Below are 115,343 nucleotides of genomic sequence, written 5' to 3'. Positions count from 1 at the left end.
GCTGGCAGTATCTATGGCTTTGAGCGCGTCGTCACTCTGGCCACATCGATTGAGCAGGCAGCAACGGCGGGATCAGCCGCTTCTATCGAGACCGACCTTGATCTTCTTGTCACCTACCTTGAACACGTTCAGGTTGTGTTTGTCTAGCCAGGCGAGAGCCCCTGGAACGTCCACACAGAACAACTCCCGTTGGGGAAACAAGATCACGATCAAAGGGAATATCCTACCTTGTGAACACGAGATGCTTCGGTTATACTTTGAGTGACGCCTCGGCAGCGGGGCGTCTTTTTTTTGTCACCCGCGGAAACGACTACGACTATGTCAACGATACGTGCCCCTCACGACCGCCGGAACGATATCCGCAACATCGCGATCATCGCCCACGTCGATCACGGCAAGACCACGCTGGTCGATGCGCTGCTGCGCCAAACCCATGTCCACCGCAAGATCGACGATATGGGCGAGCGCATCTTGGATTCGATGGATCAGGAGCGTGAACGCGGGATCACGATCCGAGCCAAAAACGCCAGCGTCATTTACAACGGGGTCAAAATCAATATTGTCGACACTCCGGGCCATGCCGATTTCGGCGGCGAAGTGGAGCGGACGTTGCGCATGGTCGACGGCGTGCTGTTGCTGATCGACGCCAAGGAAGGCCCGATGCCGCAGACGACCTTCGTGTTGCGCAAGGCGCTCGCGCTCGGACACAAGGCCATCGTCGTCATCAACAAGATCGATCGGCCGGACGCCGTCATCGACGACGTGGTCAACCGCACGTTCGACCTCTTCGTCCATCTGGGAGCCACCGACGAACAACTCGATTTTCCCATCGTCTACACCTCGGCGATCAAAGGCACGGCCACGCTGGACATCAACAAGCCCGGCGTCGCCATCGCCCCGTTGCTCGACGTCGTGCTGGAAAAAATTCCGGCCCCGGCCATCCACGCCGACGCGCCGCTTCAGATTCTAGTCCTGGCCCTGGCCCAGGATTCGTATAAAGGCAAGTTGGGCATCGGGAAGATCCAATCGGGATCGATCGCTCGGCGGCAAAACGTGCTGGTACTCGGCAAGGACGGGGCACAGATCCCCGGCAAGGTCTCGGACTTGGCCGTTTACTCCGGCCTCGAACGAACGGATACGGAGCGCGCCGAAGCGGGAGAAATCGTCGCCGTGGCGGGACTTGACGAGGTGAGCATCGGCGACACCATTGCCGATGCCGAGCACCCGCTCGCCCTCCCTCGCGTGACGATCGATGAACCGACCGTGCAGATGACCTTTTCCGTGAATAACAGCCCCTTCGCCGGCCGGGAAGGGAAGTTCCTCACCTCGCGTCATTTACGTGAGCGCCTGTTTAAGGAACTGGAAACCAATGTGTCGCTCCGCGTCAGTGAAACGGACAGCGCCGATCGTTTTCTCGTGGCAGGCCGAGGCGAACTTCATCTCGCGGTGTTGATCGAACAGATGCGCCGCGAAGGATACGAACTCCAAGTCTCGCAACCGGAAGTCATTCTCCATCGGGAAGGCGGCGCCGTCATGGAGCCGTACGAGGAGTTGACCATCCAGGTTCCGGAGACCTATCAAGGCACGGTGATCGAAGAAATAGGGAAGCGCCGGGGTGAAATGCGGCACATGCGGCTCATCCACTCCGATGTCGGGACCAGTGAAATGCACTTGGAGTACCATATCCCGACGCGGGGCATCATGGGCTTAAAGAACGTGCTGCTGGCCAAGACGCGTGGAACCGTCATTATGCACCATGTCTTTGCCGCCTATGAGCCGGCGGAAGAACGGGATCTCATCGTCGCCCCGCATGGGTCGCTCGTGGCGTTTGAAGACGGCGTCAGTACCGGCTATGCCATCTTCATGACCCAGGAACGCGGCGCCATGTTCATCGGACCCGGCGTCGAGGTCTATCGGGGAATGGTCGTCGGCCAAAACAGCCGGGATGAAGACCTCGATGTGAACGTGTGCAAGGAAAAGCACCTCACCAACATGCGAGCCTCCGGTTCCGACGAAGCCTTGGTGCTCACACCTCCGCGTGAAATGACCTTGGAGTTCGCGCTGGAATATATCGGGGCGGATGAGTTGGTGGAGGTCACCCCGCAGAACCTGCGCTTGCGCAAGCGCCTGTTGCACCCGGAAGATCGTCGCAAGGCAAAGAAAGCCGCAAAATGAGGATTCGAAAGAAGTCGCCCAAGCCATCCGCCAAACGACCGCCTCTCTATTTCATCGGCTATCGTGGCACCGCCCCCTCTACCGAAGAGGTGAAGCTCCTGTATGAACGGGAGTATGGCGTTCCTTTGGCCATCCGACATGAAGAGGGATCGACCGAATCCTGGCAGGCGACGCACGGCCCTTGGTCGGCCCACGTCGTGATGCCGCTGCCGATGAGCCATGTCGCCGAGGTCATGAAGCAGTTGGCCTGGGAACATGACCTCATGGGTGCCGTCGCACCGTCCATCGTCTCCCCCCGCGACATGCCGGATACGGTTCTCCTTGCCGCACGCCTGGCCCGCTGCCTGACCCTCTTGTCACAAGGCACGGCCTATGACGTCATTACACAAGCGTACGTGAATCCTACGGACTGGCAGCCTCGGACGCTCACGAGTTTTCTTCTGGATGACCACGTATCCATCGTCCATGACGATACGTCTCAACCGGACCGAGTATGGTCCTACTCCCTCGGCCTCAGCAAATTCGGGCTGGACGAGGTGGAAGTGTTCATGGCGAAAGGACTGCCCGACAGCGCGGCGAAGGAAATGTTGACGGAGTCCGCCGGCGAATTGCTGCGGGCGGGACAGTCCCCGAAAGTCGGAACGGCGCTCGACCTTCCTCAATTGCGTCGCACGATCCGCATCCGGAATTACCGGACCGCCGCACCCGCCGGACGGATGCTGGGATTCCGAGAACTTCAAACCTCCTAAGTCCATCGAAAACTCAATACGTTATCATTCTCTTCCGCATGCTAGGCCTATCGGACCGTTGACATCCTTTGAAACCACAGGGTACAAGTTTATGGTTCAGGGTGGGGTCCTGCCAATCCGAGACCTCAGTACAGCATCACCCATACAGATGTTTTAATTAAGGAGGTTTGCGATGAGCGACGTAGCACCGGAAATCAAGGTGGGCGATACAGCACCGGACTTCAATCTCAAGGATCAAGATCAGAAGGACGTGAAGTTGAGCGACTACAAGGGCAAGAAGAACGTCGTGCTCTGCTTCTATCCTCTGGATTGGAGCCCCGTGTGCCAGGGTGAAAACAAGTGTCTGACCGACGACTTCCCCCAGTTTCAGTCCGCGAACGCAGAATTGTTCGGCATCAGCTGCGACAGCTTCTTCTCGCATAAGGCTTGGGCGGATTCGCTGGACCTGAAGCATCGCCTCTTGTCCGACGTCCATCGGACGACCGCCAAGCAGTATGGCCTCTACTTCGAACCGCTGAACTGTTCCAAGCGCGCGACCGTGATCGTGGATAAGAACGGGAAGGTCGCCTACGTGAAGGTGCAGGAGATCAAGACCGCGCGTGAGGACAAGGAAATCCTCTCCGCGCTCTCGAAGCTGAACTAACGATACAGGACGGAGCACGAGGACTGAGAACTGGGGGCTCCGACCCTCAGTTCTCAGCACTGGTTCTCAGCACCCGTTATGAGCGGAATCGTCGAAGACGTCAGCGACGCCAACTACAAGGAATTCACCGAGAGCGCCGGCGCGATCGTTGCGTACGGCTTGGCCACCTGCGAGCCTTGCATGGCGTACGATCCCATTCTTGAAACGACCGCCGCAAAATTCCCCGGGATCAAGATCGGCAAGGCCAAGATGCATGTGCCGGGGCGTTGTCGTGAAATCAAGAAGACCCATACGTTCGAAACATACCCCACCACCCACTTCTTCGCGCATGGTAAATTACTGCTCGCTCGTGAAGGAGTCGTCGAGCCGGCCGAACTCGCCGCACTCATTTCAGATTACTTACTCAAGTAGCACCGATGCCGCATCGTGAGTGTTGCACTCAAGAGACATCCACGACCGCCGGACCGACAGCAGCGTGGTGCGGTCAATGAGCCAGGAGGTGAGCGGAGCATGAACAAGACCATTGCCGCATTGGTATTCGGCATGACCCTGACCCTGTCGATGCCGGCCGGCGCCCACACGGACGAATATTTCGAGTCAGTCGAGGCGCCTCATGGCGGGCAACTGCGCATGACGGGTCCGTTTCATCTGGAGTTGGTGACCAAGGATGGAGACCTGACCGTCTACGTCACGGACCACGCCGACAACCCCATCAGCGTCGACGGCGGCCTGGCCAAAGCCAACGTCGAAAACGGAGCCACGCGGACACAGGTCAACTTGCACCCCGTCGGAAACAACATCCTCAAGGGATCCGGCACCTTTTTGCTGACCCCCGGTACCGTGGTGGTCGTGTTCATGAAACTGCCGAATCAAGACGGCTATGCCGCCCGCTTTACCCCGTTGAAGCCCAAGGGCGAACCGGGGGCGAAAGCCCCGTCTCATGCTGACGATGCCGGACCTCACCACCATCATCATCCCCCGAAGCATTGATGATCGAGTTCATTATGGAGCCGGCTTTCTAGGAGGATCGATCATGACACATCGGCTGCGGAACGTGGCTCTCTGCGCAACGCTGCTCGGTGCGGTGCCGGCCGGAGCCCATTCGGCGAAGCACTCAGAACCCGTGAAGGCTTTTCACGGAGGGCAATCGCTTGCCGCGGGACCTTATCATCTGGAGCTGGTCGCCAAGGACGGGGAGCTGCTGCTGTATGTGATGGATCATTCGGACAAGGCCATCGCCACCGGTGGAGCAAGGGCCAAGGCCACCATCCAGCACGGGTTCGAGAAAGACACGACTCAGGTGGAGTTGGAACCGTCCGGTGACAACATCTTGAAAGGCACCGGTTCATTCACGATACAACCCGATACCGGAATCATTGTCTTCATGAAGCTACCGGAACGAGAGGCGTACGCCGCCCGCTTCACTCCGCTCAATGCCAAGAGCGGAGCCGCATCAAAAGCCGAGTCCCTTCACAAGGGGAAACAGTAGTCACAGCCGTTTGGGCTCAACCGTGAAGACATCAGGGCAGCAGGTTGGATGAAGGCTTGTCGAGATAGGTCAAGAGCGCGATCAACCCCGCGCCGATCAGCAGCCACACGAAACCGCCTTTCCAATTTCGCTGGCTGAACGCGAAGACACTGATCAGAAACAGGAGCGATCCCACGATACCGATGAACAACGAGCCGTTCGCACTCATGACTCTTGTGTAACATGTCCGGAGGAACGAACTCCAGAGAGGTGGAACAGCGTAATGACACGCCCCTTTGAAACTGCAGTTGATAGAGATACTTCTGAAACCCTACAAAAACCTTCCCAATCCCTTCAGGCTGACCGAGATCGCTACGGCATCGGCGATGGCGTTGCGATACTTGAGCTTAAGCAACGGTGACAGTTTCTCTTGGGCGAGTTCTTCCACTCCCACTTGGACGTATTGAGCGAGAACAAAATCCAGAAAGGCCTGCTGTTTACGATTGAAATGAGCACTGATCTCTGGTTTGGCTCTAGCCGCCCGCTCCTCGCGCGTGAGTGGAACTAGGGCATAGGCTACATGGGCCAGCACGTCGAAGAGGTCGCTATTCTCAGCATCGATGATCCGTTGCATTTGGCGAGCCGATCGAGCCAGAGCCATCTGTCCATCCCATCAGGATCACTGAAGTGGTGGTGCGCCTTCACGAAGTCGTAAATCGTAAACTAGCCCTTTCCGTCATAAAGCCCGGTTCCCCCGCCTTACGCGTTTTTCCCGGAAGAAACCAATGCTACCGAAGGGAAAGAAACTCCACCCTTCGACAAGCTCAGGATGAGGCAAAAGATTCTCGTCACAGACATGTGAAGAGACAGGGCATGGTGAGGAGGTGAGTGGCATCCTAACGTCATGATGCTATAATGCCACAGTCATATATGAAGGAGAGCGTCATGCCATCGGACACCCGCACGACAATCTACTTGAAGCCCAAAATCTATCGAGCCCTCAAGGTCAAAGCCGCCACCACAGACCGGTCCGTATCAGACTTGGTCAATGCCGCCGTGCTGGAATCTCTTCGAGAGGATGCCGTGGATCTGGAAGCATTTGAGCGCCGTGCGAAAGAGCCGTCGCGCTCGTTCGAGAAGGTTCTCGAGGAATTGAAGCGTGACGGAACCTTATAGGATCGTCGTTAAGCGATCCGCCGAGAAAGAGCTGAAGGCAGTACCTTCAGCTGACCTCAAGCGGGTCGTCGACCGCATTCGAGGCTTGGCCCAACAGCCTCGGCCATCGGGATGCGAAAAGCTCTCAGGCGAACCCGAGCGTTATCGCATTCGTCAGGGTGACTATCGCATTGTCTACGGCATCGACGATGTCGCCCATCTTGTTGAGGTCGTGAAGATCGGACATCGGCGCGAGGTCTATCGTTGAACTATGCCCCGTTATCAGGGCGAGTGTGATGATGTCCTTTTGACGACAGCCTGATTCAGGGAAGCCGTCCACTTAGCCCGCGTAGTCGTAGGCCAGATCGCGGGAGGGAACCAATCGGACGTTGGTTAAGGTTCCTTGAGCGAGGCGGGAGGAAAGTTCCTGCCAAATGTCTTGAGCCAAAGCTTCACCTGTCGCAGCCTGGCGATTCAGACCGAGCGACAGATCCTGCTGATCGAATTTCTTAACAACACGGTCCTCCACCAGTCGATCCAAGGCTCCGATATCGGTGACCATGCCGGTCACGGGGTCGATCCTCCCGCGTACCGTCACAAAGCAATCCCAGTCTCGCCCCTGCTGATTGTCCCGGGCCGCATTGAAGGTGTAGCGCCTGGTCACGGCGGCGGCATCCGGAAGGTCGGCGGCGGTGACCTCAGCATAAAGATCTTCGTCCTCGCAGAGTCGAAGGGTGTGGAGAGCCCCGATATCCCGCGGGACAGCCAACTTCGTCCACAGCACGTGCGCGAAATTTTCCGAGGTGGGAATCCGGTCCTTGAAGTAGGGCATGTCCAGGTTGAGGTTCTTGTGATCGAATTCTTCGATCACGTCGAGGAGCACCCGCTTGAGGTCGAACAGATTGACGACCATGCCGGTCTTCGGATCGATTTCGCCGGACACGGTCACTTCAAGCAGATAATTATGCCCGTGCGCCGGAGAGTTGTAGCAACGGCCGAATACAGCCCGGTTCTTCGCGTCATCCCATTCCGGCCGGGCATAGCGATGCGCGGCGGCGAATTCGATACGTTTCGTCAGTAAAACAGGAGGCATGGTGTTGAATCGTCAGCCGTGAGTTTTTGGTTTCAACGCGGCTCGGATATGACGAAGAATGGAACAACAAAACTACCACTTCATTTCAAGTCGGCCAGCCATTCTTCTCTCATGCTGCCGGGCACCTGGACCTCTTCGCGGTAGTCGCCATGGTGTACTCGAATTGTAACCGGCCGTGTCAGGTCCGCAAAGGTCCTTTTCATCGAGGCCGTCGGCCGAAACTTGACGAAATGGACCGCGCTGATCTTGGTTTCGTGGCTTCGGCCGCCTTCGAATTCACCGAAGGCTTCTTCTCCATCGGCGACAATGGCCACCTTGTCTCCGTGATCCAGTCCCATGAACTGATCGAGCCGTTCCTTGATCCTCGCGTCCTCCGTGATCTCGATCAACAGCGTCGCGCTCAACTCCCCCGGCCCCGGAAGAAGCGCATTGTACACATTCAACTCATCCTGAACCTTGGCCGGGTCGAAGATCCGTTCGACGCGGATCATCTCCTGAACCTGGAACCGTACCGTCTCGCGATTCTCGAACACCATGGTGAGACAGGGACCGACCGAAATGCGCCGCCGCTGCTTCAGCGCGATAATCTTCGCTCGAAAGGCTTCGCGCTGCCGTTCATACTCCTCATGAGGAATGACCTCTTCCGACGCGATCGCCTTCACCGATTGCCTCCTGCCTTCTCCTTCGCCCGGCATCAACGCCGACGCTTCCCTTCACTCCGAACTGGGAAGTCCATAGGCATCGCGGACGATCTGGATCGGATGTTGCACGCTTGTTCCTCCCGCGTGAGCCGCCGCGCCGGCCTGATCCAACTGCAATCCCGCGAGAGGGCAATCCGACGCGACGAGATCGGCCGGCCGGGACTCAATGGCGCGTACCGCCTTCCCCGCGATTTTCATCGACAGCGGAAAAAATTCCGTCTTCGCGGACCACGACCCGTCATGCCCGGAACATTGTTCGATCAGCTCGACCTGTGCCCCGGCGCACTCCATGAGTTCCTTGGACTTGAATCCGATGTTCTGGTCGCGGAGATGACAGGGAATCTGGTACGCGACTCGCCCCGGCTTCATCGTGAAATCGGTCGTCAAATGACCGCTTTTCTTCATCGCCATCAGATATTCACAGACATCGAAGGTCCGCTCCGCCACCTGTTTCGTCTGCTCATCACGTTGGAGCTCGGGATACTCCCGTTTCAACATCAAGCTGCAACTGACGGCCGGTACCACCACATCGTAACCTTGCAGCACCCACCGGTGCAATGACGCGATGTTGCTCCGAGCCGCCTCTTGAATCGCCCGGGTATCCCCGATATCGAAACTGGGCATCCCGCAACAGCGCTGCTCGGGTACCACCACTTGGACTCCGTTCTTCTCCAACACCTGCACCGTCGCCTTGCCGACATCCGTGGCCTGATAGTTCACAAGGCAACTGGCAAACAAGGCGACTTTGCGGACAGGCGGATCGGCCATGGTCGCCTTGGCTCGACGGCCGAACCAACGGGGAAAGGTCTCTCGGGAAAAATGCAGGAGCCGGCGGTCCCGATGAATCCCCATGACTCGTTCCAAGAGGATGCGCACGAGCCGATTCCCCAACAAACGGTTCGTGATGGAGGCGGTGGCACTGCCCAGTCTTCCGATCGCATCGGTCATGATCAACAGGCGATCGCGCCATCGAACCCCCCGCTCCGCCGCAAGGCGCTTCTTCCAGGCGACCATCAGGTGCGGAAAGTCGATTTCGTAGTGATGGGGCGGCGTATAGGGACAATGATTGAAACAGAGCTTGCAGTAGTAGCATTCGTCGACGACTCGATGATGGTCGGCCGGAGTGAGCTTCGCGACATCACCCTCGTACCCGTCGATTCGATCCAGCAACGTGTTGAATGAAGGGCACAGATTGAAACAGCGCCGGCAACCGTCGCAGACCTCGTAGATCCGCAGGGTTTCTTTATCCAGCTGCTTGGCGTCGATGGGCGAAATCAGGCTGATGCCCTTCATGATTCGTCTCTTCGGAAAACAATCAGCGGCCAGCCCTCGCCGACGGATCCTCGCCACGTCGCCGAAAACTGACCGCTGAACGTGAGCTGATGCGTGTCGTTAGCTCTTCAGAGTATCCAATCCCTTTTGAAACCGATTGGCATGGGACCGTTCGGCCTTCGCCAAGGTCTCAAACCACTCAGCCAACTCAGGAAACCCTTCGTCCCGCGCGGTCTTGGCCATTCCGGGATACATCTGAGTATATTCGTACGTTTCGCCCTCGATGGCGGACTTGAGATTGGCGTCGGTGTTCCCCATCGGCACACCCGTGGCCGGATCGCCCACCTCTTTCAAAAAGTCCAGGTGGCCGAAGGCATGACCCGTTTCAGCTTCCGAGGTGTCCCGGAAAAGCCCGCCGACGTCCGGATAACCTTCAATATCGGCCCGCCGCGCGAAATACAGATACCGTCGGTTCGCCTGTGATTCCCCTGCAAACGCATGTTTCAGATTGTCGTGACTCTTCGTCCCTTTTAAGCTCTTACCCATGTCATCCTCCTCGTTGTTCGAAGGCCCACCCTTACCCTCGCGAAGATTTTCGCCGTTGGTAAACCGGGCACTAAGATAGCGCAGCCGTCGCCGGAGGTTCAAGGGGATTCGCGACCGCAGGACCGACCGTTATCGGAAGCGGTCGTCGAGAGTGCCCGACAAGCGAGCTGATGTTTGTACGGCCGGGGATATGCTAGACTTCCACGGCTGAGATGGAGGAAAACCTTTATCCTCGAGGACTCATGTGAAGACCACTTTTCGCCACTTCCTCTACCGAACCGCCGGAGTCGTCTCGTTGTTCATCCTCTTTCTATCCGGCTGCGCACAGGACCCCTATCAGCGTCGAGCGGATGTCATGAAAGACCACGTCGAGAACTTCTACACGCACCTCAAAGCCAATCGAGTCGCGGCGGCGGTTCACGAGAACGAACAAATCGAAGCCATGGCGGACCAGATGGCGGACACCGTCAGGAAGCAGGGGCAGGCGCAGGGAACGTCGCAGGTCGAGCGGGAGTTCGCGCTGATGAAAACGGCGCGAGGAACGGCCGCTCAGAACTGGATTGCATTGGGACAATATTTCGCCATCAAGCAGCAGCCGGAGAGAGCCCGTGCTTCCTATCAACGCGTGATCGAGACCTACCTGGAACCGACGGAACGCCCTTACCGGGAACAGGCCGCCCGAGCGTTGAAGGACTTGGAGATCGTGTCGGAGCCCGTTCCCGGCTCGACTCACTGATCGCGCAAATCCGAACCAGGCGGGCGGAACCGCCGCGCCCATCTTTTACGTGCCGATGACCCGCTCGATGCCGTTCAAGATCTTCCTGCTGGCCATATGGGTCGCATGCGCGGGCTGTGTTCATCGTATTCAGATGGCGCCGCTGCACCCAAACGCGCCGTCCCTGACCATCCCGAGAACCGTTCAGGCGGTCATCGGACCCATTTCAATGGAGGGTCCGGACCATCGGCCCGGCATTGCCTTGTTGGAATGGTCACAGCTGGACTTGACTCAGGCGATCCTCAGATATCTGCAACAACGAGGCACCTTCGTTTCAGTGTCGCCCGATCCGGCAGACTTGACCATGGATGTGGCCACGAAGCTGTCGCTGACGTCCCGACAAAATCGTTACCATTACCGCATACTGTTACGAGCGGACATGAGCGAAGCCGCCGACCTGATTAAGTCCTATCGTACCGAACAGACGGCGGTGGGATCATCGGCACGGTGGGTCACGGCTTCGGACCGTGATCCTATCCAACAGGCGTTACAAGCGGCTTTGGACGACCTCATGAGGCAGATCGAGGCGGACGGACCACTCTACACCAGTCGCAAGTCGGACTGAGCCATGCACCGGTCACAAGGACTGTCCCTGTCAACGGTCAGCCGGCGGTAAGTTCGGGGGGTTGGCCCAGGCTCGGAGCTTTGTGCCCATCGGCTTTGTTGCTCGAACCGTCCGCCGGACCTTCCACATACTCCGGACAATCGAGGCGGAATGCCTGATCTCCGAACGCGGCATTATAGAAATCACAGTGATGCGGTTGATCCGATTCCGCATAGGCATGCGGGCGGAAGTGCTCGCACGAGACGCACATGCGCGCCACAGGAATTTCTCCCTGCAATTGAAGCGCGCGAATCAGTTTCACGAGCGCCGTCAGAAGGGCGACCTGCTCTTGCATCGACAAATTCTCGGTCGCGGACGCCAAGATCTCCGGCCATCGATTTTCCACATGACCTGCCTTAGCTCCAAGCGAGGTAAGGTGCACGGTCACGACACGGTTGTCGAGTTCCCGACGACGCCGGCGGACCAAGCGTTTCTGCTCGAGCGTTCGGATGACTTCGGAAGCGGTGGGCAGCTTCACCGAGAGTTCGCGGGCGATCGTCGAGACGGTAGCCGAGTGATTCGGTCGAGATCGGAGAAAGGTCAGCACTTGAATTTGCAAAGGACCGATCCCCTGCCGTCCCTTCCGTCTCCATGCACGGCTCTTCATCGCCAAGCCGATTTTTGAGAGTCCCGTCACCAAACGATCGGGGAGCGAGTCTTGATCGATCTTCGTGAGTGCTGTCATAGTTCCCTCTCCTAATTGTTACCAGGGGAGGGCGGTAGTCTATTGCGCGCTCCTCCTTCCCGTCAAGCGGTTCCGCGAGCCACTGGCCATCCCCTACTTAAGATGATCATCACCGCACCACGAGTACTCCGCAGTGGGCATGCTGCACCACGCGGGACGAGACGCTGCCGAGCAGCACACGGCGGAGGGCGCCCATCCCCTTCGCTCCGGTCACAATCAAGTCCGCCTTGTCCAGTTTAGCCACCGTCAGGATTTCGTCCGCCGGCTTCCCCAGCCGCAGGGCTTCACGGACTTGGAAGCCGGATTTCGCGAGCTTATCTCCATAGCGCTGCACCAGCGTTTTCCCGCTTTCCTTCACTTCGGGATACTTAAAATAAGGGACCGCGTGCGTCACGGTGACCAGAACCGGTTCGCGATCCGGACCGTCGGGGGTCGGATTGACATGGCGCATCAGAAACTTGACCGCCTTGTCCGAAGCCGACGACCCATCGATCGCCAGGACGATATGACGGACGGGACGGGGGCGTTCCTTCACCACCAGGACCGAGCAAGGGGCATGGTGGATGGCATGGGTCGAAATGCTGCCCAGCATGAATCGGTCCAGGGCATCCAAGCCTCGGGATCCGATCGACAGCAGTCCGACACCGCGTTGCGCGTGCTTCATGATCGTGCCCGCCACGCCGCCTTGGTCGGTCGTCACGGTTCCGCCCAAGCCCAGTGTGGACAACAGTTCCTCCGCTTCTTTTTTTGTGGACTTCGCCGCCGTCTCCATCCGCTTGACCTCGGACTGGATGTACCGTTCAGTTCCGACGATCACCGGCTGGATCATGAAGGGGGCCCGAACGCTGGCCACGTCGATAACATGGAGCACACGCACCACGGGTCGGACGGCAAACGGCATCTCTGCCAACCACTCGATCGCCCACTTCCCATACTTCGATCCATCGGTCGCCACAAGAATCTTCATGTCAGATATCCTTTTATTCTGCGAATGCATCCCCGCTGTTCATATTCAGAGGACCGCGCCGAACCGTTCTCGAAACGCTTCGATGGACAAGTTTGCCAAGGCGGCATACCGGCCCGACGCATCCTGATTTTGCAAATCCCCCTCGGTCAGCCGAATCATGTATTGCCGGGCGATTTGATAAGACTGAGATTCGACATCCACCATCCTCACCCTGGTCCGTCCCGTCGAGGAATCCACCATCTGCTCGAACGGAATCGGAGTGAACCGTCCGTTTTGAATCGAGACCATGGCCGAAGTCCCGCCGTCGAGCAGATGTTGCGCGGCGCAATAGCCGAGATCACGCGTGTATTCGATGTCGTATGGAATGGGGTCGGCGCAACGAAGCTCATACCCGACATTTTTCGCCACCACGCTGGCGGAAAGCCCCATCCGGTGAAGCTGTTTCATCACTTCACGTCGCACCATCTCACCGATATCCACATCGTTCATTCGCAAATGGCCGTGTTCATCTCGCTCCACCTGCTCCATCCCGGCAAGATCACGCGGGTCGAGAATTTCGATCAGTCCTTCGGCCAGCACCGCAACCCCGTCGGCTCGGCCGTGATCCAACCGCTTCACCATGGCCCCGATCAAGAGATCGACGACCCGTTGCAGTCTGATCGGGCGCTCCCGAAACTCTTCCGGAATAATCGTCACCGTCGCCCCCGCCGCCTTCCCTATCCCCAAGGCAAGGTGGCCGGCTTTGCGTCCCATGGTCACGACCAGATACCAGTGTGAGGTGGTCCGGGCGTCTACCATGAGGTTTTTCACGATTTCGACACCGACGTGCCGGGCCGTTTGAAACCCGAACGTCGGAATGCCATGAGGCAGATCCAGATCGTTGTCGATCGTCTTGGGAACGTGCACGACTTGTAGTCTGCCGCCGGCCCGTTCCTCCAACGTCATCGCGGAGAACGCGGTATCGTCGCCGCCGATCGTCATCAAGCGCGTGACACCGAGTCGCGACAGGGCACACAACACGTTGTCGAGGGACTCTGCGCTTCTGGTCGGATTCGCGCGGGACGTACCCAAATGGGAACCGCCGCGGAAATGGATGCGGCTCACGTCTTCGATCGAGAGCGGCCGGACCTGTCCCGTCCCCCCGTCCATGAGCCATTTGAACCCATCGATAAGCCCCAGCACGTCCGACCCTCCGAGAAGACTGCGGATCGTGGCGGCGCTGATCACACTATTGATGCCGGGGGCCGGTCCGCCGCCGACGAGAATTCCGACGATTGGACGCTCCGCCGTCATCGGCCTATCTGTTGGGCGATCACCCGGGAGCACTCCGATTCCTCCATCATCTGGGGCATGGTTGTATACTCGATCTCGTCAAGAGGCAAGCGGTGCCGCTCGAACTACTCTGGCAGTTCGTCCAAGCCCACATGGGCGCGGAGTCGATTATAACCGAAGGCCGGTTTCCCTGACCGCCGGCGGCCCGGATCATGCCGTTCCATGTCGTCGATCAGATCACCGACCTTCGCCCGCAACGTCGAAGTCGCAGCCGCGTGCCGAGGCGTTTGGCCACCGAGCGCAAGGTGCGGCTGGTCCGACCACTCCAAGTAGACTTTCTCCAGGAACTGGTTGAGGAGCGTCCGGTCTTCCTCCGGCGTCACGACCACCGTCGGAGGCTCGTCGGACATGAGTTCGGCCACGGAGAGCTGCCGGGCCGGCGGTACCACCGTCTCGCCGCGGAAATGGAGGGAAAATCCCAACGAGGCCGCGAGTCGATGCTTGATCTGGTCCAACCGCGGCGGGCTGTCGCATTCGACGATGAGCTGAAACGCGGTGAGCGTGAGTCGGGCGACAAGCCGACCGTCCTCCCGCTGGACCCAGTGCTGGACCATGGGCGAATCCCCCGCCGCACCCCGCTTGTCATCCGCACCAGGCTTCTCCGTTTGAAATTCGTTCATCTCGGACAAGACTTGGGCGAAGAATCGAGGCTCGTGGTGGTCGTACAGGGCCACCGCATAGAGATAGGGCTGCCCGTCGGGATTGCGATATCCGATATGGACGACGGCTTCCACCAGCGCATCCAGCCGCAGTTGGGCAAAGGCCCAGAGAATCATGTAGCCGTATCGCTTGGCAAACTCCCTCCATTCCCCCAGGGCGAAGGATCCGGTCGTGATCTCCATTTCGCGGCGCCATTCCGATGTGATCGTGAGTAAGGCCTCCGCATCGGCTTGTGTCACTGTCACGCCACAGCCGGCCCATACGGCCTTGCCGGATTCCAGGGGGGTGTTCGGATCATGTATGACCCTTGTCAGCAACGGACGGTCCGCCGCAAGATCCTTCACGAATTCTCCCCAAGGGAAGACCGTCCTCGTTCCATCGGCCAGTGATTGAAGGGTGAGATCGCGACCAGATTGTGGCGGAGAAATCGGCTTGAGGACATCGAAATAGGAATGCTTCAGAGGATCGAGCCACTGCCGCTCTTCTTCGGGAATGTGTTCGGTGATGACATCTCTCAGCTGTTCGATGAGCGTGAGTTGTCCGTCATCCGGATAGTAGTCGCAGAACAGGTAGAGATTCGCCAGCTCGATTTCCTGTTCAAGGGGCGTGACCAGCCGTCCCGCGCCCCCTTCCAAATACGGCTTGAGCGCGCGAGCCTGTGCCAACTCACGTTGCAATCCGAATTCCGGTCTGCGGGACAGACTCTCCAGCCGCGACAGCACGCCGTCCAGGGACGGAGGTCGTGGAGTCCAAAATCCCGCCGCCCGGTCATTCGCGGGCTTCATGGATTTCTTCCATGACGATTTCTTCCGCGTCGAGCCAATCTCGAAGCGCGTTGCCCTCCTGGCGGCCTCGCTGTTCCCAAAGCTCGTATGCTTTCCGCGAGATCCGCTCCCACATTCCGTCCGGCAATGCGATGGGTTTGTCGGCTCGGGCCGGTGCGGAGGCGCGCCGACTCGTTGCTTTCTTGCTTGTGGGCCTGCGTGTTCCCATAACTCGCTCCTGGGTTAAACGTTGGTCGGCATCGAGTGTTCCGAGAGGACACGACGATGGCCTGACGGAAACTTCGGACTCCGGACGGTGAGAACAGGACAGGAAGATCTCCGAAGGACGGACTCCGCGACGCTGCCGAACAACAGATGAGACACGCCGCGGCGGCCATGAGTTCCCATGACGATCATACCCACGGACCGTGTTCTGGCCGCATCAAGAATGGAATCGGCCGGCAGCCCACCGGCCATCAGAGAATCGGCTACGAGACCGACGGAGCCGAGCGCGGAGACGAAATCCGATAACCGCTTCCTGATGGCCGTTTTGCCCGATTCCCGCTCGGCCATATGAGCGAGTGTAAAATCGAGTCCGTACGATACCGGCTCCAAGACGTGAAGAAGTGTCAGGGAGGCGTTCGATCGTCGTGCGATCAACGCGCCATACTCCACGGCATCGACCGAACAGTCTGAAAAATCGATCGGCACGAGCATTCGCTCCAGTGCCGGTTCCGGCTTCTCGATGTTCGAGCCTCCGTCTGCGCGCGGCTTTCCCATGGGAACCGTCAACACGGGACAAGGAGCCAGGCGAATGATTCGCTCAGCCGTGCTGCCCAGCAAGATGTGCTCGAGACCGGTCTTCCCTCTCGTTCCAACCACGATCAAATCGGTCTCTTGGTCACGCGCGACGGCCAACACTTCCTCGCTCGGGATTCCTGTTGCGATCCGTGATTGCGTGGAAATCCCCTGGGAGACCGCCCGCGCCTTCAGATCCGTCAATTTCTCCGTGGCTTCCGTCATCAAGCCATCCAGGTACTGCCGATTGACCGCGTAGTTCGGATCCATCCCCGGAGGAAATTCCAGCACGCTCATCACCGTCAGCGAGGCTCCCCATGACCGGGCCAACGCGCAGGCATAGGCTTCGGCCCTCGCCGACCCTGACGAGCCGTCGGTCGCAAACAGGATCCTTCGCTCCCCTGCCGATGCACTCACACCGCCTCCGCGCTCAACAGAAGCAATTCCCCGCTCATCGTCGGGTGAATGGAACACCGAAAGACATGCCGACCTGGACGCGTCATATCGAATCGTATCGTGGCCTCCCGTTTCGGATCGAGAAAGACGCCCCCCACGCCACGGCCGTACACCACCACGCCTTCTTTTTCAATCTGTGTCGGAATACCCTCGAACATGGTGGAGCTGAAATCATGTCGCTCCCCATCCTCGTTCCGTACCTTGATGACGGTGGGAAACCCCAGACGCAACGGACTCTGCTTCGTCACAAACCGAAAATCCTTGATCGTCACCTCCACCACCTGTTCGGATTGCGCCAAAAGGACGGCGCCATACAACAACGCCAAGCATGCCACGGATGCCATGGCTACCATCAATCCCACGCTCCGCCACCGCGCCCGATATTCTCCCATCGTCATGATGTCCTCCCTCCTGTTCGTCAGCCTGTCGTGTTCCGTTGTCCGGCGGATGTGGCAAGCGGCACGGTCAGTACGGGACACCCCGCGGTGCGAACGACTTTTTCCGCCGTGCTGCCGAAGAAAATTTTGTCCACGCTGCCGGACCGGCCACCATAGCTTCCCATCACGACCAGATCGATACTCCCCGTGCGCGCGACTTTGGCGATCTCGACGAAGGGAGCCCCTTCCACGATCAGGCGTGTGATCTTTACCTGTGCGGCGACTTTCGACTCCAACAACTGCCTTATGTTGAGACGGGCATGATGGCGCAAGCGCCGCCGTTGCGGGGCGGCATCGGACGGAACGGCCAGCAATCCCAATCGATGGAAGGCGGCCAGGGCGCTGATATCGATCACGTGCAGCACGAGCAGCACCGCCCCGCACAGCCGTGCGACCTGACAGGCAACGCGGAATGCTTCATTTGAACAAGGGGAGAAATCCACGGGAACCAGGATGGACTTGAAGAGATCACTATCCTTGTCCATGAACGATCCTCCCGTGGGAATTTGAGCAAGGGCGATGCCATGGACCAGAACTGATGGCTGATAGCTGATGGCTCGAAGACACCACGCATTTGTCACCTTCGCCTTGCCGTCAAGCCATCGACTATACGCTCCTCCTCCGCAAGAAGGGGCTCTCTGCCACAGCGATCTTTCGCTCCCTGTAGCAGAAAGCGCCAGAAGATGTGAGCGGATCGCCGGTGTGGCCAAAGTTTTTCCGCCGCAACACGACTGTTCCCTTTCACTCCTTACGCGTCTCCCTTCTCCGCTGATGATCTTCTTGTAAGCGGCATTGGACTTGCTGAAGATCCACTAGGAGAGCGGCATGACACGCGCACGGTGGCTCCTGCTGGGAGCGATAGGCTTAGGACTCGCAATCGTCATGTACCTTGTTTTCTTCTGCCCCGCAGATTGCCGGTAACGATCGGCTCAGAGGAAATAGGATGGCGACAGCTGCAGACTTGATGACGCTGGACATTCCCCGGAGCGATAGACACCGCACGGTCGGCGAAACAATTGAATCGCTTCGGGGCCGCAGATGGGATGAGGTGGGACATGTTTACCTGGTCGACGATCACGCCGTGCTCGTCGGACAGGTCCCGATTGAACGGCTGCTTCAGGCCGAGGAACAGACTGCGCTGGCCGATCTCGAAGGGCTCCCTCCCATCGAGGTACTGCCGGGCGACCCCGCCGAGACGGTGGCGCTGCGCGCGGTCGAACGCCATGACGCGGATGTCGCCGTCATCGATGGGAGACGGCGGTTGGTGGGCGCTATTCCGATCGGACGACTGTTGGCGCTGCTGCATGAAGAACATGTGGACAACTTTCTGCGCATGGGAGGGCTAAGCAGGATCGACCATCTTGATCTCTCGCTCGCAGGACAACAGACCCTCGCGGCCGTGCGTGCGCGTCTCCCATGGTTGATGGTCGGCCTCGCCGGAGGATTTTTGGCCGGCGGCGTGGCCTCGGCATTCGAAGGTTCGTTGAAACGTGAGGTCGCCCTCTCCTTCTTTCTCCCCTTGGTGGTGTACATGGCCGATGCCGTCGGGACTCAAACGGAGACCGTCTTGGTTCGCCGATTGGCCTATGGAGAAGTCGCGCTCTGGACTCAGCTGATCAGAGAAGCCTCGATCGGGGCGGCCATCGGAACGATTGTCTCGGTGGTCGCTGCGACGGGACTGTGGATGTGGAACGGGCAACCGACCTTGGCGATAGTTGTGGGTGCCTCGCTGGGGATCACGGCCGTCGTCGCCGCCATCATGGCCAGTGTGCTTCCGCTGGGACTGGTGCGCCTTGGCGCGGATCCCGCCTTGGCCAGCGGACCGATCGCCACCGTCGTGCAAGACATTTTGAGCGTGGGAATTTACCTCACGATCGCGACGACCTTGCTGCCCAGGTGATGCGTGGTGAAACGGGACGGAGGATCTATCCTTTGAAGGTGACGCTATGAAAATGTTGCTCACTGTCGACGGATCGGACCATTCGTACGAAGCGGTTCGGTCTCTTAAGTATCTGGCTCGCGCCGAGGCCCTGCACCTCGTGCATGTCCTCGATGTCCCAAGTCCGGCCTATCCTATGATGATGCCGGAAGTCGCACAAGAACTCTACGAGACCGTCGAGCGAAACATGCGCGACGACGGAACCCGTCTGTTGGATCGCATCGTGTCGTTGCTTCCCCTGGATGCCGGCCCGGTCACGAAACATTTGGTCGTCGGGTCCCCCGCGGACCAGATCGTGGCCTTGGCGGAACAACTCAAGGTGGACCTGATCCTGTTGGGAAGCCGAGGCCTTGGACCGATCAAGGAACGGCTCGTCGGAAGCGTCTCTCACCGAGTGTTGACGTTCGGGCCCGGTGCGAAACTGATTCTTCCCGGTCCGTTGAAAACCCTTCGCCATATCTTGCTTCCTTTACAAGGAACCTACGATGCGGACCATGCCTTGGCCTTTCTTCGACGGAAACCCTTTCGTGAACCGCCCATCATCACCTTGTTCACCGTTCTTCCCCATACCAGGCCGCCCTGGCCGGTGGATGCCGTCTCGGCCGAGCACATGGAGACCCATTCCCTCGGCAAAGCCAGAGACTTCCTCGATGAAATGGCGACCACGCTTAAACCCAATGGCTACCAAACCCGCGTGGTGACCACATTGGGTACTCCCGTTGATGGAATTCTCGAGGAAGCCAAGGCCTTGAATCCCGATCTTATCCTGGTAGGGTCCCGGGGGCGCCGCGGCCTCACCCGTATGGTACTCGGCAGTGTGTCCCATGCCCTCCTCCACCAGGGGACCTATCCGCTCATGATTGTTGGCTGATGATCGAAAGGGGGCGCACCATGCCGATGTACGACTATCAATGCCTCGAATGCGGGAAGGAATCGTTGATCGTGGTGACCTTGAAGGAGCATGAAGCGGGCGACGTCCAATGTCCGGCGTGCGGAAGTAAAAAATTGCGGCAGCTCTTCAGCCCGTTCATCGCTCACACGACGAAAAAGAGTTAAGCCCCATGCTCACAGTTTCGCGGCGGTTCACCGGGCATCGATTCGTTGCGGCAGGGCTCTGTGGAGTCCTGCTGGTGAGCGGTCCGTCGATATCCTCCCTCTCCGCCCAAGATTATCCTCCCGACCCTGCACGTGGGAAAGCCGTGTACGAGCAACATTGTGAAAGTTGTCATGGACCAAGCGGCCGTGGCGACGGACCTGCCGCCGCTTCGCTGAAAGTTGCTCCGGCCGATTTTCAGCGCTTTCAATCGTTCCTGAAGTCCGATGAGGAGTTACTGCGGACCATCGAGCACGGCGTCGTCTTCAGCCCGATGCATTCGTGGCGCGGCCAACTCACCGACGGAGAAATGCAGGACGCGGTGGCGTACATTCGCCTGTTGTCACAACGAGGCCGCTGATCGATCTGACGATCGGTGATCTGAAACATGTGGATTCCGGACCGGATCAAGAGATTATTGGATTCCCGGCTTCGCAATCACTACCATGATTTCCCTGACCACATCCGACGCCTTGCTCATTACGGACATCCAACGTGATTTCCTACCGGGCGGCACACTTGCCATCAGCGGAAGTGAGACCGTTCTTCCCATCCTGGATAATTATGTTCGACAATTCCAGGCACGACATCTCCCCATGTTCATGACTCGCGATTGGCACCCACCCGACCATTGCTCGTTCCAGCCGCAGGGCGGGCCATGGCCACCTCATTGTGTCGCCGGATTACCCGGTTCGCTGCCGCCGTCGTCGTTTATGACACCGCCATCGGCCGTCATCATTTACAAGGCCATCGATCGGGACCAGGAGGCCTACTCGGCGTTCCACGGCACCGCGCTGGATCGGCACCTTCGCGCCCTCAAAGTGCGACGTCTGTTCATCGGTGGATTGGCGACGGACTATTGCGTGCTGAACTCCGTCAAGGATGCGCGCATACTAGGCTACGATGTCTGTTTGCTGGCGGATGCCATCAAGGCGGTCAACCTTCGTCCTGACGATGGCCGCCGGGCCGAGGAGGAAATGATCCGCTTGGGAGCAGTGTCGGTTCGGTGGGAGAGGCCTGGAACATGAATCCATCGACGAGCGCTCTGCTGACGGATCTATATGAACTCACGATGGCCCAGGCCTATCTGGAAGAAGGGATGGAGGGGTCGGCCGTGTTCGAGTTCTTTGTCCGCAAGCTGCCCCCCCATCGAAACTTCTTGGTGGCAGCCGGCCTTGAACAGGTGTTGGACTATCTCTCGGAATGGCACTTTACCCGCGAAGAACTGGCCTGGCTGGATCAATCGAAGCAACTCAGCTCGCAGTTTCTGCACTACTTGGAAGCCCTCCGGTTCACGGGGAATGTCGAGGCGATGCTCGAAGGAACCATCTTTTTTCCCCACGAGCCGATCGTCAGGATCGTCGCGCCCCTTCCGCAAGCTCAGCTCGTCGAAAGTCGTGTCATGAACCTGTTGAACTTTCAAACCATGGTGGCCTCCAAGGCCGTCCGGTCGGTGCTGGCCGCAGAAAGAAAGCCGCTCATCGATTTCGGATTGCGCCGTGCGCATGGTGCCGAGGCAGGTCTGCTCGCCGCGCGGGCGTGTTTTTTGATAGGCTTCGCCGGAACGGCAACCGTCCTGGCCGGCATGATGTACGGCATTCCGCAGTACGGCACGATGGCCCATTCATTCGTGCAAGCCCACGAAGATGAACTCATCGCCTTCGAGCACTTTGCCCAAGCCCGACCGGACAACGTGGTTCTCCTGCTCGACACCTACGACACGGAAGCGGCCGCTGATAAAGTCGTCTCGTTGGCCAAGACTCTTCAAGCCCATGGTATGACGATCAAGGGGGTACGGCTGGACAGCGGTGACCTGGCCGACCATGCCCGTAAGGTTCGACGTATCCTCGATGCAGGAGGCTTGCCTGGCGCACAAATTCTGGTCAGCGGCAACCTCGATGAATATCGGGTAAGCGAGCTGGTCCACACCGGGGCGCCGATCGACAGCTTCGCCGTTGGAACGGCTGTGACAACCTCGTCCGATGCTCCCTCGCTCGACTGTGCCTATAAACTCCAGGAATATGCGGGCCGTCCCTCCCGCAAACGGTCGGAAGGCAAAGCCACGTGGCCGGGGCGCAAGCAAGTCTTTCGGTTTTATAGAAGTGACGGCGGGTTCGATTACGACGTCGTGACGACAGACCACGATCAACTGTCCGGCGAACCACTGCTCCACCCTGTCATGACGAATGGTCGCCGCCTTGCGGCATCGCCCGAACTCGCCGAACTGCGGCGCCATGTGGTTGCTCAGTTGGGACGACTTCCTGAACCGCTGCGAGTCCTCGAGGCCGTGCCGGCCTATGACGTTCGGATTTCTCCGGCCTTGCAGACGTTGACCCAGGCAGTAGACCGTATATCGAACATCTTATGAAGGAGACACGAATGAAGAGAGCCTTTGTGTCGATCGTGATCGTAGGAATTGCCATCCTCATCGGATTCGATCTCCCATGGGCTTGGGCGGCAGATCCATCCGCTTCCAACACGGCATCACCTGCGGTCCCCCCTTGCAAAAGTCCGTACAAGAAAAGGCTTGTCCCCGCCAAAACGTTGCAAGCGCTCGTGCAGTCGCATGAACGATGGGTGGAGTATCGAGGCAACCCCAATGCCAAGCGCATGGAGCTCTGCCAGGCGGACCTGACCCGGGCGACACTGGCTGGGACGAATCTTGAACGGGCCGATCTGGAGGGCGCGCTCCTGCGTCAAGCGAACCTGGCTCAGGTCAACCTGGCCCAGGCCAGTCTGGCCGGAGCCGACCTCGCCAAGGCCGTTCTCAAGGACAGTAACCTGTCCGGCGCCGACCTGCGTCGTGCCCGACTGACGGGCGCGGATCTCTCTCGTGCCGTCGGCGATGAAGCCGCTCTGTTCGACGCCGTTCTGGTCAGCGCCAAATTGCGTGAAGCCTCATTCGAGCGGGCGCAGTTGGAGGGAGCCGATCTCACCTCCGCCGACTTGACCGACGGCAACTTCGCCGAGGCGTATTTGTACGGAACGACGCTCAAAAACGCGGTCCTGGTGAATGCTGATCTGACCGGCACCGATCTGCGTCGCACCGTCTTGACCAATGCCAATCTTTCTCGCGCCAATCTGCAGGGCTCATTGCTGGACCGCGCGCAACTGGAGCAGGCCCGACTGATCGAGGCGGACCTGGAAAGCGCCTATCTGGACGAAGCGAATTTGCGCGGGACCAATCTGAAGGACGCGATTCTCCGAGGGGCCGATCTCCGGTATGTCACTCTGAACGGCGCGGATCTGTCCGGGGCCGACCTGGAGGGAGCCAACCTTGAAGAGGCCGCTCTGGTCAAGGCGGATGTGAGCTCGGCGAAACTACGCATGGCCATTCTGTATCACGCCCTCCTCGATGAAACGAACTTCCTGGACGCCCACCTCAACCGGGCGGTCCTGATCGGGGCCAAGGGATGGCACACGAACTTCATGAACGGCGATCTGAGCGAAATTTACGCTCCGAAAGCCTCCTTCCGGCAAGGTCAATTCAATCGAGCCAATCTGGACTCGGCCAATTTCGTGGGCGCGGACCTTCGCGAGGCGAATTTCGGCCACTCCAACCTGACCCGCGCCAATCTTCAGGACACGAATCTGCAAGATGCCACATTTGTTTCAGCCGATTTGAGCGGGGCACGCCTGGACTCCGCGGACGTGCGCCGCGCGAACCTCACGGGCGCCACACTCACGGCGGTCATCGGTCTTACACAGACACAACTCAATACCGCGTGCGTCGACGAGAAGACCAAATTACCGCCGGGGCTCAACCGGCCGGCTCCCTGCGGTCCTGCCAAGAAATAAAACGACCATGACATCCCGGCACGAACAGCCCGTCAGAATCACAAAAGGGGAACTTATCCTGGAAGGCATCCTTGGACTCACGACCGGTTCGCGCGGAGTCATCATCTTTGCGCATGGAAGCGGCAGCGGACGATTGAGTCCTCGTAACAATTTCGTCGCCCGCCATCTACAACAAGATGGACTTGCCACGCTCCTGCTGGATCTTCTGACCGAAGAGGAATCGGATGATCGGCGCAACGTGTTCGATATCGATCTGCTGGCGGATCGGTTGTTGCTGGCGAAGGCCTGGTTGGAAGCCGAGCCGCGAACAAACAATCTGAGCATCGGCTATTTCGGCGCCAGCACCGGCGCCGGAGCCGCTCTGCAAGCTGCCGCGCGAGAACCATCGAACATCAAGGCCGTGGTGTCGCGGGGCGGAAGACCGGACCTGGCTGAACCCTATCTGCCATCGGTCACCGTGCCGACGTTGCTGATCGTCGGAGGCCAGGATGAACCGGTCATTGAGATGAACCAGGCCGCCTACGATTTGCTGACCTGCGAAAAGAAATTGATCATCGTCCCCGGCGCGACGCACCTCTTCGAGGAACCAGGTACGCTGGAACAGGTGGCGGACCATGCGGGGAGATGGTTTAGGCGCTACCTATCGTGACGCGGGGGGAAGTTTAATTCCTTCCAGGCTCTGACAGGAGGAGCGTTCTCAGTTCTTCGTAAACGTTCCGACGTGGTCCCACAAAGACGCGTCGATGCAGGATTCGTCATCATTGAGCCGATAGATAATTCGATACGTCCGAATACGAGAGGCCCGCAACCCCGCTAATCCGAACTGAAGCGCATGTCCGGCTAGTGGAGCTACGAGGAGTTCTTTGATACCTTGTTTGATCTCACGTTTGACTTGAGGATGGAGTTTCCGGATTCGCTCAGCCGCTTCCTTAGAATAGCGTGCCCGATATGCTTTCACTGAGTATCACGGCCAAATACGGCCGCATGCGAGACCCACTGCCCCTTCTCTGCCTGTTTCAACGACCGACGGAGTCCCCGCATCGCCTTTTGATCGCTTAGGATTTCAATTGTCTCCATCAGCCCCTCGAACTGGTCCATGCTCAGCAGCACCGCTGAAGGAACGCCGTCGCGCGTGATCGCAACGATTTCCTGCTTGTGCTTCATGCGTCGGATCAAATCCAACAGCTTATTTTTGGCCTCGCTCACCGAAACGAACTCATCGACCTGCGGCATAATCACCCACCAATAGGCTATATTAGTGGCTATTATAATGGCTTGCCTGAATGCCGACAAGCGCACGTAGGCTTGGAGTCATGAAAGACGTTCACCCAAAGGGTGACCAGACCGGTCGCAAGTTAGTGATCAAGTCCGCTTGCAGCCTACTGACCTGTGACAAGAAACCGGCACTTAGGTGCGGAACATGCGGGGGGGATGATTTGGGCGGTATCTTGTGAGGACTGATGGTTACAGTGAAGGCCGCCAGCTCATCTCTTTAATTCGTGCTGCAGCACCTCCATGATCAGCTCAACCCCTTCGATGGCTTTTACCTTCGTCGTATCGATCCTGACTTCCGGATTAACCGGCGCTTCGTAGGGATCTTGTAACCCCGGCACGGTCGACGATTCGCCGCGCTGTCCACGCTGATAGGTTCCCTTGTAGTCGCGCTGCATCGCTACCGCTAATGGGCATTCCACCGCCACTTCGATAAATCGAGGGATCAGGCTTCGCGCGAAGTCACGGTACGAACGTTTATTGGCCGTCGCATCGAAGATGACCGTGACGCCATACGATACGAGCTTCGCTCCCATGAAAGCCAGGGCACGGTAGAAGAGGTCGCGCTCCGCTGATGAATAGGTCGGAGTCGGCGTGAGCACTCGCCTTGCCGCATCAGACTCTAATACTTCAACCGAGAACCTCAGTGCTTCAAGTTTCCGTTTCAACGCAGCGGCAATGGTACTCTTGCCGGACGCGGGCAAGCCAGTGAGCCAAACGGCAAAGCCATCTGATCGACGAGTGCTGTTAGACATTATCCTCCGCAGTACTCATTCACCCGCTCCGGCTCGAAGCGCGGCACGTCGAGCACGTTTTCAATGAATCGAAAGAGTTTGCGTCGGATGTCCATCGACAAATTGGGATACCAGACCGGGCTCGCCACGACCAAGCCGCGAAAAGCGAAGAACGGCGCCGCTGTGTCCGTCACTTCCTTGTCGCCACTCGCGTCCACATAGGTCTCCCAGAACAAGCGAAAAAGAACCTCGAAGGGCCCCTCGATCCTGCCCCATCGGATCAGGGAATTGAGCAGATAGTTGATCGTCATCGCCGTGATGTCGTCGGCCGGCTCACCCCATTCCCCTCGCGATCGATCCAACACCGCAAAGTCCGTCCCCGTCCGGAACAGCACATTGTAGGGATGGAAGTCGCCGTGAACCTGCGCAAGGCGATGGGTCTTGTCACGAAGACGCCATCGCCATCGATTGCAGGCTTCCTCTACCGTTCGTAAGAAATCCTCGGTGATGAAACCACAGCGCTTCGGATAGCTGTCGGTCAATCCCATGATGCATTCACCGTGACCGATCAACTCCCGCAATCGACGCTTGTAGAGATCCGCGTCGCGCCGTTTCTTGGCGTGGATCTGCGCCAGATAGCGCGCCAGTGTGACCGTTCGTTGCCGATCCAGCTTGCGCAGCGTCCTCCCTTTCACCAATCGTTCAAGATCCGCATGATAGCTTACTCCCTCGGTCCACTCGTTCAGCACGAAGAACTCTTGTGCTTCTGCGAGAGAAAAAAGAGCTTGCTTGGCATCGAACGCACCCACATCGAGCGCCTTCACATGGCGTGGAAGCTTCCCATAGGAGTCGTAGTCCCACAACATCGCCTGAGCGCGATCCGCCATATGTTCATGCCCAAATGGACCGGGCTTCATGGTCTCCAACACAGCTGACCGCACATGCTGCCCGATTTGAAACGTCAATTTGACCGGCGTGCCGTACCCATATCGTTTCTGCCTTCCTTTGGAACTCTCTTTACCGATGATCCTATAGGACAAGAGCCGCGTGTTCGAACCGAAGCGGTCCTGGAGGTACCGTTCCAAGGCTTGCTTGCGTAAGGCGGGCATGCCGAGACACTTCGCAATTCACATTCCCGCCACCCCTCGACAAATGCTTGCGAAGACCACGGGTGAAGATCGAACTGACGCATTGAGCTCCACTTGCGAAGACCTTACTGTGGAAAAAAGCACCACATGAGACCGAATGAGACCGATGTCGAGAATGAAGCAAGATGAGAAACCATCAAAGATCAGACCCGGCTCCCGCTGAAAGATCACGTTTTTGTGTCGTTCCTGGTCGGCATATCGTTTGCGACCTGCGGCATGGAAAGGGTTGGACCACACAGCTATGGAGGATCAATGGAACTGGAAATTGAGAGCCGCAATGTCGCGATGACTCCTCGCTGGAAGGCCGAGATCGAGTTCCGCATGGGTGGCTTAATGCAGAGGCACAAAAACCTGACTCACGGACGGGTGACGTTGATCAAGAACCGACACCATAAGAAACTCGCCAACGTCGCCGAGGCCCTTGTCGTCGTCACCGCCCCGGGACGCCATACGCTGACGGCGAGGAAAGAAGACAAGACCTTCGAGGAGGCGATTCGATCTGCGTTCCAGGCCATCGATATCGAACTCCGCAAGTACAGAGAAAAACGTGCCAAGACCGAAGTACGCCTGCCGCCCGTCCCTCGGGATCGTGGAGTGATTTGCAAACTGTTCCCGAAGGAATGCTACGGCTTCATCTTTCGAGAAGAGGGAGGAGAGGTCTATTTCCATGCGAACGCCCTGCGGGGTCTCACCTTCGAGCAATTGGAGGATGGGACCGTGGTCCTCTTCAATCAGGAACCAGGCGACAAAGGTCCGCAGGCAACCGTCGTGACCCTCCCGCCTCCGATAGCCAAGGCGTTGTAGATGACAATAGAAAAGTTCACAGTTCCTGTCTCGATGCTGGCGCCGGGGATCGATCCAGAACAGCTCGGTTTCCAGAACACCGGTGAGCTCGAACCCCTCACGGAAATCATTGGGCAGGAGCGCGCGGTCGAAGCCCTTGAATTCGGGCTGAATATGCGGAGCACCGGTTTCAACCTCTATGTCTCCGGTCCTGTCGGTACCGGGAAAGGGACGCTCGTTCGGCAGATGGTCAAACGCATGGCCGTCGCCGCTTCCGCTCCATCCGACTGGTGTTACGTCAATAATTTTCAAGATCTCTCCCGGCCGACCTGTCTCGCCCTTCCGGCGGGGAAGGGCGCCTCGTTCAAACGGGACATGGCGGGATTCATCGAGGGATTGCGGCGGGACATTCCCTTGGCGTTTGAGAGCAAGAAATATCTCGATGCCAAGGCCAAGTTGCACGACGACATCGACGCCAAGAAGAAAGCGCTCTTTCACGAACTGACGGAACACAGTCGGACTCGTGGGTTCGGGTTTGAAGAGACATCGGTCGGTTTCGGCATTGTTCCGCTCAAGGAAGGCCATCCCATGACGGATGCCGATATCGAAGCGATGACCGAGGAAGAACAACGGGACTTGAATGAACGACGCAAGACTCTCGAGGGCGAAATCCGTGAGTTCCACGTCCGGATCCATGGCCTCGAGAAGGAAGCCGAGCATCAACAGGGCCATCTCGACCGCCAACTGGTGATGAATGTGCTGGAAGGTCGCTACGAGACCATGCGGGGAGCCTACCAGGACCTGGGAGCGATAACGATATTCCTGGAATGTGTTCGCAAGGACATCGTGCACCACTACAAGGATTTTCTTCCGCGTGAAGGTCCCGCCATTGCCATCCCCGGCTTGGAATTCAAACGACCCGATCTGTCCCGGTTCCTCGTCAACCTCATCGTCCAACACGACCCGACGGAAGGCGCCCCCGTGGTGGATGAACCACACCCGACCTATACGAATCTCATCGGCAAGATCGAGCGGCGGGCTCATATGGGCGTCATGTATACCGACTTTACGGAGATTCGCGCCGGTGCCGTCCTAATGGCCAACGGCGGCTACTTGATCGTGAATGCGATGGACATGCTGCGTCAGCCATTCTCATGGGATGCCTTGAAGCGTGTGATCAAGACCGGCGAGGCGAAGATCGAAGATCCGGGTGAATTTTATGGATTCTCGACGGCGGGCTTGCGGCCGGAACCCATCCCGGTGAACGTGAAAGTCATTATGGTCGGCCCGCCGATCCTCTACCACCTCCTGCAAGCGTACGAGGAAGATTTCAGCAAACTCTTCAAGGTAAAGGCCGACTTCGACACCGAGGTGGTGAGAAGCGGGAGACAGGACCGGCAATATGCCCGGTTCATCGCCAAACTCTGCCGGGAAGAGGGATTGCCGCACTTCTCCGCCGAGGCGGTTGCGGAAATCATCCGGCAAGGGCTTCGGTTCGCCGATCGCCACGATCGGCTCTCGCTGCGGTTCAGTTTGGTGAGCGATCTCATTCGTGAAGCGGGATATTGGGCGAGGAAGGAAGGTCATTCCTTTGTGACCAGGGCGGACGTCGATGCCGCCGTCACACACAAACGCCATCGCTCGAATCTGGCCGAGCACTGGATCCAGGATGAAATCAGAGAAGGGACACTGATGGTCGACCTCGACGGCGACGTGGTCGGCCAGGTCAACGGCCTCTCCGTCCACCAGCTCGGTGACTATGCGTTCGGACGGCCGACGCGAATCACCGCTCGAACCTACGTCGGCACCAAGGGCGTGATCGACATTCAGCGCGAAGCGGAACTGGCCGGCATGATCCATAGCAAGGGCGTTCTGACACTGGCCGGGTATCTCGCCGGGAAATTCGCCGGTGCGCACCCGTTCGCCATGAGTGCCTCCTTGACGTTCGAGCAGACCTACTCGGAGGTGGAAGGCGACAGCGCGGCTGTGGCTGAGCTTGCCGCGATCCTCTCCAGCCTCGCCGATCTGCCCATCCATCAATCGGTGGCGGTCACCGGGTCCGTCAATCAATTGGGTGAGATCCAGCCGATCGGCGGCGTGAACGAAAAGATCGAGGGCTTTTTCGAGTCCTGTTCCCGCAAGGGCTTGACCGGCAGACAAGGGGTCATTATCCCGGCCCGGAACACTAAACATCTCGCCCTCCGCCGTGAGGTGGTGGAAGCCGTCGAATCAGGACATTTTTCCGTCTATGCCGTGAACACCATCGACGAAGCACTGGAACTACTGACCGGTGTCTCTGCGGGCGAGCGTGGGCTTGAAGGAACCTATCCGACCGATACCGTATTCGGCCGGGCCGCGCAGCGACTGGAAGAGATGGCGCAGGCCGTGGCGCAATGGAGTGAAGGGGAAGAGAAACCCGGCGGACCGATGATCGTCACTGAGTCGTAGTTCGCCAAAGCCATGGACGGTGAGACCAGCAGACTATCCTAACGACTTGTTCTGATTTCCTCGCAAGGATGGAAGTCACGGTGGAACACTTGAACGTATCAGTCTGGACTTTGGCGATCGCCATCGGGCTCACTCTCATTGCGAGAGAAGCTCCCGCACAATCGGTTCCCGACTATGGTAAGGCCGAATACGAGTCGAACTGCGCAAGTTGCCACGGTCTTGGCGGGAAAGGCGACGGTCCGCTCTCGGAGGCGTAACGAACGAAAGCGGCGGACTTGACCACTCTCGCCAAGAGCAATGAGGGGCGCTCTTTCCGGCGCAACGCGTGTATGAAATCCTCGACGGGAGCCCTTCCCGCGTATAGAAACAATGGAGGCTCATTCAAACCCTAAACGTACCAGTTTTCCACAGGATTCGCTTACCTCCGACGCTCCCGCGACGCATTCGTCCCCCAACTCAATCTGCACTGAATTCCCTCGGAATCTTTCCCCTCTGAAGGGGGACAAGATCGGCATCACGGAAGAAATACCAGTGGATCCCCTAGTATAGACCACGCTATTCCGATCCTATGATGGACGTGGACAGGAATGGCAGTAAGAGGCCTCGGATCGAGGCATTCGCGAACTCATCGCAGGAAGGGATGAACAGGACGAGATTGCTACAGCATTGGCTCGCATCGACGTTCCTCTGCTTCACGCTGGGCTGCCACAATACCGACGGAGAAGCAGGCGGCAAGGAAACCGTCAAGCCGGACCCGGAGCCGGGACTTGTGCGATTGACCGCGGAAGAAATCGAGACAGGCGATATTGCCGTGCAACCCGTCATCCGAGGCGAATTTTCGACCTTCCGGGACTTTCCGGCGACGGTCGTCCCGAACCACCATGCAACGGCGGAAATCACCGCGTTGGTCCGTGGTCGCGTCGTAGAGGTCTACGCGGACCTTGGACAACAGGTGCGGGCCGGCGAGGTCCTCGCGGTCCTCTACAGCAATGACCTTGTGGATGCCCAATCGGCCTATCTAAAGGCCGTCGCCAGATTGTATGTGGCGGAGCGTTCATATGAGCGGGCCCAGATGCTGCTTAAAGAGAAAGTCATTCCTCTTGCCGAGGCGCAACGGCGGCAAGGCGAGTTGCGGACGGCACGTGCGGAAAGGCGCGAAACCGAGGCCCGTCTACACCTTCTCGGCATGACCGAAGACCAGATTCGGCGGTTGAACCGCGAGCAAAAGGTCCTCTCGCACGTGCCGATCAAGGCGCCGTTCGATAGCCGCGTGATCGCGAGGAACTTGACGAAAGGAGAAGTCGTGGAAGTCACTGAGAAGCTCTTCACCGTGGCCGACCTGTCCGAAGTCTGGGTGCTGGCCAATATCCCTGAAAAGGACATACCGTTCATTCGTCCACACACCGGCTCGTCGGGCGTGAAGCAACGTGTCGAGGTGTTGTTGACGGCCTACCCCGGTGAGGTCTTCCAGGGCGACGTGACCTATATCGGCGATGTCCTCGATATGGCGACCCGCACGATGAGCCTGCGTCTCGAAGTGCCGAACCCCCAGCGCAAATTGAAACCGAACATGTTTGCGACGATCCGGGCCTACTCGCTGCCCGAGCAAAACGTGCTTGTGCTGCCTGAAGACGCGATTCAGCGTGAGCGAGACCGGAAGTTTGTGTTCGTCCAACGTGACGCGACGACGTTTGAAGCGAGGGATGTCTCGCTCGGAGAAAGCAACGGTCGCATGGTGCGTATTCTCGAAGGACTGCGCGAAGGAGAACCGGTCGTGATCAAAGGCGCCTATACCTTGAAGTCGGAACTCTTCGGCGACGAAGTATAACGGACACGTTGACGTGATGCCCGCCGCCCATGTCGTCATTCATTGAACTCTCGATCCGATACCGCATCCTCGTCGTCGCCGTGGCGGCTCTGCTCGTGGCCGGAGGGGTGTACTCCTTCCGCACGATCGCGATCGATGCCTTTCCCGACGTGACGACGGTGTTGGTGCAAGTGGTCACGGAGGTTCCCGGACTCTCGCCCGTCGAGATCGAACGGTTCGTGACGTTTCCGCTGGAGCTGCAATTGACCGGCGCGCCGGGCTTGACCGATATCCGCTCGTTTTCGAAGGTGGGTTTGTCGATGATCACCGTGGTGTTCCGCGACGACATCGACATCTATCTCGCGCGGCAGGTCGTGTTGGAGCGGGTGTTGGAGGTGCAAAAAAGTCTGCCGGCCGGCGCCGTGTCGGAACTGGTGCCGAACTCGACCGGATTGGGAGAGGTGTATCAATTCTACCTGGAAGGCCCGCACGACGACGATCCCGGCTTCGTGATGACGGAGGAAGAGCTCATGGAGCGGCGCACCCTGGAAGACTGGGTCGTTCGCCCGTTGCTCAAGGGTCAACCGGACGTGGTCGACGTCAACTCGATGGGGGGGTTCGTGAAATGGTACCAAGTCATGGTGGACCCCGGCTTGCTCCGCAAGTACAACCTGGCGCTGCACGAGGTGTTCAAGGCGGTCGCCGACAACAACGCCAACGCCGGCGGCAATATCCTGGAGAAGGGGCCGGAGAAATACATCGTCCGCGGCATCGGTCTGATCAAGACGCTGGGCGACATTGAAAACATCGTCGTCAAGGAAGCCCATGGGACCCCCGTGTATGTGCGAGACGTGGCGGAGGTCCGGATCGGCCATGCGGTTCGCCATGGGGCTGCGGTGCTCAACGGCAAGCGCGAAGTCGTCGTCGGGATCGTGCTGATGCTTCGGGGAGGCAACGCCAGGGACGTGGTGCAGTCGGTCAAGGACAAGGTGGAGGAGATCCATGCCAAGAAACTCCTGCCCCATGGCCTTCGCATCGTCCCGTTCTACGATCGGATCGAGTTGATCGTCATGGCGCTGAACACGGTCTACAAGGCGCTTCTGGAGGGCATCGTCCTGGTGATCGTCGTGCTCTTTCTGTTTCTCGGCGACGTGCGCAGTTCGTTGATCGTCACGGCGACGCTCATCGTGGCGCCGCTCTCGACGTTTATCGCGATGCGACAAGGCGGCATGACGGCCAATCTCATGTCGCTCGGCGGTCTCGTCATCGCCATCGGAATGATGGTGGACGGCTCGGTCGTGGTGGTGGAGAACGTCTACCGGCATCTCGCCGAGCGGGCGTCGTCCGCCGAGCCGCGCGCCGCCGTCGTGCTCCATGCCGTGAAGGAAGTGGCTCAACCGGTGGTGTTCGGCATCCTGATCATCATGCTGGTCTTCCTGCCCATCCTGTCGCTCCAGGGCATGGAAGGGAAAATGTTCAAGCCGTTGGCCTACACCATCATCATCGTGTTGTCGTTGTCGCTGGTCTTGTCGCTCAGCCTTTCGCCGGCCCTCTGCACGCTGATGTTGAAGCAGGCCAGGGAGCACGATACCTGGATCCTCCGCTCGGCCAAGCGCTTCTATCGTCCCGCCCTGGGTTGGGCCATGGCGCACCGCTTGATCGTGGTCGGCGGGGCCGTCCTCCTGTTGATAGGAAGCCTTGCACTCTTTCCACTTCTCGGCGGCGAGTTCATCCCCATCTTGAACGAAGTCGCCCTCACGCCTCAAATCATTCGTTTGCCCAGCATTTCACTGGAGGAATCAATCAAGATCGAAAAGGACGTGCACCGGGCGATCCTGGAATTCCCGGAAGTCCGGATGGTGGTCTCGAAGATCGGCCGTTCGGAATTGGGCAATGATCCCCAGGAGCCGAACGCCAGCGACCCGGTCGTGTTGCTGAAGCCGATGGACGAATGGACGACCGCGGACACCAAGCCGGAACTGGACGACGCCATCCGGCGACGCATTGAACGTGTGCCCGGAGCCAACTTCCTCCTCAGCCAGCCGATTCAGCAACGGGTGGACGAGCTCTTGTCCGGCGTGCGCTCGGAGGCGACCGTCAAAGTCATCGGAGATGATCTGGAGACGTTACGCGCCATCGCCGAAGGGATCCGATCGGTCATGAGCGGCGTCGACGGAGTCAAGGACATCCGCATCGAACAACTCTTCGGCCAAACGTACCTGTCGATCGACATCGATCGCGGGAAAATCGCCCGCCACGGCATCAACGTCGCGCATATCCGCGAGATCATCTCGACCGCCATCGGAGCCGAAGCCGCCACGCGGGTGTACGAGGGGCAAAAACGCTTCGATTTGACCCTCCGCTATCCGGAACAGTTCCGGAACAGTGTCGAAACGATCGGCAATATTCTCCTGACGACGACATCGGGCGCGCTCATTCCATTGGGAGAAGTGGCGAACATCGAACTGCGGCAAGGACCCGCTCTCATCAGCCGGGAAGGACTCAACCGCCGGATCTACGTCGGCTTCAACACGTTCGGCCGCGATATCGAAAGCATCGTCAAGGAAGCCCAGGGTCGGATTCAGCGGGAAGTTCGGGTGCCGACTGGCTATCACCTCGTGTGGGGAGGCTCCTTCGAAAACATGGAGCGGGCGATGGCGAGGCTCAAGATCATCGTGCCGATTACCATCGGCTTGATCTTCCTTTTGCTGTACGCCTCCTTCAATTCCGTCCGTTATGCCGCCTTGATCATCCTGAATCTTCCGTTCGCCCTCATCGGCGGCATCGTGGCGCTGTGGCTGACCGGTGAATACCTCAGTGTGCCGGCGTCCGTCGGCTTCATCAATCTCTTCGGTGTGGCGGTCCTCAACGGCATCGTTCTCGTGTCCTATATCAATCAACTGCGCGCCGAAGGCCTGCCGATGGACGACGCCATCGTCCGGGGCTGTCTGCTGCGTCTAAGGCCGGTATTGATGACGGCGTTGGTTGCCATGTTGGGGGTGATTCCGTTGGCCCTTTCGCAGGGGGTCGGCTCGGAAGTCCAACGACCGTTGGCGGTCGTCGTCATCGGAGGCTTGGTGAGTTCGACGGCATTGACACTGATCGTCCTGCCGACGTTGTACACTCTCTTTTCGCCGGCTTCGCCAGAATCAGAAAAGAACCAGTGAGGTTGTCACTGAGAAATTACGATCGTACGGCCTAAGATTTAAACAAGAGTGCTGCGGGTTTGAAATGAGAGGAGAACTGTCTTTCGACTACAAGTCTCTAGCCTGAGGAGGGCTGTACACCCTCCTCAGATCATGACCCTATTTGTCAAAAGGCTCTCTCAATCAGCACCAAATGATTTGTACATGCCTCCGAACATAGCACCCAATGTAATTGCCGAAAGAATAATCATCGTCATGGCAACCCACCTCCTTGTTTCTTTGAACATCAATATGCCGCGGCAGCATGATGAGACGATGAAGGACTTCTACGTTCTTCGTCGTCTCTATACCACTGTCATGCTTTCCCCCAATGCGGCGACAGTATCGGATACGCCCATAACGTTCGGTCTTCCGAGTGGGAAGTTGCTTTCTCAAACGTTCGGCGACGAATTCTCCACCCTCGAATGTCATCTGTCTTATCGACTTTCCTTTCAGGAAGGTTTGTGCTTGCTATGATGGCTTGGCCTAGTCCCATCATGACGTATGGAAAGCAGACCATTGAAAGAGTCACTATGCTAGCCATAAGTGATGCCCTCCTTTCTGTCCTTAGCTCCCAGTGCCATGCCTCAACATACCGACTATGGATGAAGAGAACCTGAATAGCCGGTGAAGATCTTTTCATTTGCCGCTGCCGCATCTGCGAGCCTCTCCGTGTAGGGCAACGGTTGGATCAGATTCGATAGCTGACAAACGGCGGAGCTGAGCCGTTTTGGAATGGAAATGGAGATGATGTAAGGCCGGCAACGTCAGCTTGATGGCGCGAGATGAGAGAAAGGTCTGTTACTCACACAACGTGGTGAATCACATTCACACTGCCGTGGTCTGAGGAGGAAACAATACCCTCCTCAGACCATTCCAGTTTGTCCACCGCTAGCTCATCGGCAAGCCGAAAGAATAACTCGATCCTCCATGTCCAATCCGCTCGATGACATCCACTTTGTTTCTGCCCTCTCCCCTCGTTCGACACCCACCGGCCTGGGCGGACATCGTCTGGCTGGATGAATAGGTTGACCCTCCGGCTCCGATTCGTTCAGCCATGTCCGCCTTCATCCGGCACACACCCGCCCCGTCGGAGTTCGACGAATAGGTCGATCCTCCATGTCCGATACGCTCTGAGGCTGCGATAGAGCCCACATCCGACGCGAAACTGCCAGATGCACTCACTACGCCGGCCACGGCCATCATTGTCATGAATCCGATCGTTACGATGGACTTGCTTCTCATAACTCCCTCCTTGTGGTTTGTGATCTGCTGCAGATCATTCCGCATGCTTGAGCGGAAGATAACTTCCCCTAGTCGATCAGTCCAATTGATAGTTTATTAATATTCGATAAGAGATGCTTATCAATACTTGATTCGACGTCGGACGAAGGCGGCAGCGCTTCAGCAGCGCATGGTCCATGATGCGAAGGCTCGCGTCGCCTGAACAAGATCGGCGCGGGCCTACACGCTGATGCGAGTGACTTGATGGAGATGGACGAGTGACAGAATGTGGGGTCTATCCTCGGAAAGGTGCCTGGAGCTGTGGAGGAGAGAAATACGACGTTCGATGCCCCGTAGATTCCAAAGTAGGTATCACACCACGCGACCAGCGCCCTGTGCGTGACCTGGGACTGCGCTTGGCAGCCGGATCGGTCCTGGATGTCCTGGTTTGTTCTCAGTGATGGGTGAGCTCATCACGTTTGCAACTTTCTTCCGCCAACATTCGTTGACCGGCCGTCGCGTCCGTGGAGATGCGGGCCATGCAGGCATGCATCGAATCACCTTGCGTACCGGCGGAGGCGCGATTGCCGCTTTTGGCGATGGCCGTCCCCACCACGCCTTGATGAATCTTTTCATTGTCCCGACAGCTTTGTTCGGCGACCATCTTCGCCCCATCGCTGGACTCATTCGAGATCTTTGACAAGCATGCCTGCAGGGAATCCGATAGTCCCGCAGACACTACCTTGGTCGCGGTCGGGAACACCGATGGACCTCCCGATGTCGGTTGCATCATGGCCAGTTCCGAAGCGCACCCAGCTCCCAAGAGGCAGGCGAAGCCAAAAAGCCCGATGACTACCGGCATCTTATTCATTAGTATTCCTCCGTGGTGGGGTGGGGGCACTATAACGGAGTTCCCCTAAGTGCGCAAGCACACCCCGGAAGCGAGGCAACGCCTCATCGGCCGCTTGCGGTGGGATGAGCGGCTCTCGGATGCCGCCTCTAACGGCCGATCGAAAAGAATCCTTCGATGTGCGTTCTGATGTGATCCCGTACCGTCCGAAAGGCCTTGCGCCGTTCTTCAGCCGGTTCCACTACGGCAGCAGGGTCCTCGAAACTCCAATGGACGAGCCGTCCCGTGTCGGGCCAACGAGGACAAGACTCCTTGGCACGATCGCACACGGTAATGACATAGTCGAACGCCTGGTCCACAAATTCGTCCATGCGCTTTGACCGCTGTGCGGAAATATCGATGCCCAGCTCCTGCATGGCCGTCACCGCGCCGGCATTGAGCCCGACGGGATGCGTTCCGGCACTCGAGACGTCATATCGATCTCCGGCCAGATGACGCAGCAGGCCTTCCGCCATCTGGCTGCGAGCCGAATTCCCCGTACAGAGGAACAACACGCGCTGTTTCATGGGCAACAGCTCGCCGAGCAGCAGGCCGCCGGACCCGCTTCCGGTTTCGTCGCCCGTACGAACCCGCTGATGAACTTGCCATCGACGGCCGGCGCGACGACGTTGAGGTCGAGATCGGTTCCCTCGAACAAATCACGCGCATCAGCGGCCGTATACACTCGGGTCGGCTCGATCGAGACTCGTTCGAATCCCGCTCGTTCGAGCTTCGCGATGTACTGCTGCTCCTCCAACGCGCCGGCGATACAGCCGGCCCAGAGTTCGATGTTGCGCTGGATGTCTCGAGGAATTTCCCCTCGCACCACGATATCCGACACCGCCAGCCTCCCTCCCGGCTTCAGGACACGGAAGGCTTCGGCCAGCACCTGGTCTTTGTCCGGTGACAGATTGATCACGCAGTTGGAAATGATGAGATCGACGGAATGGTCGGGCAAGGGAATATGCTCGATGTCGCCCTTCAGGAATTCCACATTCGACACCCCGGCCTTGGCCTGATTGGCCCGAGCGATCGCCAGCATTTCGTCGGTCATGTCCAGGCCATACACCTTCCCGGTCGGCCCCACTCGTCGCGCGGAGAGCAACACGTCGATCCCACCACCCGATCCTAAATCCAAGACCGTTTCCCCCGGCGTGATCTGCGCCAACGCCGTGGGATTGCCGCAACCGAGCGAGGCCCGTACCGCGTCCTCGGGAAGCGCAGCGGTCTCTTGGTCCGCGTAAAGATGAGAGGTGATAGGGTCGAGCTTGCCGGCTTCCAAAACAGTTCCCGTCCCACAGCACGACCGCCGCTCCTGGCGTTGGGCCTGCAACGCGGCTTGCCCGTATCTGGTCTTGATCTCCTCTTTGAGCGTCTGTGCGTCACTCATGATCCACCTCCCATCAAGTAATGTTGATCTATAAGCGTCGAAAAAATCAGCAGCAGCGTCGTGATGAACCAGCCGATCGTGCCGCTTTCTTGAGCGAATCCACCAAGTCATCCAGCTCCTCAAGGGCCTGACCACTGAGCGAGTAATACATCCAGCGTCCCTCACGTCGATCCTCGACCAGTCCCGCGTCCTTGAGCACTTTGAGGTGAAACGACAGCCGCGACTGCGCGGCTTTCATCGCGTCCATCAGCTCGCAGACGCATTGTTCTCCATCTTTCAATCGTTCCAGCAACGCCAAGCGTGTCTCATCCGACAGGGCATGAAACAGCGCCACGGCTTTCTTGGTGGAAAGAGCACTGGCAACCATGAGTGAACTATATAACAACATATTTTGATGAGTCAAGATTGCCGAACAGACTCTGTGGGGATCGTTCAGCCGTGACGCCTGCTTCAAGTCAAGTGACTCCAAAGACTCCGCCGAACCCATTTCTTACCGGCTGTCTTACCGCAGTGGGCTTAGGGCCGTCTCGTCGCCTGACCGATGATGTGCACTCTGTATCCCCGGACATGAGAGCGTCTGGTTCGATTCAACCGCACGATGGAAGACAGCATTTGTGAGATGAATTCCCCCTGTGATACCCTAAATACACGATTTCTCTGCCACGACCACAAGGCTAACGGGGGGCCCTCATGAAGATGCTTCACATCGTTTGTGGCAAGAGGTTTGAAGACGAGATCATTGTTCTCCTCAAAAAAATGGGGATTAAAGGATATACCGTGATTCCAGGCGTGGGGGGCAGTGGTGTGACGGGAACCGTTACCGGCGCCAACAGCGCAGGGGAACATAATGATAAAACCAATACGTTGTTCATGATCGCCCTCGGGTACGAATCCACCTTTCTGCCGGAGATCGTGTCGGCGCTGAAGGAACTTCGCGCCAAACATATTCAAGGGCATGATGACCGTGAAATCCCGCTGAAAGTCTTTCTTCAACCCTGCGAAATCATCATTTAGTCATCCATAAGAATTTGTTCCTTTCCGCATCCATCATCCATCCGAGACGCGGCTAGGGTGTCTCCCAGCAAGACCCGATAACACCTCCGAGGTAGGATCGAATAAGTCATAGAAAGGGAGGTGTCATCATGGGCATTCAACCGCTCCACATTGCGCTCGTCGCCACAGTCGCGTTGAACATCACGGCGCTGGGATGCAGCCAAACGGCGGCCGAACGGCGCGCGGCATCACCGACGTTGGGAGAACGGATCAAACAGGATGCGGTCACGGGGCGGGTTCGCGAGATCGGATCCACGTATGTGGCCATCAAGGAGAGCGATGGAGACACCTTGCGCGTCCGGGTCGACGATCATACCAAGATGGACCGCGTGGCGATCGGGGATCAGGTCAAAGCCTACGTGTCCGAAGACGGATATGCCTCGACGATTCAACGGGTCTCCGAGTAACCCCGGCGATCCATTGATCCGTCATCGTGCAAGCCGCTCCACGACTTCGGCGGTGGTGGCGATTTCTCCGAAAATGCCGCCTTCCACGCCGATCATGGCCAAGGCCGCTTCGTGCAAGACGGGATTGCTCGACGCGCAGGCATCACGCACCGTGATACAACGGTACCCGAGATCGATGGCTGTCCGCAACGTCGAGCTCACGCACACCTCGGTGGTGACGCCCGTCAAGACGAGTGTTTCAATGGCGCGCTTCGCCAGCACTTGTTGCAATCCGGTGTGAGCGAATGCGCCATAGCCCGGCTTGTCGATGATGATGTCCTCCTCCCGGGGACGCAAGGCCGACACGAAATCGTGCCCGACTTCGCCTCGCACCAACAGACGACCGAGCGGACCTTTTGAGCCGATTTCCGCACCGGCTTTGCGACTGCGTTGTAGTTTGTACGGTGGACAATCGGACAGGTCCGGAACATGACCTTCGCGGGTATGCACGATCAGGAGTCCGGCTGTTCGCGCCACGGCCAGCAGCTTTTCGATTGGACGGATCGTCGCCGCCAGCGGCGCGATGTCGAGTCCTGCCTGCGCCGCATAGCCCTCCGGAAGGACAAAGTCCCGCTGCATGTCGATCACCAGCAAAGCCGTGCGGGCTGGGACCAAAGAATCGAGGAGGCTCATCGATGATCGGTCCATTCCAGAGGATCTTCCGTGAAGGGCTCCGAGATCACCAAGCAGGGCAGCCATCCCCATACTGACCGCCGCTTTGCTTCCGCGAACCAGGATTTCACGCCGCGAAGAGCCAGCCTCGCTCCAATGTATCTTGGTTCGTGGCGCCTGCATTGGCTCGTTAGTTGCTTCGCCGCTTACGACCAGTACTGCGACGCCTTCATATAGCCGTACAACAGATCCCGCCGAGCCAGAATCCCCACGAGTTTATTGTTCCGCACCACCGGGACACGGGTGAGATAGCGGTCCTGGAAGAGATCGGCCACTTGCGCCAGTGTTTGATCTTCCGTCACGGCGACGGGATGGGCCGACATGATTTCCGTGGCGAAGATCTTACGAAGATCGCGCCCTTCGATCATGGCCTGCAGCAGGTCGTATTCCGTGACGATCCCCACCAACGTTCCGTCCTCTTCCACGACCGGCAGACTCCCGTAGTTCCGATGGGTCATCAGATGGGCGATGGTGGAGGCGTCCGTGCGCGACGTGCATCGCGTGACGGCATCCTGCATCAACTGACCGACGGTCAAGGTCTTCGGATCGGTCGCCTTCATGAAAAATTCGGTTTGTCTCATAGGGCCCTCACGGTTGTCGTTTCCCGCCGGTGGCGAGATAGGTTCGCAATACATCGCGCCTGGCGATGATGCCGATCAGCTTGTCCTTGGCGTCCACGACGGGAACTCGAACGAGATCGCTGGCCCGCAGCACGTGCACCAAGGTACCCAACGTCGTTTCCGGCCGGACGGAGTACGGGTTGGCCGTCATGATGTCCTTCGCCGAGACGGTACCAAGCGGATGCCCGTCATCCACCGCCCCCAGCAAATCATGTTCGCTGACGATGCCGGTCAGCTTCCGGCCGTTCTCCACGACCGGCACGGCTCCGAACCCCTCGATCATCAACGACGCGATCACGTCCCCTTTCGTCTTCAGGCGGACATATTGCACTTCCGTCTCCATGACCTGGTTGACGGTCATGGAATCGAAGTCTTTGACCTTGGGCTTCCCCTTGGCCCTCTTTGTCTTTTTCATTCGTCCCCCTTTCCCAACGGCCCGATGTCCCCGCCTTCCTGTGGATCCTCAGCCACGTGAACGGGGGAATCCTGTTCTTCTTTCCAACGGACATGGATGACTTTCTGTCGACCGGACTCCACCGTGATCCCTTTGAGCCGCTGCACTTGACCGCGAAACGTTGCCGACAGATCATACGGGCCCGGAGGGAGGTCGACGAACAACCAGGGGCCTTCGACTTGCTCAGGTGGAATGATTGTCGCGGCTCCACCCGCAGCCGGCTGAATCGTCACCCCCACGTGTGAAAGAAACGGTTTGTGGCCGGCCGTGAAGATGATCTTGAGCGCGAAGGAGGGATAGCGAGCCGACCGCTCCTCCGCCCCGACGCCGGCGCTGAAATACCGTACGTTCCCACTTCGATAAAGAGGCAGCGAACTGGAGACGGTTCGTCCATCATGTTGCCATTTCAATTCAACTTGCTCATCCGACTCCGCGACCGTGGCGCTGACGGCTCCTTCCTCTAAAGCCGCCTGACTCGCGATGACTATTCCGCTCAGCAGCAACCAAACCAGAGGTCTTCTCATAGGCGCTCTGCTTTCACCGATCCGGTCGTCATGGAAAAGTCCGTGTACCTGCGAAACGAGGGAGAAGCCGACTGACGCCAATCACCACAGTGCCGTCGCCCCATCTGCTGCAAAATGCCGCAACCTGGCAACCGATCAATCCCCGGTTCATGTCATCACTGCCTTGGAAATGGTTCATTCTTCGTCCGTATCCGTGCTTCTCACAGGCACATCAGATGCAGATCTGATACCCGAATCCTTTCTTTAGATTGGAACCGCCACAGGAGGACCTATCATGCGGATCGTGTGTGCGATCGATGGGTCGGAACAGTCCCAATGGGGGATTCAGGCTCTTGAAGCCCTCGCCAGCCGAGAGCCCGAACAGGTGACCTTGCTCCACGTCATTGACAAGCCCGCGCTCCAGGCCCTCACCGGAAAGAATCCCGTGAGGGAACGTCGGGTTCTGGCGGCCATGGAAAAAGCCGGCGGCATGCTGCTTCGGGATGCGGTGCGGTCCGCTCGCGTGGTCCTCGGCCAGGCGGCAACCGCCCCGCGCACCAAGATCCGAACCATCGTGGCCCATGGATCCTCGGCCAAGACCATCGCCAAAGAAGCGGCTCGCCTGAAGGCCGACTTGATCCTGATGGGCTCGCGAGGGCTGAGCGACATTCAAGGGTTCTTGCTGGGGAGCATCTCGCGTCAAGTCGCTTCGCTCGCTTCCTGTTCGGTGTGGGTCGTGAAGCAACCGACCCACAAGCTCCACCATGTCGCCCTCGCGGTCGACGACTCCGCACCATCACGAGCCGCCGCGCGCTTCCTCCGCTCCTCCATTCTTTCGGAGAGCGCCACCGTCACGATTCTCTCGGCAGTGCAAAGCCCCGTCACGGACTTTGCCGCACGCTACCTCTCCGACGCACAACTGGCCGAATTGACGCAGCCGGTGATGGAGCGGGCCACGACGCTCGTCAATGGGCTGAGAAACGACTTCATCAAAGAGGGATTTTCGGTCGTGACGCAGGTGGAGATGGGTCACGTCGTCGAGACCATCGTGAAACACGTCGAGGCCAATCGTGACGAGCTCCTGGTAATCGGATCGCGAGACCTGTCGAAGAGTGAGCGACTCTACCTCGGCAGCGTGTCCGAGAGCGTGCTCCGACACGTTCCCTGCTCGGTCTTGATCGTACGGGGCGCCCGGGGACCGCTTCGGCGGAACATCATGGTTTAAGATACATGCATGGTCTCTTCCTATTCCTACGATGACATCCACCGGCTGTCGGCCGACGAGGCCCTACGACGGCTGGAGAGCGCGGGCGGCGGCCTCCGCACGGACGACGTGCAACGGCGGTTGACTCAATATGGACGAAATATCCTCAGTGAACCGAATCATTTCTCGCTGATTCGCGGACTCGGCCGCCATTTCACCCACTTTCTCGCGGTCCTGCTCTGGATCGCCGCCGCGCTTGCCTTTGTCGCCGACCGAATGCAACCAGGCGAAGGCATGGCGACACTGGGCTGGGCCATCCTCGGCGTCATCCTGATCAATGCCGGCTTTGCGTTCTTCCAGGAATACAAGGCGGAGCGCGCCGTCCAGGCTCTCCACCGTCTCTTGCCGGACAAGGCCTGGGTCAAACGGGGAGGCCAAGCGGTCGAGACGGCCCGCGGCGACATCGTGCCGGGCGACGTCCTGATCCTGGAGGAAGGGGAACGAGTTCCTGCCGATGCACGCCTCATCGAGGCCGTCGGAATGCGAGTCGATAACGCCGCGCTGACCGGCGAATCGAAACCGAAGCGGCGGACGGCCGAGGCTTCGCAGGACGGACCCTGGCTCGACCTGCCGAACCTGGTCTTCGCGGGAGCCACGATTCTGTCCGGACACGGACAGGCCGTCGTGTTCGCCACGGGCATGCGGTCGGAGTTCGGAAAGATCGCCGACCTCACCGCAGCGATCGACGGAAGACTCAGTCCGCTTCAAAAAGAGATCATCACGGTCACCCGTGTCGTCGCCGCGATTTCCCTGGCAATGGGAGTGGTGTTTTTCGCGATCGGTCTTTGGACGGGACTGGGCTTCTGGATCAGCGCCATCTTCGGCATCGGGATCATCGTGGCCAACGTGCCGGAGGGACTCCTGCCGACCGTCACGCTGGCCCTCGCCATGAGCAGCCAACGCATGGCCAAGCGCAACGCGTTGGTCAAACACCTGCCCTCCGTTGAAACCCTCGGATGCACCACCGTGATTTGCACGGATAAGACCGGCACGTTGACCGAGAATCGGATGAAGGTGGACCGCTTCTACGCCGATGGCCTCATCGTCGAATCACGAGACGGGTATTTCTTCTCGAGAGGTCGCATGATCAGCACGGTCGAGGCCGAGCGATGGCGATCCTTGTTCGATGCGCTTTCCCATTGCCATAACGCCAAGCGTGTCAGGAAATCTGATGGCCGTTTCTCGGTTCTCGGCGATCCCACGGAGGTCGCCCTCTATGAATTTGCCGTCGATCATGGACTGGTCCACCGACCTCCCCTGAGGCGCATGGGAGAACTCCCCTTTGATGCCGACAGAAAGCGAATGACCACTCTGCATTGGGCGGAAGGACGACTCGTGGCCTTCACGAAGGGCGCTCCCGAATCGGTCCTGACACAGTGCGCACACATTCGGATCCATGACGCAACCCAACCGATGAGCGCCGCCGAACGGGCGAGCATTCTGAACCAGAGTCGGCTCTTTGCGGAACAGGCCTATCGAGTCCTCGCGGTGGCCGCGCGGGAGGTCGTCCATCGGCCGGAGCACATCGAGGTGGAAACGATTGAGACCGATCTCACGTTTCTCGGGCTGGTAGCCATGATGGATCCGCCGCACCGAGAAGTACCCGAAGCCATCCGAAAATGTCGCAGAGCCGGCGTCCGTGTCGTCATGGTCACCGGCGACCATCCGCTCACGGCGTTGGCCGTCGCCCGGAAGATCGGTCTGCTATCGGATCAGGGCACCGAGCCATCGGAATTCGTGCCGGTCATCGAAGGAGTGCAGCTGGATACCATGAGCGAGGAAGCCCTCCGTCGGATGCTGACGCCCTCACGCCCCGACGAACCGGACCCGGTCTTCGCCCGCATGGCCCCCCGCCACAAGATGCGGATCGTGTCCACCCTGAAAGAGATGGGAGACGTGGTGGCGGTCACCGGCGACGGGGTGAACGACGCCCCCGCGCTCAAGAAAGCCGACATCGGGGTGGCGATGGGGATCGCCGGAACGGACGTGGCCAAAGAAATCGCCGACATCATCCTGCTCGACGACAACTTCGCGACGATCGTGAGCGCCATCGAAGAAGGGCGGGCCGTCTACGACAACATTCGGAAATTCTCTTCCTACATCCTTGCCAGCAACGTCCCGGAGATCGTCCCGTTTCTCGGCTATGGCTTCGCCGGAATGCCGCTGGCGCTGACGATTCCCCAAGTGCTGGCCGTCGACCTCGGAACCGACATGATTCCCGCCTTGGGTCTCGGCACCGAGCGGCCTCCGGCCGATGTCATGGACCTTCCGCCCCGGCCGAGGAGCGAGCGGCTTCTTCATCTTCCGATCTTGCTCCGGGCCTATTTGTTCCTTGGGCTCATTGAGGCGGGGATTGCGATGGGAGGATTCTTCCTCTATCTCTACAGTCAGGGCTGGACGTGGAGTACTCACCTGGATTGGTCTTCTCCGTTATATCGAGAGGCCACGACCGTGACCTTCGCCGGGATCGTCCTCGCCCAGGTCGCGAACGTGTTTGCCTGCCGCTCGGATCGGCTCTCCATCACACGACTCGGATGGCTCACCAATCCGCTGATTCTGTGGGGCATCGTCACTGAACTGGCCATTCTGACGCTCATCACCTATACGCCGGTCGGTAACGATCTCTTCGGAACCAGCCCTTTGCCCCTTTGGATTTACGGTCCGCTCATACTCGGGGCGCTGCTGCTGCTCATGGCCGAGGAAATTCGCAAGGCCTTCATGGAGAAGAACACGTACAACAAACAACGACCGACAGGTGGGTGATGGCGAATGATCGAAAAGAATCACTGCGCCATGCGCCGGTCACGGACATGGTGCAGGATAGCGTTGCGAGAAGTCACCCCCAGGTTCCCGCCACGGTCGCTTTTCCTCAGAAACGGCGCTTCCGATGGCCGATCATGTTGGGCGGCGTAACGGGGCTGATCCTGATCGGGGCGGGGATATGGTACTGGATGAGCCCCGGTTCTCCTCGAGTCCTTTACAAGACATCGTCGGTCGATCGTGGGCCGATCACGGCGATCGTGACCGCCACCGGCACGATCAATCCCGTGGTTTCGGTGCAGGTCGGCAGTCAGGTCTCCGGAAAAGTGGCGCAACTCTTCGCCGATTTCAATTCCCACGTGACGAAGGGACAAGTGCTGGCACAGATCGACCAGAAACCGTTCAAGGCCCGGTTAAGCCAAGCACGCGCCGCCGTCAAGAGCGCGAAGGGAAACCTTGCGAAGGCGAGGGTGCTGGCGACCCATCGCAAGCGGGAATTCGATCGCATGGCGGCGTTGCGCCCACAAGCGTTCGTGTCGCAAGCGGACGTGGACCTCGCGGAAACCAACTATCGCGACGCGGAGGCCAATGCCGAGGTCCTGCAGGCGCAACTCGACCAAGCCCAAGCCGCGCTCGCGTCGGCGGAATTGGACCTCGGCTTTACCACCATCTATTCGCCGGTGGACGGCATCGTCGTCTCCAGAAACGTGGACGTCGGTCAAACCTTGGCGGCGACCTTCCAGACACCGGTTCTCTTCGTGATCGCCCAAGACCTGACTCGGATGCAGGTCAATGCCAACGTCAGTGAATCGGACATCGGCGGGGTCCAGGAAGGGACGGACGCGAACTTCCGCGTGGACGCCTATCCCAAACAACGCTTCGAAGGCGTGGTGACGCAGGTGCGCAACGCCCCCATCAACATTCAGAACGTCGTCACCTATGACGTGGTCATCACCGTGAGCAATCCCGAGCTGAAGTTGAAGCCGGGTATGACGGCGAACGTCACGATCGTGACCGCGCGGAAAGAGCATGTCCTCCGGGTCCCGAACGGGGCGCTGCGATTCCGTATGCCCGACGTCCCCATCGACAAGAAAGCGACCAAGGTGTGGGTGCTTGCTCAAGACGACCGGCCTCATCAGGTGGAGGTCACCACCGGCATTGCCGACTCCCTGTCCACGGAAATCGTGGAGGGCGCGTTGCACGAAGGGGATCGCGTCATCGTCGGGATTGAAACAGAGGAAGAACAGGCCCAAAAGAAACTACCGCCCGGCTTCGAACCAGGTCGGGGGATGAGGTAATGGGCCAAAACCGTCTTTCTCGTCTATTCCGTATGTCGGGTCTTTCTGGTGCGGCATCCAGAAGAACGGGAAGGCCAAGGCAGATCGGGTATACAAGATAGACCAGACGACCGGACAGACAACTATGTCTTTTTTCTGGCTCACCCTCCTGTCCGCCTTTCGTATTCTCCGGCGCAATCCGCTTCGGGCCGGCTTGACGATGTTGGGGATCGTCATCGGGATCGGTGCGGTCGTCGCCATGGTGAGCCTCGGCCAAGGCGCCACGGCATCCGTGCAGGCGGAAATCTCCAGCCTCGGAACGAATGTCTTGATCATCATCCCGGGGGCCACCACGGTCGGAGGTGTACGCGGCGGACTCGGGTCCGTTTCGACATTGACCGTCGACGATGCCGAGGACATCGAGAAGAAAATCCCCGGTGTCACGACCGTGATGTACGGCACCCGGTCGGTCCTCCAAGTCATCCGGGAAAACAAGAATTGGAGCACGATCGTCTTCGGTACGACTCCCGTCTTTCCCGATATTCGGAACTGGCCCATCGCCCAAGGAAATTTCTTCACCCAGTCGGACCTCGATTCATCGGCCAAAGTCGTGGTCTTGGGAAAAACCGTCGTCCAGAATTTGTTCGAGCCGGGGGAGGAAGTCGTCGGAAGCGAGGTCCGCATCAGAAACGTCCCGCTGCGGGTCATCGGTGTCCTGGCCTCGAAGGGGCAATCGATCACGGGGCAGGATCAGGATGACTTCGTCGTGCTCCCTTTTTCGACCGCCGAGCGCAAAGTGACGGGCACGAAATTCTTGGGCACCGTCGGGATCATGCTGGTGGCCGCCGAAACACGGCATGAGATTCCGGCCGTGGTGGATGACATCAAGAACTTGTTGCGCGCCCGCCATCGGCTGCATTCGTCCGAGGAAGACGATTTTACCGTTCGCACGATGGAAGACATCGCCAAGACCATGGCCGGCACCAGCCGCACGATGATGTTCATGTTGATGGGCATCGCATCGATTTCCTTGGTGGTCGGCGGCATCGGCATCATGAACATCCTCTTGGTCTCGGTGACGGAACGGACCAAAGAAATCGGTCTGCGCATGGCGGTCGGCGCGAAACGGATGCATATTCTGCTGCAGTTCCTCATCGAAGCGATCATCATGACGGCCATCGGCGGGGCGTTGGGAGTCGGGTTCGGGGTGGGTAGCGCCCAGTTACTGACGCGACTCATCGGCTGGCCGACGATCATCAACGTGCCCGCCGTTACAGCGGCCTTCCTCTTTTCATTGGTCGTGGGCGTCTTTTTCGGTCTCTATCCGGCCAACAAGGCCTCGAAGCTGAACCCCATCGACGCGTTGCATTACGAATAATCCGGACGAAGCCACAGGAAACGCGAGTCATGCGTTGTGTCTCGACTACTCCGCCTAGGGGGCTGTCTAGGTGACTGGAGACGGCCTAACAGTTAGATAGAGAAGCAAGAAGTTGCCCGCTGAATTGAAGGGTGTCGAGATCGTCGGGCAGACGCGTTGATCAATCAATTCACTGAAGGAGGGAGACATGAACGCGGAGCAGTTCAAGGGCAAATGGAGTCAGTTCAAGGGAGAGGTCAAGCGTCAGTGGGGAAAACTGACCGATGACGATATGACGCAAGCCGAAGGAAACTATGACAAGTTCATCGGCCGAGTCCAAGAGCGATATGGCGATAAGAAGGACGAGGTCATGAAGTGGACGAACGACTGGTTTGAGAAACAGACGACAAAAGAGGCCGGTTCCCCGAGATGAAACAGCTCCCGTTGAGAACTTGCTGATATGAATGTAATAGGTTCTTTACACATACAGGAGATTATCGATGAAAAACATCATGCTTGCAGCGATCATCGTGACATTGGCGAGCTCGCCGGCGTGGGCGATCTTCGAAACGAATAAAGAGTTAGTTTCCACCGCCAAGATCACCCTAGAAGAAGCGGTGAAGAATGCGCTCAAACTCGTGCCGGGCAAGGCCGTGGAAGCCGAGATCGGAACCGAGGGCGGCCGGACGGTCTATGAAGTGGAAATCATCGATCAGAATCGCAAGAGTCAAAATGTCTTGGTCGACGCGCAAACCGGGCAAGCCAGGACGGATAAGTAACCGTAGCAAGGCATCGGCGTGGGAGTGACATCCTCCTCCTACGTCGATGCACGCATCTCATCCCTGTGGTGTGCAGATGGGGGATTGAACCAGGAGGCCTTTATGTTGAGCTGGGCCGTTACATTCTTGGTCATCGCGATTATCGCCGGAGTGCTCGGACTGTCGGGAGTCGCCGGCACAGCCACCAGCATCGCTTACGCGCTGTTCGTGATTTTTATCATCCTGGCGCTGATCGGTTTCTTCACCGGTCGTAAGCCGGCGGCTTGAGAACGATCGCACATTATAGGTTGCGAAGATAGTCTTCGATGGCTTGTGTGGCAAGGCCGAAACATTCGCAACTCAATGCCTGTAACTTTTTAATGTCGATCAATTCCACTTTTCCATAGCTATAGCTGACTAAGCTCCGACGTTGAAACGCGGATAAGACCTCGGTCACGGTCGTGCGTTGAGAGCCCAGTTGGTCGGCCAAAAAATCGTGGGTGAACGGAAAGATGGTGTCTCCGGTCCGCTGATGGTGCGCCAACAGCCATCGAGTCAGCCGTTGTTCCACGGAATGCCACTGGCTGCAACCGACGGAAATCACCGCATGGCGAAACAGCACGGCGTTGAACCGGTGAACCGCCTGCGTAAAGACCGGCAGACGGGACAATGCGGCTACGACGGTGGTCATACTCACACGCCAGGCCGCTCCGCCGATCTGCACGATCGTGTGAGTGGGCGAAGTTGCGGGTCCGACCAGCCCACTGGGACAATAACAGCCTTCTCTTCCCACGACCGCCACTTCGATGACCCGACCACTTGGCTGCATGTCCATGACACTGATGGCGGACTGGAGGGGAAAGTAGAGATAGCGGAGAGGAGTCCCGATATAGTTGAGCACCTGTCTCGTACGCAACTTCACGAGCTCCATATGCTGTTCCAGCTCTTGCTTCTCGGCGATCGGCAGGCTAGCCAGCAGTTGATTCAATTCGAGCTTCACTGTCATGGGATGAGGATACAACTCAGAGCAGCAGCCTGGAACTAGGAATGTCTCCTTGCATGTAACGATCAGCTCGCCGCACGCTTTTTACCGATGCTGTAGCATTCACAGGAGATTTTCGTGAGAGAACTTCGCATGGCCACCCTAATCGAACCTCGTCCACATTGAATCCATCCTTCCGTTTCGAAGCCGCGGAGAGTATGGACGACGCTCTGACGAGACACTCCTAAAATACCGGCCAATATTTCCTGCGTCACGGGGATTGCCTGCCGGTCGCTTTTGTCCATGGCCGTCAATAGCCAGCGCGCGCATCGTTGCGCCAGTGAATGAAGCCGGTTGCACGTCACAGACAGAGCCAGCTCGGTAAACAAACGACTCACATACTGACATAGGCAGCGCGATACCGACAGGCTCGATTCCGCCGCGGCCTTGAGAACATCCGATTTCATTCGAATGACCGTGCCGGGAATCACCGTGATCACTTTCGCCAACGCGCCGTGATCTCGGGCCGTGGAGCCGTCCAGCAGGACGCTCGTATCGGTCAGCCCTTCGCGCCCGACCGTAGCCAGTTCCACGGTCGCTCCGTCCGAGGTCGGCATCAGCATGGACATGAGCGCCGTGAGGGGAAAGAAGATATGCCCGACGGGCTCTCCCGCCTGGTGCAAGACTTCCTTGGCCTCAACTTCAAGCATGTGCATATGGGGAAGGAGTCTGGAGAGATCCACAAAGGGAACATCATGCAAAATCAAATTGCTCCTGGCCTGTTCTTCCAAAGAATCCAACAACTTCCCTTTCTAAGTGCCGCAGGCAGTATGCCTGAGGATCCGATGGGAATTCTGTCGTCTGGACGACATTCACCTATCTTGCTCTAGTAAATTTACTAGTTTGTCGGCTACGTGACAGACGGTACTACCTTGCCTATCGGTAGAATGTTTCACTCATTGGGGAAGGGAATTGGTAAAGAGAGAAGTCATGGCGTCGGCTCCTTGAGGGCGCCGACCGGGACAACGAAACATGCAAACAGCATATTGTCGTCTAAACGACAGACCTCGCATACGAACATGAGTAGCATGGCGAACTTTTCCGATGGACAAGAACCTAAAGTGTACCGCGGCGACATCCCTAAGACCACGGTCGGTCGGCGCAGCAAGGCCAGGCGCACGTGCACTCGATCTGGAGGCGATAATGAACCTTTGGCGAAAAGAGATTCAGGACTTCTCGAAAACGTGCGAGAAACTTCTCTCCCACTGCTTGGCGCCCGGCGAGAAGCCGCTAAGCGAGGAGGAGAGGGAACTGCTCGGCTATTATTTGTATGAGCTCAAACGGCTGGCCATGCCGATCGACACCACTCCACGTTCGTAAGGGGATCGGTCTCGATAGTTACGCGGCCGTTAAGGCGAGGAGGCCACGGTCATCGCCGCGATGCCGCCATTGATATCTCACCTAAGCGTGCAGTAAGACTTCTGAATACTGCCAAGCTCTTCGGGAAGCCATGTCATCTTCATTCAATCCAAATCGTCCGGATGCCGCCCTTGCCCCCTACCGCGCCATCTTCGCCAATGCGACCGACGGCATCGCCGTCATCGATCCCCACGGACGCTATATCGAGCAGAACCTGGCCCATCGGGTGATGCTCGGGTACTCGGACGATGATTTGATCGGTCACACTCCGGCTCTTCATGCCGGGGAAGAGGTCTTCCAGCGAATTGCAAAAGAACTGATCGATACCGGACGTTTCCGCGGGGAGCTGCGATCACGCCGTAAAGATGGGCGATGGATCGATATCGCTCTGTCGGCTTTCGGCATCTACGACGATCATGGCGACGTGCTCTGCTATGTCGGCATGAAACGCGACATCACGGAGCGAAAGAAAGCCGAAGAAGCCGCACGAGAGACGGAAGACGCACTGCGTGCGGCACACGATTCGTTTCGCCGTCTCGTCGAACAATCTCCCTTCGGAGTCTACGCGGTGGACGCCGATTTCCGGTTGGTACAGGTCAGCGTCGGTGCTCAGAAAGTGTTTAAGAATGTCCGACCGCTCCTGGGGCGTGATTTTTCCGACGTGCTGCGTCAGATTTGGCCGGAACCGTTCGCCGGCGAGGCGGTCGCCCGGTTCCGACATACCTTGGAGACCGGTGAGCCGTACCATGCGCCCAGTACCGTTGAGCAGCGAAACGACACCGGCGTAGTGGAAGCGTATGACTGGAAAATCGAACGGTTAACGTTGCCGGATGGTCGCTTCGGTGTCGTCTGTCACTTCTATGATCTCTCGGAACGCCAGCGATACGAGGCGGCGCTGCGTGAGAGTGAAGCGCGTTTCCACCATATGGCGGACAACGCGCCCGTCATGGTGTGGGTCACGGAACCGGATGGAACATGCTCGTTCTTGAGCCGGTCGTGGTACGACTTCACAGGCCAGACGCCGGAGACCGGTTTGGGATTTGGATGGACCAATGCCGTCCATCCCGACGACCGCGCGTCGGCGGAGCGGACATTCGTCGAGGCCAACCACACGCATCGCCCATTTAGACTCGAATATCGCTTGCGAAGGCATGACGGGGAATATCGATGGGCGATCGATGCGGCCACGCCGCGGTTTTCTTCCCGGGGAGACTTCCTCGGCTACATCGGGTCGGTCATCGACATCACCGAGCGCAAGCACGCCGAGCAAGCGCTGGCCTCGAATGAAGAGAGATATCGGCATATCTTTGAAAGCACCGGGGTGTCGTTGTTTGAAGAAGATTGGTCGAGCGTTCGCCGTTGGTTTGACGGCCTGCGCGCGGACGGTGTCACGGACCTGAGCGGGTATCTGGACGCACATCCCGAGAAGGTCGTGAAGACCATTCCGCTGGTTCGCATCACGGACGTGAACGACTATGCGATGAGACTCTTTCAGGCGCCGTCCAAAGCGGCGTTGCTCGGCGCCTTGGATCGCATTTTTGTTCCGGAAACGATCGCCGTATTCAGGGAAGAATTAATCGCGGTTTGGGAAGGGCGGGACTTGCACGAACGCCCTGCTTCCTTGCGCACGATCAATGACGAACCTCTTCCGGTGTTGTTCACCCTCAAGGCGCCCCGTCATGCCGATGATTGGCGCCGCGTGTTGGTGGCCGTGACGGATCTCACGGCGTTGCGTGAAGCGGAATCCGCAGTCCGAGAAAGCGAGGAGCGGTTCCGCACCTTGGCCGACAACATGTCGCAATTCGCCTGGATGGCGGACGCGAAGGGTTGGCTCTTCTGGTACAACCGGCGCTGGTTCGATTACACGGGCACCACATTGGAAGACATGCAAGGATGGGGTTGGCAAAAAGTGCACCATCCGGACCATCTCCATCGTGTGATCGAAAAATGGCAAACAGCCATTGAGGCAGGCGACGCATGGGAGGACACGTTCCCGCTCCGTGGCCGCAATGGAGAGTACCGTTGGTTCCTCTCTCGGGCGGTGCCGATCAGAGACGCCGAGGGAGACATCGTGCATTGGTTCGGCACGAACACCGATATCACGGAATTACGCGAAGCGGAGGAAGCGCAAGCGCGCTTGGCCGCCATCGTGACGTCGTCCGATGATGCCATCATCGGCAATGATTTGAACGGGATCATTACGAGCTGGAACCGCGGGGCGGAACGCCTCTACGGTTACACCGAGCAGGAAGCCGTGGGTCGCTCGATCACCGTCCTTATGCCGCCGGAACGCATCGATGAAGTGCCCGCGATCCTCGCCCGCATCGAGATGGGAGAATCGGTCGAACATTATGAGACCATCCGGCGGCGCAAGGACGGCACGTTGCTGGACATCTCGTTGACCGTATCTCCCATCAGGGACGAGCAGGGTCGCATCATCGGAGCATCGAAGGTGGGGCGCGACATCACCGAACGGAAACGGCACGAAGAGGAATTGCGCCGCTGGAAAGACGAGCTGGAAGTGCGCGTGCGAGAGCGGACGAGTGAATTGCTGGCGACGCAAGGTCGGTTGATGACCCTGACCTCGCAACTCAGTTTGACCGAACAACATGAACGCCGCAAGCTGGCGCGGGACCTGCATGATTACCTGGCGCAGATGCTGGCCGTCGGACAGATGAAAACCGGTATGCTGAAGAAAAAGATTTCATCCCGACAAGACGCCTCGCCGCTGTTGCACGATTTGGATAAAGTGTTCCAAGAGGCCTTAGTATATACGCGCACGTTGATTGCCGAGTTGAGCCCGCCATCGCTGCAAGATTCCGGTTTACCGGCGGCGCTGAAGTGGTTGGCTGAACGATTCGAAAAGGACGGGCTGAAGGTGGATGTACGGTCCGACTGTGAATCCATACCGTTGCAGGAAGAGAATGCGGTCGTGGTGTTTCAAGCGGTGCGCGAGCTCTTGTTCAACGTCATGAAACATGCGGGTGTCGATCGCGCGACGGTGACGGTGACGCGGGACGATGACGACCTCTTGCGGGTGGCCGTCGCCGACCGAGGCAAAGGGTCGTCTCCCGAAGCCTTGCAACGCTCCGCTCAACCCGGCCATCTCGGGCTCGTGAGCGTGCGCGAACGTTTCCGGGCGATGGGGGGACAAGTGGATGTGGTCTCGCTCCCTGGTCAGGGCACGACAGTGGCGCTCCTATTGCCGATCGGCGGGAAAACGGCGCGCCGCGAGGAACCGGGACTCAGTGCCGTGACCTCACGGGCCGATGCGGGGAACGGGATTCGCGAACGCACTCCCCTCCGTGTGTTGCTGGTGGATGATCACCGGCTGATGCGTCAGGCGCTGAGGGATATCTTGGCCGTCGACGATCGGATTCGCGTGGTCGGCGAAGCGGGCACCTGCGAGGAAGCACTCATGCTGGCGGCCAATGTGGCGCCTGACGTGGTGGTTACCGACATCAATTTACCGGCCGTGGACGGCATCGAAACGACCAAGCGTGTCAAAACCCTGTATCCCCACATGGTGGTGATCGGACTGTCCGCCCATACGGTAGATCATTTGAAACAGAGCCTACTTTCCGCCGGCGCGAAGACCTTGTTGTCCAAAGAATGTGCCGCGGAAGAACTTATCCCCACCATTATAGAAAGCTGCTCTGAACATCCGAACAATCGGAAGGCCTGAGCCGCCGCTTCCCGCCCATCAACGTGTCCGGTCTTTTCTCTCTAAGCACAACGAGGTGCTCTACGAGGGGCATGAACCCGAGCAGCAGGCCGAAGACAACTTGAGGAGAGTCGGATTCACATACATCGTTCCGCTGGGGAAAAGCGACCGCAGCCGACAATTGTTCTATGCGTCACATGCCTGAGAAGAGGCCGTCGTCTCGGCTCGGTACGGGCTGTGTGACAATCGAATCGCGCCGCGCGGACTGACATCGAGGCCGATGTCTCTTCTCTTGGCCGCCCGCGATCCGATTCGTCAATGCTCAGACAGCTGCGTCGGTGAAGCGACGGCGTTCCGCTGCGACTCGTCCCAGATCGGCGGCGTACAGGGAGGTGGCCGATCTATATGGTCAGCACGACTTCCGCCTCGCCGACGCGACGGGTCACTCTCAACGCCACCTCATTCTCGTGGCGATCGAGGACGAGATCGAGGCGCGCGGTGCCGACGGAGAGGTTTCGAATCTCCACCCGCTCGAGGAACGGCGGAAGCACGGGACGAACGAAACTCACGAGGCGGCGAGGCGCATCGATCTGTAAGCCCAGACAGGCTTGGAGCAACATGAAGCCGGCGCCGGACGCCCAGGCTTGCGGCGCGCAGGCCGTCGGGTAGAGGGTGGGACTTTCCCCGTGCCGCCGGGAAAATCCGCAAAACAATTCCGGCAGCCGATGAAGTTCGAGGAAGAGGCTCGTGTCGAAAATGCCGGTCAAAATCTTCATCGCTCCTTGCTTATAACCGTAGGCCGCCATGCCGGCCGCGATGAGGGCGTTGTCGTGAGGCCACACCGACCCGTTATGGTAGGACATGGGGTTGTACCGTGCCTCCGAGGACGCGATCGTGCGGACGCCCCATCCGTTGAAAAATTCCTCGCTCAAGAGCGCGCGAGCCGTGCGTATCCCGCGTTTCTCTTCCGCGATGCCGCCATAGAGGCAATGGCCGGCGTTCGACGCGCGTACACGGCAAGGCCGTCCCCGCCCGTCCAACGCCAAAGCATAGGAGTTCAGTTCTTCGCACCAGAACGCCCGTTCGAATCGTTCTCGCAGTGAGTCCGCTTCTTTCAGCAGGCGATCGGCGTGATCATGATCCTCTAGAAGCCGCGCCAAGTCCGCCGCGGCTCGTTTCGCCCGGTACACGTACGCCTGGACCTCACAGAGCGCAATCGGCCCGTCCGCCGCCGTCCCATCGGCATGAAAAACGGCGTCGTAAGAGTCTTTCCACCCCTGATGCACGAGCCCGGTGGCGGAACGGCGGGCATAGGTCACGAAGCCCATCCCGGTGGGATCGCCGTACTCATCGATCCACTGGAGCGCCAGCTGAATATGAGGCCAGAGCACCTTGAGAAAATCGTGATCGCCGCTGCGCTCGTAGTAGGCGCCCGCCAGAACGATGAACAAGGGCGTGGCATCGACGCTCCCGTAGTACTTGCCGAACGGGATTTCCCCCAAGGCGGCCATCTCCCCCTGACGCGTCTCGTGTAAAATTTTGCCGACCTCCGCATCCTGTTCCGGCCGATTCTCCGTCGCCTGGTTCGAAGCCAGAAAGCCCAGCACGCCTCGCGCGAGAGCGGGATTCATCCACAACATCTGCAACGCAGTGATGATGCCGTCCCGTCCGAACGGGACGCTGAACCACGGAACTCCGGCATACGGATAGGGGCCCTGCGGTGTGTCCGAGATCAACATGTGGAGATCGGCGATCGACCGGTTCAGCCAATGATTGAATTGTTCATTCGACGTGTAGACATGGGCGTCGAACGCTTTGGCCTTCTGCAACGCGCGATCGGCCTCACGGTGGGCACGGTCGTAGGATACAAAGGTCCGTTTTTTTCGCGGACTGATTTCACAGGATATCGAGATGTCCCACATCATGTCGGCGAGCGGAGGAACCGCCGTCTTGATCATGAGTCCGTCTGGCGTCACCCGCTTCGGCGTCGGTGAGCATCGAATAGAGGTTCGCCGTATCGTCTCATCGAGTCCTTTGTACCCGAGGATCAGTCCGGTCTTCGACCGAACGGTATCGAGCCGCGACCCCCGATGAGGTCGCTGTCGGCCCCGCGCTTCGAAGAGGTCGGCGAAATCCGAATCCATGGCGATCGTGAGCACGAGGGGAAATGTTCCGGCGCCGTAGTTATGAACCTGGATGCGCTCGTGACAGGTCCCTTGCCAGAGAAACCGGGTACGGCACAGATGGAGCGTGCCGCGCGGAACGGGCAGGTCACCGTCCGCCATCTGGTCCGGGTTGGTGAGATCGATCCGAACGAGCGCATTGTCCTCTTTCACCATGGCGCTGAGCAACATCGGACGCTGGGGGCCCAGCGAAAGCTCGAACCGGGAGAGGAACCGCGTCCCTTCATGATAGAGGCCCTGCGGGCCGGGAAGGACTTGATGAATGTCACCGTATCGATCGAACACTGCGAAGGTCTCGCCCTGTTTCAACACTTCCGTGCGGGCATCCGCCAATGAGGAGGAGGCGAGGATGTAATATTGATCCTTCAATCTGATCACGTCGTTCATGAATGATTCCCTTCAATGTACGGCGCTTGCTCGGCTCATGCGCGCGGCGACCAAACCGGTTATCAGCAACACGAGCCCGATCCCGAGCAGGCCGGTTTCAGGGCCCTGCTGTTCGGTGATCCATCCGAACGCAGAAATTCCCCCGATGGCGGCGGTCATGGCGCCGGTCCCATAGAGTCCCAACACGCGCCCCACCATCTGGCTCGGGACGAGCTCTTGGATGATGCCCCACGCAATCGGAGTAAAGGCGCCCATTCCACAGCCGATCAGCCCCATGAGGAGACCGGCGACATAGGGATCGGGCGTCCTGGTCAACGCGCAAATGGCTATCCCGCTCAGCACACTGGTGCCCATGATCAGACGAATCCGATCCTTGATCAACCAGTCCGTTGCCCACATGAGTGCGATCGATGTGGCGAAGAGTCCGATCCCGACCGCCGACCACAAATAGCCCACCTCGACCGGACCCAGCCCGAGCATCTTCCGAGCGAACACCGGGAAGAGCGCGGTCAAGGCGCTGGTGCCGAACGTATAGAGGGCGGCCATGCCGGTCAAAAGCAAGATCGCCGGTTTGGCCACGACGCTATAGCGAAATCCTTCGACGAGATCTTGCAGGATCGTCGGCTTTACGACAGGGGCAAGGGAAGGATTCTTTGAGACAGGATTCTTGAAATGAACCAACGCGAGGCAAGCCGCGGAAATCATGTAGGTGGCGGCGTTGAGGCACAACACTTCTTGAGACCCATACGCGGCGATGCCCAAGCCGCTCAGCGCCGGCCCGAAAATAATGCCGAGGCTGGTCGTGCTTTGCAGAAGCGCGTTGGCGGCCGTGAACTGCGGTTTGGGGACAAACGCCGGAATGGAGGCGGTAAGGGCCGGACCGAACACCGCCGTCGCGATGGCGTGCAAGAGGACCAACACATAGAGCACCGACACCGTAAAGGACTCGACCGGGATGAGGCACGGAATCAGCCCGATCAACAACGCGCGCAGCACATCGCTGCTGATCAGCAACACTTTTTTCGGAAGGCGATCGACATACACGCCGATGATCGGCCCCAAGAGGATCGGAGGGATCGTCTGCAGCAAGCCGATCACGGAGGTTTTGAGAGGCGACCCGGTGACGGCATAGACGAACCACAGGAGCGCCAGTCTCGAGACGCCGTCGCCGATTTGGGAGATAAGTTGACCGGACCAGACGAGCCCGAAATCGCGGGTCAGGAGCAGCGGACGATCCTGGACCGAGAGACTGGTGTTGTCCACCGTGGAAGGAGAGTACGGCAAGGGGCCGGAGCGGCCTTGCATCAGCTCTCGCCCTCCAACCGTATCTTTTCGGTGTTCACAGCCCGGACACCAGGCACTTGACGGGCGGCTTCGGCCGCTTCAAGCGCGATGACTTGGAAACGAACCGTTCCGTTGAGTTGCACGATGCCGTCCTCCGTCTTCACCTCAAAGTTGGCCGCTTTGAGGGTGGCGCTCTTGGAGAACCGGTCTTTGATCAGCGCGGTCAGGATTTCATCCTGTTTCTTCACCAACGCTTTCGCCAGGTCTTTCTCGACGGCAAGCTTGTTGACCACCGTCTTGACGCCTTGAACGGCTTGCGTGATTTCCGTCGCGGCTGTTTTCTCCTCTTCGGTCGAGACACGCCCGGTGAGCGTCACCGTTTGCTGGTCGTTCTCCGCTTCGATGTCGTAGTGAAAAAGCTTTGGATCGGCCATGAGAGCCAGCTTGACCGAAAGGATCAGCGAGCCCAACGTCTTTCTGGAAGGCTCCTTCTCTTTGACCTCGGACTCCGGCGGTGTATCGCCCTTGGTCGGAGGCGCATCCGCCTTCGTCGCCGGAGCCGGTTGGGATTGCGGCTTCGGCTCCGGGGTCTTGGGATGGGCCGGCTGCCCGTCCGCGGGAGCCGGATGATGTTGGGTTCGCGAAGGAGATTTTTCCGACCCGCTGTCTTTTTCCGGTGGCTTGGACTCCGTCGATGGCTTGGATGGAGCCGGTTGACCGTCGGCGGGAGCCGGATGATGTTGGGTTCGTGAAGGAGATTTTTCCGACCCGCTGTCTTTTTCCGGTGACTTGGACTCCGTCGATGGCTTGGATGGAGCCGGTTGATTATCGCCTGGGTGTTGTTGATGGCGTGACGGGGACTTCTCCGATCCGCCCTCCTTCTCCTGTTGTTCAGAAGAGACGGCAGACAGGGCCATTGATCCCCACAGCAGCATGCCGACACTGGAAACAATCATCGCTTTCGACAATAGAGTCATACAGCACGTTCCTGGTGGATGCCTCTCCTCCGACATCGCATTGTAACCCGTCATTCCTTTCCTGTCATCAACACAGAACGGAGGCGGCCCCGTTCTACGGGACCGTCTCCTGTTCAATGTCGAAGAAGCGTGAGAACAGTGTTGCGCCGGACCGCTCGGTATGGATTTAGGATTGCGCGGTGCTCGGTCGTGAGGCGAAGGTGGCGGCAGTGGACACCACCAAACCGGTCGCGTGGGACTTATAAAAGCTGAAGAGCCACGCGGTGGCGGCCGTCATGAGAAGAATGAGGCTGATTCCACCCAGACTGGCGGCGGGACCGATCGTATCGGCGGCCCATCCAAAACCCGCCATGCCCGCCATGGACGACGCCATGCCTCCCGTGGCGAAGCTCGTGAAGACTCGGCCGAGGAGATGCGAAGGCGTCAATTCTTGGAGCATCGTCCATACCAGCGGAGTAAACATGGCGGTGCTCCCTCCGATCACCGCGATCAGCGCTCCGGCGGCCACCGGCGCGTCCAGGAAACCGAGCGCCGCCACGGCAAGACCGCCGATGGCCAAGGCGCCCGACATGAACCGCAGACGCCAGGGCACGTCTCCCTGTGAGATCGACGTCAAGCCGAGAGAGGCGAGCAACATTCCGACCCCGAGCGCCGACCACAGCCACCCCAGCTGGATGGGGCCCACATTGAGCACGTCTTTCGCGAAAACCGGCAGCAGAAAGACGAAGGCACTGATGCCGACGCTATAGAGCGTGGCCGTCAGCATGAGGAGCGTGACGGTCTTCTGTTCCACGAACACGAAGCGGAACCCCGCCAACAAATCGTTCGCAATACCCTCCGTCAAACCCTTAGTCGCGGCGCCCAAACCGCCGAGCGTTTCATGCATGCGAATGGGGAACAAGCAGAGCGCGGAGATGAAAAATGTCGCGGCGTCGGCATAGAGCACGTTCTGCGCGCCGATCAGCGCGATCCCCAGGCCGCTGACGGCCGGCCCCACAAGCAGCCCGACGTTGGTGGTCGTCTGCAGCAACGCGTTGGCGGCAATGAGCCGCTCTTTCGGCACGATGAGCGGAACCGCCGAGGTCAGCGCCGGCCCAAAGATCGTGGAAAAGATCGCGGTGGCGAACACAAGGACGTAGAGCCGATCAAGCGTCAAGGCCCCCATGGCATAGAGCACCGGGATCAGGAGCACCATCAGGGTTCGGAGCAGATCCACTCCGATCATGACGGGCTTCTTGCGGACGCGATCCAAATAGACTCCGATCAGGGGCCCAAGCAGCAAGGGCGGAAGGGTTTGAAGCAGTCCCACCACCGTCATCTTGAGCGCCGACCCGGTCATTTCGTACACAAACCAGAGCAACGCCACCTTGTTGAGGCTGTCGCCGATCTGCGAGATCGTCTGGCCGGCAAACAAGAAACCGAAGTCTCTGGTCTTGACCAGTTCCCAGCCTCGAGCACGGCTTGGAGCGGATCCGGTCTCTTCCGAACGAGCAGATACGTCAGACATGTCGGCCTCTCCCCAGAATCTTATGTTGCTCGGAGGCGAAGGCATGTGCGCCTTGCACCGCTCCGTCTTCGAGAAGGCGTTCATACAACGCCACGTAGTCGCGCGCCATTCGATCCGCGGTAAACCGTTCGTCGAACGCCGCCCGGCAGCGCCGTCGATCGATGAGAGGGACTTGTCCGACGGCGTCGATCATTTCGGATACCGACTCGCAAATGAAGCCGGTCACCCCGTGATCGATGATTTCCGGAATCGACCCGCGCCGGTACGCCAAGACCGGAGTGCCGCAGGCCAACGCCTCGATCAGCACCAATCCGAAGGGTTCCGGCCAGTCGTAGGGGCATACCAACGCCATCGCGTTGCCGATAAAGTCGTTTTTTTCGGCATCGGAGATTTCTCCGATGAATTCAATCAAGGGATGGGCGAGCAACGGCTCCACTTCGGCTTCATAGTAATTTTGGTCGGCGGGATCGACTTTCGCCGCGATCCGCAACGGCAGGCCCGCCCGTTTGGCGATTTCAATCGCTTGGTCAGGACGTTTTTCAGGAGAAATCCGTCCAAGGAACGCCAGATACCCTTGCGTCTGGGGGTGAAACGAGTAGAGGTCGCGAGGAAGACCATGGTGGATCGTCGCCGCCCAATTGGCCCAAGGCAACGGTTTGCGCTGGGCATCCGAAATGGACACCAACGGCATTTCGGAGAATTCCCGGAACACCGGCTCCAGTTCAGGAAGATCCTGACGACCGTGCAGGGTCGTGACGACAGGGATGGTATTACGCCTGGCCAGGGGGAATCCGATGAAATCCAAGTGCGAATGGATGATGTCGAAACCTGCCGCCGCTCCAAGGGCCCGCTCCTGCAGCATCATCAACGGAGCGTCCCGGTTGAAGATGCCGGTGTTCAATCGGAGGGCCTGCGGGCAGATGGCCTCGAGCCGCGCGGTGGTTTCCGAATCACCGCTGGCAAACAGCGTGACATCGTGCCCTTGGGCGACCAATTCCTCGGTTATGTAGGAAACGATTCGTTCGGTTCCCCCGTAGAGTTTCGGCGGGACACTTTCCCACAACGGGGCCACTTGTGCGATTCTCATAAACCTTCCTTTCTCTTCTTTTGATAGTAGTGTAATGAGACAGTCGGATCAGTCGCCGCTTGTTACTTGTTATCCGTTATGTAGGCCAGCTTAGTAACATGTGCCCGTTCATCGGCAGGAGGCTGATCATCGAGGATCTGTCGCGATCTCCACCCATTCTCATGCTTTCTCCCGCTTCCGCGCTGTTCATGATTGTCATGCTACTAACACACGGCATCGGGCTCAACGGACAAAACTTCGATGAGTGAACCGACATATGTCCAATCGCCGGCGCTTGACTCGACCTGCACCCCATGATTGACCTCCACCGAGAATACGATGCAGCCACTTGACGCGGCGTGAGTCGAACATTCTACTTGCCACGACACCGGCGTCCCCTCCTCCAAAATGAAAAGACACACGAACCTCTGATCACGGGAACTTTACACATCTCGTGTGTGAAGCGACGATACGGGGTAAGCTCTTCTTTCGGAGGTACTCCTACTGTCCGATTCGCGCGGCCTTGACGATCTTGTCCTCTCTGATCTGCTCCAGGAAGCGATCGGGTGGCACCGCCGGAGGAACGATCCGTACTTCTTGCCAACCTTCGTTCAGCGCTCCCTTATGTCCCTTCATCCCGCTGACCCATTGGTCGATGCTCTCCTGGCTCGTTCCTTCGCTGAACGTCACCCAAAATAGAAAGGGCTGCTGTTGGGTGCTCTGCAGGCCCTCGGCCAGTTGCAACGGTTGCCTTCCGGCATCGGCTTGCCGCGCGTGCAACCGTTCGGGGTTCGGATCGACGGCTTTCGATGCGTTTTGCATAGCTGCTTGCAAGGTGGTTTTCAGGGCGTGGTTATTCTCTTCCAATCCGGCGACTTCCTTCGATAACCGATGATTATCCGCGGTGAGGCTGTGAATGGCCGCTTCAAGCTGCCCCTGTTCGACCCGTCCTCTGCTCGCCAAGTGCCGCGTCGTGCGATCCATCTCGCGGCCGACGGCTTCCAGCCGTTTCTCCAGCTCTTCCTTGACTTCTTCCTTGACCGTCACGACGCTGGACGCCACGGATTCCTGGGTCGACGACAGTTTGACCATGGCTTGATGGACCTGCGCCATCCCGTTCTGTTGGGACTCAAGAGCCTCTCCGATCTTGGCCTGCAATTGGGTCAGCTTCTCCAGCCGCTGTTCAAGTTTTTCCATGTCGGCCGCCGAAGCGGCGGGGAGAGCCGCCGTTTGGATCACCGGGGACGGCGTACGCTCCGGAGCCATTCCGGTCGACAACCGGTCGGCGACCAATCCGACGACCGCCACGGCCAACAACGCTTGCGTGAAGGCGACCGTTCGCATTCCATAGGCAAAGCCTACATCCGGGCGCCGGATCGTCAGCCTGTCGGCGATACCGGCCACGCGCTTCCACACCCGACTCCAGAAGGTCGGAGAAGGAATGAACAGCGCGTTGAGCGTCCCCCCTTGGGCCGTGTTGTGAACACAGAGTTCGACCGCGTCGGACGCAAGCCGGACGCGATTCGCGCGAAACCCCTGTTCAGGCGCAACGAGGCCGCCCAGGAGAGTTCCGTCTTCGGCGCGAAGTTGGACCGTTTCGATGCGATCGACATTTTGAACGCGCAGCGCCGCGTCGATCCCCACACCGTCGAGTTCTCCCACGCGCCGCTCATTGACATAGACCTGTATAGGCTCCGACCGGCCACGAATCGATCGGCTGGGCTGGGCGCTCAATGATTCAAGGAGCTGGGATCGATATGTTTCCAAGTCTTTTTCGTGATCCATAATCTATCCTCCTCCACTCTCCTTCATATCTTTGTTCACAAGCATATCTTCACAAGCGTAAGCACCGAATACAAGACTCGCCTCCCCGTCTAGGGACGAACCTGCAACTCCAAACGCGGTTTTTCGCCGACCGCAGATCCATTCGATCCCAGTCCCCAGGCCGTTTGCATACAGTCCAGGCAGAGTGCCAGGTGCCAGATCCGGTAATCACAGCCATAGCCTTGAGTGAACATGTCCCCCCACTGAGACCGTGAGAGACAAGGATAATGGTCCGGCTCGCTTTTTCGGTAATGAGCCTGGGCGACCCGGATGAGTCGTTCAGCCTCACTGTTGAATCGCTGCCGATGGCGCTGCTGCTGATTGCTCAGCTCGGCCAACTCCGCCTTCGTCAGACCGATTTCATCCATCGTGCGCTGCCAACCGCTCTCCCGCCAGCGTCGAAAATTTTTATAGATACGCTGGCTTTCCAGGCCATTGAGCCCGGTGACCGCGATCACTTCGCCCGCGCCCCATCCATAGGAATGGTGATACAGCGCGATCAACGCGTCACGGCTGACGACCGCCCGCGCCACGAGCCCGTCGAGAAACCGACCGAGCGGCCTTAAGAGATCCGGATGATAGCAAAACGGTTCCGGTTTACTGTGTTGCTTGGCCACCAGCGAGTCGAACAGGAACAACGGACGGCAAGGCACTTCGCTCCGTCCACAGACCAGGAACCGTTCGAGATATTCGGAGCCCCAGCGCAGCGCGAATTTTTCATGTTCGATGTCATCGTTCCACTGACCCGTTTCCCGCAAGAACCGTTTCGTGTAGCCCGTCGCCCGGTCCAATAGAATCGGCAAGGCTTGCGACACGACATGATCGAATTCATCGGAGGTCGAGACCACCTCTTCCAGGCGGCTCACCGTTGCCGTGCGATCAGTCATCACATGGCTCTTGCTGAGCGTATTGTGCATTCTCGTCACGGCCATTGTGCCTCCGTTGACCTCGGAGAGCATTGGACAAATATTCCCGCTCGACCGATCATTTTGTCCATTGCTCTGATCGACAGCCTGTTGGTAGCATTAAAAATCTTAATCTTCCGTCCGGTCGGCAAGAAAACGAGATAACGGTAATCCAACCATTCCCCGTTCTGCAATCCCCTCTTCTCAGTCGGGTGGAAAACGAACTTCGGACCCGAGAAGTCTGCCCCTGTCATACGTCTTCTTAAGCAACACGTGTCGGATTCCTTATCGATGTCGGAATCGGACCATCGACGTGATTCGCCGGCCTTCACGCCAGGGCCTCACGCGTCGACTGCATCATCCGGGCCAGGCATCGTAAGACATACTTAGTCCCTGTTTGCTAGTGGGTGTGCGGAGGAGTATCGGACGGTGCGTGGAGAATTGTTTCCGCATGCCTACAATCCTTACGGTGATCAAGAGGACTCGACAGCCGGCAAGACCGACATCGCACATGACCGGAGCGGCGAGGGTTGCCGGTGCGTCGTATGATCCCAAATGGTTCGGCCGGCCGGAGGAACGTGACGAGTTTCAACCGGCCGAAGAAACGGCTGACATGTGCCGCGACATTGACAGAGGTGACGACGATTCGATGTTGTGCCGCCAAGCCTCATCGATACGCGGGGTCTCGTATCGATGAAGACACGATGCGCATGAGATCTACGCTTGTCCCGGAACCGAACAGAGGACTGTCGTTCCATGGCCCGGTCGGCTGATGATCTTGACGGTCCCTCCGACCAACCGTATTCGCTCCCGCATACCGACGATTCCCATGCCTTTTTGCCCCTCCCAGGCACGCGTGGTATCGAACCCGATGCCGTCATCCGCCACGACGAGTTCGACGCCTCCTTGTCCGGTTCCCGCCAAGGTCACCGCGACGTGCGTCGGGTGCGCGTGTTTCACGACGTTGCACAGGCATTCTTGCAACAGACGAAAAATGGTCGTCATGGCGCCCGGCGAAATATTCACCGGAACGTCCCGTTCGGCAAATTCGATCGTGAATCCCGCCTTCCCACTGAATTCCTTGATGAGATCACGTATCGGACCGACGAGCGAGACGTCCCCCAGGTTACGGGGAAGCAAATCGTGTGAAAGGGTTCGGAAATCCTTCAGCAGAGCGCTCAATTTCTCGCTCATCGCCGAAAGTCGCGGGACGAGATCGGGCAATCGTTGTTCGCACGTCTTCGTCAACAACTTGGCTTCCAGGATGAGCGTCGTGACTCGTTGACAATGATCATCATGGAGTTCCCTCGCGATCCTCTTGCGTTCCTCCTCTTGCGCCGTGAACAGCTTATGGGTGAGCGCCTGCAATTCGGCTTGATTGGCTTCCAAATCGATGTGTTGTCGTCGCAGTGTTTCCTCGGCCTCTTTTCGACGCGTGATGTCCTTGAAGGCGACGCGCAGCAGCTCGCCTTTGCCGGTTCCCTTCTGCACCGGGGCCGCCTGCAAGGCGGCGACGAAAGGCCGTCCATCCGGACGTTTCATTTCGAACTCGCCGGTATCGGCCTCCTGTCTTGAAACGATGCGGCGACAGAACAAGACAAATCGGTCGAGATCCTTGTCGGAGAGGAAGACGTTGAAGGTGGAGATCGCGTGAGCGCGAGGGTCCCACTTGAGCAGAGCCGTTCCCGAGGGGTTCATATCATGGATCCGGCCGTCGCGATCTAGCGTGACATATCCGAGGGGGATCGACTCGTACAACTCTCGATACCGATCCCGGCTTTCCTCCAACTCCCCCTGAGCCAGACGAAGTTCATGGTTCTGCATCTCCAACTCGATTTGATGGACTTGCAGCTCATGGAGCAGGGCCGACACGCTTTCGGGTTTGAGGTTCGGGACCGACTGCTCGATCACCCGACTCAGCCGCTGTTCGGCCTGTCGGCGCAACTCTGCGAGCTGAGGCTGAGTGCGGACATCTGCCATGGGTTCATCCTGATGACTTATGCTCGTCCCCGTCCTTCTGCCATCGCTCTTTGATAATGGCTCCCATCCCGATCGTCGCTCCGTCGATGGCACGGACAACGAAAAGGTTCAGATGAACCGGCACCACGGAACCGTCCTTGCGGATCAGCTCCTTATCGAACTCCCGAGACATCCCGCTTTTGAACAGCTCGTCCATCACTCCTTGATTCGCGTGACGGTACTCAGGCGGCGTCATGTCTTGATATCGCATCCGATTGACGACCTCCTCTCGGACATACCCGGTCAGACTCAAAAAAGCCTCGTTCACATCGAGCAGTAGGCCGTCGGTCGTCGCAAAGGCCATGGCGTCCGCGGAAGATTGGAACAGCGCCGCGAGGCGCCCCTCCACCTCGCGACGCCTCGTCACGTCCAGCCCAATGCCCCACTCGATCCAGCCCGGGATCGGGACCTGCGACGCCAGATTCAGCCAGACGACTTGCTTCACCGTACCGTTTTTCGCGGTGAACGACCACTCCCAATCTCCCGAGTCGCTGGTGCGCCTGGTGCTGGCCCGGATCATGCGGGCGCGATCGGCTTCGGCGGGATACAACAGCTTCAACGTATCGGGCCGCCCGATCATCTCATCGGCTCGATAGCCGGTGACCCGTTCACATTCACGGTTCCAGGCGACGATCCGCTTCTGCTCGTCGAACGCGGCGATCATGACCGGCATGCTTTCGAACAGCAGTTGCAGGCGTTGTTCGCTCTCGCGCAGCGATCCCTCCAATTTCTTGACCATCCCGATATTCGTGAAGGTGAGCACCCCGCCGTCGATCATGTTTTCCATCGTGCGATACGGCATGATGCGCAGCAGATACCACTCGCCCCTCTTCGTTTCGACCTGCATCTCCTTATAGACCAACGTGTCGAGAACTTGGCCCAGATCGCCGACCAAACAGTCGTACTTGAGGTTCGTCGCGATATCGCTGAGGGGCCGGCCCACGTCGGTCGGGATCAGATTGATCACCGACGCCGCTTGCGGGGTAAACCGCTGGATACGCATCTCGTTGTCCACGAAGATGGTCGCGATGTCCGTGCTGTTCAGCAGATTCTTCATGTCGTTGTTGGTCCGGGTGACGTCTTCCATCTTCTGCTGCAACTCCGAGTTCACCGTCACCAGTTCTTCGTTGAGGGATTGCAACTCTTCCTTGGACGTCGTCAGCTCCTCGTTGGTGCTCTGCAGTTCTTCGTTCGTCGACTGCAGCTCTTCGTTGGCGGATTTCAACTCTTCCTGCGAGGTTTCCATTTCTTCGATGGTGACTTGCAGTTGCTCCTTCGTGTGTTGAAGTTCTTTGGCCAGAATTTTGACTTCCTTGCTTTGCCTTCCGGCGCCCCCTTTCGGCGGAGTGGGCGGTACCGCTTCGGCGGGATGACGTCCTTCCTCGAACGCCACAAGCACCAGGCCCTGCAAACCCGACCGTCCGGTGACCGGTTTGACGATCACCGACACCGTTTGATAGCCCCCGTTCGTCTGGACCCGGATGCCTTCTCCCTTAACCTCTCTCCGGTGCAAGAGGGCCTTGCGAATCATACTTCCCAGTTCCAACCGCAAACCTTCGCGGGCCATCGTGAAAATGTTCATGGCGGCTTCGCCCGAGGCCGGCTCCAGGTACTTGCCCGTCCGGCCCTGAATATAGAGGATGTCCCCGTTCTCATTGACGAGGACCGAGGGCGGCGCGAACCGTTCCAACAGGATGTGGCGCGACATCTCGGCGAGAGGCACGTCCGTGTGCTCTTCCACCTTGCGGGCGGTGGGGATCTTTCCCACTTCGCGCGGCAAGAGCGTGCTCGGCAAGTCGACGTACGTGGCGGCGCCGGAGCGGTATTCCTTGCGGCGGAAGATTTTCCATTTGTTGTCCACGGCGGCGAAGAGGTCGTGATAGCTGCCGACCGTCTCGCTGGTCCCGAGAAACAGGATGCCGCCTGGATTCAATGTGTAGTGGAACATGGGCAGCAGCTTGCGTTGCAGCTCCGCCGTGAAATAGATCAGCAGATTCCGGCAGCACAGGAGATCCAGCTTGGTAAAGGGCGGATCCATGATGACGTTCTGCGGGGCAAACACCATCATTTCACGGATCGGTTTGGCGACTCGGTACCCATGATCCTCCTTGAGGAAAAACCGCTGCAACCGTTCGGGAGAGACATCGTTGGCGATGGTCGGCAGAAAGACGCCTTGGCGAGCGCGATCCACCGCTTCTTTATCGATGTCCGTGGCGAAGATCTGTACCTTCAACGCTCCGTCGAGTTGCAACTCGGTCAAACATTCCGCCATGACGATCCCGACCGAGTAGGCCTCTTCGCCGGTGGAGCAGCCCGGCACCCACACGCGCACCGTGCCGTCCTTCGGCTTGTTCTTCAAGACTGACGGCAACGCCTGTTTCAGCGCCATGAACGCCTCGGGATCGCGGAAGAAATTCGTCACGCCGATGAGCAACTCCCGAAAAAGCAGATCCAGCTCGCCGGGATTGTCCTGAAGAAGCCTGGCGTATTTACTGAGTTGCCCTATCTGATGGACGTTCATCCGGCGCTCGATCCGCCGGTAGATCGTGTTTTTCTTGTAGAAGGAGAAATCGTGGCCGGTATGGCTGCGCAGCAGCGCGAAGATCTTGACCAACGCGCCGGACACCGTCCGTTCCTGCATCAGCGTTTCCCGCGGCAACTTGGCCGAGTGCTTGACGTAGGCCAGCATCTTCTCTGGCAAGTCTTGCGCGGCGGCGACGTAATCCACCAGCCCGGTCCCGATCGCGCTCTTCGGCATGCTGTCGTACTTGGCCGATTGCGCCTCCTGCACGACCGCCAGACCCAGACGTTCCTTGATCGCCTTGACGCCCAGCGTCCCATCGCTGCCCATGCCGGACAGGATGACGGCGATGGCCCGCTCTTTTTGGTCTTCTGCCAGATGCCTCAAGAACAGGTCGATCGGCGCCCGAGCGCCGCGTGGAGATGTGGGCTCGTGGAGATGGAGGATGCCGTGGAAGATCGACATGTCTCTATTGGGCGGAATGATATGGAGACGGTTGGGGATGACCGGCATGCCGTCTTCCGCTTGCACCACTTTCATGGTCGTGCAACGGCGCAGGAGCTCGGGCATCATGCCCTTATGGGTGGGATCGAGATGCGGGACCAGCACAAATCCGAATCCGCTGTCCGCCGGCATGTGGGTGAAGAACTGCTCGAAGGCTTCAAGGGCCCCGGCGGAACCACCCATGCCGACGATGTAGCTCGGTCGATTTCTTTTGGGGACTCGAACCGTGTTTCCGTTTCGTCTTCCGGCGCCCTTCCGGCTTTCGTCATTCATGCGGCGAGACGTTTTTTTCTTCATTGCCACGACGACGCCCCAATTATGCCGATATGCCGACTATGAACAGCCTGTGACCTGTTTGCGGAAGGGAACAGCATTGTAGGCCCCTCGCATCCCTGCGGCAAGGCTCCGAAACCGGCCGCGATCGTGGTTCTACCGACCGACCGCCATGTCGACGCGCACCTGATCGCCGTAGGCCAAAGAGGTCAAAACTGACGCGGCGTTATCGAGGGACACCAATCCCGCGACTTCATCGAACCGTATGGCGTTGAGCGGCATGTAGGGCATGTACGCTTCTTCGGGGTCCTGCGCCAATGTCAGGCCGCCCGCCTCGGTAATCGCGATCAACCCGCTCACTCCGTCCTCGCCACAGCCTGTGAAGAGCACACCCACGACGCGCAGCCCGTACGATTCCGCCGCCGACCGAAACAACGGATCGACGGCGGGTCTCGTGCTGTGCTCTCGTGGTCCCCGCTGAAGCACGATGGAACTCCGTTGGAAGAGCAGATGGTGGTCGGCCGGCGACAAATAAATCGTCCCTGGTTTCAGCGCCATGGCATGGTTCGGCTCGACGACCGGCAGCGCCGATCGGCGGCCCAATACCTGCGCCAACTGGCTCGGCTGCGAGCCCCGATGGAGCACGACTCCGATCACGGCCGGTATGTCGGCGGGGAAATCGGCGAAGATCTGTTGAAGCGCCGGCACCCCACCCGCCGAAGCGCCGATGACGATGATATCGCGCTTGATGCCGTCCGCATTGACCGTCGCCGGACGCTTTCCGCCGCCGATCGGGCGAGCGTTGGTTCTATTATGGCGCATGGGTGGACTCGATCATCGCCCGGATCGCCAGGCATTGTCGTGCCGCTTCCTGGACGCGACGTTGCAACGATTGTCGATCGGCCTCCGCGGGCATGTCTTTCAACATGTGTCCATAGGCCTCGTCCAACTGTTTCAAGAGCACGACGGCGGACCACAGGACACGCTCCACCTGTTTTTCTTTCGCCTCCAACAGGCTGTTCGGCGTGTATCGATGATCGACTTGGCATCGATACACCACGTGCTTGTGCCGCCCCTCCCGATTCATCCGCAAGACGCCGGAACAGTCGGGACAAGAGAGCGGTACCACGCGTAATTGATCGGTACGCTGAGGCCGCGCCTTGTTCTTCATGAAAAAGCACCTTAAGCCTGGAACCTCGATCCCGGCACCGGAGCCGATGTCGGTCGATGTTCGTCCATTTTTCCCTTGATACGAAAGTGCGATGTGTCACTCACGGCCGGATCCGTCCGCACATCCATCGAGACGGTCGACCTCACATGGAGTTCATGACAGGCCTTGACCTCTGTTTGGACGGCCTTCCGGAAGAAACGCTGATTCTTCCTCGTGGCAAACCTGAACGAGCAAATATTCAGGCGCGAGATCTTCACGATTGCGAATACGAATCTTCTATGGAAGGCCTGACTGTACTGACAGTTCGCGTGGGAATGGCCTAGGGTCTACCCTAGGGCGGAGGGATCGACGGTGTGCATAAAAAAATAGAGGTGGTGTTCCGGACCAAGAACATGAATCCACCGCCGCGTTGAAACCCGGTCGGGCTCATCCCGATGGCCCGGGGCATGGCTTCAGAGAACCGCTTGGTTCGACGGCGCGCCGTCAGCTCGTCAGAACAACGTGTAGATGAACGGCGCAACCGCCGACCCTTGCGTCAACACGATCAGCGTCCCGAGCAGTAACAACACCATGAAGATAGGCAACATCCAAAACTTCTTCCGCTCTTTCATAAACGCCCACAACTCGATTACAAATCCTCCCATAGCCGACTCCTTTTTAACTCTAGAATTGGTTGCGCATATGTTGGCGAGGCCGGGGGACTCGCACGATCCGATAGGTGTCTGTGCCCGGCGTCAGTGTGCGATGCAGGGGATCCTTGCCCATCAGGCGCATGATCACTCCCATCGGGGTTATGAGCAGATAGTAGATCACTCCCAGGATGATCTTCGTGTTGATCGAGCCCAACACATGGCCGATCTTCATCCACCCGCCGTGAACCTGCTTCAAGCTCATCGGCACAAGGGCGCCGAGGGCGATGAGCAGCCCTCCGAGCACCATCGCCCACAGGCGGGGTGACTCGCTTCGAAACACCAGCGGCCACAATCCGATCACGGCAAACACTCCTCCGACGAGGAGACCGAATTGCCGTAACTCCTTCATAGTAGGGGATCGATTCGGCTGATTCATGGTGCCATCCTAATCGAGCTCGAATTCTTTTTGCCAGTTTGTATCTTTTTCCAATGGTTTCTGCCGTGTCTTATACAGGACACAGTTCTCCAAGACGAGCACATCCATCTCCGTCCGCATGAAACACCGATAGGCATCCTCCGGCGTGCACACGATCGGCTCTCCACGCACGTTGAACGACGTATTCACGAGAACCGGACAACCGGTCCGGTCTTCGAACGCACGAAGCAACCGGTAATACCGCGGATTGGTCTCCTCATGAACGGTCTGGATCCTGGCGGAATAATCCAGATGGGTGACGGCGGGAATGTCGGAGCGTGGAACGTTCAACAGATCGATTCCCCAGAGACCGATCTGCTCGGTAGGCAGCGGTAACCGTCGTTTTTCCTGCACCGGCGCTACCAACAGCATGTACGGGCTATCCGCATCGATCTGAAAATACTCCGACACCCGTTCCCGCAACACCGAAGGGGCGAACGGCCGGAAGGATTCACGGTATTTGATCTTGAGGTTCATCACCGACTGCATCGTGGTATTGCGCGCATCTCCCAGGATGCTGCGACCGCCCAACGCTCGCGGACCGAACTCCATCCGGCCTTGCAGCCACCCCACCACTTTGCCTTCCGCCAGGTCCTTCGCCACGCGATCGAAGAGTTGTTCGTCATCGAGCCATTCATAGGGGGCGTCAGCCTGTTTGAGGAATCGTTCGATTTCGGCATTGGAATGTTTCGGTCCCAGATAACTTCCCTTCATCCGGTCGGTACCCGTCGCCGTCCTCGGCTGATCCTCATAGCGATGCCAGGCCGTCAACGCCGCCCCCACCGCGCCACCCGCGTCGCCGGCCGCCGGTTGAATCCAGATCCCTTTAAAGGGCCCTTCCCGTAAAATCCTTCCGTTCCCCACGCAATTCAGCGCCACGCCCCCCGCCATGCAGAGATAATCCACCTCGGTTTCACGGTGCAGGGTCCGAGTCACACGGAGCATGACCTCTTCGGTCACTTCCTGGATGGACCGGGCGAGATCCATCTCCCGCTGCGTCAACTGACTTTCAGGTTTCCTCGGCGGGCCGCCGAACACCTCATCGAACTTGTTGCCCGTCATGGTCAACCCGGTGCAATAGTTGAAATAGTCCATGTTCAAACGGAACGTCCCGTCCGGCTTGAGGTCGAGCAGATGGTCGTAGATCGCCTTGACGTACTTCGGTTCGCCATAGGGAGCCAAGCCCATGACCTTGTACTCGCCCGAATTGACCTTGAAGCCGGTGTAGTACGTGAAGGCGGAATAGAGGAGCCCCAGTGAGTGGGGGAACGGAATCTCCCACAGCGGCGTGAGCGCGTGGCCTTCACCGAGCCACGCCGAGGTCGTGGCCCACTCCCCGACCCCGTCCATGCAGAGGACGACGGCCTTGTCATAGGGCGACGGATAAAAGGCGGACGCGGCATGCGACTCATGGTGCTCGCCGAACAAAAGCTGAGGGAGTTCCGACTGCGTCATCTCCGGAGCGAGCGCGATGAATTCTTTCGCGAGCAGGTTCCGGAGCAACAATTTTTCCTTGAGCCACACCGGCATGGCGGCCACGAAGGACTGGAGTCCCTTCGGCGCGAATGCCAAGTACGTCTCGATGAGCCGCTCGAACTTGACGAGCGGTTTGTCGTAAAAGACGATAAACCGGAGGTCCTTGAGTGAGATACCGCCTTCTTTCAAGCAGTACCGCACAGCCTGGGCCGGAAACCCCGGATCATGTTTTTTTCGTGTGAACCGCTCTTCCTGCGCGGCGGCAATGATCTCGCCGTCGCGAATCAGGCAGGCCGCGCTATCATGATAGAAGGCCGAGATCCCGAGAATATGATTCACGAACCTGCCCTCCACACCTTGTCCGACATCCCGATCCCTTCCGCACCTTCACTCATGGGCCTGAACCATGGTTGCGAGATCCCCACGGCAGGTCCGGTGATCAATTCGATACCTTCACAGTACCTTCTCTCAATATTTGATGTAACGTCTCCGCAATCACACGATGCGCTTCAGCGCTTGGATGATTGTCAAAGGCATCGAATTGGGCGAGCGAAGACGACAAATCGGTGCATGGGACGTTGTTCCTCCTGCAAAGGGACAACATTCTCGTGTGAATATCCGCTATTTCCGGCTGTATAACAGTAGGTGCTCCGTTCGTCAATGCCATATGAGGGTACAGAACCACGACGACCCGAGGTGTCAGTTCCTTCGCCGACATAGCCCAGTCCGAAACGTATCGCTCGAACAATAACCAATCAGGCCTGCCTTCCTTGAAGTGATTCGAAAGGTAGCTTTCATAAGAGGGAGTGCCGGAAGGGAGGAACCTATCGAACACAAGCCGTAAGCAGAGCTCCCCGGTAAGGAAACTGACTGCCAAAACACTCACTCCCAGCGCTACCTTTCCGAACCTTCGTACGACCGTTCGTCGCTTTTGTTCCCAGATAACTGTGGGTGGGGCGCTGGATGTTAGGATTGCAGACATGATCGTGAATAGGACCATGACCACGAAAAATTATCCATAATACTTAAGTAGGCCTGGTTATTCTCGGTTCTGAACCCCAGCGTTGCTACGAGTTGGGCTGAGTCCGTCTTCCAACAGGAGAATGCCGATTTCGCCGACTATAACTGTCCTCTGCATTGCTGGACTGCCGGTTCGCGGAACGAGGGCTGGATGGTCGGAGATGCCGGGGTCATGATAAGTGGAAAGGAATTCCGGCGAAGCGCGTGCTCCGCTAAGTGACGGAGCAGACGCCTACGCATGGAGCGGCAGGCAGGCTATCGGGGCACGCCGAGACCGACCCATCCACCATGGCACACATGTCGGCAGCTAGAACGCGGACAATCGCGGGCGGCGACACCCCTCAACCGGACGTTTTTACGTTGAGAGAAAGTGGCCATTTCTAGTTTGGCTTGCATCGTTCAAACTAAAGTCCGTGCGGCTTGTCGTAAAAGGCGATAGACCGGGAGATCACGAGTGAGATGCCGCCTTCTTTCAACGAATCACGTGTGAGGGCCTTTATCCAAAAGAGAATTGAGGCAGCCCTATCTAAGCATAGGACCTGAGGGATTACCGTAATTTCTCTACCGCCATGAGCATGCCGTCAGACGGTTTACCCAGTGCTTCACGAACCGCGACAGCCAGACAGTTCGCGATCGCCGCATTCCCTTGTGACGTGTAATGGCCCGCCGAGGCAAATCGAAGGGAGGATGGAACCTCCAGCAAACAGGCAGTGGGATCGACGTACGGGAGCCCAGCCTCTTGCAACACTCGCTTGCCCAGCGGCACGTATGAATCCGGTTGGTGAAAATCACTCCGACTGGGAAAATACATGACGAGAGGAATCGAACCAGCCTGCTCGACCGAGCGAACAAACGACTTCAAGATTTCGGCATTGAGCGGCAGAAGTTGTTCATCATGGGTATCGCGGGATCGTGGATGGTACAGACTTATGAACAGCCTGGCGAGGTAGGAGGCATGGTACCAACGTGTCTGCCAATGGCTCCACCTGTAGCCGCTGTCATGGTCCAGGAAGGGAAGTTCGGAAATTGATCGCGGGGAGAAGATCGCTTGAGGGGGGAGCACATGTCGGTTCAGGATCGTCAATCTTCCATTTTCCAGGACGAAGCGAGGTTTGGAGAAAGCCATGTCCCATCCCGTGGACAAAAAGGGATAGACCCATGTCGTGCGGTGGAGGTCCTCAGAAATGAACCCCAAGATCACAATTTTGGGATTCCACCCGCGAGCATCGACTTCATACCGCAGGTACGCCTGACCTAGACCATATCCGGGAACTCCGAAGTTTAAGATCCGAAACTCTTCGCCCAATAATCGATTCAACGCAGCTCCCCAGGTCTCCTCATATCCCACCTCACTGCCGAACGTGAAGGAGTCTCCCAGGATGGCAATATCCGTCTTCCTCTCGACCTTGCCGTACACGAACCCCTCACGTGCGGCCCGGAGCCCCTCCACGCTGGACCAATAGGGACCCTCCCCGTCGGAGGCTTCGCGATACCTGTTCTTTCCAAGGGTCCACCCCAGCCGCTCGTCATAATCGAAAAACGTACGGCCGGCTCGGCTTTTCTCAAGAAAATGAGGGTAGCGCTCTTTAGCCCGCTCCCAATTCTTGGGCTTCAAGACCACGTTCATGAAACTTTCGCCGTCCAAGTGGCTCCGAGAACCGGCTCGAACGACGATCTCGCCCATCGCCAGAATGAACAGCACCGTGACCAGGTTCATCGTCACGATCATCCGGAAGTGGCGGGCGGGCAATCGTTGGCCTGCCACGTATCGGTGAACGATGACCCAGCCGGCAACGAAGAGGGCGACGGCGGCGCAGAGAAAAACCGCGCCTGACGGCCTTGCCAGGAATGCTGCGAAAGGTCTCTCTCCTTTGACGTATATGGCCATCGCCATGACGGCGAGAGACAATTCAAAGATAACCAGCGAGACCAAAAGGACCAGTTCCTCCCTGTGGGAATGAACATGTGATGGCTTTATCGCCTCAGGTGTCGTTTCAACATCATGATGCAGGCCTGACTGTTCCGCTTGTTTATTCATGTGCCTCTTCTTCTCTTCTGTGGAGAACGGACGCACTCACCATACTGACGAACCAATCAGCTCCTCCACTAGGGGGAGCCCTAGACTCCCCACGTCGACTGTGCATAGGTAACGAGCGCTCACGCTCTTACAGTCGATGTCCACAAGCATTGATGACGAATGTTCCGCGACGTGAAAGACGAGTGCTTCCATCACACACACAGAAACTTCACGCTCGTTTTTGTACGATGGACCGTGAACGAAGGGAAGGCGTGGAGCAGCGGAGGAAACAACCACCGGAAGATCAACTCAAGAGAGGTCTTCCGCGTGGAGACGAGAAGGAGGGCAGGTTTATTGAGAGAGAGGAATGACGGCAGTGACTGTCGTGCCTTGCCCGGGACTGCCTTCAATCCACACGTTTCCCCCCAAAGGCCCAACCCGTTCTTGCATGCTGGTCAGACCGATGCCCAGCCTGACTTGACCTGGCTTTTTTCGAATCCGACTCCATCGTCGGAGATCCGCAACTTCACCTCGGTGGGTGTCCCAACCAGTCGGACCGCCACGTGGTGGCGTTCGCATGTTTCTGATTACGGGCAATGCCAAGCTCTCGCGTGATCTCCGACGCAGAACGACTGCCACTCTCTAACAACTGCACCGCCTCACGCGTGAACTCGTTTGCGGGCACCGATCCGACACCTTCTCGGAGATCCTGTCCCCCAATTTCAAAGCCTCTGTCACATCCGGGCCATCTCAACATCACCCGATTTACTCATGAACCGATGTAGACATTCGCGTATTCGCTGCAGCAGCCTGTTATCTCTTGGGCGATGCTAAATGCGCAGCAACAAGTTTGGCGATGGCCGCATGTCCATGTTCGTTTGGGTGTCCGTCATGGGAAACCTGATATGGTTGAACCCCCGTCATGAGTTGTTCTCGCAGCGCTGGCAACGCATCCAGATATTCAATGTCGTTCCGTACGAGAAAGTCCTTTGTGCTTTGCCACACGCGCTCTTCATTCTCTGTAGCCCTGCGATAGCTCATCGTAGAGTTCTCCCAAAGCTGGCGAAACACGGCTTCCTTGGTAGGTATCAGCACCACAATGAAGCGGATATTCCGAGAGGCAGCAAGCTCATGCATTCTCTGCATCGCCCTTAATGAGATCTGCAGTCCTTCTAGAATTCTGGGATCTTCGAGCTCAAGCGCCGAGAGACGATACTCGCTCGTAAAAATAGTTTTGAACTGTCCATTGCTAAACACCTGGCAGTATGTGGGATGCGCTTCTGCAAACGCCTTTGCCGCTTCCCATTGCTCTTGCGGAGTGTTGGTGGGTCTCTGAATCAAGCGCATACTCTCGTACTGCGCCCTGCGCAAAAGGCCGTATAGCCTCAAGTGTTGCGTAAGCACTCTATAAAGAGGGACGGCCGTTTTGTTCTTATCGGTAGCAACAGGTGCCATCGAGTACATTCGTGTCACACGTTTTTCAAGAGGCTCGGACTGCTCAGCTTCCCGCACACTCGCCTGCAACCGGAGGTCGGGACTTCCTAGGTCGGTGAGTTGTCCCTGGTTGTATACGAGGCTGAATGAGTCGAACAGATCATTGCCCACATAAAAAGCCTCAATGACGATCTCCGGCAGTAAGGCCACAGCCTCATCCCACAGAACAAGACTGTGAGCCGGTCCATAGCCGCCATAGGCCATGCTGTACACTGTTTTCCCAAGCGTTGATTCTAATTGTCTGGGCCATGCATACTCCGGTGCCACGCCAGTGCCATACGTTTGGGAATCACCGAGCGCGACGATAGCCGCCTTGGCTGGTACTTCTTGGTTCCTAAAACCGTTGCGATCGTGCCCTGGAACACCTGGTTTTGGCCGATAACCGAGACGTGCATCCGGAATAACACGTTCGAATGAGAGGAGCCAATCAACCCTTGGGGACATGAACGTTAATAGACCCAGTGTTATTTCAAGGAACCCGATAATCAAAAGGATAAAAACAACGACAAAGAAAATCCGTCTTTTCTTCGACTTCATATGCAATCTGTTGCCATGGATATATGGGCCTTGAGCAGTGCAGCTGAACAATGTACAGCCAGTCCACCTGTATGCTGCGGAGCTTGCATTTGCGGCCCATTCTCGCCCTGTTCGTAGGCTAGGGTCAAACGTGCTTGAGAGGCATCGTGATGCAGGCGAGCGTTGTCATAGCGCGATCAACACCGGCACAAACCCCATAAGGCTTACCGGCTTGGATTCAAACATCGCTGGAGGAATCAAGAAGTTTTCCGAAAAAGATGATGCAGTGTTCTCCAGTCGAAGCTTTCACCCCCGCCGTCTCAGCCACTTGACTCCTTCGACGACGGCCAACGGGGAAAGCGCCATCGCCGCCATCAATTCCCAATCTTCAATCGGTAACGGCGCGACCTTGAAGATCGGTTCCATGACCGGGATGGTGAGAATGCCGACTTGCAGGAGAAGCGACGTCGCCACCGCCCAAATGAGGGCATGGTTGGTCGTCACGCCCACTTGGAACAACGACCAGCGATCGCTCCGGCAATTGAACGCGTGCACCAGCTGAGCGGCGACCATCACGGTAAAGGTCACCGTCCGGGCCTGGTCGATCGGCTGTTGCCAGACAAACAGACTGTAGGAAAACGCGATCAGGGCGATGACCGCCAACATCAGCCCTTCCGCGGCGATCGTCCACAGCCGCCCCCCATCCAGTAAACGCGCCTGTGTCTGCCGCGGCGGCCGCCGCATCAGATCCGGCGCTTTCGGATCGACCGCCAGGGCGATGGCGGGAAAACCGTCCGTCACCAGATTCATCCACAGAATGTGGATCGGCAGGAGCGGAAGCGGCAAGCCGAAGAGGGTGGCGAACAGCATGACGAGCACCTCGCTGACGTTGCAGGACAGGAGAAAATGCACCGTCTTTCTGATGTTGTCGAAGATGCCCCGGCCTTCCTCGACCGCGGCGGCGATCGAGGCGAAGTTGTCGTCCGTCACCACCATGTCCGAGGCTTCCTTGGTCACGTCGGTGCCGGCGAGGCCCATCGCCACGCCGATGTCCGCCGCCTTGATCGCGGGGGCATCGTTGACCCCGTCCCCGGTCATGGCGACAATGGCCCCATGGTGCTTCCAGGCCTGGACGACGCGGAGCTTGTGCTCGGCCGACACACGGGCATACACGCTCACGCGCTCGACCCGTTGCCTCAATTGCTCGTCGGTGAACCCGTCGAGCTCGGACCCGGACAAGGCCGTTTCGCCATCGCGGTGCAAGCCCAACTCGCGCGCGATCGCGACCGCCGTCTCCTTGTGATCACCGGTAATCATGGCCGTCCTGATGCCGGCTTGCCGGCACAGACGCACGGCTTCCGCCGCTTCGGGCCGCAAGGGATCCTTCATCGCGAGGAGGCCGAGAAAGATCAACCCGTCCTCCACTTCTTCGTCGGAACTCGCCGGTCGGCCAAGAGGCTTATGCGCGACGCCCAGCACGCGGAGGGCCTGGTGGGCCAATGAGGCATTGGCTTCGCTGATCATCCGCCGATGCTCGTCATCCAAAGCTTCGGTCCGGCCATCCAGCGTGATGCGCGCCGCGCAACGTTCCAGGAGCACATCGGGCGCTCCTTTGCTGTACGCCACGCGGCCTTGTTCCGTTCGGCGAACGATCGTCATCATCTTCCGCTCGGCATCGAACGGAACTTCTCTCTCCAGCGGCGCCCGACGTTCCAATTCATCCTTGGCCAAACCGGCCTTCGCCGCCGCCACGAGCAGCGCCCCTTCCGTGGGATCCCCGATGATCCGCCACGTGCCGTTCTCCTGGTGCAATGTCGCGCCGTTGCAGAGTACGGCTGCCGTCAAGAGCTGACGCAAGCCGGGCTTGAGTGCCTCACACCTCGCGCCTGACGCCTCGCGAATTTCGCCGACCGGCTCATAGCCCTCGCCGGTCACTTCGAAGCGGGAGTCGTCCACGATCACGCATGTGACCGTCATCTCATTCTTCGTCAACGTGCCGGTCTTGTCGGTGCAGATCACGGTGGCCGACCCGAGCGTCTCGACCGCCGGAAGTTTACGGATCAATGCATGCCGCTTCGCCATCCTGGTCACGCCCAACGCCAGCGTGATCGTAACGACGGCAGGCAGCCCTTCCGGCACGGCGGCCACCGCGAGGCTCACCGAGATGAGGAACATCTCGACCAGCGGTTCCCCGCGGAGATACCCGAGCACGAACACGACCGCGACGACACCGAGCGCCAACCACAGCAGCGTATAGCCGAACTGTTCCAGCCGTCGCTGCAGCGGCGTTTCGGCCCGTTCCGCCTCGGCCGCCTTCTGGATCATGGCGGCGATCCGGCCCAGTTCCGTGCCGAGCGCCGTCGCCACCACCACCGCACGGGCCTTACCGGAGACGGCCACGGTGCCCATGAAGACCATGTTGTGCCGATCGGCGAGAGGAACCTCGGTCCTGTCCAGCCGCTCCGCCTGTTTCTGGACGGGTGTCGATTCGCCGGTGAGTGAGGCTTCTTGAGCCTGAAAATTCGTGGCGTAGAACAAGCGTGCGTCCGCGGGAATGCGATCGCCCGCTTCGAGGACGATCACGTCTCCGGTGACCAGATCTCGCGCCGGAATGGACTGCGGCGTGCCCTCGCGAATGACGCGGGCCATCGCGACCGACATCTTGCGCAGTGCCGCCAACGATCGCTCGGCTCGGAACTCCTGCACGAACCCGAGCGCACCATTGAGAAATACGATCGCCAGAATCGCCGCCGCATCGATCCAGTCTTCCAACAGACCGGACACCACCGCCGCCCCGATCAGCACCCACACGATCAGACTGGAGAATTGCGAGAGAAACAGTTTGAGCAGGGACGGTGGCGGAGCTTCGGGTAGTTCATTGGATCCTTCTTGTGCTTGTCGGCCGACCACTTCATCGGCTTTCAGGCCCGCGTCGAGGTCCGTCCGAAGTTCACCAGCCAGGGCTTCTATCGGACGGATATGCCAGGCCGTTGTTTGCTTCGTCTGATTGGGTTTCTTTGTCTTCTCCATCCGCATCGCGTCCCTTTCGCTAGAACAAGGCGCAGCATGGCCCATGCCATGCATGGCATGCGACTATCAGACACTTCAGTTACTGTACGTTGTTCATTGTAGCGTTATGCCACGTCGGCAGGCGGCCACGGTGGTGTATTGCGACACAATGGCGAAGGAAAAGGACGCTGCGAGGTGTGTCTTGTCATCCCCTGAAGAGAAGCCAGAGCCCGAGAATATAGATCACGATCATCAACAAGCTATCCGGTTCGATGAACATGAACCGCCGTTCCGCCCGGTAAATGATTCCCATCAGTCCGATGTTCATCATGATGATCGACCACAAAGCCGTCAGCGCATGCGTTGAACTCACGGCACTCAAGAGCCCTCCCTCCCGATACGCGAGATCGGCGAAGAAGAACGCCGCCATATTGAACGCATTGCTCCCGAACAGATTGCCGACGGCCAAGTCGAATGCGCCCAATCGGACGGCGGAAATGGACACGACCAACTCGGGCAACGACGTGGTGATCGCAACCAGTGACGTTCCGATAAACGTGGCGGTAATGCCGCTTTCCTCCGCGATCCGCTCGGCCGACCAGGCCAACAGCGGCGCCGCCATCAGCAGGACGAGCGCGCCGATTAAGAACCCGATGACCGCACGGCGGAGCTCACCGCGGTGATTGACGTCGGCATGGTGCGCCTCAACGAAGCCCTCCACGACGGCTTTTCGCTCGAGTTGGCGGCGAGCCATGTCCTCTTGCCGGAACACCAGCCTCATACCCAAAACGTACAGCATCAGCAGGATCGCGCTTTCCAGGCCCACGCCGAGATGGACCACATCGATCCGCAACAGCACGAAGAACGCCGCAAGGGCCGTCAACACCATGGCGAGCGCCGCCGTCAACGTATGTCCCAAGGCCGCCTGCCGCCAGACGCGCTTCTGGCGATACAACAGATCGATGAGCCCGAGCGTCAACATATTGCTCAGGCCGGCGCCGAAGAGGTTGCCGGCCGCGAGGTCCGGAGCCTCGATCCAACTCGCGCTCATCGTGGTCAACACTTCCGGCAGGGATGTCGCGGCGGCCATCAACACGACGCCGATCCATAATCGTCCCAAGCCGGTCAGCTCGGCGATCTGGTCACCATGATGCGAGAGCCTCGTCCCGGCGAAGACGATCGCGCCTGCCGAGACGATGAAGAGGAGTGATGGCACGACCATGCTCAGTCCTTTTTGCCGTATCTCCCGATCATCGAAACTTCAAAATAGTGAAAGCGGGTCCCAATGTCCATCGAGGTCTTGGCTGAAAGGTAGGACGCTTTAATCAGATCTCAACCACGACACCGTGCCGGACAGCGTCAGGAAACGGACTCTCTCTTGGACCCGATCAGCCATAGACCGGATCTTTCATGCATTATTCCCCCTCTTGCGGTGCCACCACGCCAGCAGAATGAAAATCAACGGCGGCAGCACCAGCATCTGGGCCAGCGGAACCACCCCGATGTTCAACAGCGGCACGACGGGCATGCGCTGACTGTAGGCCCACCACTGCCCCACATGGATCGTGCTCCACTCGATCACGGTGCTGACGACCGCTCCAGACAGCAGCAGGGCGGCATACCCCCGCGCGCCCGGCTTGAGATACCAGTCAGGCTGCCCGGTCACCAGCTTGCCGATCTGGAAGAGCAGCAGAACGATCAGGCCGTCCGCAACACTCGCCGCCGCGCACATCCACCACCCAACCTCCGCCCCGTTAGGCAGGACATAGAGACGGGACTGAGCCCGTTCCCACGGATAGTTGACCGCCACGGCAAGACCGAAGAGAACGATGAGCCGCTGATCGAGCAAGTGGTTACACATCACCCTATTCCTGCGACCTCCCTACGCACGGGCGTGCATTTCAGATCGCTCTTTCCTCCACCGCCACATTGCGTAAACGGGGGGAATGACGAATAGGGTCAGGATCATGGCCGAGAACACGCCGCCGACTTGCGGCGCGGCGATGCGCTTCATCACATCCGCGCCGGTTCCCGTGGCCCACATGACCGGAATCAACCCGATGACATCGACAAAGCCGATCATCGCCATGGGCCTGATACGTTCGACCGCGCCAAGCTGAACGGTGTCGATCAGGTCTTGCAAGGTGGTAAGTCCGCCTGCTGCCTTGCGTCGCGCGCAAGCTTCATCCAAATAGGCCAGCATGACCGCGCTGGTTTCCGCCGCCGTTCCCACGACCGTGATCAGTCCCACCCACACGGCAATACTCATGTTGTAGTCGAGGATCGAGAGGTACCAGACGGCTCCGACCAATGAAAGCGGCACTCCGACCATCACCATGAAGGTCTTCGCCACCGACTCGAACGAGAAGTAGAACGTGACGAAGATGATGACGAGCGTCAGCGGAACGACCAACTTCAGCCGCTCCTTCACCCGCTGCATGAATTCGTACTGACCGGACCACACGATGGTATAGCCGGCCGGCAGCTGGACCTTTTCCGCCACGGCCTTCTTAAGATCATCCACATAGCTCCCGACATCACGGCCCGTCATATCGAGGAAGACGTAGCCTGCGAGCATGCCGTTTTCATCACGGATCATGGGAGGACCGTTGACGAATCGCAGCGTCGCGAGTTGGGCCAGCGGTACTTGGGCGCCGGTCGGCGTGTCCACGATGACTCGCTGCAGCTTCTGTGGATCGTCCCGCAATTCCCTCAGATAGCGCACATTGATCGGGTAGCGCTCCCGCCCTTCGATCGTCGTCGCGATGTTCTCTCCGCCGATGGCCGATTCGATGATCCTGCCGACGTCCATGAGTTTGAGCCCGTAGCGGGCGATCTCCTCGCGATTGATGTCGAAATCGAGGAAATACCCGCCGGATACCCGTTCCGCATAGGCGCTGCGGGTGCCCGGTACTTCCTTGAGCACCGTCTCCAAATGCACGCCGAGTTGTTCGATTTGCTTCAGGTCCGGTCCGAAGATCTTGATGCCCACCGGGGTGCGGACGCCGGTGGTGAGCATATCGATCCTGGCCTTGATCGGCATGGTCCAGGCGTTCGTCACGCCGGGGAATTGCATGGCCCGGTCCATTTCATCCACCAGGCCTTCATAACTGAGCCCCGGCCGCCATCGGTCTTTCGGTTTCAGTTCGACGACGACTTCCATCATGCTGAAGGGCGCGGGATCGGTGGAAGTTTCCGCCCGTCCGGCTTTGCCGAACACATGGTCCACTTCGGGAAAGGAACGGAGTTTCTGGTCCATGATCTGCAACATGCGTCCGGCTTCCGTGATGGAGAGACCAGGCAAGGTCGTCGGCATGTAGAGGATCGTCCCTTCGTACAACGGGGGCATGAATTCCGAGCCCATCTTTTGATAGAGCGGAACGACGCTGGCCATCAGCGCCAAGGCTCCGACCACGACCGCCTTTCTGTAGCGAAGAGCCAGGCGCAGGGCAGGTGCATAGAGCCGTTGAAGGGAACGACTGACGGGATGTTTTTGTTCCGGAAAGATTTTGCCGCAAATGAACGTCGGAAGACAGGCCGGGACCAAGGTGATGGCCAACACGGCGCACATGGCGATGGCCAGGTTGTTGGTCCAAGCAAGCGGTTTGAACATCCGGCCTTCTTGCGCTTCGAGCACAAAGACCGGGATGAATGAAATCGCGATCACGAGGACCGAGGCAAAGATGGGGGGTCCAACCTCCTTGGCCGAATCGATGAGGACCTGAAGCCGCTCGCCGACTCTCCCATCCCGCTCCCACTCCTCCAGACGCTTATGGGCGTTATCGACCATGACGATGGCCGCGTCCACCATGTCGCCGATGGCGACGATGATGCCGCCGAGCGACATGATGTTGATGCCGATTTCCATGAGGTACATGGGAATGAAGGCCAGCAGCACCGCGATCGGCAGGGTTAAGATCGGGACGATGGCGGAACGGACATGGAGTAAGAACGCAATAATCAACACCCCGGTCACGAGCAATTCTTCCAGGAGACTTTCATTGGCCGTGGCGATCGAGTCGTGGATCAAGTCGCTCCGGTCATAGACCGGGACGACCTTGACGCCCTTCGGCATGGAAGGCTCGATCTCTTTGAGCTTCGCTTTGATTCGTTCGATGACGGTCAGGGCGTTCTCGCCGAACCGCATGATCACGATGCCGCCCGCGACTTCACCCTGGCCGTTCAATTCCACGAGGCCCCGCCGCATATCAGGCCCCAGCCGGACGGTCGCGACGTCGCGTAAGAGAATCGGTGTGCCGTTCTCGTTGACGCCGACGGCGATTTTCTCGATGTCTTCCACCTTCTTTAAGTAGCCACGCCCTCGAACGACGTATTCGATCCCGGAAAATTCCACCACCCGGCCGCCGACATCGTTGTTGCTTTCACGGATGGTTTCGACGATGGCGGGCAGCGACAACCCATAGGCCAACACTTTGGTCGGATCGAGATTCACTTGATACTGCCGCACAAAGCCACCGATGCTGGCGACTTCGGCGACGCCTTCGACGGCCCGCAGCCAATACTGGAGATACCAATCTTGAAAGCTGCGCAGCGAGGCGAGATCTTGCTGTCCCGACTCGTCGACCAAAGCGTATTGAAAAACCCAGCCGACCCCGGTCGCGTCCGGGCCAAGCTGCGGCGTGACTCCTTCCGGCATGCGGCCGGATAGTTGATTCAAACGCTCCAGCACTCGGGAGCGGGCCCAGTAGATGTCCGTCCCGTCTTTGAACAGGATGTAGACGTAGGAATAGCCGAAGTCCGAGAAACCACGGACGACCGTGACGTTGGGGGCCGACAAGAGCGCTGTGACGATGGGATAGGTAATCTGGTCTTCGACGAGATCGGGCGAACGGCCCTGCCAGGTCGTATAGACGATGACTTGTGTGTCGGAAATATCGGGTAGTGCGTCGATCGGCGTCCGCCACATGGCCCAGAGACCCACGGCGGACAACGAGAAGACCAACAAGAAGACAATGAAACGGTTTCTTGCACTGTATTCGATGATCCATTCAACCATGATCGGTCACTCGTTCATCTTCATGCCGGGCATCCCGCCCATGTTCTCGATGACGGATTTCAGCCGGCTTTCGCTGTCGATCAGGAAGTTGGCCGAGGTGACGATGTGCTCCCCTTCATTCAGCCCCGTCAGCACTTCAGACCACTCGCCGGCCTTGACTCCGGTTTTGATCAGGCGAGGCTCGAGCTTCCCGCCGCCCAGATGGAGAAAGACGACTTGCTTTTGGCCCGACTCGATGATGGCTTCTTGTGGGATGGACAGACGAGTGCCCAAATTCACCCGCAACTCCACGTTGGCATACATGTCCGGTTTCAGTTTCTCGTCGGCATTGTCGAGCTCAAACCGCACCTTGGCCGTGCGGGTCTTCGGGTCCAACGTCGGATAAATGAAGCTCACCTGTCCGGTCAGCACGGTGCTTGGATCATAGGAGAGGGTGACGGCCGCTTTTTGTCCGGCCTTCACAAACGAGAGTTCGTATTCATAGATGTCCGCCAAGATCCAGACGCGAGACAGGTCCACGATGGTGTACAGCTCTTGACCCGGCTCCACATGGGCCCCTTGCACGACTTCCTTGCGAATCACGGTTCCGGCAATCGGTGAATGAATCGGCAAGGTCTTCCTCACCTGCCTGGTCCGCTCCAAGTCGCGGATGTGCTCCTCGGAAATATCCCAGAGATGCAAGCGATGCCGCGTGGCTTCGAGCAGCTCCTGGGAGCTACGGGCCACATCCGGGAATTCGCTCTCGCCGAGCTGTTTACGGCCCTGGAGCGCCAACAGGTATTCCTCCTGGGTTGCGACCAGATCGGGGCTGTAGATCGTAAACAGCCGCTGCCCTTTCTTGACATGATCCCCGAGCGCGCTGACGAACAACGCTTCGATCCACCCGTGAAATTTGATGGTGACCTTGGCGAGCCGGCGCTCATCCACGGCCACGCGCCCCACGGTTCGGATGGCCGTCTCTAATGGACGGCGGGTCACTTGCCCGTACTTGACCCCGATCGTTTGCAGCCGTTCCGGCGGGATGGTCACGATGCCGGGAACGCTTTCCCGCTCACGGGCGGACTCGGTTCCGACGGATTGTTTCGCCGGAGCCGGTTTCCTCGCGTCCTTCTTTTTCGTCCCCGGCATTTCCATTCCGCCCATCTCGTCCTGTTTGGACTCCGCCGGCAACAGCATCGCGGGGTGCGATGTCAGCCACGCCAAACCGACTCCCACGAGAAGAAGGAAGGAACCCTTTCGGATAGGACCGCGGCGCCTCATGACTTCGGCTTCCTTTCCGATCCATCCAACGGTCCGCCGGTGGCCGCCTCGAGCTGGGCCAGTGCTTTCTCATGATTGACGATCTCGCTGTGCAATTCGAGTTGGCTGTCCTGTAGCGTCAAGAGACTGTTCAGCAGCGTCAGAAAATCCACTTTCCCCACGGCATAGCCCGCTTGAGCCGCCTGCAAGCCCAGCGTCGCCTGGGGAATGATGGCGTCGCGCAGAATCGTGATCAGCCGCTCGGCTCGCTGGGCTTGAACGAAGGCATCTTTGACTTGAAACAAAAGATCCTGTCTGGCGGCGGCAAAGTCTTCGCGGGCGCCTTCGAGTCCTGCCAAAGCTTCTCGTACGCCTTGCTTCTGTTTCGTTTCATAAAACAGCGGAATCTTGATGCCGACCATCACCTGGTAACCGTTGTCATTGATTTTGTCATTGCGAATCCCCAGAGCAGTCACATCGAAATCAGGATAGTATTGCCGCTTCGCCAGCGAGACAGACCGTTCAGAGCGGTCGACGCTTTTCGCCGTGGCGAGCAGCGCGGGTGAGAATTCGTTCGCCCGCTGGTTGAGCTCATGGAGGGGGATGGTCAGAATCGTGCTGTGCACTTCTTCCGGTGTACCCAAAGGACCGTCCGGCGGGCGATTCAGGAGCCGATTGATCGCTGCGTGAAGGCTCTCCTTCCGCTGGTCAAGGACGGCCAGCCGATCCAGAACGCGTGAAATTTCGACTTGGGCCCGGAACACATCCTGTTGAGCTGCTTGTCCCACGCTGTATCGAGCCTTGGCCGTCTTCTCGAACTGCGTCAGCAGCGCCTTGTTCCTCTCTACAATGTCGATGCTCTTATGGACAAAATGCAGGTCGTAATAGGCCTGCTTGAGCGCGGCAATCAATCTCAGGCGGGTGGCGTTGTATTCCTGCTCCATCCGTTCGGCGTCACGTTGCGCCACTTCCCCCTTCAGCTTGAGTTTGCCCGGAAAGGGGATTTCTTGGCCGATTCCGTACATCACTCCCTCCACGACGGGAGGCACCATCGGCATGCGTTGATATCCCAGTTGAAGTCGCGGATCCGGCAAGGTCTGCGCTTGCGGCACGGCCGCCTGGCCCGCTTCCCAACGTTGACGGGCCGCCTTGATTTCGGGATTGACGGTTTCGAGTTCTCGAATAAGACTGGAAAGTTCCAAGCGCCGTTCGACTAATTCGTCGGCCGCGCCGACCGACCACGGTAAAGACAGTAGCATGAGCGTGATCAGCCACCCAGCCCGCGCTGGGGGGAATGAACAAGGGATAGAAGCGTGCTTCATGACCCACCTCCGACAATAAAAAAAGACATCACCGCCGCTCGGCTTCAGCAGCCAGGCGAGGGACGACGATACTGGAGGTGTAGAATCAGATTCGAAGAACCGAGGAAGAGCTTATGGAGATGGGAACAATGGAATAGGCGTTGCTCCACGATTCAATCAACTCAAAAGAGACGGCGGCGGGAACTTCGGCGCGACCGACCAGAGACAAAACAGGATCAACCACCACGACCAGGCTGTTCTTTATCTGACGCTCAGGAGACGTGGTGAGCGACGGCGGGCACATGATGGTCCCGTCCATCGGACAGGCCGTACTTTCTTTCCCTAAAATGGCTGTTTCATCTGCGTCAGAGAGATCGGGCAAGACACACATCGCCCCCATCACCTGACAGAAGGTGAACACCACCACCATCGCAATGAATTGCAGAGGCGCTCGTCTTCGCATAAAGAGCGTTCACAGTTTCTCGCAACCGAAGTAAGCCTGTCAAGGATCACCATTGATCGCGGAAAAAGAGGAAGTACCCGACGGCGACCGCGATCGCTTGGAACAGAATCAGCCAGCGCATGAGACCCCATGGTGTCTCCGATCGGTTTTCCACCAATCTCATTTTGGATTGCAGAGAGGGCTGCGAGAGGATAAACGCGGCCACCAGCTCCCTCGCATCCTCCGGGCTCATGTTTCTCTCCAGCTGAGTCTGTTCGATGGCTTTGATACGGTCGCCTTCGGCCAGCGCCTCCAGGGCTTTCTTGGGAAGATCGTATTCCACTCGTCAGTCCTCCGTCATGCATTGTGACCGATGAAGTCTACCAGAAAAGACCTCGGCTCGTCTTCCGGATTTCCACGGAGACTCGCGTGCAACGGCACGTAGGCCCGCTCGATTCCCCCGGTCCATTTCAGGCCATGTTTGTCGGCATACAGGCCTATGGTGATGTTCCCGCTACTCGCGAGCACCGCCACAAGCAGGTCATGATGGCGAAACCCTGACTCGCCGCCTCCTTTGTCTCGAGCGGTGTTAGAGAAGATGGACTGCGCCGCTCGAGAGCTGAGCTGAATTGGTGGACCTCAACTCTCGTTGAACCTTCAATCGTTGCATGGTGGCTCGTTACGCAAGACCGTTTGTCGCGCACCCAGAGCTACTATCTTCGATCGTCAGTGCAAATGTCCAGGTGACTGGTCGTAAGAAAGACGTGACGCCCTTGCTGAAGGATGTCCGTTTGCACCAAAGTGAAACAGTCTTCCGACAATTTGCCCATTCAACGAAGAGCCCGTTTCGCCGTTGACGAGGCGTGGGTCACCCAGTAGTCTGCGTGAGAGCGCCTGGAATGGAGAATGAGCCTGAAATGCCACATGACAACGGACTTCCGGTGCATGAAGCCAAGGTCGTTTATTGAGTTTAAGTAAGCAGCATCTCCGGGCGGCTTAGCACTGAACCCGGCATATGCTTTCTACATCATAACTCGACGATCAAGCCCCCTGGAAGCAACGCTGTCGTGCACCAGTTGTCTTGGGAACGCAACTCGCGCGGGCGAATCCAGCGCGCGGCTTGGCCGGGGCAACGCGACCGGCACATTTCAGCTCCGATCGAAGTCTACGAGCAGAAACTCAAGGCCTCAGCAAATCCGTCGAAGTTCACTGGTTCGATGCGGGACATCTGGGTGCAGGTACTGAGGACGACGTCCGAAATTTTGAACTCATGCTGTAATTTGTGTACCGAGTCCTGGAACAGTCACGCATGTGAATCTCGACAAGCTCTGAAGCGATCCCACTCGCCACGCCTCTTCTGGAGGTACAAGGACGATCACTCATGCGGATCCTCCAAGCAGCGGTTCTCTACTTTCTCTTGGTATTCGGTGCGGGGTTCGTGCTGGGCACTGGACGAGTTCTGATCCTGGTTCCACTACTCGGCGAAAGAACGGCCGAATTGCTGGAAATGCCGTTGATGCTCGCCGTCATTGTCGTCGCGGCGCGATGGATGGCCCGTCATCGGCTTGATGGGCGGCAGTCTTCGGCGCTGTCCGTCGGCGTTATCGCGATGGGACTAGTGTTGCTGGCTGACTTGGCCGTGGGAATGTGGCTCAGAGGAATGTCGGTGGCTGAGGTCTTTCTCAACCGCGATCCGGTTTCCGGCACTGCCTACTACACGGCTCTTCTGCTCTTTGCCCTCATGCCGGTCGTCATCATCCGCTTTCAGCACCGCTGACTATTTTTTCGCATGAATCAGAACAGCGGGTGGTGCGGGGCCGATGCGAAGGGAGCCTCAGCCGGCACCTCGCCGGCATTGCCCAGGAACCGCCAGGCGTCACCGTCTTTCACCAGATAGTGGACCTCGCGAAACCAACTGTCGAGCGTGAGCCGATTTCCCGTGCGTGCGTCCGTGCCGTACAGTCCTCCCGTGCAGGTCACTTCCGCACGAAGTTCATCGTTCACCTGCATGATCTTGATGTCGGAAAACAAATGGAGTGATTCCACCGTCCTGTAGTGCTCGAACACCTCCCCCCATACCCGGCGCACGTCGTCGACTTTCAATCCATGATAATCGTAGGACGGGGCATAAAACTGCATGAGCGCATCGATATCTTCTTTCTTCAGCGCCGCTTCCGCGCGTTCGAACGCCGCGAACAACCCTCTCACGACGGGATGGCGCAGCAATCCCTTTTGTCCGGCGACCTTCTTTCCTTCCACCAACAGCGTCGTCTCCGGCAAGACTTGCACCTTGGCCATCACCCCTCTCGGGGCGAAGGCTCCGCCCAACGCAATGCCCAGTATCAAGAACGCGGTTATCTGTTTGCCGTGTTTCATGCTGAACCCCCTGACGTCAATTGCTGGTTCTACGCTTCGTCCCTTCTACGTTCCAAAGTCTCACATCATGAGATAGGCAATTCCGGCTGCGAGCACCAGAAACCCGATCAGCCAACGGATAAATCGCTGCCGCGCCGTTGCGAGCACCTGATCCATCTTTTTCTTGAGGGCCGGCTGGGAGGCGATATAGGCATCCACCACGTCTTTCGCTTCTTTCAGACCGATGTTCCGCTCTTGACGAACGATCCTGATCGCCTCTATCACATTACCCTGCCACAGCGCCTCAATAGCTGCCTTGGGAAGATCTGAAGAACGCCGTAGTCTGTTCGACATGGTAAAGAAATGACAAGTGCTTGGTCTTAGGTACCGTTTATAACCGTCGATCGAGAAGGAGGCAACAATATTACTTCTACGCCCATTGGAGTCAGAAGAATAAAGCTGCCGGATAGTTATCCTCGCAAGAGCGGTTGTATCTCTCCACAGAGAAAGGCATCATGTCTCCGGGTGCATCAACGGTCATGCCTCTGTCCCTCCAAGCTTTTGTCGCTATTTTCGTCATCGGCGCTTTGCTTCGGTCACGTGCATTGCTCACCAAGACTCACGCCGAACGGTTGGCCACGTTTGTCTTTTCCATCAGTCTTCCTGCGACGATCCTCGTGTCATTGGACCGAGTCGCTCTTGCTCCGACGGCCTGGAAACTTCCATTGGCCTCCTGCCTCATCACGCTTCCGATGGTCTTCTTCGCCTGGCTCCTCGCCCGTCTGTTGGAGCTTCCCTCCGAAACACAAGGCGGATTCGTATTGGCCACGGGCTCCATCAATTCAGTGTATTTTGCTTTTCCCGTGGTCCTTTCGACGTTCGGCGAGGAAGGCCTGACTCAGGCCGTGCTGTTCGACCTCGGACAAACCACCTTGACCCTTACGGTGCTGTACGGCCTCGCCGTCTGGCACGGCGCACAAGCCGCCGCTCACAGGTCCGTGGCAATCCGCTTTCTATCATCGCCCCCCTTGTGGGCCCTCACTTGCATCCTTTCCGTGAAGTTTTCAGGGCATCATCTCCCCTTCTGGTTACGCGACCTCCTTACGCCATTGCACTTCACCACCACGCCCCTCGCGAGTTTGGTGCTGGGCCTGTCGATCAGCTTGTCGGCAATTCGAAAGACAATGCGGTTGGCTGCCCTGGGAGTGGCTGTGCGCATGGGAGGTGGGCTGTTGCTGGGGATGGCGACGGTCTGGGTGCTGGATTTGAAAGATATGGAACGAGCTGTCGTCATGCTTGTGGCCGCCATGCCGTCGGCGGTCAGTTCCGTGATCCTTGCCGCCGAAGCACGCCTCGATGAAGAACTGGTCGCTTCGATCGTGGCCCTTTCAATCTGTTCGGGCATCGTGATGCTGCCCTGGCTGCCTCAATTGGCCTCGATGCTCCTTCATTGAGATGCGTTCTCGACCATGAGAGAGCGGGAAGGAATTCTCGTCGGCACAAATATCGGCTGCTATTCTCTCAATCTTCAGTTACACATCATTACCTACAAGTCGCGCCCGACGCTGGCATCCAAGCTAGGGTATCGCCTAGTGTGATTACCGAACAGTAGATTCTATATCCTTCACTTCTTCACCTTTTCATAGGTACATGGGAACCCTCAACGTTATGGGCAACGACAGAGTCCTATTCATAACCCATTACAATTCCATTCAAACCTCCTCATTCATGAGGGACATCGCCTTGCGCCTCGGAATCGATTCACCATGGCATCCAACTTGCTGGATCCATTATTGATTAATACTTAGGCGGTAAATATATGAAACCAACGAGTCCCATCAACCTTCGGATTGAATGGTGTCAAAGGCAATCCGCGCAGGCCAACACGGAATCGGAGGGGGACGGGTGGCGTGCGGAAGCGGACGGACTGCAAGATGCCTTGTTGAATTGTGATCATACCGACAACTACCGGCTGTGTCCTCCCGAGATTCTCAGGCGGTATGTGCTGGGCTTCCGAGATGGAACTGCGTTGCTGCAAGCGACACGCCTGCAGCATGCCACGCATGCCGAAGTCACCGGGACTCCACAAGCGGCTCCCCAGAGGGGAGGAACCTTTCTACAGGGAGATGATTGATGAATTGCTTACGATGCAACGGCCTCGCCGTCAGCGACGACAGTTTCGCGGTACAAACCGGTTCGCCATCGGACTTTCATGGTTGGCGCTGCGTCAACTGTGGAATGATCGTCGACGATGTGATCAATCGAAATCGGAACATCCTCATCTCCCGACAAAAACTCTCTCGCGGCTCTCAGCGCCGCCGGTACGGAAGCGAGGCCGCGTGACCGGCGTTCTGGCATCAGTCAATTCTAAAGCTGATCGCCCTCTTTCACACTAACGAGAAAGCGACCGGCAGGTGGTGTGGCCATCATGTCCCGTGAAATGCACTCTCCGAAGCAAGGATTGCTCGGCTCCGGCTAGCCCGTGATCGTTGATGATAAACGGGGTGGAGTACACAACCGACACTGCTTTTGGCTCAATTCCTGCCATACGCTCGTCGGTCACACTTGGCATCAGAAGCTATTAAGGCTGGCGTGGGCCAATGATGAGGACGCGCCTGAATGTTCACACATTTAAGGAACGCAGAACATGAACTGTAATTCGAGAACACCTGTAGATCGGTATATCGCCGTCAATGAGGCTATTCGAGCTGCATTTAATTTTGGTCAAAAAGACCCACCTGTTTTGGGAATCAGTAGGGTTGCGTCGCTTTTCAATGCGGCACAATATGCAAGAGCGGCGTATGATTTGCGAAGTTCAGGTGGAGTTGTTTCAGACCCTAAGCTCGTAGAAAGCTACTTTTCTGATGTGCCCAAACCGTTTTTTTTAGCCGAGCTAGACGCGAGAAAATTACGTCATCTCGTTGAGCTGTATGGTCCCGACATCATGCGAGCCAATATCATAAGTGCCAATCTTCTAGAGACCGCCGATTATCGGCCTCTTGTCACCGGTGGTGCCTGCATACTCGAAACCTGGGCCACCAGATTATTGGATAAGCCAATCCTGAAAAATAGTCCTGGATTGCGAAGAGAGGTATTACATGCTCTTCTTCACAATGCACCCTATTATTCTCATGTGACTGGAACGATGATAGCGGGGTCTAATGTGGAGTATTCATTGATGTATGATGAGACCTTCCCCTGGTTTTTGGCCGTCTATGACTTGGGCAAAAAGCCTGGGTTAACCCTTAAAGAATGGAATGTGGGCATGGCGGAAGAGATGTGTAAGCAGTTCTATGATGAAATTTATGCCGCGACACAAAGAAGATCAACAATGGTGTCCGATAACGGGGTGCAAATATTGAGATTGCCATTTGCTGATCTGCAGCTCGAGAAAGAGGGGCATTTGAAGTCGTGGTTCCTGGAATACGGTGTTACCTTACCTCCGGAATTTAGAAAGTTTCTCCCAACACATTATGACGGCGATAGTTTTTTAGGTTCTCACGTGCGTTATACCTATGTAGGCCCACAGATTTTGAAAATCGTAAAGGAACGGATTGCTGCTCTCGGTGTAGATTCAGATAAATTCGATTTTCATGTGAGGACCAAACAAGACGACCATTTAACGGAGGGGAAACGAATTAACAGAATATTACTACAAGGGATTCAAAAGGAAGATAAAGGTTTTTTGAGCAAATATTCCAATATATGTGATTTAGCCATCTATTTTTGGCATATGCAAAGTTGGCACAAACATCAAAATGGTTTCATTGGGTTTACAGACTTATCGTTCAAGGGAAACATCGTTCATGACACCATCAATTTAGCCACAGGTAGTAACGGTGGTCCAAAGAATGAGGAGGATTTGTGGGATTTGTTGAACTCACCTTTACGGTTACATAAAGGTAATGTCGATCAACACTTCGGATACCTAGATCGATATATAAGACCGGTATATATATATGAGGAAATTGCCTCTCAAATAATAGGTCTGGAGAAGAGTATTCAGCGGCTTAAAATGAAAATAGAGACTATTTCTTTGCACGCCCAGGAAAGGCAACTCATAAAAACTATATTGGAAGAGTTTGTACGTGAAAAAGTCACTGGAGTGAAAAAAACGATTACTATCCATTCTTCAAGCACTGGAGTGGTGTTTAAGAATAAAAAGGTCGGAGAAGAACTAAAAAAACATTTGCGTAATCTAGAGAAAAGGTACGGCAAGAGAAATGGAGTTGCAAATGTGTCTTGTTCTTTCGAATTTTTCACAAGGCTGAGCGATGAATTAACCGTTGATGTCGATGGTGAAGCTATTCGGATAAGCTTACCGATGGAGGAGAAATATTCTGATTTACTAAAACTCCTGGCAAACGAACTGAATAATGAAGTTATCGAATATGAGCACCAGGCAAACACTGAAAAGGTTACATTGGCTCAATTACAAAAGGAAGATGAGCAAATAATCAAGCACGTGCATGATATTTCAGTTCATGAGATAGATTTGTCGATTACGAAACCGACTCTTTTCCCATTAAGAGACAATATGGTTTTTGGGCATGCCGTACAATTGTCCTTTGATTCCAACATAAGTGACTTCATAGTGGAAGCTCAGAGAATTGAGGAGAGCAATTATCCCTTGGAACAAAAACGAAGGCATTTAGTACAGGCAATGCAGCAAATCTTGCCGATTATAAAAACATATATCCAGATAATGATGGGAATCACTAATCCCGCCCTTCCGCCACACTTTAATAGAAAGACATATCAACCAATATTACATTAGCGGAGCCCTGTTTCAGCCCGGTAGAACGTGGAAGGAGTGAACGACATCGAGCACATGAGTCGGCTGCATCTCTCAGTCTCTTCCGTAAGATCCCGACAGATTGTGTTCTTCCTCCTATGTCGGAATAGTTCTGGCGTCGCTCAGGTAGTTGCTAGAAACGAGACGAGGTCGGGATGAAGTATTCGGTAGAATGACGCGGTGTTGACGAAAATGTTACCGCCGTACAACTGTCCGATTGCTCATCTAGCGGAGGAAGAAGGCATTCGGCTGCGACGTTGTAGCCTTGATGATCACAGGCCCGCGCACAATGTCGGTTATTGCCGAATGGGGCGATGAACCAGTCGGTTGGCGGACTCGTGATAAGTTGCCGCAATAATGCAGATGGCTGGCCGAGCGGGCTAAGTACTGCCGGAAGCGGGGGCTATCCCGATCAGCTCCATGCGCATTAAGGACATGGAGCGCGAGTTGGCCCGCAAGGAAAATGCACTGCCCGAGACGGCCGCCTTGCTGACAAACTCCGGCCGATCTGTGGACTGGTCAGTGCGGCTTAGGAGTTTTATAAGAAATTCAGAACCAGTTAAAAGAAACACAAGTTCAAAACAATCCGGTGTGTCTTGGTCCCCACCAGACTATGGGGAGAAGATAGATGAAAATAGGAGCGGTAACAATTGGGCAGTCTCCCAGAGATGATATCATTCCTGAAATCCGAGATGTTTTGGGACCGGAAGTTGAAATCCTTGAGAGGGGTGCATTGGACGGGCTCAGTCTGAAAGAAGTAAACGATTTTTATCCAGGACCACCTGACCCTATTCTTATAACCAGGATGAAGGATGGAACAGAAGTTAAAATTACTAAAAAGAACATAGTAGCCAAGTTAAAAAACTGCATATTCGAACTTGAGGGCAAAGGAGTAGAGATCGCGATCCTTTTGTGCACGGAAGATTTTCCAGAAATTGAATCCAAGAAGATACTGCTGCGACCGGACAGAGTATTACAGAGCATGGTCAAAGCCACGTTAAAAGAAGGAAAATTGGGTGTAATAATTCCTTCTCCGGATCAAATTCAGGCGACGAAAAAGAAATGGCATGGTACTGGTTTTTCCGTGGTTGTGGAAGCAATTTCTCCCTATACAGGAACAGAGAAGAAGATAATTGAAATAGCAAATAGGTTTAAAAAACTTAAAGTGGATTTGATAATTCTGGACTGTATTGGTTTCACCAGAATGACAAAAGCAATATTCAGAGAAATAACAAAAAAGCCTGTGCTCTTACCAAGGACAGTATTAGGTCGAATTGCGAGAGAAATCGTTGAGATCGAATGATTATGTCTCGTCTGGAAAAGTCAAGCCAAAGTCAGTTGAGATTCTCCGTTGTTTTGATATCAAGCGCAACCTCCAGTCGTTATAAGGTTTGCACAGTGCTTGTTGCAATCGGTATGGTTGCAAACGGCTCTCTTTGGATTCTTTCGAAGCTTTGAAGATTATGGGCTTTACCGTTCATTCACATGACGGCTGTCGATGCCGTAGAGAGAATCGTGATGGGGGGAAACAGGTTTGGATTCGAGGTACCGCACACAGCATCTTGTTTGAGCCACTTGACTTGATTTTCACGTACGCACAGATGCCGTCCTCCTTAAATATTATTGAATCACAAACTATACCTCTACTCCATAAAGTTTAAAAGTTTAATCGGAGGCCACAATGAAGCTTCGTCGGCAGCAACTGAACCATTGGCCGAAACTGTCCTGGTTTGCCAAAGTCACCGACGACACCGTGAGTGTTCTCCACGGGTGTCGGGTCGAGTATTCTGACGAGTGGATCTTCGAAGGAACGTGGGCGGGGGAATTTGGAAAAGGTGATTTTGATCGCGAGGTCCCTGTCATCATCGGAACAGGCGTTCGACTAAGAGATAACACGGTGTCGTTTGTTTGCTCCACGGGTTCGCTTGACCGATTATTCTATGTGAACAAAAAGAAAGAACTGCTGGTCTCCAATTCATTGGCTTGCCTGTTGTCAGCAGCTAAGCTCCGTTTGGACCCCGCCTTTCCCTACGCGACAACATTGTTGCGTTACTTCAATAATCATCGGCATCGACCCAAAAGTTTGCCGACATTAGACGGAGATATCATTCAGTTTTTGACCTATGAAAAACTCGTCTACTCTAAAGAAACGCTGGAAGAACAAACCCACGCTGAGGATACCTTCGCTTCGTTTGAAGAGTATGAGGATTACCTGCGGTCAAGGATGTTCGCCATTCGAGCTAATTTGCAGGATGAGCAGCGTCGGTTCAAGGTGGCTCCGGTTGCAACAATTTCTAGGGGGTATGATTCAGCCGCCTCCGCGGCGATCGCCAAGCCCCTTGACATTCGTTCCGCTCTTACAATCTCGCGCGTCGGCAAACGGGGGCACGATGATTCGGGTGAGGAGATCGCGGACAAGCTCGGCATCCCGGCAAAAAGCGTTATTGAACGTCGATCGGCTTATCGAGACTATGATTTAGTTTTGGCTGGATTAGGGCAATCTGGTGACTTGAACATGACACTATTTGACTATCCGGATGATTTGACTCTTTTGGTTGTGGGAACTGCCGGTGATTTTGTGTGGCAAAATGCGTTGAAGAAAGAATTCAACGATTCGAATCACTTCCTGGATCGACATGACACAACCAGCTGCCAGTTGGCCGAATGGCGATTACACAAAGGAGTGTTTCTTGCCAATATCCCATCCATCGGGGCTTCCAGAATCGATTGTTTGAAGCAAATTAACGAAAGCGCTGCTATGGATCCGTGGCGGATTGGCGGTAACTACGATAGACCTATCCCGCGCAGAATACTCGAACAACAAGGGGTGAGGAGGGATTCATTCGGAATTAAAAAACGAGGAGCACTTTGTGCTTACCAAAGATTTCATTTTAACAATTCCGAGCAACAAAAGGACTTGGAGATGTTTTTTGAACTTCATGGCAAGCGCATGCCGGGCAAAAGATTGGGTAGCCTTATTGATACTGTTCACTACCTCCGCAAGAAGGTAGTAGACTCGTTCGGCAAGAAACAATTCGCCAAATTCACTAGTTTTATTAGCTTGCCGGACCACAGCGATTTGCTCTTCGTTTGGGCCAATGCTCGTTTGGCAAGAAACAACTATTCTATTATGTCTCAAGAATCTGACCCGATACCTAAGGACGATCTGATTAATTCTTCCGTCTGACAAACGCGCTGTCTCTCCGAAGGACGTCCTGTAAGTTTTCATCACGGAGACTTCGAAAAGTCCGTCGGATCCTCCTTTTGGGGAACCAACATCATTCCGCATAATCATCGGGGACCATCCTGCCCTGTCGCCAAGACCAGTCCACATCCGTACAGTTGAATGCCTAGACTGCGAAGAAATTGACCGATGACATCCGGTCGTCCGCGCTTCCCGCCAACTTGCCTTCGGATATCGATGGAGTTGTCTTCGGGGCAACCGGTCATACAGGTCTTGAGGGACCAGCGGCATGGAAGTCTCCCTGTGCTCATACTCCTTTGATGACGTCCTTCAAACGGGCCACAAGGGATCATCCCTCATTCGCCTGCACGCCTGGTTGATAGGTGGCGTATATGTAAACCGGGATGGACAAGTGGCCGAGATGTTTATCGATCAAGGGCTTCACCTCTTTCCAGTCGAGCCCACCGACACCCGTTGCCAAGCGAGGAAGCGCCACACTTCTGACCTTCTCGCTTTCCACCATCTTCGAGAAGGCTTTCAGGCAGTGATTGACGTTCTCGATCGTGGCTTTCCCCGGTTTGGCCCCATGACTTGGAGCAGACTCCTGGGTGAACAGACTCACGATGCGTACCCCTCCGGCGCCCGCCCACGCCCACAGTTCTCCGGTTTTCGGAGTAAACGTCTGACAATAGTGTCGAAAATCTTTGTACATGGCGGGCCACTGTTGGCGCAGGCTCAATGCCAAGCCGTTTGCATAGCCGTCGTTCGGCGCCACGCCATGCGCCACCATTTCGGCCCTGGTCAGTAAGATATCTCCGGTGACTTCTTTCAGCATAACAACTCCCTTGTTTTGTGAGTGGGACGGCATGTCCGCCCCCTTGTCTCTTTACCTCGCTGCATTGACGCTTGCTAAACTCCCATCCGTCGGCTATGAAAATGAGGAATCGTTCCGCCTCATTCTGGAGCCTCATCGTGATTCACGTTCGGCCGGCGACAGAAGTTGATTTTCCCGCTCTTCTTCACGTGCAACAGGTCGCCTTCGGCGAATATGCCGGCGTCTACAACGTCAGCGGGTGGACCACTGAAACTCTCGAGAGCCTCCAAGAAGACGCGAGGGAAAAACATATTTTCGTCGCTGAAGAAGGAGGAACGATCGTCGGTTCCGTACGCTTCTGGACGGTGGCGGGCGTCTGCGTGATACGGTTGCTCTCGGTGAGTCCCACCCACCAGCGTCGAGGAGTAGGGAAAGCCCTGATCCTCCAAATCGAGCAAGCGGCGACCGATACTCACAAGTTTTACGCCTGCACCATGCTTCGCACACCACGGAACATCCAGTTCTTCATGAGCATGGGTTACAAGGCCGAAACGATTCTTCCGAATCACTACGATCACCTTGACCTGATCTGTTTTGCCAAATACCGCTGACTCGCCTAACCGATCCTCTCGTTACCACGCACCCATGAGGCGCCGACTATGGAGTCTTCGCGCAACGGAACCCGTACCCAAAGAGTCGGTTCGTCGGCTGCGCATCGAACCGGTGCGCGGACCGCAGAAACTCAGACACATACAGCCAGGACCCGCCCCGCACTACTTTTCCATCGCCTTTTGCCGGTCCGATAGGGTTTTTTTCGGGGCTCTTCTTGTAATAGTCCAGTTCATACCAATCAAATACCCATTCCCAGGCATTCCCGGCCATGTCATAGATCCCGTAGGGGCTCTTTCCGGCTTCATACGATCCAACCGGAGCTAAGGCGTGATGGTCATCCCACTCCTTTCTTCCGTAATTGGCGTGGAGTCGACTCGGCGCCTCATTGCCCCAGGGATAGATCCGCCCGTCCGTCCCTCGCGCAGCTTTCTCCCACTCCGCCTCGGTCGGCAGGCGCTTACCGGCCCATTTGCAGTAATTCACGGCATCCTCCCAACTCACATTGACGACCGGGCGTCGCTGATGTTGAGGTTGATTCATGGTGCTCCAGTCCGGAGGCTCCTCCATATCAGTGGCCTCCAAGTACCTGGCATACTGCCCGACCGTCACTTCATATTTGTCCATATAGAAAGCATTGAGCGAAATCTGCCGCACGGGCTTTTCATCATCGCCGAGCGTGCTCCCTCTGGTAAACTTCCCCGCCGACACCAGGACCATCTGCATATCGAGCGTCTCGGTCTCTCCCGCTCCTCCTGCTGATCCGGCAGATGACAGATATTTCGATGTGGTGGCTCGCGATCGCGGGAGTTTGGCCTGAAGCTGTTGATAGAGCGTCTGTTGCTCCCCGCTGAGACCAAGCTCCTCGGCGCTGTGCAAAGCGTCCTCTGCTTGCTTCGTTTTTCCACTGGCGATCAGGCCCTTCCCCTCGTTCAGGAGCCGCCAGACCGTCGTCTCCTCCCGCAGCCGCCACACCTTCGCTTTGGATTTGGGCAAGTATGATTTCGCCCCGGATTTGGCATCCAGCTCCAACGCCGCATCGTAATGTTCCTCCGCACAAGCCCAGGCCTCTAAGGCTCGACAGGCTTCGGCCAGATTGAAATGAGCCGGGATATTGGACGGATCTTTCAGGAGACCGACCTCCAGCGCAGCTCTCGCCTCGGCATACTGTTTGTTCTTCAGCAGATTTTCCCCCTTGGAAAAATCCGGTTCACCGGCGCCCGCGGCATACACAACCACGGATTGCGCGCTTACCCCCGAACATACGAAGCACAGCAAGGTCGCCCTCACCAGTATCCCGCTCATGGAAAGATCCTCCCGATTGATTGTGGTCGCTCCCTCTTGGAGTCAGCCTCGTCTCCAAACTAGGATCCCCTGCCATGCCGGCCCGGCAAGCTCACCGAAAATCCATACAAGATTAGTGCCCATGCCCCAGGTGCCTTGCGATCTTCTGACTCACCACGCACTGGAGTAATGGCAGCATGCGATGGCATGGCACTCCTCAGCGCAGCTCCTTTTCCCTTCCCTCTGCGGGGCTGGCTCGATCCCTCACTTCGCGCATCGAGGGAACACTTCTGATGTGAGCCTCGGCGAGCGCAGGGATTGCCCCCTGCAGCCCGCTCGCTTACACCCATTCCGGCGCTTCTTCTTTCCCGACTTCCCGTCCCGCAAATACACTGTAGAGAGCCGGCAGGACCACCAGCGTCAGCGCCGTCGAGGTAAAGAGTCCTCCAATGACGACGCTGGCGAGCGGGCGTTGAACCTCGGCTCCAATTCCTTGCGCCAGCGCCAGCGGTAGAAGGCCGAGCAACGTCGTCATCATGGTCATCACAACCGGGCGCAATCGAAGGCTGCAACCGGCCAGGATCGCCTCGTCGATCTGCCGTCCCTCGTGGCGCAGCTGGTTGATGTAAGAGACCAGGACGATTCCGTTCCCCACCGCCAGCCCGAATAGCTCGATGAAGCCGATGGAGGCCGGTACGCTCAGATACTGTCCGCTCAGCCACAACGACACGACGCCGCCGATCAAGGCGAACGGGAGGTTGAGGATGATCAGGGCCGCATACCGCAGGGAATGGAACGCCCAGAACAAGAGAAAAAAGACGAGGCCCAGCGTGATTGGCACGACAATCATGAGCCGTGCATTGGCTCGCTCCATGTTTTCGAACGCCCCACCCCACACGACGGTGTAGCCTTCCGGCAAGTGAAGCTGGGCCGCGAGCTTCGCACGCCCTTCATCCACGACGCCGCCGATGTCCCGGCCGACGACGTTGAAGCCGATGTAGATGCGGCGCTTCACATGCTCCCGACTGATGCGGGCCGGGCCTTCGTGCATGTCGATCTTGGCCAAGTCGCTCATGGGGATGAGCGCCCCGGAGGCCGACTTCACACGGATCTCTCCAATGGCGGCCACGCTGTTCCGGTACGGTTCCGGGAAGCGCAAGGTGAGTTGAAACCGGCGTTCGCCTTCATAGACCTGCGTCGCCGGTTGGCCGCCGATCGCGGTGGTAATAATCTCCTGCACATCCGCCACGTTGATGCCGAACCGGGCGATCTTGTGCCGATCGATGTCGATAATGAGATAGGGTTGTCCGGCGACCTGTTCGACCTTCATGTCCTTGACACCCTCGATTGGCTGGATGAGGGCGGCTATTTCCTGCGCCTTGTCGCGAAGCACGTCGAGATCGTCTCCGAACAGCTTGATGGCGCACTCGGTCCTGATGCCGGAGATCAGTTCATCCACCCGTTCCTGAATCGGCTGGCTCATGAGGACGGAAATGCCTGGAATGTCGGCGAGTTTCCGACGGATGGCATCGGTCAATCCCGATTGGGTCTTCGCAGTCGTCCACGTACTGCGGTCGTGCAGCGACACAATCGGATCGCTCTCATACAGATCTTCCGGATGGTAAGGAATCTCCGCACGCCCGATCCGGCTCACCGCGGCCTTCACTTCGGGAAATTCCAACATGGCCTTTTGGGTCTCTTTCTCCAGCACGATGGATTCAGCGAGCGAGACGCTCGGCAACTTCACGATTTGCGGAGTCAGCGACCCTTCCTCGAGGAGTGGAATGAACTCCCGCCCCACGAACGGGACGAGGGCCAGGCTGCCCAACACAATCGCGGTGGAACCGGCCAGAATGAGACTTCGGTGCCGGAGCGTCCATTGCAGCACCGGCAGATACCGTTCTTTCATCCACAGCGTCACTCCTGTCTCTTCCGGATGGTCTCCGCGCAAGAAGAGAGACGCAAGCACGGGTGACAGGGTCAGTGTCACCATGACGGAAGCCAAGAGTGCGATCACCAGCGTGTAGGCCAGCGGCGCGAACATCTTGCCTTCCATTCCTTGCAACGTCATGAGCGGCAAGAAGACAACGCTGATGATCAGAATGCCGAACAGGATCGGTCGGCCGACTTCCTTCGTGGCATGGAGAATGACGCTGAGCCGGCTGTCTTCAGATGCGCCGCGATGTCTGGCCAGGTGCCGATAGGCGTTTTCCACGACGACCAGGGACCCATCGGCGATCTCCCCGATGGCGATCGCCAGCCCCCCGAGGGTCATCAAGTTGGCCGAAAGCCCGAACTGCTCCATCGCGATAAAGGTCACGAGCGGCGTGACGATCAACGTCACCGTTACGATGACGGCGCTACGGACATGCCCCAGGAAGAAAAAAAAGACGAAGACCACCAGCACAATCCCTTCAAGCAACGCGTCACGTACCGTATTGATGGCGGCATTCACCAGCTCGATGCGATCGTAGAATGGGATCAGCTTCGTGTCTGCAGGGAGGACATTGCCCTGCTGCAAATCCTCCACTTTCGTCTTGACCGCCTCCACCACCTGACGAGCATTCCCTCCACGAAGCATGAGGACCGTTCCGATCACGACTTCCCGTTCACCATTGAGCACGACTGCCCCATGGCGAACGGCGTGGCCGATACGGACTTCCGCGACATCCCGGACGAAGACCGGCGTGCCGCCGACCTCTTTGACGATGATGGATTCGATGTCACCCACCGTCTTGATCAGCCCAAGCCCTCGCACGATCGCGCGTTCGGCATGACGCTCCAGCACGTTGCCTCCGACATTGGCGTTATTCTTCACCACCGCCTCGTAGATCTGGTGCAGCGTCAAATCGAACTTGCGCAGCTTGACCGGATCGACCAAGACTTGATACTGCTTCACGAACCCTCCCATGCCGTTCACGTCGATCACGCCGGGGATACCCTTCAGCAGCGGTCGCAGGACCCATTCCTGCAGCGTGCGCTGATCCATCAACTCCGTCTCGATGACCTTCGGATCGGTCGCCGTCGCATGGGGCCCTTCCAAGTAATAGTGATACACCTCCCCCAACCCCGTCGTGACAGGCGCCATGATGGGCTCAAGTCCATCCGGCAACCGCTCTTTTGCCGCCATGATCCGTTCGAGCACCAACTGGCGGGCGAAATAGATATCCACATCGTCGTTGAAGACGACCGTGATTTGGGACAGGGCAAACTTCGAGAGCGATCGAATTTCCGCTAAGCCCGGCAGGCCGGTCATCTGAAGTTCCAGCGGATAGGTGATGAACCGTTCAACTTCGACCGGCGAGAGCCCCGGTGCATCGGTCAGCACCTGCACCTGTATATTAGTCACGTCGGGATAGGCGTCGATCGGGATCGACTCAAAGGCCATCACCCCCACGACGGACAACAGACAGGCCAAGCCGATGACCAAGATCCGTTGCCGCAGTGAGAACTCCAGAAGCGAGACGATCATAATGACGGCTCGATCTTGTGTCGCTCCATTTCGGACTTGAGAGCGAAGGAGCCCTTCGTCACCACCAGCTCACCTGCCTTCACCCCCTCCAGCACCCTGACCACATCTCCCTCTTCGGCTCCCAATTTGACGGTCCTGACCTCGAAGACACCGGCCTCCCGTTGAACAAACACCGTCTTGCCGACAGGCCCGTCTTGGACCGCCGTGAGCGGGACGCTCAGCGTGTCCGGACTCGAGGCGGTGTACAGGCTGACGAGCGCGAACATTTCCGGCTTCAACAGTCGTTCGGGATTCGGCACCGTGACACGCAGGCTCATAGTGCGCGTGGCCGGATCGAGCACATCTCCGACGTAGGTGATGGTTCCCTTGAAGATGGCATGAGGATAGGCCGCTAGGACCACGTTGACATGCTGATCCTTGCGGATGAATTGCACGTCCTTCTCCGGCACATTGCCGATGACCCACACGTCGGTGAGATTGGCCACCGTGAAGAGCTTTTGATTCGTTTCGACCACTTCACCTTGCGTGATATTTCGTGTGATGACCCGCCCGTCGAACGGGGCGCGCAACGGTACGTTGGCCTTGATCGTCAATTCCCGATCAAGCCGGTCGATCTCCTCCGGTGGCACACCGAGCAGTTCGAGACGGTTCTTGGCTTCGCGCAGGTCGGCTCGCGCCGTCTTCATGGCCGCCTCGCGTCGTTGCAGTTCCGCCAAACTGATGGCTTTGTTGTCGTACAGATCCTTGGCACGGACATGCGCAAGCTCCGCTTCCTGCAGCCGTGCCCCGGCCTTGAGATAATCGCCTTCCGCCACGCCAAGGTCCACGCTATGGAGCATCGCCAAGAGGGCCCCTTTTCTTACATCCTGTCCGACATCCACATGAACCTTCACGACCCGGCCTCGAATCAGGGTGGTCACTTCGGCCAATTCATTTTGATTGGCTTGGACCGTGGCGGGGAACTCACGATGCGAAAGCATCTGCCCCTGCGCCACCGGCACAAGTTCCAGGGGCATCCGGGATAACTCCTCCGGGGTCAGACGCAGGAATCCCGGCCGTACGGAAGACGAATTCGGTTTGACGGCGGAACTATCCGCCGGCTTGTTCTCGCACGCCACCCCCGCCATGACGAGGGTACAAGCCATCAGGCCACGGATGAGATGAAAGAAATATCTGGTTTTGCTCTGATGCCGACGGTTATGCACCACAAATGATCTCAGCCTCCTCTACGATATCTCCGATCCGCTCGTTCTCGCTCTAGCGCTTCTCGCACGGGGCATGCCTTTCCGAACACATGGTTTTTTTCATGCACAATCCGTCATTCGTGGTCTATTGCCACGGTGCATATATGGAGCTGTAGCGAAATGCGACAGTTTCGCGCTAAACTACGGTCTCTCTGGCGCGATTGATCGTTGATTATGAGATACTGATTCTAAAAGAGATCGACCCTAGATGAATGTCCAAGCTCAGTTCCCAAATGAGCAATCAGCGGCCGGTGAATTTACGCGCCAGCCGGACGCATTTCGAGGATGGATCACAGCCGACGGCAGCTCAGGCTATCCGTCCGCTGCCGGCCGATACCATCTGTATGTGTCATGGGCCTGTCCCTGGGCCCATCGTACGATCATCGTCCGCAAGCTTAAACGGCTGGAATCTGTGATCGGTATGACCGCCGTGGATCCTATCCGTGATGAACGAGGATGGGCGTTTCGCGAAGGCCCCGGCCACTCTCTCGACCCCGTCAACGGGTTCCGGTTTCTTGGCGACGCCTATCGCTCGACCGACCCGAACTATATCGGGCGCTTTACGGTGCCGGTATTGTGGGACTGCACAACTAGGCGTATCGTGACCAATTCCGATGATGACCTGATGAGAATCTTCAACGGCGAGTTCAATCGCTTCACCGAAAGCCCGATCGATTTGTACCCGGATGGATTACGGCAAGAGATCGACGAGCTCAACACGTTTATTTACGAGAATGTGAACGATGGAGTCTATCGAGCAGGTTTCGCCACCTCGCAAACCGCCTATGAACGAGCCGTGCGCCGATTGTTCGCCGCGCTGGATCAGCTTGATGCGCGCCTGGCGACGCGCCGTTATTTATTCGGACCGGAATTCGTGGAAACCGACTGGCGCCTCTTTGTCACGTTGGTTCGGTTCGACGCGGTATACCATGGACATTTCAAATGCAACGTCCGACGAATCGCCGATTACCCGAATCTCTTCGGGTATCTCAAAGATCTCTACCAGACCGACGGGATCGCTGACACCGTGAATTTCGATCATATCAAGCGGCACTACTACATCACGCACGACGATATCAACCCAACCCGCATCGTCCCCATCGGTCCGGAACTGGATTTGTCGAGACCTCACGGGCGTGAACGTTTCGTCTGACCATTTTCCCCAAACCAATGCATGCATCGCTATGTTTTTCCCGCTTAACCTGCTGGGAGCGCTGAAGTGGATTGTCCAATCGGCTAGACAGTCTTGATGACATTCTCCTCATTTCGCTGAACACGCCTGGCCTGCGTGGCGTTGTAGGCGCCTCTTTTTGCGGAGTTTTGGGGCATTCAGATCGAGCACAAGAGTTGCTCCACAACGAATGCATGAGTCCCAATCTTCTTAACTGAAAGGAGCGGTTATGGACATGATGTGGTTGTTTGCGCTTGTGATGGGTGCACTCCTCCTCGGGGGGATCGTCGTCTATAAGAAAAGTGTGTAGCTCGTCGGCTCAGGCATGGGCATCCCCCCTGTGGCAAGGCCTCATCTTCCTGAAAGGTGCCTTTGCGCTGCAGAGTGAGCGTATTGTGAAGAACGGCCTTATTCAGGACAATGGCACGCCCGCTTCGTCGGGTCCCTCCAAGTGACAGCATGGCTCACCCCCAGAGGGGGTGAGCCATGGATTCGTCTTCACCAGTACCTCAATCAGCCGGCTATGACTTATCTGACCACGAGGACGGAAGAAGCGCTCTGTTGTACCAGTTTCGTCGAGACGCTGCCCAAGAGAAATCGGGCGACAGTATTTTTCCCTTTGGCTCCGGTCACGATCAGGTCAGGTTGTTCTCGATTCACCACCTTCATGATTTCCTCGGCGGCCGGTCCCACACATGGAAATTGTCTGACACGATACCCAGCCTTTTCAAGCATTGCCCCCTCCTGCGCAAGCAATTTCTCTCCCGCCTCCTTCACCATCGTGTAGCGCAGAAACGGCATGACATGGACCAACAGAACCAGCGGCGGCTTGGTTTTCGATCTGGCCGTGAACTGTTTGATCAAAAATTGAAGCCCTTTTTGAGATGACGGAGACCCATCTGTCGCGACCAACAGCCGTCGAAGAGGTTGTGGGGGCTCTTTCACGATCAAGACCGAACAGGACGCATGGAGCGTGACCGCCGTGGAAACGCTGCCCAGCACAAACCGGTCGATGGCATCGAGCCCGCGGCTCCCGACCACGATCAACCCCTTACGCCCCGCCTCTTCGATGAGGGCTTGTGCGATCTTGTCTTGCACGACGCGCACCGAACCCTTGAGCCCAAGCTTCGCTAACTGCCGCTTCGTCTCTGCTTCCACCCGCTTGGCTCGAGACTCCACAAGATGAATGGCTTCCCCTTCGTCCGGTTCATACCCGCTGACGGACGGTTGAGTGAGGAACGACGGTCGCACGGATTGAAGATCCATGGCATGAATCGCCGTCACCCGCGGTCTTGCCCGAAACGGCAGCTCGCCCAACCAACCCAATACCCATTCTGAATATTTCGATCCATCCACTCCTATGACAGCTTTCATTGCATCTTCCCTTCTACGCGAGGAGTTCTTTTCCATCCCCTCCTGTAGGTAACACCACAAGATGCCCGGCGTTGCGCGATGCATGAACCACGCGGCACCCCACAGGATGTTCGGAAGCCGGTGGATGAGAGCCTCTTCCGGATAAGAGCCCCTTCCGGTAGGGAGTGAGGGTTCCTCCTTTCTATTATTTGGAAAGCAATACTAATGCCATGTCCGTAAGGGGAGAAGCCATGGCCTAGATCCGATGAATACCTCATAAATAAATGATTGGCGGGTGACTCGACTTTTGGTAGAGTGCGGGCCGCATTGCCGAAGCTCATTTTATTATTAATCTCAAGAGGATAGTCACTAGAATGAGGACAATATCAGTGTGTAGGTCGTCCCGCTTGATGCGAAGAGAATGTGGACTCGTCTTTGCCGTCTCGTTGATCGTACTCTCCGGTTGTGCCGGTCAACAATCCGTAGCTCATCCTCTGCCTTCTTACATCAAGCAGGATGCGCTCCCGATGCTCCTTGCCGATGCCTCTCAGAAGATCACTCCCTCCGCCGTATCGGCGACCGACGTCTCTCCAGACGAGCCACTCGACCCGTTCGCCGAGCCAGGTGAAGAAGCAATTGAGGAGCATGATCCCTGGGAGCCTCTAAATACCAAATTCTTTGAATTCAACCGGCAACTCGATCGATGGATACTGAAACCGGTCGCTAAAGGCTACAACGTTGTCGTACCGAATATCGTCCAGATCGGGATCAGCAATATCTTCTACAATAGCCGTGTGACCCCACGATTCATGAACAATATGTTTCAGGGGAAATTTAGAGGCGCGGGAATCGAGGCCGGCCGGTTTCTCATCAATACGACGGTTGGGATCGGGGGATTCTTTGATGTGGCTCAGCGATGGAATCTCACCACACCGGAGGAAGATACCGGACAGACGCTCGGATTTTACGGCATCAAACCTGGTCCCTATCTTATGGTGCCGCTTCTGGGACCGTATACGGTTCGCGACCTAGTCGGATATGCCGGAGACATCGCCCTGAATCCGATTTACTGGCTCATTCTCCCGACTATGCACGACATCGATGCCATACCGACGGTGATCTCTCCAGATGAACGGGCGGCCATTTACGGCATCACGATCGGCGTGCGTGCGACGGAGATCGTCAACGATCGCTCCCTGAATTTGGAAAAATTCCAGGGCGTTGAAGAATCGACTCTGGACCTCTATGCGGCAGTCCGTAATGCCTATCTTCAAAAACGGGCCAAAGCCATCCGAGAATAGCCGATTCTCTGTCACTAATACCCGGTCTGATTTCATGCTCATCGCTATTACAATCTATTAATAACGGTCTGTTGTGACGACACCCGAGTGGGATAACGACGAAATATGAAGGGAATGAAAGACTAGGAGGATCCACCGGAACAAGGCAGACCCATGATTGTGAGGTCAGCGCACCTGACAGCCACCAATGCGGGCCCACAAGGCACTGAGCCCCTCACAAACGAAGATGCGGGGTAGAGCGCTCGCTACACGCTCTTCTTGTACACGATGATGCCGCCGATGAAAATCACGAGCATCACAACGGCAAACATCAAGAAGGTACTATCCATGGTTCCTCCTTTCGTCCGGACCCGTCACGCAACGAAGTGAAATACCACAGCACACCTCCCAACGATGAGACCGATGGACATCCTTTCCCTGGACAAGCTGCAACGAATGACACCTTCAGGGTCTGATGTCAGACAACAACTCGGCCCTTCGCACCTTGGGAATCTATATGTGGCGCAAATTTAATCCGGAGAAAATCGACTGTCAAGTAGCTTGGACAGGACGTCTCGGACGAATGCAGCCTGGTCAGGATGCGAAGGAATTGGGACAGTTGACATCGGATAACGCATGACGTTTGAACGGGATCTCGTTGAGTGGAGGACTAATATGGGTTAAGACTGATCCGATGATCTAAATGACGTTGTCGTTCGCTTCAGGCGGATACCGCTCGAACGTGCCGCGTGTAGGATCTTTCGTCGAACAGGGGCCGGTAACTCTTCAGGCACATACACACCGACAAGGTCGTGCGGCATATGTTTGACAAACACTGCCACGAGATGCGCGGTACTCCAGGCGATCGGTGAGTACGCGAGTTTTTTGTGGCGCAACTCAAAGAGCGAAGGGAATTTGGCATCCCAGCGGATCCGACAGGGACGTTCTCCTCGAAACCCATAGACCGACACGGCCACGGCAAAACGGGCGTTGTGCAGGATCCCTTTTCGGACCAGTTTGATCATCGCACGAGGAGTCTCCGTCGCTGGGAATTGGACCGCGCTGAGTCCACGCGACCGTTTCAGTTTGCCTTGGCGATACCATCGCCGAAACCGCTCCATGTCGGTCCCGCCGATTTTCGCGTCGACACTCCTCAGGCGAAGAACGCGCGGCAATGTCGTGACTTCATCTTGAGCGGCCAACACGACGCTGACCAACCCAATCGGCGGGGGAAATCGAAACCGTTCACGCTCGCCGAATTTGACCCCGAAACCGAAACGGCCGTTGCGATAGACACGTGGGCGCGATATGGCTTCGTCAAATGATGATTCGGCCGACCACTGCGAGACCGGGTTATCCGATGCCGTATTCTCAAAAATTCGTATCTCTGCTTTCTCCGCCTCGTCAAGACCGGCCGCCGCCTGAGCTGCGAGGAGATTGGTTAATCCGGGCGCCACGCCCGCATGGATGAGTGCCCATCGTTGTTTCTCCCGGAATCGCCGATCGAAGGACAACTGTTCCGGTCGAAATGGGTTGGCTCGGAGATGTGAGGCGGTATCGAGATAATGAGCCTGTACACGAAGAGCCGCCCGCATGATGATATTGTTCAAGACGGGGGGGCATGCATTGATCAGGAGGTGGCATCCTTCGGTTGCTTTGACTACGTTTCGAAGATTTCGGGCATTGACCCGTTGGATCGCAATGTCTGATGTGTCCCCGAGAAAGTCGCGTGCACGGTCCGGATCCCGGTCGCCACAAGACACGTGATGGCCTTGCCGGACAAGTAACCTCACAAGAAGCGATCCAGTAGCCCCGACTCCGAGAACGAAGATCCTCATGAAGCGGCCACTGTACCACAAACCTTCCGCGTGGATTAGAGAACGCAGGGAGTCATGTACGAAGATGATCCGCCGTCGTCAGGAGTCCAACGGATTCATCTCACTCGCTTGTTATCTCGCGAGGTGCGCTGCTGAGGGGCGTCGCCCTTCGATGGCTAAGACATTTCAGGGAACAGAACGGTGGACCGGCAGGGACTACCGTCTTCTTCTCCCTGCAGTCCAGAAAGTCGCGGCAATCTGCATGCACACCAATATCATCTACAAGCTTATATGACGGAGAGTCATCCCCCAGACAAACGTTACGCGAAGCGGAGGTGACGGTAGGCCGTACAGCTCTATTGTCGGGGATGAGGATAGAGCCGATCAGAGGTTAAACGGTACTGTGAAGGTGCCCTTGTCTGGAGGAAAATTGTGATGACTCGCCTCCTGAACCGACCCGGACGGTATACGTTCTGTCTGGATCCAA

111 protein-coding genes and 3 pseudogenes (1 of these 114 running past the window's edge) are annotated in these 115,343 nt (G+C 57.5%); 50 read left to right on the top strand and 64 right to left on the bottom strand.

Features of this window, described 5'->3' with window-relative positions:
- The 7 genes from A4E19_05810 to A4E19_05780 all read left to right on the top strand — a co-directional run.
- A protein-coding gene (locus tag A4E19_05810) for a hypothetical protein (protein OQW32868.1) crosses the window boundary here: on the top strand, positions 1–147 show its 3' end. Its footprint begins 3,537 nt before the window's first position; 147 of the gene's 3,684 nt are visible here — the last part of the coding sequence; its start codon lies beyond the left edge, outside the window; its stop codon occupies positions 145–147.
- 171 nt (positions 148–318) lie between these two features.
- Positions 319–2,175: a GTP-binding protein TypA gene (locus tag A4E19_05805; protein ID OQW32867.1), complete on the top strand. Its 1,857-nt coding sequence runs from the start codon at positions 319–321 to the stop codon at positions 2,173–2,175.
- Positions 2,172–2,924 carry a hypothetical protein gene (locus tag A4E19_05800; GenBank protein OQW32866.1) on the top strand — a complete coding sequence of 251 codons (753 nt, stop codon included), beginning with the start codon at positions 2,172–2,174 and terminating at the stop codon, positions 2,922–2,924. Before A4E19_05805 ends, A4E19_05800 begins: the two co-directional genes overlap by 4 nt.
- A 172-nt stretch (positions 2,925–3,096) precedes the next feature.
- Positions 3,097–3,567, top strand: a complete 471-nt coding sequence (locus A4E19_05795; protein ID OQW32865.1) for a peroxiredoxin — start codon at positions 3,097–3,099, stop codon at positions 3,565–3,567.
- Between the two features lie 78 nt (positions 3,568–3,645).
- Positions 3,646–3,978, top strand: a complete 333-nt coding sequence (locus tag A4E19_05790) for a hypothetical protein (protein OQW32864.1) — start codon at positions 3,646–3,648, stop codon at positions 3,976–3,978.
- A 99-nt stretch (positions 3,979–4,077) separates the two neighbouring features.
- The gene (locus A4E19_05785) at positions 4,078–4,557 is read left to right on the top strand and encodes a hypothetical protein (GenBank protein ID OQW32863.1); all 480 of its coding nucleotides are present in this window, start codon (positions 4,078–4,080) and stop codon (positions 4,555–4,557) included.
- Positions 4,558–4,600: 43 nt separating this feature from the next.
- A complete protein-coding gene (locus tag A4E19_05780) occupies positions 4,601–5,056 on the top strand; it encodes a hypothetical protein (protein ID OQW32862.1) in 456 nt (151 codons plus the stop codon).
- Between the two features lie 310 nt (positions 5,057–5,366).
- Here A4E19_05780 and A4E19_05775 read toward each other — a convergent pair whose 3' ends face one another.
- Positions 5,367–5,696, bottom strand: a complete 330-nt coding sequence (locus A4E19_05775) for a hypothetical protein (protein OQW32861.1) — start codon at positions 5,694–5,696, stop codon at positions 5,367–5,369.
- Between the two features lie 284 nt (positions 5,697–5,980).
- Between A4E19_05775 and A4E19_05770 the strand changes: the two genes are divergently transcribed.
- A complete protein-coding gene (locus A4E19_05770; GenBank protein ID OQW32860.1) occupies positions 5,981–6,211 on the top strand; it encodes a CopG family transcriptional regulator in 231 nt (76 codons plus the stop codon).
- The gene (locus A4E19_05765; GenBank protein ID OQW32859.1) at positions 6,195–6,458 is read left to right on the top strand and encodes an addiction module antitoxin; all 264 of its coding nucleotides are present in this window, start codon (positions 6,195–6,197) and stop codon (positions 6,456–6,458) included. Before A4E19_05770 ends, A4E19_05765 begins: the two co-directional genes overlap by 17 nt.
- A 426-nt stretch (positions 6,459–6,884) precedes the next feature.
- Here the strand turns inward: A4E19_05765 and A4E19_05760 are convergent.
- From A4E19_05760 to A4E19_05745, 4 genes and pseudogenes are all read right to left on the bottom strand, one after another.
- Positions 6,885–7,283, bottom strand: a pseudogene (locus A4E19_05760) (6-pyruvoyl tetrahydropterin synthase).
- 80 nt (positions 7,284–7,363) lie between these two features.
- Positions 7,364–7,978: a hypothetical protein gene (locus tag A4E19_05755; GenBank protein ID OQW32858.1), complete on the bottom strand. Its 615-nt coding sequence runs from the start codon at positions 7,976–7,978 to the stop codon at positions 7,364–7,366.
- 18 nt (positions 7,979–7,996) lie between these two features.
- The gene (locus A4E19_05750; GenBank protein OQW32857.1) at positions 7,997–9,277 is read right to left on the bottom strand and encodes a hypothetical protein; all 1,281 of its coding nucleotides are present in this window, start codon (positions 9,275–9,277) and stop codon (positions 7,997–7,999) included.
- Positions 9,278–9,376: 99 nt separating this feature from the next.
- On the bottom strand, positions 9,377–9,802 hold the full coding sequence (locus A4E19_05745) for a rubrerythrin (GenBank protein ID OQW32856.1): 426 nt from the start codon (positions 9,800–9,802) through the stop codon (positions 9,377–9,379).
- A gap of 244 nt (positions 9,803–10,046) precedes the next feature.
- Here A4E19_05745 and A4E19_05740 point away from each other — a divergent pair, with 244 nt between their 5' ends.
- Both A4E19_05740 and A4E19_05735 read left to right on the top strand, forming a co-directional pair.
- Positions 10,047–10,538, top strand: a complete 492-nt coding sequence (locus tag A4E19_05740) for a hypothetical protein (protein OQW32855.1) — start codon at positions 10,047–10,049, stop codon at positions 10,536–10,538.
- Positions 10,539–10,605: 67 nt separating this feature from the next.
- Complete coding sequence (locus tag A4E19_05735) at positions 10,606–11,142, top strand: hypothetical protein (protein ID OQW32854.1); 537 nt, start codon at positions 10,606–10,608, stop codon at positions 11,140–11,142.
- 37 nt (positions 11,143–11,179) lie between these two features.
- Here the strand turns inward: A4E19_05735 and A4E19_05730 are convergent, their stop codons facing one another.
- From A4E19_05730 to A4E19_05695, 8 genes are all read right to left on the bottom strand, one after another.
- Positions 11,180–11,866, bottom strand: a complete 687-nt coding sequence (locus A4E19_05730) for a hypothetical protein (GenBank protein ID OQW32853.1) — start codon at positions 11,864–11,866, stop codon at positions 11,180–11,182.
- A gap of 109 nt (positions 11,867–11,975) precedes the next feature.
- A complete protein-coding gene (locus A4E19_05725) occupies positions 11,976–12,833 on the bottom strand; it encodes a hypothetical protein (GenBank protein OQW32852.1) in 858 nt (285 codons plus the stop codon).
- Positions 12,834–12,878: 45 nt separating this feature from the next.
- Positions 12,879–14,126, bottom strand: coding sequence for a 6-phosphofructokinase (locus tag A4E19_05720; GenBank protein OQW32851.1), 1,248 nt, complete (start codon positions 14,124–14,126; stop codon positions 12,879–12,881).
- A gap of 104 nt (positions 14,127–14,230) precedes the next feature.
- The gene (locus A4E19_05715) at positions 14,231–15,610 is read right to left on the bottom strand and encodes a hypothetical protein (protein ID OQW32850.1); all 1,380 of its coding nucleotides are present in this window, start codon (positions 15,608–15,610) and stop codon (positions 14,231–14,233) included.
- Positions 15,594–15,818 (bottom strand): hypothetical protein, encoded by a 225-nt coding sequence (locus A4E19_05710; protein ID OQW32849.1) that lies wholly within the window; start codon positions 15,816–15,818, stop codon positions 15,594–15,596. The genes A4E19_05715 and A4E19_05710 overlap by 17 nt, the downstream gene beginning before the upstream one ends.
- Positions 15,819–15,832: 14 nt before the next feature.
- On the bottom strand, positions 15,833–16,804 hold the full coding sequence (locus tag A4E19_05705; protein OQW32848.1) for a hypothetical protein: 972 nt from the start codon (positions 16,802–16,804) through the stop codon (positions 15,833–15,835).
- The gene (locus A4E19_05700) at positions 16,801–17,241 is read right to left on the bottom strand and encodes a hypothetical protein (GenBank protein OQW32847.1); all 441 of its coding nucleotides are present in this window, start codon (positions 17,239–17,241) and stop codon (positions 16,801–16,803) included. Before A4E19_05700 ends, A4E19_05705 begins: the two co-directional genes overlap by 4 nt.
- A 20-nt stretch (positions 17,242–17,261) precedes the next feature.
- A complete protein-coding gene (locus A4E19_05695; protein ID OQW32846.1) occupies positions 17,262–17,861 on the bottom strand; it encodes a hypothetical protein in 600 nt (199 codons plus the stop codon).
- A gap of 362 nt (positions 17,862–18,223) precedes the next feature.
- Between A4E19_05695 and A4E19_05690 the strand changes: the two genes are divergently transcribed.
- From A4E19_05690 to A4E19_05655, 8 genes are all read left to right on the top strand, one after another.
- The gene (locus A4E19_05690) at positions 18,224–19,180 is read left to right on the top strand and encodes a hypothetical protein (protein OQW32845.1); all 957 of its coding nucleotides are present in this window, start codon (positions 18,224–18,226) and stop codon (positions 19,178–19,180) included.
- 46 nt (positions 19,181–19,226) lie between these two features.
- Entirely contained in the window at positions 19,227–20,090 is an 864-nt protein-coding gene (locus A4E19_05685) for a hypothetical protein (GenBank protein OQW32844.1), read from the top strand.
- Positions 20,090–20,275: a hypothetical protein gene (locus tag A4E19_05680; GenBank protein OQW32843.1), complete on the top strand. Its 186-nt coding sequence runs from the start codon at positions 20,090–20,092 to the stop codon at positions 20,273–20,275. Before A4E19_05685 ends, A4E19_05680 begins: the two co-directional genes overlap by 1 nt.
- Positions 20,276–20,280: 5 nt before the next feature.
- A complete protein-coding gene (locus A4E19_05675; GenBank protein OQW32842.1) occupies positions 20,281–20,673 on the top strand; it encodes a hypothetical protein in 393 nt (130 codons plus the stop codon).
- Between the two features lie 85 nt (positions 20,674–20,758).
- Complete coding sequence (locus A4E19_05670; protein OQW32841.1) at positions 20,759–21,340, top strand: nicotinamidase; 582 nt, start codon at positions 20,759–20,761, stop codon at positions 21,338–21,340.
- A complete protein-coding gene (locus A4E19_05665; GenBank protein ID OQW33187.1) occupies positions 21,337–22,680 on the top strand; it encodes a nicotinate phosphoribosyltransferase in 1,344 nt (447 codons plus the stop codon). The genes A4E19_05670 and A4E19_05665 overlap by 4 nt, the downstream gene beginning before the upstream one ends.
- A gap of 11 nt (positions 22,681–22,691) precedes the next feature.
- The gene (locus A4E19_05660; protein ID OQW32840.1) at positions 22,692–24,110 is read left to right on the top strand and encodes a hypothetical protein; all 1,419 of its coding nucleotides are present in this window, start codon (positions 22,692–22,694) and stop codon (positions 24,108–24,110) included.
- A 7-nt stretch (positions 24,111–24,117) separates the two neighbouring features.
- On the top strand, positions 24,118–24,759 hold the full coding sequence (locus A4E19_05655) for a hydrolase (protein ID OQW32839.1): 642 nt from the start codon (positions 24,118–24,120) through the stop codon (positions 24,757–24,759).
- Between the two features lie 48 nt (positions 24,760–24,807).
- Here A4E19_05655 and A4E19_05650 read toward each other — a convergent pair whose 3' ends face one another.
- From A4E19_05650 to A4E19_05630, 5 genes are all read right to left on the bottom strand, one after another.
- Positions 24,808–25,068, bottom strand: coding sequence for a hypothetical protein (locus tag A4E19_05650; GenBank protein OQW32838.1), 261 nt, complete (start codon positions 25,066–25,068; stop codon positions 24,808–24,810).
- Positions 25,065–25,409, bottom strand: coding sequence for a hypothetical protein (locus tag A4E19_05645; GenBank protein ID OQW32837.1), 345 nt, complete (start codon positions 25,407–25,409; stop codon positions 25,065–25,067). The genes A4E19_05650 and A4E19_05645 overlap by 4 nt, the downstream gene beginning before the upstream one ends.
- Positions 25,410–25,594: 185 nt before the next feature.
- Positions 25,595–26,137: a hypothetical protein gene (locus A4E19_05640; protein ID OQW32836.1), complete on the bottom strand. Its 543-nt coding sequence runs from the start codon at positions 26,135–26,137 to the stop codon at positions 25,595–25,597.
- Positions 26,137–27,225 (bottom strand): hypothetical protein, encoded by a 1,089-nt coding sequence (locus A4E19_05635; protein OQW32835.1) that lies wholly within the window; start codon positions 27,223–27,225, stop codon positions 26,137–26,139. The genes A4E19_05640 and A4E19_05635 overlap by 1 nt, the downstream gene beginning before the upstream one ends.
- 18 nt (positions 27,226–27,243) lie before the next feature.
- A complete protein-coding gene (locus A4E19_05630; protein OQW32834.1) occupies positions 27,244–27,501 on the bottom strand; it encodes a hypothetical protein in 258 nt (85 codons plus the stop codon).
- A gap of 15 nt (positions 27,502–27,516) precedes the next feature.
- Between A4E19_05630 and A4E19_05625 the strand changes: the two genes are divergently transcribed.
- From A4E19_05625 to A4E19_05600, 6 genes are all read left to right on the top strand, one after another.
- On the top strand, positions 27,517–28,068 hold the full coding sequence (locus A4E19_05625) for a hypothetical protein (GenBank protein ID OQW32833.1): 552 nt from the start codon (positions 27,517–27,519) through the stop codon (positions 28,066–28,068).
- Positions 28,069–30,495: a hypothetical protein gene (locus A4E19_05620; protein OQW32832.1), complete on the top strand. Its 2,427-nt coding sequence runs from the start codon at positions 28,069–28,071 to the stop codon at positions 30,493–30,495.
- Positions 30,496–30,563: 68 nt separating this feature from the next.
- The gene (locus A4E19_05615; protein OQW32831.1) at positions 30,564–30,752 is read left to right on the top strand and encodes a hypothetical protein; all 189 of its coding nucleotides are present in this window, start codon (positions 30,564–30,566) and stop codon (positions 30,750–30,752) included.
- Positions 30,753–31,063: 311 nt separating this feature from the next.
- Entirely contained in the window at positions 31,064–32,323 is a 1,260-nt protein-coding gene (locus A4E19_05610; protein ID OQW32830.1) for a hypothetical protein, read from the top strand.
- A 29-nt stretch (positions 32,324–32,352) separates the two neighbouring features.
- Positions 32,353–35,469 carry a cytochrome-c peroxidase gene (locus tag A4E19_05605; GenBank protein OQW32829.1) on the top strand — a complete coding sequence of 1,039 codons (3,117 nt, stop codon included), beginning with the start codon at positions 32,353–32,355 and terminating at the stop codon, positions 35,467–35,469.
- A gap of 183 nt (positions 35,470–35,652) precedes the next feature.
- Positions 35,653–35,964, top strand: a complete 312-nt coding sequence (locus A4E19_05600; GenBank protein OQW32828.1) for a hypothetical protein — start codon at positions 35,653–35,655, stop codon at positions 35,962–35,964.
- Between the two features lie 414 nt (positions 35,965–36,378).
- On the opposite strand, the gene A4E19_05595 is transcribed toward A4E19_05600, so the two are convergent.
- From A4E19_05595 to A4E19_05575, 5 genes are all read right to left on the bottom strand, one after another.
- Positions 36,379–36,732 (bottom strand): hypothetical protein, encoded by a 354-nt coding sequence (locus A4E19_05595; GenBank protein OQW32827.1) that lies wholly within the window; start codon positions 36,730–36,732, stop codon positions 36,379–36,381.
- A gap of 433 nt (positions 36,733–37,165) precedes the next feature.
- A complete protein-coding gene (locus tag A4E19_05590) occupies positions 37,166–37,582 on the bottom strand; it encodes a hypothetical protein (protein ID OQW32826.1) in 417 nt (138 codons plus the stop codon).
- A gap of 128 nt (positions 37,583–37,710) precedes the next feature.
- Positions 37,711–38,127, bottom strand: a complete 417-nt coding sequence (locus A4E19_05585; GenBank protein ID OQW32825.1) for a protein-tyrosine-phosphatase — start codon at positions 38,125–38,127, stop codon at positions 37,711–37,713.
- Entirely contained in the window at positions 38,124–38,993 is an 870-nt protein-coding gene (locus A4E19_05580; protein ID OQW33186.1) for an arsenite S-adenosylmethyltransferase, read from the bottom strand. The genes A4E19_05585 and A4E19_05580 overlap by 4 nt, the downstream gene beginning before the upstream one ends.
- Positions 38,994–39,036: 43 nt before the next feature.
- Positions 39,037–39,357 (bottom strand): transcriptional regulator, encoded by a 321-nt coding sequence (locus A4E19_05575; protein ID OQW33185.1) that lies wholly within the window; start codon positions 39,355–39,357, stop codon positions 39,037–39,039.
- A gap of 329 nt (positions 39,358–39,686) precedes the next feature.
- Between A4E19_05575 and A4E19_05570 the strand changes: the two genes are divergently transcribed.
- Positions 39,687–40,004, top strand: a complete 318-nt coding sequence (locus A4E19_05570) for a hypothetical protein (GenBank protein OQW32824.1) — start codon at positions 39,687–39,689, stop codon at positions 40,002–40,004.
- Between the two features lie 128 nt (positions 40,005–40,132).
- The gene (locus A4E19_05565; protein ID OQW32823.1) at positions 40,133–40,450 is read left to right on the top strand and encodes a hypothetical protein; all 318 of its coding nucleotides are present in this window, start codon (positions 40,133–40,135) and stop codon (positions 40,448–40,450) included.
- 21 nt (positions 40,451–40,471) lie between these two features.
- Here A4E19_05565 and A4E19_05560 read toward each other — a convergent pair whose 3' ends face one another.
- The 4 genes from A4E19_05560 to A4E19_05545 all read right to left on the bottom strand — a co-directional run bounded on the left by A4E19_05560 (position 40,472) and on the right by A4E19_05545 (position 42,759).
- A complete protein-coding gene (locus tag A4E19_05560; GenBank protein ID OQW33184.1) occupies positions 40,472–41,122 on the bottom strand; it encodes a cysteine hydrolase in 651 nt (216 codons plus the stop codon).
- 185 nt (positions 41,123–41,307) lie between these two features.
- The gene (locus A4E19_05555; protein ID OQW32822.1) at positions 41,308–41,742 is read right to left on the bottom strand and encodes a hypothetical protein; all 435 of its coding nucleotides are present in this window, start codon (positions 41,740–41,742) and stop codon (positions 41,308–41,310) included.
- Between the two features lie 7 nt (positions 41,743–41,749).
- On the bottom strand, positions 41,750–42,196 hold the full coding sequence (locus A4E19_05550; GenBank protein OQW32821.1) for a hypothetical protein: 447 nt from the start codon (positions 42,194–42,196) through the stop codon (positions 41,750–41,752).
- The gene (locus A4E19_05545; protein OQW32820.1) at positions 42,193–42,759 is read right to left on the bottom strand and encodes a hypothetical protein; all 567 of its coding nucleotides are present in this window, start codon (positions 42,757–42,759) and stop codon (positions 42,193–42,195) included. Before A4E19_05545 ends, A4E19_05550 begins: the two co-directional genes overlap by 4 nt.
- Before the next feature lie 274 nt (positions 42,760–43,033).
- On the opposite strand from A4E19_05545, the gene A4E19_05540 reads away from it, so the two are divergent.
- The 6 genes from A4E19_05540 (at position 43,034) to A4E19_05515 (ending at position 50,175) form a co-directional block, all read left to right on the top strand.
- Positions 43,034–43,963: a hypothetical protein gene (locus A4E19_05540; protein ID OQW32819.1), complete on the top strand. Its 930-nt coding sequence runs from the start codon at positions 43,034–43,036 to the stop codon at positions 43,961–43,963.
- 9 nt (positions 43,964–43,972) lie between these two features.
- A complete protein-coding gene (locus A4E19_05535; GenBank protein ID OQW32818.1) occupies positions 43,973–46,765 on the top strand; it encodes an ATPase in 2,793 nt (930 codons plus the stop codon).
- Positions 46,765–48,060 carry a hypothetical protein gene (locus A4E19_05530; protein OQW32817.1) on the top strand — a complete coding sequence of 432 codons (1,296 nt, stop codon included), beginning with the start codon at positions 46,765–46,767 and terminating at the stop codon, positions 48,058–48,060. Before A4E19_05535 ends, A4E19_05530 begins: the two co-directional genes overlap by 1 nt.
- Before the next feature lie 124 nt (positions 48,061–48,184).
- On the top strand, positions 48,185–49,417 hold the full coding sequence (locus tag A4E19_05525; GenBank protein OQW32816.1) for a multidrug ABC transporter substrate-binding protein: 1,233 nt from the start codon (positions 48,185–48,187) through the stop codon (positions 49,415–49,417).
- A 187-nt stretch (positions 49,418–49,604) separates the two neighbouring features.
- Complete coding sequence (locus tag A4E19_05520; GenBank protein OQW32815.1) at positions 49,605–49,829, top strand: hypothetical protein; 225 nt, start codon at positions 49,605–49,607, stop codon at positions 49,827–49,829.
- A gap of 67 nt (positions 49,830–49,896) precedes the next feature.
- The gene (locus tag A4E19_05515; GenBank protein ID OQW32814.1) at positions 49,897–50,175 is read left to right on the top strand and encodes a hypothetical protein; all 279 of its coding nucleotides are present in this window, start codon (positions 49,897–49,899) and stop codon (positions 50,173–50,175) included.
- Between the two features lie 280 nt (positions 50,176–50,455).
- On the opposite strand, the gene A4E19_05510 is transcribed toward A4E19_05515, so the two are convergent.
- Entirely contained in the window at positions 50,456–51,175 is a 720-nt protein-coding gene (locus A4E19_05510; GenBank protein ID OQW32813.1) for a hypothetical protein, read from the bottom strand.
- Between the two features lie 47 nt (positions 51,176–51,222).
- The gene (locus A4E19_05505; GenBank protein OQW32812.1) at positions 51,223–51,936 is read right to left on the bottom strand and encodes a hypothetical protein; all 714 of its coding nucleotides are present in this window, start codon (positions 51,934–51,936) and stop codon (positions 51,223–51,225) included.
- 304 nt (positions 51,937–52,240) lie between these two features.
- Between A4E19_05505 and A4E19_05500 the strand changes: the two genes are divergently transcribed.
- Both A4E19_05500 and A4E19_05495 read left to right on the top strand, forming a co-directional pair.
- Positions 52,241–52,516, top strand: a complete 276-nt coding sequence (locus tag A4E19_05500) for a hypothetical protein (protein OQW32811.1) — start codon at positions 52,241–52,243, stop codon at positions 52,514–52,516.
- A 130-nt stretch (positions 52,517–52,646) separates the two neighbouring features.
- Positions 52,647–56,240, top strand: coding sequence for a hypothetical protein (locus A4E19_05495; protein OQW32810.1), 3,594 nt, complete (start codon positions 52,647–52,649; stop codon positions 56,238–56,240).
- Positions 56,241–56,620: 380 nt separating this feature from the next.
- Here the strand turns inward: A4E19_05495 and A4E19_05490 are convergent, their stop codons facing one another.
- From A4E19_05490 to A4E19_05470, 5 genes and pseudogenes are all read right to left on the bottom strand, one after another.
- Positions 56,621–58,789: an amylo-alpha-1,6-glucosidase gene (locus A4E19_05490; protein ID OQW32809.1), complete on the bottom strand. Its 2,169-nt coding sequence runs from the start codon at positions 58,787–58,789 to the stop codon at positions 56,621–56,623.
- 12 nt (positions 58,790–58,801) lie between these two features.
- A complete protein-coding gene (locus A4E19_05485; GenBank protein ID OQW32808.1) occupies positions 58,802–60,094 on the bottom strand; it encodes a hypothetical protein in 1,293 nt (430 codons plus the stop codon).
- Entirely contained in the window at positions 60,094–61,050 is a 957-nt protein-coding gene (locus A4E19_05480; protein ID OQW32807.1) for a hypothetical protein, read from the bottom strand. Before A4E19_05480 ends, A4E19_05485 begins: the two co-directional genes overlap by 1 nt.
- 166 nt (positions 61,051–61,216) lie before the next feature.
- A complete protein-coding gene (locus tag A4E19_05475) occupies positions 61,217–62,557 on the bottom strand; it encodes a hypothetical protein (protein OQW32806.1) in 1,341 nt (446 codons plus the stop codon).
- Between the two features lie 67 nt (positions 62,558–62,624).
- A pseudogene (locus tag A4E19_05470) lies at positions 62,625–63,644 on the bottom strand (glycosyl transferase).
- Positions 63,645–63,703: 59 nt separating this feature from the next.
- Between A4E19_05470 and A4E19_05465 the strand changes: the two are divergent.
- Positions 63,704–63,892, top strand: a complete 189-nt coding sequence (locus A4E19_05465) for a hypothetical protein (protein OQW32805.1) — start codon at positions 63,704–63,706, stop codon at positions 63,890–63,892.
- Between the two features lie 232 nt (positions 63,893–64,124).
- Here the strand turns inward: A4E19_05465 and A4E19_05460 are convergent, their stop codons facing one another.
- From A4E19_05460 to A4E19_05450, 3 genes are all read right to left on the bottom strand, one after another.
- Complete coding sequence (locus A4E19_05460; GenBank protein OQW32804.1) at positions 64,125–65,408, bottom strand: hypothetical protein; 1,284 nt, start codon at positions 65,406–65,408, stop codon at positions 64,125–64,127.
- Between the two features lie 89 nt (positions 65,409–65,497).
- Positions 65,498–66,379, bottom strand: coding sequence for a hypothetical protein (locus A4E19_05455; GenBank protein ID OQW32803.1), 882 nt, complete (start codon positions 66,377–66,379; stop codon positions 65,498–65,500).
- Positions 66,370–66,606, bottom strand: coding sequence for a hypothetical protein (locus A4E19_05450; protein OQW32802.1), 237 nt, complete (start codon positions 66,604–66,606; stop codon positions 66,370–66,372). Before A4E19_05450 ends, A4E19_05455 begins: the two co-directional genes overlap by 10 nt.
- Before the next feature lie 257 nt (positions 66,607–66,863).
- On the opposite strand from A4E19_05450, the gene A4E19_05445 reads away from it, so the two are divergent.
- Entirely contained in the window at positions 66,864–67,049 is a 186-nt protein-coding gene (locus A4E19_05445) for a hypothetical protein (protein ID OQW32801.1), read from the top strand.
- Positions 67,050–67,069: 20 nt separating this feature from the next.
- On the opposite strand, the gene A4E19_05440 is transcribed toward A4E19_05445, so the two are convergent.
- The 4 genes and pseudogenes from A4E19_05440 to A4E19_05425 form a co-directional block, all read right to left on the bottom strand.
- Positions 67,070–68,332, bottom strand: coding sequence for a hypothetical protein (locus A4E19_05440; GenBank protein ID OQW32800.1), 1,263 nt, complete (start codon positions 68,330–68,332; stop codon positions 67,070–67,072).
- A gap of 745 nt (positions 68,333–69,077) precedes the next feature.
- A pseudogene (locus A4E19_05435) lies at positions 69,078–71,669 on the bottom strand (hypothetical protein).
- A 156-nt stretch (positions 71,670–71,825) separates the two neighbouring features.
- Positions 71,826–72,491 carry a hypothetical protein gene (locus A4E19_05430; GenBank protein OQW32799.1) on the bottom strand — a complete coding sequence of 222 codons (666 nt, stop codon included), beginning with the start codon at positions 72,489–72,491 and terminating at the stop codon, positions 71,826–71,828.
- Complete coding sequence (locus A4E19_05425) at positions 72,481–72,840, bottom strand: hypothetical protein (GenBank protein ID OQW32798.1); 360 nt, start codon at positions 72,838–72,840, stop codon at positions 72,481–72,483. The genes A4E19_05430 and A4E19_05425 overlap by 11 nt, the downstream gene beginning before the upstream one ends.
- A 56-nt stretch (positions 72,841–72,896) precedes the next feature.
- Between A4E19_05425 and A4E19_05420 the strand changes: the two genes are divergently transcribed.
- Positions 72,897–73,163, top strand: a complete 267-nt coding sequence (locus tag A4E19_05420; protein OQW32797.1) for a hypothetical protein — start codon at positions 72,897–72,899, stop codon at positions 73,161–73,163.
- A 340-nt stretch (positions 73,164–73,503) separates the two neighbouring features.
- Here the strand turns inward: A4E19_05420 and A4E19_05415 are convergent, their stop codons facing one another.
- From A4E19_05415 to A4E19_05345, 15 genes are all read right to left on the bottom strand, one after another.
- Positions 73,504–73,881: a hypothetical protein gene (locus A4E19_05415; protein OQW32796.1), complete on the bottom strand. Its 378-nt coding sequence runs from the start codon at positions 73,879–73,881 to the stop codon at positions 73,504–73,506.
- A gap of 36 nt (positions 73,882–73,917) precedes the next feature.
- The gene (locus A4E19_05410; protein ID OQW33183.1) at positions 73,918–75,762 is read right to left on the bottom strand and encodes a hypothetical protein; all 1,845 of its coding nucleotides are present in this window, start codon (positions 75,760–75,762) and stop codon (positions 73,918–73,920) included.
- Positions 75,763–75,862: 100 nt separating this feature from the next.
- The gene (locus A4E19_05405) at positions 75,863–76,423 is read right to left on the bottom strand and encodes a hypothetical protein (protein OQW32795.1); all 561 of its coding nucleotides are present in this window, start codon (positions 76,421–76,423) and stop codon (positions 75,863–75,865) included.
- Between the two features lie 567 nt (positions 76,424–76,990).
- Positions 76,991–78,517, bottom strand: coding sequence for a hypothetical protein (locus A4E19_05400; GenBank protein ID OQW32794.1), 1,527 nt, complete (start codon positions 78,515–78,517; stop codon positions 76,991–76,993).
- Between the two features lie 155 nt (positions 78,518–78,672).
- A complete protein-coding gene (locus A4E19_05395; GenBank protein OQW32793.1) occupies positions 78,673–78,870 on the bottom strand; it encodes a hypothetical protein in 198 nt (65 codons plus the stop codon).
- Positions 78,871–78,986: 116 nt separating this feature from the next.
- Positions 78,987–79,217 (bottom strand): hypothetical protein, encoded by a 231-nt coding sequence (locus A4E19_05390; protein OQW32792.1) that lies wholly within the window; start codon positions 79,215–79,217, stop codon positions 78,987–78,989.
- Positions 79,218–79,273: 56 nt separating this feature from the next.
- Positions 79,274–80,491, bottom strand: a complete 1,218-nt coding sequence (locus tag A4E19_05385) for a hypothetical protein (protein ID OQW32791.1) — start codon at positions 80,489–80,491, stop codon at positions 79,274–79,276.
- 285 nt (positions 80,492–80,776) lie between these two features.
- Positions 80,777–83,500 (bottom strand): HAD family hydrolase, encoded by a 2,724-nt coding sequence (locus A4E19_05380; GenBank protein ID OQW33182.1) that lies wholly within the window; start codon positions 83,498–83,500, stop codon positions 80,777–80,779.
- Positions 83,501–83,684: 184 nt separating this feature from the next.
- Complete coding sequence (locus A4E19_05375) at positions 83,685–84,701, bottom strand: hypothetical protein (GenBank protein OQW32790.1); 1,017 nt, start codon at positions 84,699–84,701, stop codon at positions 83,685–83,687.
- 186 nt (positions 84,702–84,887) lie between these two features.
- A complete protein-coding gene (locus tag A4E19_05370) occupies positions 84,888–85,340 on the bottom strand; it encodes a hypothetical protein (GenBank protein ID OQW32789.1) in 453 nt (150 codons plus the stop codon).
- Between the two features lie 21 nt (positions 85,341–85,361).
- Positions 85,362–88,496, bottom strand: a complete 3,135-nt coding sequence (locus A4E19_05365; protein OQW32788.1) for a cation transporter — start codon at positions 88,494–88,496, stop codon at positions 85,362–85,364.
- A gap of 6 nt (positions 88,497–88,502) precedes the next feature.
- Positions 88,503–89,525, bottom strand: coding sequence for an efflux transporter periplasmic adaptor subunit (locus A4E19_05360; protein ID OQW33181.1), 1,023 nt, complete (start codon positions 89,523–89,525; stop codon positions 88,503–88,505).
- A gap of 227 nt (positions 89,526–89,752) precedes the next feature.
- Positions 89,753–90,994, bottom strand: a complete 1,242-nt coding sequence (locus tag A4E19_05355) for a hypothetical protein (GenBank protein OQW32787.1) — start codon at positions 90,992–90,994, stop codon at positions 89,753–89,755.
- A 148-nt stretch (positions 90,995–91,142) separates the two neighbouring features.
- Positions 91,143–91,499, bottom strand: coding sequence for a hypothetical protein (locus A4E19_05350; GenBank protein ID OQW32786.1), 357 nt, complete (start codon positions 91,497–91,499; stop codon positions 91,143–91,145).
- Positions 91,500–91,545: 46 nt separating this feature from the next.
- Complete coding sequence (locus A4E19_05345) at positions 91,546–91,821, bottom strand: hypothetical protein (protein ID OQW32785.1); 276 nt, start codon at positions 91,819–91,821, stop codon at positions 91,546–91,548.
- Between the two features lie 738 nt (positions 91,822–92,559).
- Between A4E19_05345 and A4E19_05340 the strand changes: the two genes are divergently transcribed.
- Together A4E19_05340 and A4E19_05335 are read left to right on the top strand one after the other, a co-directional pair.
- Positions 92,560–92,757, top strand: coding sequence for a hypothetical protein (locus A4E19_05340; GenBank protein OQW32784.1), 198 nt, complete (start codon positions 92,560–92,562; stop codon positions 92,755–92,757).
- A 102-nt stretch (positions 92,758–92,859) separates the two neighbouring features.
- On the top strand, positions 92,860–93,255 hold the full coding sequence (locus tag A4E19_05335) for a hypothetical protein (protein ID OQW32783.1): 396 nt from the start codon (positions 92,860–92,862) through the stop codon (positions 93,253–93,255).
- Between the two features lie 17 nt (positions 93,256–93,272).
- Here A4E19_05335 and A4E19_05330 read toward each other — a convergent pair whose 3' ends face one another.
- Together A4E19_05330 and A4E19_05325 are read right to left on the bottom strand one after the other, a co-directional pair.
- Positions 93,273–93,854, bottom strand: a complete 582-nt coding sequence (locus tag A4E19_05330) for a hypothetical protein (GenBank protein OQW32782.1) — start codon at positions 93,852–93,854, stop codon at positions 93,273–93,275.
- Between the two features lie 60 nt (positions 93,855–93,914).
- Positions 93,915–94,118, bottom strand: coding sequence for a hypothetical protein (locus tag A4E19_05325; protein OQW32781.1), 204 nt, complete (start codon positions 94,116–94,118; stop codon positions 93,915–93,917).
- 230 nt (positions 94,119–94,348) lie between these two features.
- Between A4E19_05325 and A4E19_05320 the strand changes: the two genes are divergently transcribed.
- From A4E19_05320 to A4E19_05295, 6 genes are all read left to right on the top strand, one after another.
- Positions 94,349–95,287, top strand: coding sequence for a hypothetical protein (locus tag A4E19_05320; GenBank protein ID OQW32780.1), 939 nt, complete (start codon positions 94,349–94,351; stop codon positions 95,285–95,287).
- Positions 95,288–95,652: 365 nt separating this feature from the next.
- Positions 95,653–95,967 (top strand): hypothetical protein, encoded by a 315-nt coding sequence (locus A4E19_05315; protein ID OQW32779.1) that lies wholly within the window; start codon positions 95,653–95,655, stop codon positions 95,965–95,967.
- The gene (locus A4E19_05310; GenBank protein ID OQW32778.1) at positions 95,967–96,176 is read left to right on the top strand and encodes a hypothetical protein; all 210 of its coding nucleotides are present in this window, start codon (positions 95,967–95,969) and stop codon (positions 96,174–96,176) included. Before A4E19_05315 ends, A4E19_05310 begins: the two co-directional genes overlap by 1 nt.
- Before the next feature lie 304 nt (positions 96,177–96,480).
- Positions 96,481–98,610, top strand: a complete 2,130-nt coding sequence (locus tag A4E19_05305; GenBank protein ID OQW32777.1) for a hypothetical protein — start codon at positions 96,481–96,483, stop codon at positions 98,608–98,610.
- Between the two features lie 646 nt (positions 98,611–99,256).
- Positions 99,257–99,931 (top strand): hypothetical protein, encoded by a 675-nt coding sequence (locus A4E19_05300; protein ID OQW32776.1) that lies wholly within the window; start codon positions 99,257–99,259, stop codon positions 99,929–99,931.
- 378 nt (positions 99,932–100,309) lie between these two features.
- Complete coding sequence (locus A4E19_05295; GenBank protein OQW32775.1) at positions 100,310–101,815, top strand: hypothetical protein; 1,506 nt, start codon at positions 100,310–100,312, stop codon at positions 101,813–101,815.
- Positions 101,816–102,161: 346 nt separating this feature from the next.
- Here A4E19_05295 and A4E19_05290 read toward each other — a convergent pair whose 3' ends face one another.
- On the bottom strand, positions 102,162–102,647 hold the full coding sequence (locus A4E19_05290; protein OQW32774.1) for an Appr-1-p processing protein: 486 nt from the start codon (positions 102,645–102,647) through the stop codon (positions 102,162–102,164).
- A gap of 101 nt (positions 102,648–102,748) precedes the next feature.
- Between A4E19_05290 and A4E19_05285 the strand changes: the two genes are divergently transcribed.
- Positions 102,749–103,237 (top strand): hypothetical protein, encoded by a 489-nt coding sequence (locus A4E19_05285; GenBank protein ID OQW32773.1) that lies wholly within the window; start codon positions 102,749–102,751, stop codon positions 103,235–103,237.
- 46 nt (positions 103,238–103,283) lie between these two features.
- Here A4E19_05285 and A4E19_05280 read toward each other — a convergent pair whose 3' ends face one another.
- The 3 genes from A4E19_05280 to A4E19_05270 all read right to left on the bottom strand — a co-directional run bounded on the left by A4E19_05280 (position 103,284) and on the right by A4E19_05270 (position 109,199).
- Positions 103,284–104,540: a hypothetical protein gene (locus tag A4E19_05280; GenBank protein ID OQW32772.1), complete on the bottom strand. Its 1,257-nt coding sequence runs from the start codon at positions 104,538–104,540 to the stop codon at positions 103,284–103,286.
- A 319-nt stretch (positions 104,541–104,859) separates the two neighbouring features.
- Positions 104,860–107,991, bottom strand: a complete 3,132-nt coding sequence (locus tag A4E19_05275; GenBank protein ID OQW32771.1) for a cytochrome-c peroxidase — start codon at positions 107,989–107,991, stop codon at positions 104,860–104,862.
- On the bottom strand, positions 107,988–109,199 hold the full coding sequence (locus tag A4E19_05270; GenBank protein OQW32770.1) for a hypothetical protein: 1,212 nt from the start codon (positions 109,197–109,199) through the stop codon (positions 107,988–107,990). The genes A4E19_05275 and A4E19_05270 overlap by 4 nt, the downstream gene beginning before the upstream one ends.
- Positions 109,200–109,443: 244 nt before the next feature.
- Here A4E19_05270 and A4E19_05265 point away from each other — a divergent pair, with 244 nt between their 5' ends.
- Positions 109,444–110,388: a glutathione-dependent reductase gene (locus A4E19_05265; GenBank protein ID OQW32769.1), complete on the top strand. Its 945-nt coding sequence runs from the start codon at positions 109,444–109,446 to the stop codon at positions 110,386–110,388.
- Positions 110,389–110,934: 546 nt separating this feature from the next.
- Here the strand turns inward: A4E19_05265 and A4E19_05260 are convergent.
- Entirely contained in the window at positions 110,935–111,780 is an 846-nt protein-coding gene (locus A4E19_05260) for a hypothetical protein (protein ID OQW32768.1), read from the bottom strand.
- Positions 111,781–112,169: 389 nt separating this feature from the next.
- Between A4E19_05260 and A4E19_05255 the strand changes: the two genes are divergently transcribed.
- Complete coding sequence (locus tag A4E19_05255) at positions 112,170–113,060, top strand: hypothetical protein (protein ID OQW32767.1); 891 nt, start codon at positions 112,170–112,172, stop codon at positions 113,058–113,060.
- A gap of 659 nt (positions 113,061–113,719) precedes the next feature.
- Here A4E19_05255 and A4E19_05250 read toward each other — a convergent pair.
- Entirely contained in the window at positions 113,720–114,877 is a 1,158-nt protein-coding gene (locus A4E19_05250; GenBank protein OQW32766.1) for a hypothetical protein, read from the bottom strand.
- Here A4E19_05250 and A4E19_05245 point away from each other — a divergent pair.
- Entirely contained in the window at positions 114,876–115,151 is a 276-nt protein-coding gene (locus tag A4E19_05245) for a hypothetical protein (protein OQW32765.1), read from the top strand. The genes A4E19_05250 and A4E19_05245 overlap by 2 nt on opposite strands.
- Positions 115,152–115,343: the final 192 nt, after the last annotated feature.

Origin of the sequence: Nitrospira sp. SG-bin1 (genome assembly GCA_002083365.1) — a bacterium.
Taxonomy (GTDB): domain Bacteria; phylum Nitrospirota; class Nitrospiria; order Nitrospirales; family Nitrospiraceae; genus Nitrospira_D.
Note: the sequence above shows the minus strand (reverse complement) of the source record. Positions and strands in the feature narration are given on the sequence as shown.

Bases quoted from the DNA above. Each gene is read 5' to 3' on its own strand.
- A4E19_05265 (OQW32769.1), top strand. From the start codon at position 109,444: ATGAATGTCCAAGCTCAGTTCCCAAATGAGCAATCAGCGGCCGGTGAA.
- A4E19_05755 (OQW32858.1), bottom strand. From the start codon at position 7,978: ATGCCGGGCGAAGGAGAAGGCAGGAGGCAATCGGTGAAGGCGATCGCG.
- A4E19_05480 (OQW32807.1), bottom strand. From the start codon at position 61,050: ATGACTCTATTGTCGAAAGCGATGATTGTTTCCAGTGTCGGCATGCTG.
- A4E19_05405 (OQW32795.1), bottom strand. From the start codon at position 76,423: ATGGTCCTATTCACGATCATGTCTGCAATCCTAACATCCAGCGCCCCA.
- A4E19_05620 (OQW32832.1), top strand. From the start codon at position 28,069: ATGACAATAGAAAAGTTCACAGTTCCTGTCTCGATGCTGGCGCCGGGG.
- A4E19_05245 (OQW32765.1), top strand. From the start codon at position 114,876: ATGAAGCGGCCACTGTACCACAAACCTTCCGCGTGGATTAGAGAACGC.
- A4E19_05295 (OQW32775.1), top strand. From the start codon at position 100,310: ATGAAGCTTCGTCGGCAGCAACTGAACCATTGGCCGAAACTGTCCTGG.
- A4E19_05515 (OQW32814.1), top strand. From the start codon at position 49,897: ATGAAAAACATCATGCTTGCAGCGATCATCGTGACATTGGCGAGCTCG.
- A4E19_05420 (OQW32797.1), top strand. From the start codon at position 72,897: ATGTTCGTCCATTTTTCCCTTGATACGAAAGTGCGATGTGTCACTCAC.
- A4E19_05455 (OQW32803.1), bottom strand. From the start codon at position 66,379: ATGGCCGTGACGAGAATGCACAATACGCTCAGCAAGAGCCATGTGATG.
- A4E19_05275 (OQW32771.1), bottom strand. From the start codon at position 107,991: ATGATCGTCTCGCTTCTGGAGTTCTCACTGCGGCAACGGATCTTGGTC.
- A4E19_05425 (OQW32798.1), bottom strand. From the start codon at position 72,840: ATGAAGAACAAGGCGCGGCCTCAGCGTACCGATCAATTACGCGTGGTA.
- A4E19_05335 (OQW32783.1), top strand. From the start codon at position 92,860: ATGCGGATCCTCCAAGCAGCGGTTCTCTACTTTCTCTTGGTATTCGGT.
- A4E19_05255 (OQW32767.1), top strand. From the start codon at position 112,170: ATGCGAAGAGAATGTGGACTCGTCTTTGCCGTCTCGTTGATCGTACTC.
- A4E19_05790 (OQW32864.1), top strand. From the start codon at position 3,646: ATGAGCGGAATCGTCGAAGACGTCAGCGACGCCAACTACAAGGAATTC.
- A4E19_05520 (OQW32815.1), top strand. From the start codon at position 49,605: ATGAACGCGGAGCAGTTCAAGGGCAAATGGAGTCAGTTCAAGGGAGAG.
- A4E19_05665 (OQW33187.1), top strand. From the start codon at position 21,337: ATGAATCCATCGACGAGCGCTCTGCTGACGGATCTATATGAACTCACG.
- A4E19_05560 (OQW33184.1), bottom strand. From the start codon at position 41,122: ATGAGCCTCCTCGATTCTTTGGTCCCAGCCCGCACGGCTTTGCTGGTG.
- A4E19_05610 (OQW32830.1), top strand. From the start codon at position 31,064: ATGATGGACGTGGACAGGAATGGCAGTAAGAGGCCTCGGATCGAGGCA.
- A4E19_05485 (OQW32808.1), bottom strand. From the start codon at position 60,094: ATGCAAGGCCGCTCCGGCCCCTTGCCGTACTCTCCTTCCACGGTGGAC.
- A4E19_05280 (OQW32772.1), bottom strand. From the start codon at position 104,540: ATGAGCGGGATACTGGTGAGGGCGACCTTGCTGTGCTTCGTATGTTCG.
- A4E19_05500 (OQW32811.1), top strand. From the start codon at position 52,241: ATGGACAAGAACCTAAAGTGTACCGCGGCGACATCCCTAAGACCACGG.
- A4E19_05625 (OQW32833.1), top strand. From the start codon at position 27,517: ATGGAACTGGAAATTGAGAGCCGCAATGTCGCGATGACTCCTCGCTGG.
- A4E19_05535 (OQW32818.1), top strand. From the start codon at position 43,973: ATGGTCTCTTCCTATTCCTACGATGACATCCACCGGCTGTCGGCCGAC.
- A4E19_05315 (OQW32779.1), top strand. From the start codon at position 95,653: ATGAAACCAACGAGTCCCATCAACCTTCGGATTGAATGGTGTCAAAGG.
- A4E19_05495 (OQW32810.1), top strand. From the start codon at position 52,647: ATGTCATCTTCATTCAATCCAAATCGTCCGGATGCCGCCCTTGCCCCC.
- A4E19_05375 (OQW32790.1), bottom strand. From the start codon at position 84,701: ATGGTCGTGCCATCACTCCTCTTCATCGTCTCGGCAGGCGCGATCGTC.
- A4E19_05350 (OQW32786.1), bottom strand. From the start codon at position 91,499: ATGCGAAGACGAGCGCCTCTGCAATTCATTGCGATGGTGGTGGTGTTC.
- A4E19_05715 (OQW32850.1), bottom strand. From the start codon at position 15,610: ATGAAGCCCGCGAATGACCGGGCGGCGGGATTTTGGACTCCACGACCT.
- A4E19_05450 (OQW32802.1), bottom strand. From the start codon at position 66,606: ATGACAGGGGCAGACTTCTCGGGTCCGAAGTTCGTTTTCCACCCGACT.
- A4E19_05795 (OQW32865.1), top strand. From the start codon at position 3,097: ATGAGCGACGTAGCACCGGAAATCAAGGTGGGCGATACAGCACCGGAC.
- A4E19_05570 (OQW32824.1), top strand. From the start codon at position 39,687: ATGCTTCACATCGTTTGTGGCAAGAGGTTTGAAGACGAGATCATTGTT.
- A4E19_05685 (OQW32844.1), top strand. From the start codon at position 19,227: ATGAAAATGTTGCTCACTGTCGACGGATCGGACCATTCGTACGAAGCG.
- A4E19_05385 (OQW32791.1), bottom strand. From the start codon at position 80,491: ATGAAGTCGAAGAAAAGACGGATTTTCTTTGTCGTTGTTTTTATCCTT.
- A4E19_05475 (OQW32806.1), bottom strand. From the start codon at position 62,557: ATGTCTGACGTATCTGCTCGTTCGGAAGAGACCGGATCCGCTCCAAGC.
- A4E19_05555 (OQW32822.1), bottom strand. From the start codon at position 41,742: ATGAGACAAACCGAATTTTTCATGAAGGCGACCGATCCGAAGACCTTG.
- A4E19_05430 (OQW32799.1), bottom strand. From the start codon at position 72,491: ATGCGCCATAATAGAACCAACGCTCGCCCGATCGGCGGCGGAAAGCGT.
- A4E19_05300 (OQW32776.1), top strand. From the start codon at position 99,257: ATGAAAATAGGAGCGGTAACAATTGGGCAGTCTCCCAGAGATGATATC.
- A4E19_05355 (OQW32787.1), bottom strand. From the start codon at position 90,994: ATGCTACTGTCTTTACCGTGGTCGGTCGGCGCGGCCGACGAATTAGTC.
- A4E19_05380 (OQW33182.1), bottom strand. From the start codon at position 83,500: ATGGAGAAGACAAAGAAACCCAATCAGACGAAGCAAACAACGGCCTGG.
- A4E19_05260 (OQW32768.1), bottom strand. From the start codon at position 111,780: ATGAAAGCTGTCATAGGAGTGGATGGATCGAAATATTCAGAATGGGTA.
- A4E19_05415 (OQW32796.1), bottom strand. From the start codon at position 73,881: ATGAAGGAGTTACGGCAATTCGGTCTCCTCGTCGGAGGAGTGTTTGCC.
- A4E19_05590 (OQW32826.1), bottom strand. From the start codon at position 37,582: ATGAATAAGATGCCGGTAGTCATCGGGCTTTTTGGCTTCGCCTGCCTC.
- A4E19_05745 (OQW32856.1), bottom strand. From the start codon at position 9,802: ATGGGTAAGAGCTTAAAAGGGACGAAGAGTCACGACAATCTGAAACAT.
- A4E19_05530 (OQW32817.1), top strand. From the start codon at position 46,765: ATGGCGAATGATCGAAAAGAATCACTGCGCCATGCGCCGGTCACGGAC.
- A4E19_05390 (OQW32792.1), bottom strand. From the start codon at position 79,217: ATGTTGAGATGGCCCGGATGTGACAGAGGCTTTGAAATTGGGGGACAG.
- A4E19_05445 (OQW32801.1), top strand. From the start codon at position 66,864: ATGACCGGAGCGGCGAGGGTTGCCGGTGCGTCGTATGATCCCAAATGG.
- A4E19_05700 (OQW32847.1), bottom strand. From the start codon at position 17,241: ATGACGATGGGAGAATATCGGGCGCGGTGGCGGAGCGTGGGATTGATG.
- A4E19_05780 (OQW32862.1), top strand. From the start codon at position 4,601: ATGACACATCGGCTGCGGAACGTGGCTCTCTGCGCAACGCTGCTCGGT.
- A4E19_05310 (OQW32778.1), top strand. From the start codon at position 95,967: ATGAATTGCTTACGATGCAACGGCCTCGCCGTCAGCGACGACAGTTTC.
- A4E19_05550 (OQW32821.1), bottom strand. From the start codon at position 42,196: ATGAAAAAGACAAAGAGGGCCAAGGGGAAGCCCAAGGTCAAAGACTTC.
- A4E19_05320 (OQW32780.1), top strand. From the start codon at position 94,349: ATGTCTCCGGGTGCATCAACGGTCATGCCTCTGTCCCTCCAAGCTTTT.
- A4E19_05675 (OQW32842.1), top strand. From the start codon at position 20,281: ATGCTCACAGTTTCGCGGCGGTTCACCGGGCATCGATTCGTTGCGGCA.
- A4E19_05660 (OQW32840.1), top strand. From the start codon at position 22,692: ATGAAGAGAGCCTTTGTGTCGATCGTGATCGTAGGAATTGCCATCCTC.
- A4E19_05735 (OQW32854.1), top strand. From the start codon at position 10,606: ATGCCGTTCAAGATCTTCCTGCTGGCCATATGGGTCGCATGCGCGGGC.
- A4E19_05365 (OQW32788.1), bottom strand. From the start codon at position 88,496: ATGGTTGAATGGATCATCGAATACAGTGCAAGAAACCGTTTCATTGTC.
- A4E19_05440 (OQW32800.1), bottom strand. From the start codon at position 68,332: ATGGCAGATGTCCGCACTCAGCCTCAGCTCGCAGAGTTGCGCCGACAG.
- A4E19_05305 (OQW32777.1), top strand. From the start codon at position 96,481: ATGAACTGTAATTCGAGAACACCTGTAGATCGGTATATCGCCGTCAAT.
- A4E19_05670 (OQW32841.1), top strand. From the start codon at position 20,759: ATGATTTCCCTGACCACATCCGACGCCTTGCTCATTACGGACATCCAA.
- A4E19_05750 (OQW32857.1), bottom strand. From the start codon at position 9,277: ATGAAGGGCATCAGCCTGATTTCGCCCATCGACGCCAAGCAGCTGGAT.
- A4E19_05680 (OQW32843.1), top strand. From the start codon at position 20,090: ATGATCGAAAGGGGGCGCACCATGCCGATGTACGACTATCAATGCCTC.
- A4E19_05250 (OQW32766.1), bottom strand. From the start codon at position 114,877: ATGAGGATCTTCGTTCTCGGAGTCGGGGCTACTGGATCGCTTCTTGTG.
- A4E19_05640 (OQW32836.1), bottom strand. From the start codon at position 26,137: ATGTCTAACAGCACTCGTCGATCAGATGGCTTTGCCGTTTGGCTCACT.
- A4E19_05600 (OQW32828.1), top strand. From the start codon at position 35,653: ATGCCTCCGAACATAGCACCCAATGTAATTGCCGAAAGAATAATCATC.
- A4E19_05460 (OQW32804.1), bottom strand. From the start codon at position 65,408: ATGGATCACGAAAAAGACTTGGAAACATATCGATCCCAGCTCCTTGAA.
- A4E19_05370 (OQW32789.1), bottom strand. From the start codon at position 85,340: ATGTGTAACCACTTGCTCGATCAGCGGCTCATCGTTCTCTTCGGTCTT.
- A4E19_05655 (OQW32839.1), top strand. From the start codon at position 24,118: ATGACATCCCGGCACGAACAGCCCGTCAGAATCACAAAAGGGGAACTT.
- A4E19_05585 (OQW32825.1), bottom strand. From the start codon at position 38,127: ATGAAACAGCGCGTGTTGTTCCTCTGTACGGGGAATTCGGCTCGCAGC.
- A4E19_05725 (OQW32852.1), bottom strand. From the start codon at position 12,833: ATGAAGATTCTTGTGGCGACCGATGGATCGAAGTATGGGAAGTGGGCG.
- A4E19_05595 (OQW32827.1), bottom strand. From the start codon at position 36,732: ATGAGAAGCAAGTCCATCGTAACGATCGGATTCATGACAATGATGGCC.
- A4E19_05545 (OQW32820.1), bottom strand. From the start codon at position 42,759: ATGAGAAGACCTCTGGTTTGGTTGCTGCTGAGCGGAATAGTCATCGCG.
- A4E19_05605 (OQW32829.1), top strand. From the start codon at position 32,353: ATGTCGTCATTCATTGAACTCTCGATCCGATACCGCATCCTCGTCGTC.
- A4E19_05330 (OQW32782.1), bottom strand. From the start codon at position 93,854: ATGAAACACGGCAAACAGATAACCGCGTTCTTGATACTGGGCATTGCG.
- A4E19_05635 (OQW32835.1), bottom strand. From the start codon at position 27,225: ATGCCCGCCTTACGCAAGCAAGCCTTGGAACGGTACCTCCAGGACCGC.
- A4E19_05490 (OQW32809.1), bottom strand. From the start codon at position 58,789: ATGAACGACGTGATCAGATTGAAGGATCAATATTACATCCTCGCCTCC.
- A4E19_05730 (OQW32853.1), bottom strand. From the start codon at position 11,866: ATGACAGCACTCACGAAGATCGATCAAGACTCGCTCCCCGATCGTTTG.
- A4E19_05565 (OQW32823.1), top strand. From the start codon at position 40,133: ATGGGCATTCAACCGCTCCACATTGCGCTCGTCGCCACAGTCGCGTTG.
- A4E19_05285 (OQW32773.1), top strand. From the start codon at position 102,749: ATGAGGAATCGTTCCGCCTCATTCTGGAGCCTCATCGTGATTCACGTT.
- A4E19_05775 (OQW32861.1), bottom strand. From the start codon at position 5,696: ATGGCTCTGGCTCGATCGGCTCGCCAAATGCAACGGATCATCGATGCT.
- A4E19_05540 (OQW32819.1), top strand. From the start codon at position 43,034: ATGCGGATCGTGTGTGCGATCGATGGGTCGGAACAGTCCCAATGGGGG.
- A4E19_05525 (OQW32816.1), top strand. From the start codon at position 48,185: ATGTCTTTTTTCTGGCTCACCCTCCTGTCCGCCTTTCGTATTCTCCGG.
- A4E19_05800 (OQW32866.1), top strand. From the start codon at position 2,172: ATGAGGATTCGAAAGAAGTCGCCCAAGCCATCCGCCAAACGACCGCCT.
- A4E19_05710 (OQW32849.1), bottom strand. From the start codon at position 15,818: ATGGGAACACGCAGGCCCACAAGCAAGAAAGCAACGAGTCGGCGCGCC.
- A4E19_05290 (OQW32774.1), bottom strand. From the start codon at position 102,647: ATGCTGAAAGAAGTCACCGGAGATATCTTACTGACCAGGGCCGAAATG.
- A4E19_05575 (OQW33185.1), bottom strand. From the start codon at position 39,357: ATGGTTGCCAGTGCTCTTTCCACCAAGAAAGCCGTGGCGCTGTTTCAT.
- A4E19_05805 (OQW32867.1), top strand. From the start codon at position 319: ATGTCAACGATACGTGCCCCTCACGACCGCCGGAACGATATCCGCAAC.
- A4E19_05690 (OQW32845.1), top strand. From the start codon at position 18,224: ATGGCGACAGCTGCAGACTTGATGACGCTGGACATTCCCCGGAGCGAT.
- A4E19_05785 (OQW32863.1), top strand. From the start codon at position 4,078: ATGAACAAGACCATTGCCGCATTGGTATTCGGCATGACCCTGACCCTG.
- A4E19_05770 (OQW32860.1), top strand. From the start codon at position 5,981: ATGCCATCGGACACCCGCACGACAATCTACTTGAAGCCCAAAATCTAT.
- A4E19_05720 (OQW32851.1), bottom strand. From the start codon at position 14,126: ATGACGGCGGAGCGTCCAATCGTCGGAATTCTCGTCGGCGGCGGACCG.
- A4E19_05615 (OQW32831.1), top strand. From the start codon at position 30,564: ATGGAAGTCACGGTGGAACACTTGAACGTATCAGTCTGGACTTTGGCG.